At 66.5% G+C, this 114,805-nt stretch carries 103 protein-coding genes (1 of these 103 cut by a window edge); 50 read left to right on the top strand and 53 right to left on the bottom strand.

Going from position 1 to position 114,805, the window contains the following annotated elements; translation table 11 throughout:
- Positions 1-1,149, bottom strand: the 5' portion of a protein-coding gene (locus tag IWX77_RS03655) for a DEAD/DEAH box helicase (RefSeq protein ID WP_196843167.1). 1,350 nt of this gene lie to the left of the window's left edge; only the first 1,149 of its 2,499 coding nucleotides appear in the window; the start codon lies at positions 1,147-1,149; the stop codon falls past the left edge of the window.
- 248 nt (positions 1,150-1,397) lie between these two features.
- On the opposite strand from IWX77_RS03655, the gene IWX77_RS03650 reads away from it, so the two are divergent.
- A complete protein-coding gene (locus IWX77_RS03650) occupies positions 1,398-2,981 on the top strand; it encodes a molybdopterin-dependent oxidoreductase (protein ID WP_196843166.1) in 1,584 nt (527 codons plus the stop codon).
- A 41-nt stretch (positions 2,982-3,022) separates the two neighbouring features.
- Here IWX77_RS03650 and IWX77_RS03645 read toward each other — a convergent pair whose 3' ends face one another.
- The 5 genes from IWX77_RS03645 to IWX77_RS16945 all read right to left on the bottom strand — a co-directional run bounded on the left by IWX77_RS03645 (position 3,023) and on the right by IWX77_RS16945 (position 6,042).
- The gene (locus IWX77_RS03645) at positions 3,023-3,976 is read right to left on the bottom strand and encodes a ferritin-like domain-containing protein (protein WP_196843165.1); all 954 of its coding nucleotides are present in this window, start codon (positions 3,974-3,976) and stop codon (positions 3,023-3,025) included.
- A 237-nt stretch (positions 3,977-4,213) separates the two neighbouring features.
- Complete coding sequence (gene tatC / locus IWX77_RS03640; protein ID WP_196843314.1) at positions 4,214-4,969, bottom strand: twin-arginine translocase subunit TatC; 756 nt, start codon at positions 4,967-4,969, stop codon at positions 4,214-4,216.
- A 48-nt stretch (positions 4,970-5,017) separates the two neighbouring features.
- Positions 5,018-5,284: a Sec-independent protein translocase subunit TatA gene (tatA, locus tag IWX77_RS03635; protein ID WP_196843164.1), complete on the bottom strand. Its 267-nt coding sequence runs from the start codon at positions 5,282-5,284 to the stop codon at positions 5,018-5,020.
- Positions 5,285-5,739: 455 nt separating this feature from the next.
- Entirely contained in the window at positions 5,740-5,910 is a 171-nt protein-coding gene (locus IWX77_RS17405) for a molybdopterin dinucleotide binding domain-containing protein (protein WP_196843162.1), read from the bottom strand.
- Between the two features lie 9 nt (positions 5,911-5,919).
- A complete protein-coding gene (locus IWX77_RS16945; RefSeq protein ID WP_327012057.1) occupies positions 5,920-6,042 on the bottom strand; it encodes a hypothetical protein in 123 nt (40 codons plus the stop codon).
- 391 nt (positions 6,043-6,433) lie between these two features.
- On the opposite strand from IWX77_RS16945, the gene IWX77_RS03620 reads away from it, so the two are divergent.
- Genes IWX77_RS03620 through IWX77_RS17400 form a run of 3 tightly spaced genes read left to right on the top strand, consistent with a single transcriptional unit; the run spans position 6,434 to position 7,633 of the window.
- Entirely contained in the window at positions 6,434-7,228 is a 795-nt protein-coding gene (locus tag IWX77_RS03620; RefSeq protein WP_196843161.1) for an RNase H family protein, read from the top strand.
- A gap of 18 nt (positions 7,229-7,246) precedes the next feature.
- Positions 7,247-7,492, top strand: a complete 246-nt coding sequence (locus tag IWX77_RS03615; protein ID WP_196843160.1) for a hypothetical protein — start codon at positions 7,247-7,249, stop codon at positions 7,490-7,492.
- Positions 7,493-7,495: 3 nt separating this feature from the next.
- A complete protein-coding gene (locus tag IWX77_RS17400) occupies positions 7,496-7,633 on the top strand; it encodes a TraR/DksA C4-type zinc finger protein (RefSeq protein ID WP_366145604.1) in 138 nt (45 codons plus the stop codon).
- A 16-nt stretch (positions 7,634-7,649) separates the two neighbouring features.
- On the opposite strand, the gene IWX77_RS03605 is transcribed toward IWX77_RS17400, so the two are convergent.
- Entirely contained in the window at positions 7,650-8,885 is a 1,236-nt protein-coding gene (locus tag IWX77_RS03605; RefSeq protein ID WP_196843158.1) for an exonuclease domain-containing protein, read from the bottom strand.
- A 103-nt stretch (positions 8,886-8,988) separates the two neighbouring features.
- A complete protein-coding gene (locus IWX77_RS03600) occupies positions 8,989-10,455 on the bottom strand; it encodes a sugar porter family MFS transporter (RefSeq protein WP_196843157.1) in 1,467 nt (488 codons plus the stop codon).
- Positions 10,456-10,854: 399 nt separating this feature from the next.
- Between IWX77_RS03600 and IWX77_RS03595 the strand changes: the two genes are divergently transcribed.
- Positions 10,855-11,763, top strand: coding sequence for an oxygenase MpaB family protein (locus tag IWX77_RS03595; RefSeq protein WP_196843156.1), 909 nt, complete (start codon positions 10,855-10,857; stop codon positions 11,761-11,763).
- Positions 11,764-11,813: 50 nt separating this feature from the next.
- On the opposite strand, the gene IWX77_RS03590 is transcribed toward IWX77_RS03595, so the two are convergent.
- A complete protein-coding gene (locus IWX77_RS03590; RefSeq protein ID WP_196843155.1) occupies positions 11,814-13,103 on the bottom strand; it encodes a M18 family aminopeptidase in 1,290 nt (429 codons plus the stop codon).
- A 76-nt stretch (positions 13,104-13,179) separates the two neighbouring features.
- Positions 13,180-13,926 carry a hypothetical protein gene (locus IWX77_RS03585; protein ID WP_196843154.1) on the bottom strand — a complete coding sequence of 249 codons (747 nt, stop codon included), beginning with the start codon at positions 13,924-13,926 and terminating at the stop codon, positions 13,180-13,182.
- 233 nt (positions 13,927-14,159) lie between these two features.
- Between IWX77_RS03585 and IWX77_RS03580 the strand changes: the two genes are divergently transcribed.
- From IWX77_RS03580 to IWX77_RS03565, 4 genes are all read left to right on the top strand, one after another.
- The gene (locus tag IWX77_RS03580) at positions 14,160-16,307 is read left to right on the top strand and encodes a RecQ family ATP-dependent DNA helicase (protein WP_196843153.1); all 2,148 of its coding nucleotides are present in this window, start codon (positions 14,160-14,162) and stop codon (positions 16,305-16,307) included.
- A 160-nt stretch (positions 16,308-16,467) separates the two neighbouring features.
- Complete coding sequence (locus IWX77_RS03575; RefSeq protein ID WP_196843152.1) at positions 16,468-17,277, top strand: amino acid ABC transporter substrate-binding protein; 810 nt, start codon at positions 16,468-16,470, stop codon at positions 17,275-17,277.
- A 12-nt stretch (positions 17,278-17,289) separates the two neighbouring features.
- Positions 17,290-17,958: an amino acid ABC transporter permease gene (locus IWX77_RS03570; RefSeq protein WP_196843151.1), complete on the top strand. Its 669-nt coding sequence runs from the start codon at positions 17,290-17,292 to the stop codon at positions 17,956-17,958.
- Complete coding sequence (locus IWX77_RS03565; protein ID WP_297414266.1) at positions 17,945-18,817, top strand: amino acid ABC transporter ATP-binding protein; 873 nt, start codon at positions 17,945-17,947, stop codon at positions 18,815-18,817. The genes IWX77_RS03570 and IWX77_RS03565 overlap by 14 nt, the downstream gene beginning before the upstream one ends.
- A 25-nt stretch (positions 18,818-18,842) precedes the next feature.
- Here the strand turns inward: IWX77_RS03565 and IWX77_RS03560 are convergent, their stop codons facing one another.
- From IWX77_RS03560 to IWX77_RS03540, 5 genes are all read right to left on the bottom strand, one after another.
- The gene (locus tag IWX77_RS03560) at positions 18,843-19,139 is read right to left on the bottom strand and encodes a hypothetical protein (protein ID WP_196843150.1); all 297 of its coding nucleotides are present in this window, start codon (positions 19,137-19,139) and stop codon (positions 18,843-18,845) included.
- Positions 19,136-19,474 (bottom strand): hypothetical protein, encoded by a 339-nt coding sequence (locus IWX77_RS03555; protein ID WP_334353647.1) that lies wholly within the window; start codon positions 19,472-19,474, stop codon positions 19,136-19,138. The genes IWX77_RS03560 and IWX77_RS03555 overlap by 4 nt, the downstream gene beginning before the upstream one ends.
- 217 nt (positions 19,475-19,691) lie before the next feature.
- The gene (locus tag IWX77_RS03550) at positions 19,692-20,231 is read right to left on the bottom strand and encodes a 5' nucleotidase, NT5C type (protein WP_196843148.1); all 540 of its coding nucleotides are present in this window, start codon (positions 20,229-20,231) and stop codon (positions 19,692-19,694) included.
- Positions 20,232-20,345: 114 nt separating this feature from the next.
- Complete coding sequence (locus tag IWX77_RS03545) at positions 20,346-23,417, bottom strand: AAA family ATPase (RefSeq protein ID WP_196843147.1); 3,072 nt, start codon at positions 23,415-23,417, stop codon at positions 20,346-20,348.
- On the bottom strand, positions 23,414-24,580 hold the full coding sequence (locus IWX77_RS03540; RefSeq protein WP_196843146.1) for a metallophosphoesterase family protein: 1,167 nt from the start codon (positions 24,578-24,580) through the stop codon (positions 23,414-23,416). Before IWX77_RS03540 ends, IWX77_RS03545 begins: the two co-directional genes overlap by 4 nt.
- Before the next feature lie 186 nt (positions 24,581-24,766).
- On the opposite strand from IWX77_RS03540, the gene IWX77_RS03535 reads away from it, so the two are divergent.
- The 7 genes from IWX77_RS03535 to IWX77_RS03505 all read left to right on the top strand — a co-directional run bounded on the left by IWX77_RS03535 (position 24,767) and on the right by IWX77_RS03505 (position 32,205).
- Positions 24,767-25,555 carry a DeoR/GlpR family DNA-binding transcription regulator gene (locus IWX77_RS03535; protein WP_196843145.1) on the top strand — a complete coding sequence of 263 codons (789 nt, stop codon included), beginning with the start codon at positions 24,767-24,769 and terminating at the stop codon, positions 25,553-25,555.
- Positions 25,552-26,553 carry a 1-phosphofructokinase family hexose kinase gene (locus IWX77_RS03530; RefSeq protein ID WP_196843144.1) on the top strand — a complete coding sequence of 334 codons (1,002 nt, stop codon included), beginning with the start codon at positions 25,552-25,554 and terminating at the stop codon, positions 26,551-26,553. Before IWX77_RS03535 ends, IWX77_RS03530 begins: the two co-directional genes overlap by 4 nt.
- Positions 26,550-28,562 (top strand): PTS fructose transporter subunit IIABC, encoded by a 2,013-nt coding sequence (locus IWX77_RS03525; protein ID WP_196843143.1) that lies wholly within the window; start codon positions 26,550-26,552, stop codon positions 28,560-28,562. Before IWX77_RS03530 ends, IWX77_RS03525 begins: the two co-directional genes overlap by 4 nt.
- Before the next feature lie 93 nt (positions 28,563-28,655).
- A complete protein-coding gene (ptsP, locus tag IWX77_RS03520) occupies positions 28,656-30,386 on the top strand; it encodes a phosphoenolpyruvate--protein phosphotransferase (RefSeq protein ID WP_297414256.1) in 1,731 nt (576 codons plus the stop codon).
- Between the two features lie 116 nt (positions 30,387-30,502).
- The gene (locus tag IWX77_RS03515) at positions 30,503-30,781 is read left to right on the top strand and encodes an HPr family phosphocarrier protein (protein ID WP_196843142.1); all 279 of its coding nucleotides are present in this window, start codon (positions 30,503-30,505) and stop codon (positions 30,779-30,781) included.
- 168 nt (positions 30,782-30,949) lie between these two features.
- On the top strand, positions 30,950-31,201 hold the full coding sequence (locus IWX77_RS03510; protein ID WP_196843311.1) for a hypothetical protein: 252 nt from the start codon (positions 30,950-30,952) through the stop codon (positions 31,199-31,201).
- Between the two features lie 2 nt (positions 31,202-31,203).
- Positions 31,204-32,205, top strand: a complete 1,002-nt coding sequence (locus tag IWX77_RS03505; protein ID WP_297414254.1) for an FHA domain-containing protein — start codon at positions 31,204-31,206, stop codon at positions 32,203-32,205.
- A gap of 36 nt (positions 32,206-32,241) precedes the next feature.
- Here IWX77_RS03505 and IWX77_RS03500 read toward each other — a convergent pair whose 3' ends face one another.
- Both IWX77_RS03500 and IWX77_RS16940 read right to left on the bottom strand, forming a co-directional pair.
- Positions 32,242-32,748: a hypothetical protein gene (locus tag IWX77_RS03500; RefSeq protein WP_196843141.1), complete on the bottom strand. Its 507-nt coding sequence runs from the start codon at positions 32,746-32,748 to the stop codon at positions 32,242-32,244.
- Positions 32,749-32,947: 199 nt separating this feature from the next.
- A complete protein-coding gene (locus tag IWX77_RS16940) occupies positions 32,948-33,181 on the bottom strand; it encodes a hypothetical protein (protein ID WP_334353633.1) in 234 nt (77 codons plus the stop codon).
- Between the two features lie 334 nt (positions 33,182-33,515).
- On the opposite strand from IWX77_RS16940, the gene IWX77_RS03490 reads away from it, so the two are divergent.
- Together IWX77_RS03490 and IWX77_RS03485 are read left to right on the top strand one after the other, a co-directional pair.
- Positions 33,516-33,689, top strand: a complete 174-nt coding sequence (locus tag IWX77_RS03490) for a hypothetical protein (RefSeq protein ID WP_334353632.1) — start codon at positions 33,516-33,518, stop codon at positions 33,687-33,689.
- Between the two features lie 113 nt (positions 33,690-33,802).
- The gene (locus IWX77_RS03485) at positions 33,803-35,659 is read left to right on the top strand and encodes a gamma-glutamyltransferase family protein (protein ID WP_196843139.1); all 1,857 of its coding nucleotides are present in this window, start codon (positions 33,803-33,805) and stop codon (positions 35,657-35,659) included.
- 522 nt (positions 35,660-36,181) lie between these two features.
- Here the strand turns inward: IWX77_RS03485 and IWX77_RS03480 are convergent.
- Positions 36,182-37,465: an allantoate amidohydrolase gene (locus IWX77_RS03480; RefSeq protein WP_196843138.1), complete on the bottom strand. Its 1,284-nt coding sequence runs from the start codon at positions 37,463-37,465 to the stop codon at positions 36,182-36,184.
- Between the two features lie 448 nt (positions 37,466-37,913).
- On the opposite strand from IWX77_RS03480, the gene IWX77_RS03475 reads away from it, so the two are divergent.
- Complete coding sequence (locus IWX77_RS03475) at positions 37,914-39,164, top strand: trans-sulfuration enzyme family protein (RefSeq protein ID WP_196843137.1); 1,251 nt, start codon at positions 37,914-37,916, stop codon at positions 39,162-39,164.
- A gap of 138 nt (positions 39,165-39,302) precedes the next feature.
- Here the strand turns inward: IWX77_RS03475 and IWX77_RS03470 are convergent, their stop codons facing one another.
- On the bottom strand, positions 39,303-40,085 hold the full coding sequence (locus tag IWX77_RS03470; protein ID WP_196843136.1) for a gamma-glutamyl-gamma-aminobutyrate hydrolase family protein: 783 nt from the start codon (positions 40,083-40,085) through the stop codon (positions 39,303-39,305).
- 256 nt (positions 40,086-40,341) lie between these two features.
- Between IWX77_RS03470 and IWX77_RS03465 the strand changes: the two genes are divergently transcribed.
- The 5 genes from IWX77_RS03465 (at position 40,342) to IWX77_RS03445 (ending at position 44,984) form a co-directional block, all read left to right on the top strand.
- Positions 40,342-41,073: a PspA/IM30 family protein gene (locus IWX77_RS03465; RefSeq protein WP_196843135.1), complete on the top strand. Its 732-nt coding sequence runs from the start codon at positions 40,342-40,344 to the stop codon at positions 41,071-41,073.
- Positions 41,074-41,234: 161 nt separating this feature from the next.
- Positions 41,235-42,011 carry an arginase family protein gene (locus tag IWX77_RS03460; protein WP_327012059.1) on the top strand — a complete coding sequence of 259 codons (777 nt, stop codon included), beginning with the start codon at positions 41,235-41,237 and terminating at the stop codon, positions 42,009-42,011.
- A 213-nt stretch (positions 42,012-42,224) separates the two neighbouring features.
- Entirely contained in the window at positions 42,225-43,013 is a 789-nt protein-coding gene (locus IWX77_RS03455) for a crotonase/enoyl-CoA hydratase family protein (RefSeq protein WP_196843133.1), read from the top strand.
- 144 nt (positions 43,014-43,157) lie between these two features.
- Positions 43,158-44,621: a dihydrolipoyl dehydrogenase family protein gene (locus tag IWX77_RS03450; protein ID WP_196843132.1), complete on the top strand. Its 1,464-nt coding sequence runs from the start codon at positions 43,158-43,160 to the stop codon at positions 44,619-44,621.
- Between the two features lie 3 nt (positions 44,622-44,624).
- Positions 44,625-44,984, top strand: coding sequence for a Fe-S oxidoreductase (locus IWX77_RS03445; protein ID WP_196843131.1), 360 nt, complete (start codon positions 44,625-44,627; stop codon positions 44,982-44,984).
- 68 nt (positions 44,985-45,052) lie between these two features.
- Here IWX77_RS03445 and IWX77_RS03440 read toward each other — a convergent pair whose 3' ends face one another.
- Positions 45,053-46,543 carry a catalase gene (locus IWX77_RS03440; protein ID WP_196843130.1) on the bottom strand — a complete coding sequence of 497 codons (1,491 nt, stop codon included), beginning with the start codon at positions 46,541-46,543 and terminating at the stop codon, positions 45,053-45,055.
- Positions 46,544-46,588: 45 nt separating this feature from the next.
- Positions 46,589-47,071 carry a Fur family transcriptional regulator gene (locus IWX77_RS03435; RefSeq protein WP_196843129.1) on the bottom strand — a complete coding sequence of 161 codons (483 nt, stop codon included), beginning with the start codon at positions 47,069-47,071 and terminating at the stop codon, positions 46,589-46,591.
- 100 nt (positions 47,072-47,171) lie between these two features.
- Between IWX77_RS03435 and IWX77_RS03430 the strand changes: the two genes are divergently transcribed.
- Positions 47,172-49,229 carry an MMPL family transporter gene (locus IWX77_RS03430; protein ID WP_196843128.1) on the top strand — a complete coding sequence of 686 codons (2,058 nt, stop codon included), beginning with the start codon at positions 47,172-47,174 and terminating at the stop codon, positions 49,227-49,229.
- Between the two features lie 47 nt (positions 49,230-49,276).
- Here the strand turns inward: IWX77_RS03430 and IWX77_RS03425 are convergent, their stop codons facing one another.
- A complete protein-coding gene (locus tag IWX77_RS03425) occupies positions 49,277-50,707 on the bottom strand; it encodes an amidase (RefSeq protein WP_196843127.1) in 1,431 nt (476 codons plus the stop codon).
- A gap of 77 nt (positions 50,708-50,784) precedes the next feature.
- Here IWX77_RS03425 and IWX77_RS03420 point away from each other — a divergent pair, with 77 nt between their 5' ends.
- Positions 50,785-51,609 carry an SDR family NAD(P)-dependent oxidoreductase gene (locus IWX77_RS03420; RefSeq protein ID WP_196843126.1) on the top strand — a complete coding sequence of 275 codons (825 nt, stop codon included), beginning with the start codon at positions 50,785-50,787 and terminating at the stop codon, positions 51,607-51,609.
- Between the two features lie 91 nt (positions 51,610-51,700).
- On the opposite strand, the gene IWX77_RS03415 is transcribed toward IWX77_RS03420, so the two are convergent.
- From IWX77_RS03415 to IWX77_RS03405, 3 genes are all read right to left on the bottom strand, one after another.
- Positions 51,701-52,279, bottom strand: coding sequence for a GNAT family N-acetyltransferase (locus IWX77_RS03415; RefSeq protein WP_196843125.1), 579 nt, complete (start codon positions 52,277-52,279; stop codon positions 51,701-51,703).
- A complete protein-coding gene (locus tag IWX77_RS03410; protein WP_196843124.1) occupies positions 52,272-52,994 on the bottom strand; it encodes a uracil-DNA glycosylase in 723 nt (240 codons plus the stop codon). Before IWX77_RS03410 ends, IWX77_RS03415 begins: the two co-directional genes overlap by 8 nt.
- Before the next feature lie 99 nt (positions 52,995-53,093).
- Complete coding sequence (locus IWX77_RS03405; protein WP_196843123.1) at positions 53,094-53,801, bottom strand: Type 1 glutamine amidotransferase-like domain-containing protein; 708 nt, start codon at positions 53,799-53,801, stop codon at positions 53,094-53,096.
- Between the two features lie 171 nt (positions 53,802-53,972).
- Here IWX77_RS03405 and IWX77_RS03400 point away from each other — a divergent pair, with 171 nt between their 5' ends.
- Positions 53,973-54,614 carry a class I SAM-dependent methyltransferase gene (locus IWX77_RS03400; RefSeq protein ID WP_196843122.1) on the top strand — a complete coding sequence of 214 codons (642 nt, stop codon included), beginning with the start codon at positions 53,973-53,975 and terminating at the stop codon, positions 54,612-54,614.
- Between the two features lie 86 nt (positions 54,615-54,700).
- On the opposite strand, the gene IWX77_RS03395 is transcribed toward IWX77_RS03400, so the two are convergent.
- The 5 genes from IWX77_RS03395 to IWX77_RS03375 all read right to left on the bottom strand — a co-directional run bounded on the left by IWX77_RS03395 (position 54,701) and on the right by IWX77_RS03375 (position 59,736).
- Positions 54,701-55,264, bottom strand: a complete 564-nt coding sequence (locus IWX77_RS03395; RefSeq protein ID WP_196843121.1) for a phosphoribosyltransferase — start codon at positions 55,262-55,264, stop codon at positions 54,701-54,703.
- 133 nt (positions 55,265-55,397) lie between these two features.
- The gene (locus IWX77_RS03390) at positions 55,398-56,549 is read right to left on the bottom strand and encodes a bifunctional 2-methylcitrate synthase/citrate synthase (RefSeq protein WP_196843120.1); all 1,152 of its coding nucleotides are present in this window, start codon (positions 56,547-56,549) and stop codon (positions 55,398-55,400) included.
- 9 nt (positions 56,550-56,558) lie between these two features.
- A complete protein-coding gene (gene prpB, locus IWX77_RS03385) occupies positions 56,559-57,488 on the bottom strand; it encodes a methylisocitrate lyase (RefSeq protein ID WP_196843119.1) in 930 nt (309 codons plus the stop codon).
- Positions 57,488-59,023 carry an MmgE/PrpD family protein gene (locus tag IWX77_RS03380; RefSeq protein ID WP_196843118.1) on the bottom strand — a complete coding sequence of 512 codons (1,536 nt, stop codon included), beginning with the start codon at positions 59,021-59,023 and terminating at the stop codon, positions 57,488-57,490. Before IWX77_RS03380 ends, prpB begins: the two co-directional genes overlap by 1 nt.
- 14 nt (positions 59,024-59,037) lie before the next feature.
- Positions 59,038-59,736, bottom strand: coding sequence for a GntR family transcriptional regulator (locus IWX77_RS03375; RefSeq protein ID WP_327012060.1), 699 nt, complete (start codon positions 59,734-59,736; stop codon positions 59,038-59,040).
- A gap of 88 nt (positions 59,737-59,824) precedes the next feature.
- Between IWX77_RS03375 and IWX77_RS03370 the strand changes: the two genes are divergently transcribed.
- The 3 genes from IWX77_RS03370 to IWX77_RS03360 all read left to right on the top strand — a co-directional run bounded on the left by IWX77_RS03370 (position 59,825) and on the right by IWX77_RS03360 (position 63,807).
- Positions 59,825-61,753, top strand: coding sequence for an AMP-binding protein (locus IWX77_RS03370; RefSeq protein WP_196843117.1), 1,929 nt, complete (start codon positions 59,825-59,827; stop codon positions 61,751-61,753).
- 87 nt (positions 61,754-61,840) lie between these two features.
- Entirely contained in the window at positions 61,841-62,188 is a 348-nt protein-coding gene (locus tag IWX77_RS03365) for a DUF485 domain-containing protein (protein WP_196843116.1), read from the top strand.
- Positions 62,185-63,807: a solute symporter family protein gene (locus IWX77_RS03360; RefSeq protein WP_196843115.1), complete on the top strand. Its 1,623-nt coding sequence runs from the start codon at positions 62,185-62,187 to the stop codon at positions 63,805-63,807. Before IWX77_RS03365 ends, IWX77_RS03360 begins: the two co-directional genes overlap by 4 nt.
- A 742-nt stretch (positions 63,808-64,549) precedes the next feature.
- On the opposite strand, the gene IWX77_RS03355 is transcribed toward IWX77_RS03360, so the two are convergent.
- Positions 64,550-65,329, bottom strand: coding sequence for an SDR family NAD(P)-dependent oxidoreductase (locus tag IWX77_RS03355; protein WP_196843114.1), 780 nt, complete (start codon positions 65,327-65,329; stop codon positions 64,550-64,552).
- A 29-nt stretch (positions 65,330-65,358) separates the two neighbouring features.
- Between IWX77_RS03355 and IWX77_RS03350 the strand changes: the two genes are divergently transcribed.
- The 6 genes from IWX77_RS03350 (at position 65,359) to IWX77_RS03325 (ending at position 72,562) form a co-directional block, all read left to right on the top strand.
- Entirely contained in the window at positions 65,359-66,459 is a 1,101-nt protein-coding gene (locus IWX77_RS03350; RefSeq protein WP_297413073.1) for an acyltransferase family protein, read from the top strand.
- Positions 66,460-66,571: 112 nt separating this feature from the next.
- Entirely contained in the window at positions 66,572-67,903 is a 1,332-nt protein-coding gene (locus IWX77_RS03345) for a bifunctional o-acetylhomoserine/o-acetylserine sulfhydrylase (RefSeq protein ID WP_327012061.1), read from the top strand.
- 182 nt (positions 67,904-68,085) lie between these two features.
- Entirely contained in the window at positions 68,086-69,288 is a 1,203-nt protein-coding gene (metX, locus tag IWX77_RS03340; protein ID WP_196843111.1) for a homoserine O-acetyltransferase MetX, read from the top strand.
- 71 nt (positions 69,289-69,359) lie between these two features.
- Positions 69,360-70,529: a sensor histidine kinase gene (locus IWX77_RS03335; RefSeq protein WP_196843110.1), complete on the top strand. Its 1,170-nt coding sequence runs from the start codon at positions 69,360-69,362 to the stop codon at positions 70,527-70,529.
- Positions 70,526-71,863, top strand: a complete 1,338-nt coding sequence (locus IWX77_RS03330; protein WP_196843109.1) for a US12 family protein — start codon at positions 70,526-70,528, stop codon at positions 71,861-71,863. The genes IWX77_RS03335 and IWX77_RS03330 overlap by 4 nt, the downstream gene beginning before the upstream one ends.
- A gap of 45 nt (positions 71,864-71,908) precedes the next feature.
- Positions 71,909-72,562, top strand: a complete 654-nt coding sequence (locus IWX77_RS03325) for a response regulator transcription factor (protein ID WP_196843108.1) — start codon at positions 71,909-71,911, stop codon at positions 72,560-72,562.
- 62 nt (positions 72,563-72,624) lie between these two features.
- On the opposite strand, the gene IWX77_RS03320 is transcribed toward IWX77_RS03325, so the two are convergent.
- The 5 genes from IWX77_RS03320 to IWX77_RS03300 all read right to left on the bottom strand — a co-directional run bounded on the left by IWX77_RS03320 (position 72,625) and on the right by IWX77_RS03300 (position 77,021).
- A complete protein-coding gene (locus IWX77_RS03320) occupies positions 72,625-73,902 on the bottom strand; it encodes an MFS transporter (RefSeq protein ID WP_196843107.1) in 1,278 nt (425 codons plus the stop codon).
- 74 nt (positions 73,903-73,976) lie between these two features.
- Positions 73,977-74,279 carry a thiamine-binding protein gene (locus tag IWX77_RS03315; RefSeq protein WP_196843106.1) on the bottom strand — a complete coding sequence of 101 codons (303 nt, stop codon included), beginning with the start codon at positions 74,277-74,279 and terminating at the stop codon, positions 73,977-73,979.
- 9 nt (positions 74,280-74,288) lie between these two features.
- The gene (locus IWX77_RS03310; RefSeq protein WP_196843105.1) at positions 74,289-75,578 is read right to left on the bottom strand and encodes a glycosyltransferase 87 family protein; all 1,290 of its coding nucleotides are present in this window, start codon (positions 75,576-75,578) and stop codon (positions 74,289-74,291) included.
- Positions 75,579-75,624: 46 nt separating this feature from the next.
- Positions 75,625-76,500 (bottom strand): ADP-dependent NAD(P)H-hydrate dehydratase, encoded by an 876-nt coding sequence (locus tag IWX77_RS03305; RefSeq protein WP_196843104.1) that lies wholly within the window; start codon positions 76,498-76,500, stop codon positions 75,625-75,627.
- Positions 76,501-76,592: 92 nt separating this feature from the next.
- Positions 76,593-77,021, bottom strand: coding sequence for a VOC family protein (locus IWX77_RS03300; RefSeq protein WP_196843103.1), 429 nt, complete (start codon positions 77,019-77,021; stop codon positions 76,593-76,595).
- 366 nt (positions 77,022-77,387) lie between these two features.
- On the opposite strand from IWX77_RS03300, the gene IWX77_RS03295 reads away from it, so the two are divergent.
- Entirely contained in the window at positions 77,388-79,217 is a 1,830-nt protein-coding gene (locus IWX77_RS03295; RefSeq protein ID WP_196843102.1) for an HNH endonuclease signature motif containing protein, read from the top strand.
- Positions 79,218-79,298: 81 nt separating this feature from the next.
- Here the strand turns inward: IWX77_RS03295 and IWX77_RS03290 are convergent, their stop codons facing one another.
- The 3 genes from IWX77_RS03290 to IWX77_RS03280 all read right to left on the bottom strand — a co-directional run bounded on the left by IWX77_RS03290 (position 79,299) and on the right by IWX77_RS03280 (position 83,334).
- Positions 79,299-80,375: a hemolysin family protein gene (locus IWX77_RS03290; RefSeq protein ID WP_196843101.1), complete on the bottom strand. Its 1,077-nt coding sequence runs from the start codon at positions 80,373-80,375 to the stop codon at positions 79,299-79,301.
- Entirely contained in the window at positions 80,372-81,709 is a 1,338-nt protein-coding gene (locus IWX77_RS03285) for a hemolysin family protein (protein ID WP_196843308.1), read from the bottom strand. Before IWX77_RS03285 ends, IWX77_RS03290 begins: the two co-directional genes overlap by 4 nt.
- A gap of 185 nt (positions 81,710-81,894) precedes the next feature.
- Positions 81,895-83,334, bottom strand: a complete 1,440-nt coding sequence (locus IWX77_RS03280) for a GuaB1 family IMP dehydrogenase-related protein (RefSeq protein ID WP_196843100.1) — start codon at positions 83,332-83,334, stop codon at positions 81,895-81,897.
- 182 nt (positions 83,335-83,516) lie between these two features.
- Between IWX77_RS03280 and IWX77_RS03275 the strand changes: the two genes are divergently transcribed.
- Both IWX77_RS03275 and IWX77_RS03270 read left to right on the top strand, forming a co-directional pair.
- Positions 83,517-87,365 (top strand): multifunctional oxoglutarate decarboxylase/oxoglutarate dehydrogenase thiamine pyrophosphate-binding subunit/dihydrolipoyllysine-residue succinyltransferase subunit, encoded by a 3,849-nt coding sequence (locus IWX77_RS03275; RefSeq protein WP_196843307.1) that lies wholly within the window; start codon positions 83,517-83,519, stop codon positions 87,363-87,365.
- Between the two features lie 239 nt (positions 87,366-87,604).
- The gene (locus tag IWX77_RS03270) at positions 87,605-87,784 is read left to right on the top strand and encodes a hypothetical protein (RefSeq protein ID WP_196843099.1); all 180 of its coding nucleotides are present in this window, start codon (positions 87,605-87,607) and stop codon (positions 87,782-87,784) included.
- A gap of 296 nt (positions 87,785-88,080) precedes the next feature.
- Here IWX77_RS03270 and IWX77_RS03265 read toward each other — a convergent pair whose 3' ends face one another.
- Both IWX77_RS03265 and IWX77_RS03260 read right to left on the bottom strand, forming a co-directional pair.
- A complete protein-coding gene (locus tag IWX77_RS03265) occupies positions 88,081-88,323 on the bottom strand; it encodes a zf-HC2 domain-containing protein (protein ID WP_196843098.1) in 243 nt (80 codons plus the stop codon).
- Positions 88,320-89,000, bottom strand: coding sequence for a sigma-70 family RNA polymerase sigma factor (locus IWX77_RS03260; RefSeq protein ID WP_196843097.1), 681 nt, complete (start codon positions 88,998-89,000; stop codon positions 88,320-88,322). The genes IWX77_RS03265 and IWX77_RS03260 overlap by 4 nt, the downstream gene beginning before the upstream one ends.
- Before the next feature lie 105 nt (positions 89,001-89,105).
- Here IWX77_RS03260 and aroA point away from each other — a divergent pair, with 105 nt between their 5' ends.
- Genes aroA through bcp form a run of 3 tightly spaced genes read left to right on the top strand, consistent with a single transcriptional unit; the run spans position 89,106 to position 92,153 of the window.
- On the top strand, positions 89,106-90,467 hold the full coding sequence (gene aroA, locus IWX77_RS03255; RefSeq protein WP_196843096.1) for a 3-phosphoshikimate 1-carboxyvinyltransferase: 1,362 nt from the start codon (positions 89,106-89,108) through the stop codon (positions 90,465-90,467).
- Positions 90,468-91,634: a ribosome small subunit-dependent GTPase A gene (gene rsgA / locus IWX77_RS03250; RefSeq protein WP_196843095.1), complete on the top strand. Its 1,167-nt coding sequence runs from the start codon at positions 90,468-90,470 to the stop codon at positions 91,632-91,634. It abuts the gene before it with no gap.
- A gap of 39 nt (positions 91,635-91,673) precedes the next feature.
- Complete coding sequence (gene bcp, locus IWX77_RS03245) at positions 91,674-92,153, top strand: thioredoxin-dependent thiol peroxidase (RefSeq protein ID WP_196843094.1); 480 nt, start codon at positions 91,674-91,676, stop codon at positions 92,151-92,153.
- A 70-nt stretch (positions 92,154-92,223) separates the two neighbouring features.
- Here the strand turns inward: bcp and IWX77_RS03240 are convergent, their stop codons facing one another.
- The gene (locus tag IWX77_RS03240) at positions 92,224-92,673 is read right to left on the bottom strand and encodes a hypothetical protein (protein WP_196843093.1); all 450 of its coding nucleotides are present in this window, start codon (positions 92,671-92,673) and stop codon (positions 92,224-92,226) included.
- Between the two features lie 193 nt (positions 92,674-92,866).
- On the opposite strand from IWX77_RS03240, the gene IWX77_RS03235 reads away from it, so the two are divergent.
- Entirely contained in the window at positions 92,867-93,115 is a 249-nt protein-coding gene (locus IWX77_RS03235) for a WhiB family transcriptional regulator (protein WP_123046689.1), read from the top strand.
- Between the two features lie 254 nt (positions 93,116-93,369).
- On the opposite strand, the gene IWX77_RS03230 is transcribed toward IWX77_RS03235, so the two are convergent.
- The 4 genes from IWX77_RS03230 to IWX77_RS03215 form a co-directional block, all read right to left on the bottom strand.
- The gene (locus tag IWX77_RS03230; RefSeq protein ID WP_196843092.1) at positions 93,370-94,863 is read right to left on the bottom strand and encodes a sensor histidine kinase; all 1,494 of its coding nucleotides are present in this window, start codon (positions 94,861-94,863) and stop codon (positions 93,370-93,372) included.
- 28 nt (positions 94,864-94,891) lie between these two features.
- Positions 94,892-96,154, bottom strand: a complete 1,263-nt coding sequence (locus IWX77_RS03225) for an AAA family ATPase (RefSeq protein ID WP_196843091.1) — start codon at positions 96,152-96,154, stop codon at positions 94,892-94,894.
- Entirely contained in the window at positions 96,154-96,789 is a 636-nt protein-coding gene (locus tag IWX77_RS03220) for a hypothetical protein (protein WP_196843090.1), read from the bottom strand. The genes IWX77_RS03225 and IWX77_RS03220 overlap by 1 nt, the downstream gene beginning before the upstream one ends.
- Before the next feature lie 79 nt (positions 96,790-96,868).
- Positions 96,869-97,468: a hypothetical protein gene (locus IWX77_RS03215; RefSeq protein ID WP_196843089.1), complete on the bottom strand. Its 600-nt coding sequence runs from the start codon at positions 97,466-97,468 to the stop codon at positions 96,869-96,871.
- A 132-nt stretch (positions 97,469-97,600) separates the two neighbouring features.
- Here IWX77_RS03215 and IWX77_RS03210 point away from each other — a divergent pair, with 132 nt between their 5' ends.
- Positions 97,601-98,053, top strand: a complete 453-nt coding sequence (locus IWX77_RS03210; RefSeq protein ID WP_196843088.1) for an Rv3235 family protein — start codon at positions 97,601-97,603, stop codon at positions 98,051-98,053.
- A 107-nt stretch (positions 98,054-98,160) separates the two neighbouring features.
- Here IWX77_RS03210 and secA read toward each other — a convergent pair whose 3' ends face one another.
- The 6 genes from secA to mtrA form a co-directional block, all read right to left on the bottom strand.
- Positions 98,161-100,968 carry a preprotein translocase subunit SecA gene (gene secA, locus IWX77_RS03205; RefSeq protein ID WP_196843087.1) on the bottom strand — a complete coding sequence of 936 codons (2,808 nt, stop codon included), beginning with the start codon at positions 100,966-100,968 and terminating at the stop codon, positions 98,161-98,163.
- A 137-nt stretch (positions 100,969-101,105) separates the two neighbouring features.
- Positions 101,106-101,816, bottom strand: coding sequence for a ribosome hibernation-promoting factor, HPF/YfiA family (hpf, locus tag IWX77_RS03200; RefSeq protein ID WP_196843086.1), 711 nt, complete (start codon positions 101,814-101,816; stop codon positions 101,106-101,108).
- Between the two features lie 121 nt (positions 101,817-101,937).
- The gene (locus tag IWX77_RS03195; protein WP_196843085.1) at positions 101,938-102,612 is read right to left on the bottom strand and encodes a ComF family protein; all 675 of its coding nucleotides are present in this window, start codon (positions 102,610-102,612) and stop codon (positions 101,938-101,940) included.
- Between the two features lie 162 nt (positions 102,613-102,774).
- Positions 102,775-104,496 carry an LpqB family beta-propeller domain-containing protein gene (locus IWX77_RS03190; protein ID WP_196843084.1) on the bottom strand — a complete coding sequence of 574 codons (1,722 nt, stop codon included), beginning with the start codon at positions 104,494-104,496 and terminating at the stop codon, positions 102,775-102,777.
- The gene (gene mtrB, locus IWX77_RS03185; RefSeq protein ID WP_196843083.1) at positions 104,489-106,129 is read right to left on the bottom strand and encodes an MtrAB system histidine kinase MtrB; all 1,641 of its coding nucleotides are present in this window, start codon (positions 106,127-106,129) and stop codon (positions 104,489-104,491) included. The genes IWX77_RS03190 and mtrB overlap by 8 nt, the downstream gene beginning before the upstream one ends.
- 56 nt (positions 106,130-106,185) lie before the next feature.
- Positions 106,186-106,866, bottom strand: a complete 681-nt coding sequence (gene mtrA, locus IWX77_RS03180; RefSeq protein WP_196843082.1) for an MtrAB system response regulator MtrA — start codon at positions 106,864-106,866, stop codon at positions 106,186-106,188.
- A 154-nt stretch (positions 106,867-107,020) separates the two neighbouring features.
- Between mtrA and IWX77_RS03175 the strand changes: the two genes are divergently transcribed.
- Genes IWX77_RS03175 through IWX77_RS03155 form a run of 5 tightly spaced genes read left to right on the top strand, consistent with a single transcriptional unit; the run spans position 107,021 to position 112,572 of the window.
- Positions 107,021-108,157 carry a hypothetical protein gene (locus tag IWX77_RS03175; protein WP_196843081.1) on the top strand — a complete coding sequence of 379 codons (1,137 nt, stop codon included), beginning with the start codon at positions 107,021-107,023 and terminating at the stop codon, positions 108,155-108,157.
- On the top strand, positions 108,154-108,873 hold the full coding sequence (locus IWX77_RS03170) for a DUF4129 domain-containing protein (RefSeq protein WP_196843080.1): 720 nt from the start codon (positions 108,154-108,156) through the stop codon (positions 108,871-108,873). Before IWX77_RS03175 ends, IWX77_RS03170 begins: the two co-directional genes overlap by 4 nt.
- Positions 108,870-110,240: a DUF4350 domain-containing protein gene (locus IWX77_RS03165; RefSeq protein ID WP_196843079.1), complete on the top strand. Its 1,371-nt coding sequence runs from the start codon at positions 108,870-108,872 to the stop codon at positions 110,238-110,240. The genes IWX77_RS03170 and IWX77_RS03165 overlap by 4 nt, the downstream gene beginning before the upstream one ends.
- Positions 110,237-111,262 carry an AAA family ATPase gene (locus IWX77_RS03160; protein ID WP_196843078.1) on the top strand — a complete coding sequence of 342 codons (1,026 nt, stop codon included), beginning with the start codon at positions 110,237-110,239 and terminating at the stop codon, positions 111,260-111,262. Before IWX77_RS03165 ends, IWX77_RS03160 begins: the two co-directional genes overlap by 4 nt.
- Before the next feature lie 2 nt (positions 111,263-111,264).
- On the top strand, positions 111,265-112,572 hold the full coding sequence (locus tag IWX77_RS03155) for a DUF58 domain-containing protein (protein ID WP_196843077.1): 1,308 nt from the start codon (positions 111,265-111,267) through the stop codon (positions 112,570-112,572).
- A gap of 25 nt (positions 112,573-112,597) precedes the next feature.
- On the opposite strand, the gene IWX77_RS03150 is transcribed toward IWX77_RS03155, so the two are convergent.
- On the bottom strand, positions 112,598-113,593 hold the full coding sequence (locus IWX77_RS03150) for a stage II sporulation protein M (protein WP_196843076.1): 996 nt from the start codon (positions 113,591-113,593) through the stop codon (positions 112,598-112,600).
- Positions 113,594-113,610: 17 nt separating this feature from the next.
- On the opposite strand from IWX77_RS03150, the gene IWX77_RS03145 reads away from it, so the two are divergent.
- Complete coding sequence (locus tag IWX77_RS03145) at positions 113,611-114,477, top strand: RDD family protein (RefSeq protein WP_196843075.1); 867 nt, start codon at positions 113,611-113,613, stop codon at positions 114,475-114,477.
- Positions 114,478-114,805 lie beyond the last annotated feature (328 nt).

Genomic DNA, 114,805 nt, shown 5'->3' with positions numbered 1-114,805 from the left:
CTTGAGGTTGTCGGTTTCGTGCTCCGGTGCCTGAATGACAACGGTACCCGCCGTGTCGTAGCCGGCCCGGCCCGCCCGCCCGGCGATCTGGTGAAACTCGCGCACGTTTACCTGGCGCATTTTCACGCCGTCATACTTGGTGAGGGCGGTGAACAGCACGGTGCGAATGGGCACGTTGATGCCGACACCGAGGGTGTCAGTGCCGCAGATTACGCGCAGGTAGCCGCGCTGCGCGAGCTGCTCCACCAGCCGGCGGTATTTGGGCAGCATGCCGGCGTGATGCACTCCGATTCCCATGCGAATGAGCCGCGACAGGGTCTTGCCGAAGCTCGTGGTGAACCGAAACTCGCCGATCAGCTCGGCAATGACGTCACGCTGTTCGCGGGTGGCGACTTTGGCGCTCGCGAGCGCCTGGGCGCGTTCGAGGGCGGCCGCCTGGGAGAAGTGCACGATGTACACCGGAGCTTTGTCGGTGTGCAGCAGCTCTTCGACGGTTTCGTGCACCGGCGTCTGCTCGTAGTAATAGCTGAGCGGAACCGGTCGTTCCACACCGGTGACGATGGCCGTGGTTCGCCCGGTGCGCCGGGTCAGGTCATCGCTGATGAATTTCACATCGCCGAGCGTGGCCGACATGAGAATGAACTGCACCCGCGGCAATAGCAGCAGCGGCACCTGCCACGCCCAGCCGCGGTCCGGGTCGCCGTAGAAGTGGAACTCGTCCATCACGACGAGGTCAACCTCGGTGTCTTCGCCGTTTCGCAGGGCGAGGTTGGCGAGGATCTCAGCGGTGCAGCAGATGATCGGGGCGTCGGCATTGACCGAGGAGTCGCCGGTCATCATGCCGACGTTCTCAGCGCCGAAGGTTTCGACCAGCGAGAAGAATTTCTCGCTCACGAGGGCCTTGATCGGCGCGGTGTAGAAGCTGCGTTTGCCGGCCGAGAGCGCCGCGAAATGTGCGCCGACGGCCACGAGCGATTTGCCGGTTCCGGTCGGGGTGCTCAGGATGAGGTTGGCGCCGGACACGATCTCGATGACCGCTTCCTCCTGCGCGGGGTAGAGCGCGAGGCCCTGCTCGGTCGCCCAGCCTTCGAACGCCTCGAAGAGAGAGTCGGGGTCGGTTTCATTTTCGAGGCGCGCAAGCAGAGACATAGTCCCTCAAGACTGCACTACTTCGGTGCTTCCCACCTGCCGAACGGGCACCCAGCCCCTCGTCCACCATGGCTGATTCAGGAAATCCGGCCGCGGGCACCCCGTGTGCAACACAATCGGGGCGAATTCGACGCGATCTTTTGAATGAGCCACCGGCTGCAGCCCACACGGTGTGACGGATCTCTGACGAAACCGCTTCGGCGCCCGTGCGCGGTGGTAATCACAGCCGCCCGTTCTAGGCTGGCGATATGTCCATCCCCGACCCATCGAACACCCTGACCCGGCCGCGCGCCCCCACGGTGGTGCGACCCTGGCGCCCGGCGTGCGCCGGACTCGCCGCCGCCCTTTCCGGCCTCGGCCTGGCCGAGTTGACCGCCGCGTGGATCGCGCCCGGCGCGAGCCCCGTGCTCACGGTTGGCGCCCTCGTCATCGACATTGTTCCGGCCGGCGTCAAAGATCTCGTGATCGGCCTGTTCGGCAGCAATGACAAGATCGTGCTCATCGTGACGATCGTGCTCGTGCTGCTCGTACTCGCGGCCCTCGCCGGTATTCTCGAGAGTCGACGCCCGCCGTTTGGCCGTCTGCTCGTCGTGCTCATCGGCGCGATCGCCCTGTTCGCGGCGCTCTCCCGTTCCAGCGCCTCCACTCTCGACGCGGTACCCGCGGTCGTCGCTATGGGAGTCGCGGCCATCGCGCTGACTTTTCTCACCACCCGACTGCCAGTGAGTCCACCGCCACCGAGCGAGGCTGTTCCCGGCCCCGATCGCCGCCGCTTTCTGGTGTACACCGCCATCACCGCGGGTGTCGGACTTCTCGCCCTGATCGGCGGCCAGCTCAGCGCCGGAGCGACCCGGGCCGCGGATGCCGCACGCGCGCTGTTCACGCTGCCCCCGGCATCCGTTCGGGCAACCGCCATTTTGACCGGGGCGAGCCTCAACGTGGCGGGTATCACCCCGCTGATCACGCCGAACGCCGACTTCTATCGCATCGACACCGCCCTGAGTGTGCCGCGCATCGACCCGACCACCTGGCGCTTGAGAATCACCGGCATGGTCGAAAACGAGGTGGAGATCGACTTTGCCGAACTGCTGGCCCTGCCGCTCGAGGAGAGCACGACCACCCTGGCCTGCGTGTCGAACTATGTCGGCGGCGACCTGATCGGCAACGCCATCTGGCTCGGCTATCCGATTCGCGAGCTGCTGGCCCGGGCCAAACCCACCAGCGGAGCCGACATGGTGCTCTCCACGAGCCAGGACGGCTTCACCGCCGGCACCCCGATTTCGGCGCTGACCGACGGGCGAAACGCCATACTCGCCGTCGGCATGAATGGTGAACCGCTGCCGCTCGAGCACGGCTACCCGGTGCGCATGGTCGTGCCCGGGCTGTACGGCTACGTGTCGGCGACGAAGTGGGTCGTCGAGCTCAAGCTCACCCGCTTCGACCAGGAGCAGGGCTATTGGACCCCGCGGGGCTGGTCCGAACTCGGGCCGGTCAAGCTCTCCTCCCGCATCGACGTGCCCCGCGCCAAAACCTCGGTTCCCGCCGGGTCCGTTGTCGTCGCCGGCGTCGCCTGGTCCCAGCACGTGGGCGTGAGCGCCGTCGCCGTGCAGATCGACGACGGCCCGTGGCAGGACGCCACGCTCGCCGACCCGATCTCGGTCGATACCTGGCGGCAGTGGGCGTACACCTGGCCGGATGCGACCGCTGGCGAACACGCGGTCAAGGTGCGGGCTACGGACTCTGCAGGCCTCGTGCAGACGTCGGCCACCGCCGACGTCGCACCCAACGGAGCCACCGGACTGCACGAAATCTCCGTGTCCGTCTCGGCCTAGTCGGGCTTCGCGCAGGTTGGCCTGCGCGAAGCCCGAGCGCGCTAGCCGTTGGCCCCGCTGGTGTTGATGACACCGTTCACACCGGCCGGGAAGAACCCGCCCGAACGCACCGGCGCCGCATTAAGATAGGTGATATTGAGCACCTGGGCGGCACTGCGGCTGTACACCAGACCGTTGGCGTCGGTCGGCACGAGGTTGGCCTTCGACGCGTTCCCGATGCCCTGGTCGAGGTCGGACGATCCATCGACGGCGTCGCGCAGGTTGGAGATCGCCTGAGCGGTCGAGTACACCGAGGGAATGGCGATCCCGAGCGCGTACAGCGTGCTGCGGATGACGCCGGCGTGGTAGGCCTCCACCGCGAGCAGGCCGGCGGCCGCTTCGAGGAAGGTCTTGTTCGTGATCAGCGGCGCGGCACCCTTGTACGCGGTGACTCCGACGTCCTCGAAGATGAACGCCCCGAACAGAAAATTCGCCTCGTTCGCGTACACGTCGAATTTCACTCCGGGTTTGACCAGCCCGGCCGCCTGGGCGGCAGCGGTGAAGCTCGCGTCGAGGTTGATCTTGGGGCGAGACACGGCGGCGGCGCCGAGCGCGGACCGCAGGAAAGCAACGTGCGACTTCTCATCGGCAGCAATTTCTTCGGCGTACTTCCTGATGATTGAGGTCTTGAAGTGCACCATGCGACCGCCGGTGACGCCGCCGCGGGTTCCGGTTCCGGTGGTGAGGCTGTCGGGCAGCCCACTGCCGGTCGTTGCCCGCAGGTAAAACTCCGCCTCGAGATACTCGAGGTTGAGCGCGAAGTTCAAAATGGACGCGTCACTCGGTGCGGTCGCCGGCCCGGTGGATTCTGTGGCCATCGCGGGGCCGCCGGTGGCGAGCATCGCCGCTCCGACGCCGAAGCCGGCCACGCCGGCCGCGCGCAGAAAGTTGCGGCGGTCCGAGGGACTCTCGGCGCTGCGGTTGATGGCGTTGGTTATAAAACCTTGATCGAACATCCTCGTTCTCCTGACTGGTTGGAATTTGTCGGGTAGGTCTGCCTGACCAAGGCAACGTACCCGCCGAAAGTAATCTGCTGAACGGCTAGACACGGCACGTAATCAAACGATAAGAATTAAGCTCACTTTTTGAGGCCTGCATGTTCTGCACCCTCGTGTGGAACGGATCAACGGCAATGCGGATCAACGGCGACGCGGTTCAGCGGCACGAGAGCGGATGCGCGGTGACAGCGCCAATCAGAGCAGCAGGCCATCTGCGCCGACCGGGGGCACCCGACGAGCGACCCGGCGGTCATGCAGCACGGCGATGCCATAGGCGGCGAAATAGAGCACCACCATGGGCACGGCGAGCAGGAACATTGACACGACGTCGGCCGCCGGAGTCGCGATCGCCGTGAACAGGATGATCACCAGGATGGCCAGGCGCCAGGATTTGATGATGGAGCGGGCGCTGATCACCCCGGCGAAGTTCAGTAACACGATAAATACCGGCAGCACGAACGCGATCCCGATGGCGATCATGAGTTTGAGCACGAAGTCGAAGTAGTTTCCCGCGTTGATCAGAGCGGCGTCCTGCTGCGGCGCAAAACTCGTCATGAGTTCAACCACGTGTGGCAACACGTACCAGCCGGCCGCGCACCCGATGAGGAACAGGGGCACGGCGGAGAAAAAGAAACCGAAGGTGTACTGCTTCTCCTTGCGCGTCAGCCCGGGCATCAGAAAGGCGAAGATCTGGTACAGCCACATCGGACTCGAAACGATCAGGCCCACATAGAACGAGATGCGCAGCTTGAGGTCGAAGGCGCTCGTGATGTCGGGGTAGTTGATCTGGGCGTTGCGGTTCTGGGCGCGCACGATTGCGTAGATCGGCTCGCGCAGACCATCCCAGACGAAGCCCGAGAGCAACCAGCCGGCGATCGCGCCGACGAGGATGCCCGCAGCGGCGAGAAAGAGTCGCTTGCGCAACTCGAGCAGATGCTGCCCGAGTGACATTTTGCCCTTGACGCGCGCGGTGCGCACGCCCTCCACCACCACGGTGGCCTAGGCCTTCGGGTTCGGCGTGCCGCTCGACTCGGCGCTGGGGTTGTCCAGGCGGCTGCTGTCGGTACGGGTACCGGCAGCGCGTGCGTTTTCGGCCGATTCTCTCGGCGCAGCGTCATCGGTGCGTTCCGGCGTGATCTCGCTCTTGAAAATCTTCATGGACTGACCGAGGCTGCGGGCGAGTCCTGGCAGCTTCGGCGCGCCAAACAACAGCAGGATCACGACGAGAATGATCAGAAAATGCCATCCGGTCAGGTTGCTCAGCATGCGAATTCTCCCTCGAATTGAATTGGTCGTGCAGCAGTGTAACCGCCGTACCACTCACAAAACCGGGTAAAACTCAGCATTTTCGTGGGCTGTAATATCTTTCCGAGAAAACCGAGTGAGTGTGAACGCCTACCCGGCCGTTTGGCGGCGGGTTCGACCGTTGCGAAGCGTTCGAGAACCTCCCCGATGCGCACTCTGCAGCCGCCGCATCCGGTGCCGGCTCGGGAGGCCGCACCAATGCAGGCGACGCCGGTGTTGCCGGCCGCGGTCGAATCGGCGATGGCGCCGACGGCGTATTCGGCGATCAGCACCCGGTTGTCGGCATCTGTCGGCATCGGCGCTCTCAGCCCCGACCACGGTCAGGGTGGCCGCGCCCTGGCGCTTGAGTGGCAGCAGCTCTTCGACGAAGCGGGCACCGACCGGCCCAGCCAACCAGCACGAAGCGCTCGGGTCGTTCAGACATGGGCGTCTGCTTCCACGCGTGCAGACACGCGAACGGTTGTCGTCTTCAATTCGGGCATAATGTTTATCGGATCGATCTCGTCGTCGGTCAGCAGGTTGGCACCCTGGTCGCCGGCGAAGTGAAACGGCAAAAAAACCGTGTCAAACCGGATGTTGGTGCTCACCTGGGCGCGTCAGCGCACCGTGCCCCGGTCGGTGCTGACCTCAACCCAGGCCTCGTCGATGATGCCGAGCTGTTGCAGCCGGCGATGATCGTGCCGCCTTGTTCCCACTTTTTCTTGTTCTCGGGGTTCCAATTGTCGATCCATCGCCCCGGACGGTGCACGAGCACCGCCGCAACGGTGCTGGGTGCGGTGGTGCCGGGTGCGGTGGTGCTGGGTAATGTTTGAACGGTGCTGGATGTCACTGAAGTCCCGCTCGGGGTTGGAATGAAGCGGCGGTGCCACGCTCTGCAGGCCGCCCGGGCGGCTTCCCTGCTTCGACGTTGGCCGGCGCGTGTGTCCGGAAACCGTGGCACCCGCTACCTTTCGACCACAGATGATCACAGGCTGTTGGGGCTGTATCGGGGAGCTCGTACATAACGGACACAATCCGCATCGAACCCAAAGCCGTGCGGGCAGCGGATTCCGGGGGGTGGCAGACTGGAACGACCTGCGCCCGCACATCCGCTGTTTGAAAGGCCCGCACATGACGATCACCGCCGCCGCCGACGGTTCTGCCCTCGGCAACCCCGGACCGGCTGGCTGGGCCTGGTACGTCGACGACTCCTGCTGGGCGGCCGGCGGCTGGAAGCACGCGACCAACAACCAGGGCGAGCTGAAGGCCGTGCTCGAGTTGTTTCGCGCAACCGCACACATCGACGACGACCTGCTCGTGCTGTGCGACAGCCAGTATGTGATCAACTCCGTGACGAAGTGGATGAAGGGTTGGAAGGCGAAGGGCTGGCGCAAGGGAGACGGCAAACCGGTCATGAACCTCGACCTGCTGAAGGAGATCGACGAGGCGATCGCCGGGCGACGCTACCGGTTCGAATGGGTCAAGGGACACGTCGGGCATCCCCTCAATGAGGCCGCCGACGAGCGCGCGCGCAGCGCGGCCGAGGCTTTTCAGCGCGGCCGGCCGGCGCCGGGCGGGCCGGGTTTTCGCGCGGGTGAAGCTGAGGGTGAACCGGTGGCACAGGCGCGAGCGGCGGCATCCGTCGGACCAAGCAGTTCAGGCACGCCGACCCAGACCACGGACCGCACCACGGAGCGGGCCACCGCCTACCCGCGTGCCGAACTGTTTTCTTTCGACGATCTCGATGATGATATCGGCGAGGATTACCGCGACCTGACCGATCTGCACGGCCCCGACGTTATGCGCAGCACCGGTGAGCTGCATCGGGTGACGCTGTCGCTCACCGACGACGAGCACCGGCGTGTCGTGCAGCGGTCCGCGGCCCGCGGCGTGACCGTCGAGGAGTACCTGCGCAATCTGATTTGAGCCGTGGGACCATAGAACATGACCGTTTCGTCCTGCGAACCCGCACAATTGCACATTTTCGAGACCGCGCTCGGTGAACGCCGCACCGAGCTGACCGAGCAATCCCAGCGTCTCGCCGATAGGTTTGCCATCGTGCGAAGCTCGCGCAGTGACGGTTCGACCGACGGCGCCCACGACGCGGAAGCATCCTCGCTGCGCAACGAATGGTCACGCCTGTCGGGGTTTCAGAACGAAGCCGGCGACGAGCTCGCGGCCATCGCTTGAGCCCTGCAGCGCATTGTCGACAGCAACTACGGCCTGTGCGTGCGCTGCGGCAACGAATTCCGGAAGGGGCGACTCGAGATCAAACCGGCCGCCGACCTCTGCGCCGCCTGCGCCGAGAAGGCGGCACCGCGCCGTCGATAGTTCAGCACACCTCCGATCAGCGCACGCCGATGAGAGACCGAAGGCCGAACTCGGAGACGATCGGAATGCCATAGTCGCGCGCTTTGCCCGTCATGCCGGTGACCGAGGCCGGGTCGGCGGCAACGAGCAGGCTTGTGCGCAGCGTGACCGCGGTGCCCAGGGAGAGCCCGCGAGCGATCAGCTCTCGGCCCCAATCGGAGCGAGCGCGGGCCATGTCACCGGCCAGCACGACGATGTCGCCCCGTTCCAGCAGCACCGTATCGATCGAGGCAATCGGTGGTCGGGCCACCGATGACGGTGCGGTCAGAGCGGCGGCGATGACGTCCGGGTCGACGGCGAGCATGCGGGCGACGGCGACCAGGTCAAAGCAATCCCCTCGACTGAGGTCGCCATTTGACCAGGCCACGCGCACAAAGTCTTCGAAGTACCGGCGATGCAGGGCGGCGCAGTCCGCCACACTGATGCCGCTGCATTCGGCCAAAACCCGAAGTTCGCGCGTTTCCTGGAACGACAGCACACGACCGACCAGGCACAGGTCGAGCAGGGCGAGATAGTCCAGGCGCTCCTCCGGTCCGGTGTAGTCGGGGAGCTTCATGGCCACCCGAGCCAGAAAGCTCGGTGTGGGCACTGCGTCCGTCGTTGTCGGGTCGCGCTGCACCCACTCCGCCCCGGTGTCGCCGACGATAAGCGGCCAGGGGGCCCGCTCGGCACGGTCGAGGGCCTCGATCCACGGTGCTGCACTGGGCGAGCCGTGCACGTAGGCCGCCAGCAGGCTCGCGCACGCCACGGCCTGCACCAGGGCTCCGGGGCCGGGCCCGATCTCGATGTCGTAGGCCGCACAACAATCGATGAGCTGCCGACCGGCCCCCGGCAAGTAGCTGCGGGCCAGCTGCATCGTGCAGACTGCCTCAAGTCCACGCCCGCGGGCGTAGCCGATCAGCTCGAACTCGCTCATCAGAAAGCCGGTGACAAACTGGGCATTGTGGGACACCAACACCCGGCCGCGGAGCAGGTCGATCAGTCGCGGTGCGATCTGCTCAAACGTGGGCGCGCGCAGCAGTTCGGCCGTGCTGACACCGTGGCTCGCGACGTCACCCGCGTTGCTTCCGGGATTGACGACGGTCTGCCAGCGCGCAGTCGTGCAACCACCCTCGTCGATGTGCACAACGGCAATCTCGACGACCCGATCCCGCTTATACGGAAACAGTCCGGTGGTTTTCAAACAAATAACGGCGTATCCACGTTCGGGCATGGTCACACTCCACAATCTTGTGATGTGAAGTTATCCACAAACCCGACTCGACGCGACTACCCTTTCGGGGGGTTGCAGGTCCAGTCGAGTGCTGCTTATATACCTAGTTGCCTTCGGCTTTTCTGGCCGAGTTCTTCGGCGGTAGCAGTGTGTCCGCTTCCTCGAGCGACATCCCGTTCGTTTCAGGAACCTTGCGCAGCACGAACCAGAACGAGAGTCCAGCGAACAGGGCGTAGAGGCCGTAGGTGATCGTCAGGGACGCATTGGCCATGGGCGGAAAGGTGACCGTGATGAGAAAATTCGCGGTCCACTGCGCGGCTGCGGCGAGCCCAAGGGCCTTGGCACGAATCGAGTTGGGAAACATTTCCCCGAGAAGCACCCACACCACCGGCCCCCAGGAGGCACCGAACGAGATCACGAACAGGTTCGCGGCGACCAGTGCGATCGGCGCCCAAGCGCCGGGCAGACTCAACTCGCCGCCGACCGTGTTCGACTGGCTGAACGCCACCGCCATGGTCGCAAGTGACACCGTCATGCCGATGGAACCGGTCAGCAGGATCGGTCGCCGACCGATCCGGTCGACCAGGGCGATCGCGACCAGGGTCACCAGAATGTTGGTCACCGAGGTGATCACCGAGATGGTCAGCGAGTTGGATTCCTGGAAGCCGACCGCCTGCCACAGGGTGGTCGAGTAGTAGAAGATCACGTTGATGCCAACGAACTGCTGGAACACCGACAAAATGATGCCGACCCAGACGATCGGTTTGAGCCCGAAGGCGTTGCCGCGCAGGGACCCCGTCTTCTGCGAACGCGCGTCGACCTCGATCGAACGACGCATGTCGCGAATTTCCCGGTCGACATCGCCGCTCGGCCAGAGCCGAGTGAACACGGCGCGGGCATCCGTTTCTTTGTCTTTCAGAATCAGGAAACGCGGGGATTCCGGCAGCATGAACGCGATGCCGCCGTAGACGATGGCGGGCACGGCGCCGGCGAGGAACATCCAGCGCCAGGCCTCCAGGCCGAACCAGAACTCGCTGCCCGCCCCACCCGCGCTCGCGGCAAACATGGCGTCGGAGAGCAGGGCGGTGAAGATTCCCAGGGTGATTGCGAGCTGCTGCAGAGAGCCAAGACGGCCGCGCATCTGCCGCGGTGAAATTTCGGCGATATAGGCCGGCGCGACAACGGATGCGAGGCCGATGCCGAGGCCGCCGACCACCCGCCAGATGATCAGGTCGACGACGCCGAACGCGAAGCCGGAACCGATCGAGCTGACCAGGAACACCACACCGCCGAGCACCATCATGGGGATGCGCCCGTAACGGTCGGCGAAACGGCCCCCGAAGAAAGCGCCGGCCGCAGCACCGAGCAGCGCACAGGCCACGGCAAACCCGGTGAGGGTGGCATTCAGAGCGAATTCTCGCTGCACCGCGTTGACGGCTCCGTTGATGACCGAGGAGTCGAAGCCGAACAGAAAACCGCCGAGGGCGCCGGCGACGGCCAACGCGATGACTTTTCGGTTGCTGCTCGGCGTGCCAAGGTCGTTCACCGAGCCCGAAGGGGATGCGGTCATCGTGCTGTGTCGGTCACGTGCCGCCTCCTGTTTCGATGTTGTGCCATCCGACCAGCCTACGTCGGGTCCCATCGGGTGCCGCGCCAACGGTGCAGACCCTGTGCCACGACAGGGGGGCGGGGCGGTTTGAACCGGCCTACAACGATTCTCGCAATTGCTTTCTGTGCAGCGGGTACGGATCGACCAACCTTTTGGCTCCGGCCGACGACCGTGTGGGGAGTACCGCCATAACCAGTACGGTTCCCGAATCCACCGACCCGGTGGAGGGCGAGGGGTACATGATCCGTGCGGGAGCGGCCGCCCCGCCGACGGACCATGACCAAAACTGACGGCCGGGCCGCCGGGAAACACGAGGTCGTTCGCGGCGGGCGTCCAGCGAGGCGGGACTACGATCCGAGGATGGGAAGATTCACGGACAGCTGGCGCTCGCATCTTCTTGTGACGCTTTCGGGCAACAGCGAGGGGCGGCCCAAGTGGGTCGGCCAGATCGCCACGGGCGATAACGTCGGGTTCTTCGGCCCGGGCAGCGCGGCCTGGGCCGTGCACGGCGGCATGGCGACCATGGTCGCCGGCATTCGTGCACTGCTCATGCAAACCCTGCACCCGGGCGCCATGGCCGGTGTGCACGACTGGTCCCGCTATCACGAAGACCCCCTCGGGCGTCTTTCCGGCACCATTCAGTGGCTGGTCACGGTGACTTTTGCCGACACGGTTGTTGCCGAGCGGGAATCGAGCCGGGTGGCCCACTTTCACGATCGGGTGACCGGCACCTATCTTGATGCGCGCGGTGAGGAACGCCCCTATGCAGCGGGCGACCCCGAACTCTTGTCGTGGGTGCACCTTGTTTTCACCGACGCTTTTCTGCAATCCCATTTGTTGTGGGACGGCGCCATTCCCGGCGGCGCCGACGGCTATGTGCGGGAATGGGCGACCGCCGGTGAACTGGTCGGGGTGCAGAATGCACCGCATTCGGCCGACGAGCTGGCCACCCAGCTTGAGGCTTTTCGCAGTGCCGGAACGCTCAAGAGTGATTCCCGCGTCGCCGAAGCCGTGCGGTTCATCCGCTACCCGCCACTCAGCCGCGGCATGCTGCCGTTTTACCGCATCATGTTCGCTGGCGCCGTGGCGTCGATCCCGCGCGAGTATCGCGACATGCTGGGCCTGAAACGATCCCGGCTGCCGGCAATTTGGGGCACCCGGCTCGTTCTCGGTGTCGTGCGCACCCTGCTCGGCCCCTCGTCGACATCAGAGGAGGCAGCGCGCTCACGGCTCGCGCGCATCGCACGCACCGACGAACTGGCCACCTGAGCTGGCCTTCGTGCGGCGCTCGTGCGGCGCTCGTGCGGCGCTCGGCGCGACTACACCATCGGAGCAAAGAAAGCGGCGATGGCCGCACTCAGCGCCTGCGGATCGTTGACGTGGCACAGTTCCCGGGCGGAATGCATCGACAGCAGCGGCACGCCGACGTCGACGACGCGGATGCCCAGCCGGGTCGCGGTCAGCGGTCCGATCGTCGACCCGCAGGGAACCGTGTTGTTGGACACGAATTCCTGGTACTCGACGTTCGCCTGGGCGCAGGTGCGCGCCCAGAGGGCCGCGCCGTGGGCATCCGTCGCGTAGCGCTGGTTGGCATTGATTTTCAGCAGCGGGCCGCCGCCGAGAATGGGAGTGTTGGCCGGATCGTGACGATCCGGATAGTTCGGGTGCACGGCATGTCCGGCGTCAGCGGAGAGGCACCAGGATTCCGCGTAGGCCTGCAGGCGTTCCGACCCGGTCGCACCGAGGTCGTCACCGATGCGGGTGAGAATGTCATCGAGCAGCGGTCCGCTCGCGCCCGACCGCGACTGGGAGCCGAGTTCTTCGTGGTCGAAGGCCGCGAGTACGCTGATCGGGCCGATATCGGTGGGGTGTTCGCTGGTGAGAATAAGGGCGCACAGGCCGGCGTGCACCGACGACAGGTTATCGAGGCGCCCGGCCGCGAACAGCTCCTGGCCGAGACCGAAGGTGGCGGGCGGGTTGGTGTCGGCGGTGAGAATGTCGTAACCGGCGACATCCGCTGCCAGAAGCCCGGCCAGACCGGCCAGGTGCGCCACCAGGTCGGCCTCGGACGCATCGCCGACACCGAAAACGGGTGTGAGGTGGCGTTGTCGGTCGAGGGTCAGACCATTGTTCACCTCGCGGTCGAGGTGCACGGCGAGCTGCGGAATGCGCAGGAACGGCCCGGTGCGCACCAGGTGCTCGGTGCCGCCCTGGGTGACGAGCCGGCCGGCGAGTTCGAGCTCACGGTCCAGCCAGGAGTTCTGCAGCGGCCCGCCGTACACCTCGACGCCGGCTTGCAGCCAGCCGTGCGAGCCGATCGTGGGTTTCGGCTTGAGCTTGAAACCCGGGGAGTCGGTGTGGGCGCCGAGAATGCGAAACGGTGTCGTGGCTGCGGCACCGACGGGCTGCGACCAGGCGATGACGGCGCCGTCGCGCACGACGTAGTGGCCGGTGGCAGCAGGGGCATCGGCCCAGGACTCCGACTCGCTCAATCGGGTGAAGCCGTTCGCGTCGAGACGCCGGGCGACTTCGGCGGCGGCGTGGTACGACGACGGTGACGCTTGGAGGAAGGCGGAGAAATCGGCACGGTAGTCAGCTGTGGCATCCATTCGTCCATCCAACCACTCACGCCGGGCAGCAGATGCCGAGTACCGGCCGCATGCAGGCCGGCGACAGGAGGGCTTGCTATTCGGAAAGCGAGTTGGACGGCGCGTCGGACCGCAGCGCGGCGCGCGCGAAGGCGGCGCCGCCCACGGTAACCGTGCCGCGATCGCCGTGCCAGGCCTCGGTCTGCTCGAACACGCCCAGTCGGTCGAGCAGGCGCCACTTGGTGTCGACGAGGTGCCACACCGACTGCGTCGTTGGTTCCTGGCCGTCGGACTGCACCCAGCCGAGCGATCCGAGCGCGCGCGACAGGGTGGTGAGGTAGTCCTCGCGTCGGGCCAGACCGCGGGTCGCCACGAACAACAGCAGGAGTCGGGTGGCGTCGCTCACGGCGGGCGTACGGCTGTGGTGAATGGTACGGGCGAGGTGCCACCAGAGTTCGCGAGGGGTCCCGGAGAGGGCCCGGCCCTGTCGGGTGAGCACGAGCATGCCCTTGCTGACCCGCAGCAGTCCCACATCGCGCAGGTGCCCGCGCAGTTCTTGCAGCGGACGCAGGTGCACTTCGCGGTTGACGCTGATCGGCCAACCCCAGTCGAGCTCGGCGGACGCTTCAAGAATGACCGCCGGCGGCAGGTGCCCGGCCTTGGTCAAGCGGATGCCGTCAACACCGACGCGGGTTAAAATCCACTGCGTCGGAGCAACCATGCGCGCCATCGCCCGCTCCTGCAGCAGGATCGGATCCCCGACCCGGGCTTGCCCGATGAGTCGGCGAAAACCGGCGACGGCCTCTTCCGGCAGGCGCGTTTCGATCTCCTGAATCACATTCACCCACCGAGCCTACTGAGCGATCCCGTTCGACCGCGACGGATCCCCGCGACACGCTCGGTCAGGACACGACGGATCCCCCGCGACACGCTCGGTCAGGACACGACGGATCCCCCGCGACACGCCCGGTGAACCGCGCGCAAACCATCCTCTCGGGGCCTTGCACACGTGCTTGGTATTCGACATCGTCGACATCGACGGGCGGGCCTGTCAGCAGCATCTGGCACGCTTGAAGGATGACCGACACCCGTGCATCCGCTCTGGCCATTCTGCGCACCCTCGTGGGGCGGCCCCACGCCGACTTTCACGACGGACAATACCGAGCGATCGAAACTCTCGTCGACCAGCGCAAGCGCGCCCTCGTCGTGCAGCGCACCGGGTGGGGCAAGTCGGCCGTGTATTTTGTGGCAACCCTACTGCTGCGGCGCCAGGGCGCCGGCCCGACCATTCTGGTCTCGCCCCTGCTGGCCCTGATGCGTGACCAGGTCGCCGCTGCCGCCCGGGCCGGCGTGCGGGCGGTATCGATCAACTCATCGAACGCGCACGAGTGGACCGATGTGCTGCGCCAGCTCGACGCCGACGAGGTCGACGTGCTGCTGGTGTCGCCCGAACGACTGAATAATCCATCTTTTCGCGATGAGCAGTTGCCCGCGTTGATCGCTCGAGTGGGCCTGCTCGTGATCGACGAGGCACACTGCATCTCCGATTGGGGCCACGATTTTCGCCCGGACTACCGCCGCCTGCGCGACCTGATCGCCCAGATGCCGGCAGGCGTGCCCGTGCTCGCCACCACGGCGACCGCCAACAGCCGGGTGGTGCAGGACATCGCGGAGCAGGTGGGCAAGATCGCCGTTGGTTTCGAGGACGCCGGCACAGCTGCCGGTACCGCCGAGGTCGTCACCATCCGCGGCCCGCTCGCCCGCTCCTCGCTGCGGCTCGGTGTGCTGCGCCTGCCCGATTCGGGTGCCCGCCTGGCCTGGCTACTCAGCCACCTCGGCGACCTGCCGGGCAGCGGCATCATCTACACCCTCACCGTGGCCGCCGCCGAAGACACGGCCCGGCTGCTGCGGGGCGCCGGCCACGCGGTGCGCGCCTACACCGGGCAGACCGACACGGCCGAACGCGAGGAATCCGAGGGGCTACTCAAGACCAACCAGGTCAAGGCGCTCATCGCCACGAGCGCCCTCGGCATGGGATTCGACAAACCCGACCTCGGGTTCGTGCTACATCTGGGGGCGCCGTCCTCCCCCGTGGCCTACTACCAGCAGGTCGGCCGCGCCGGCCGCGCCACCGCCTCGGCCGATGTGCTCCTGCTGCCCGGCACCGAAGACGAGGCGATCTGGCACTATTTCGCGACCGCGTCAATGCCCAACGAGGCCAAGGCCCTCGCCGTGATCGGCGCGCTCGAAACCTCCGGAGCGCCGCTGTCGACGCCGGCGCTTGAGGCTCGGGTCGACCTTCGGCGCACCCCGCTCGAATTGTTGCTCAAGGTGCTCGACGTCGACGGCGCCGTGCACCGGGTCACGGGCGGCTGGCAGTCAACCGGGCGGCCCTGGGCCTACGACGGTGAGCGATACGAACGCATCGCGGCCGCCCGGGTCGGTGAGCAGCGGGCGATGCTCGAATTTGAGAGCACCACCGGCTGCCGCATGGAATTTCTGCAGCGGGCTCTCGACGATGATACCGCGGTGGCCTGCGGCCGCTGCGACAACTGCCAGGGCGTCTGGTATCCGGTCGATCTGGCCGAGGGCGCGGCCGCGACGGCCGCGCAATCGCTCGACCGGGTCGGCGTCACCATCGATGTTCGCGCCCAGTGGCCCACCGGAATGAGCAGCCTCGGCGTCGCGGCCACCGGCAAGATCCCGCTCACCGAGCGCGCCGAGCCCGGCCGTGCGCTGGCCCGGCTGACCGACCTCGGCTGGGGCGGCCCCCTGCGTGATCTGTTCGCGACCGGGGTAGCGGATGCCCCCGCCCCGCCGGCCATGCTGGCCGCCTGTGTGCGGGTGCTCGCCGAGTGGAGCTGGGCCGAACGACCCGCGGCCATTGTGTCGATGCCGTCGAGGCGGCATCCGCTGTTGATTGATTCGGTGGCCCGATCGCTGGCCTCGCGTGGCCGGCTGCCACTTCTTGGCGCACTGGACTGGGCGAACGGCGGACCCAGCGGGGAGCCGGGCGGCAACAGTGCCTACCGGCTGTCGCGCGTGTGGGACCGGTTCGCGGTCGGCCCCGATCTGGGCGCGGCGCTTGCCCCGTTCGCCGGCCGCCCCGTTTTGCTCATTGATGACCTGGCCGACAGCCGGTGGACCGTGACGGTGGCGGCCCGGGTGCTGCGCCAGCACGGCGCCTCGGCGGCGCTGCCGTTCACTCTGGCCCTGCGCTCGTAGTTCGAGAGCCGGGATGGTTTCGTCATCAGACGTAACCGGAATATTCGAGCCCGGTAGTGCCTTGTTACGGTGGGACGCCGTTACCCGCGGTCTCCGCACAATTCAGGGTGGCACCCACACAACCCGCGCTCGCCCCTCTAGTTCGTTAGGCGTTTCTTTCATGAAGCTCAGATTTATTCCGGCCGCCGTGCTGTCCGTCGTTGCCCTCACCCTCACCGGCTGCTCCGCCTCGAACGGCACGGAAGACGCGGCGACCGGCACCGACGACTCCCTGAGCAGCGTACTCGACTCCGGCACTCTCGTGATCGGCACGGAGGGCACCTACCGTCCGTTCTCGTTTCACAAAGACGGCTCGGGCGAGCTCACCGGCTACGACGTTGAGGTGGCACGCGCCGTCGCCGCCGAGCTCGGCGTCGACGCCCGTTTTGAAGAGACCCAGTGGGATGCCATCTTCGCCGGTCTCACCGCCGGCCGCTGGGACACGATCGCCAACCAGGTGTCCATCACCCCGGAACGCCTCGATTCGTACGAGTTCTCCGCGCCGTACACCTACTCCACCGGTGTCATCGTCGTTCCCGCCGACAACACGTCGATCACTTCGTTCGCAGGCCTCAAAGGTCAGACCACGGCGCAGTCGCTGACCAGCAACTGGTACACCCTGGCCACCGAGAGTGGCGCGACCGTTGAAGCCGTCGAGGGCTGGGCCCAGTCGGTCGCCCTGGTCGAGCAGGGTCGAGTGGATGCCACGGTCAACGACAAACTGACCTTCCTCGACTACCAGAAGACCAACGGCGCCGACAATTTGAAGATTGCCGCCGAAACCAAGGACCGCTCGGAGAGCGCGTTCGCCTTCGCGAAAGACGGCACGGCCCTGGCCGAGGCCGTGAGTAAAGCGCTCGCGACCCTCAGCGCCGACGGAACGCTCGCCGAGCTCTCCGACAAGTATTTCGGTGCCGACGTCAGCCAGTAACCCGCCCAGTCGATGATTCAGCCTGATTGGGAGTTGTTCTTCAGCTCGCTGTGGCCGCTGCTCGACGGCGCGGTGCGCGGCACGGTTCCGCTTGCCCTCACGTCGTTCGCGATCGGCCTCGGGCTCGCGCTCGTTCTCGCTCTCATGCGGTTGTCGGCGAAGCGCGCTCTCTCCGGCATCGCCCGCGGCTATATTTCGATCGTGCGCGGCACCCCCCTGCTGGTGCAACTGTTCGTGATCTTCTACGGGCTGCCGTCTATCGGTGTGACGATTGAACCGTGGCCGAGCGCCGTCGTCGCCTTTTCGATCAACGTCGGTGGTTATGCGGCCGAGGTCATCCGCGCCGCGATTCTCTCGGTGCCCAAAGGTCAGTGGGAAGCGGCCTACATGATCGGCATGTCGCACAGTCGGGCCCTGACCCGCATCATCCTGCCGCAGGCTGCCCGGGTCTCGGTGCCGCCGCTGTCGAACACGTTCATCAGCCTGGTGAAGGACACCTCGCTGGCCTCCCTGATTCTGGTCACCGAGCTGTTCCGTGAGGCGCAGCAGGTGGCGGCGTTCAGCCAGGAGTTCATGCTGCTCTACCTCGAAGCAGCGCTCATTTACTGGGTTATCTGCCTGGTGCTCTCCACCGGGCAGGGTTTTCTCGAGAAGCGATTGGACCGATATGTCGCCCGCTGATCTTCCGGCCGAGCCGTCTCCCCCAGCGGATGCTGCGGCCTCCGCTGTCCTGCTGCGCGTGCGCGGGCTGCAGAAGAGTTTTGGAAGCAACCGGGTTCTGGAATCGGTGGATCTGACGGTGGGCCCTGGCCGGGTGCTTGCGCTGATCGGACCGTCCGGCTCGGGCAAGACCACGATTTTGCGCTGCCTGAACGGGCTCGAGTTGCCTGACGGCGGCACCATCGACGTTGCCGCGGCCGTGGGCGCTGACCGGGCCGGTACCGGCCAGGCCCACGGTCGTGGCGCCAACGCCGTCGTGCCGGTGACCATTGACTTCGCCCTGAAGACCTCAGCGAAACAGCTCGGCGCCCTGCGCGACCGGTCGGCCATGGTGTTTCAGCACTACAATCTGTTTCCGCACAAGACCGTGCTGCAGAACGTGATCGAGGGACCGGTCGTCGTGCAGCGGCGCCCGGTCTCCGAGGTCACGATCGAGGCGCTCGCCCTGCTGGAGCGGGTCGGTCTTACCGACAAGCGGGACAGCTATCCGTTCGAGCTCTCCGGCGGCCAACAGCAGCGGGTCGGCATCGTGCGCGCGCTGGCGCTTCGACCGCAGCTGCTGCTGTTCGACGAGCCGACATCCGCTCTCGATCCGGAGTTGGTCGGCGACGTACTGCGCCTGATCAAGGAGCTCGCCGACGAGGGCTGGAGTATGGTGATCGTCACCCACGAACTCGAATTCGCCCGCGAGGTCGCGCACGAGATCGCCTTCGTCGACGGGGGCACCATCGTCGAGCACGGCGACCCGAAACTGCTGCTGCGGCATCCCCAGCAGGAACGCACCCGCCAGTTTCTGCACCGGCTGCTCCACCCGTTCTAGGCGTCAGCAGCTGGCACCAGAAACGCTACGGTTGCGGCGTGATGATTACGACGGTGATCCGATCGAGGCCGGGGCCGTAGTGCCAGTAGATTCGGCCGGCCGTCGGCGTGCGGTGTTCGATGTAGGAGTCCCAGACGGCCTCACCCTTTTTACCCGCGAGCGACACGTATTTGTGCGAGCGCAATGCGGGGTCGTCGGGGTTCAGCTGCAGCCGTCCGAGTGCGGTTCGCACCCGTTTGAGGCGACCGACCAGCTGTGGTTTTGTTTCGAGAATGGACAGTCCCGACGCCGCTTCCCTCGTGAGAAGGAGGGTAAAACTCATGACTGGGGCTCGGCCGACGCGTCGACCGCGTGCTCCTCATCGGCGTACCGGGTGAAGTCGCCACCCTCGCTCGTCTCGTCCTGGCTGCTGTACTCGAGGCCACGCACCAGGGCGGCGCGGATGACGTCGTCGTCCCAGACCAGAAGCTCGCGGCGCGGAATGGACACCAGCGGGGTCAGAAGAATCTCACCCTCGGCGTTCACGGCGACGGCGTAACGATCATCGCGGTGCACGCCAGCTTTTCCAAAGGCCATTCTGGAGCGCTCATCGGCGCTGACTTCGCCCATCGGAACGAAGTCCGATTTCAGTTCTGTCATCTTCTTCAGTTCCACCATCGTCTTCACCCAATCATCTGGTGGCGTACGCCGGTTCGGGTAGGGTACCGGGACCGATCCGCGCCTGTCTGAAAGTGAGATTACCCCAGATTTACATGTGGGTAAACCCCTTGTCAGGAGATTCGGACGATGTATCATTCGCCGCCCAGATCGGGTTGGAGACAAGCGAACGCGTTGGAAATGTGCCCATTCACCGGAGGCGTTTTCGAATTCGTCGTCAGTTTGCCAGCACCGCGCCGCCATAAAGCGCCGGTCGGTGCAGCGACCGGGTTGCCAGCTCCGGGCACGGGGTCGTGCCGGTACGCTCCAGCAGGTAGCGTGACACCGTGTTCCAGTCGGGAAACAGCGGTGTCAGAAACTTGATCAGCTCACCCTCGAACCGGTCTGTACCAATGGCTGACCCGTCATCGACGAGGAAGTCGCCCCGGTTGAGATGCTTGTGGTGCGAGAGAATCAGCCGCTTGTAGGCCGGCCCGCCGGCATCCGCGCCCAGATGCTCCTGCACCCACTCGAGCTTGTGCTGCCAGGCACTTGCATTGTCCCACGGAGCCAGAGAGAGAATGTAGGTGTCGAACGATTGGGCGAGGGTATGAAACGCATCGATCGCGCCACTGATCGGTTCCATGCGGGCGAAAATGCCGGGAACTTCATCGAGCCGTTTCTCGTAGCGGCGGTACTCGGCGTTGGTCAGTCGGTCGATTCCTGATTGAACATTGACGAGGGTGTTGTCGAGGTCGATATAGAGGATCTTTTTCATTCGGGCTCCCTGGCGCGGCTCGCTTCATTGCGGCAACGCTCCGATCGTGACAGGCTCACCCCGGATCGGCAATACCTCAGGGCAACCCCGTTTCGCCGCTCGACGCCGCCGGGTTCATTCGGCGGCTGTGTCGGCCTCGATTCGGCTGTAGCCCTGATCGGTGACCCAGATGCGCAGCGTCGCCGGGATCTGTTCTTTCATGGAGTCGACGTGGCTGATCAGGCCGATCGTGCGCCCGCCGGCGCGCAGGGTGTCGAGGGTACTCATAGCGGTCTCGAGGGTTTCACTGTCGAGCGAGCCGAAACCCTCGTCGACGAACAGGGTGTCGAGCGTGATGCCGCCCGCCTGTCCGGTGACCACTTCGGCCAGCCCGAGGGCGAGGGCGAGGGAGGCGAGGAACGTCTCGCCGCCCGACAGGGAGTGGGTCGGTCGGGCGCGACCGGTGTATTCATCGCGAATGGCGAGGCCCAACCCCGACCGGGCCCCGCCGAAGGCGAGCGAGTCGTCATGCTCCAGGGTGTACCGGCCGCTCGTCATGGTGCGCAGGCGCGAGTTCGCAGCCGCAACAATATGTTCGAGTTGGGCGGCGAGTACATAGTTCTCGAGCCGCATCCGTTTGGTGTTCGGTTCGTCGCCGTGCACGACGTCGGCCAGTTGGCGCACCTGCTGGTGGTCGAGTTGCAACGCCCCGGACTCCGCGAACAGGGTGGCCACTCGTCCGACGATGGCTGCGAGGGCCCGGGCACGATCGAGCAGGGAGCGGTGCGTGGTCAACGCGGTGTCGCGGGCCGTGCTCGAGGTGGCAACAGCGAGCCTGGTCGGTTCGAGGTCGACGGGTTCGTCGGGAAGGTCGGCGAGGTCGGGGTGAGCGAGGGTGGCACGGACCGCCGCCAGAGCGTCATCGTGCACGCGCAGGGCGTTCGTGCGGCGTTCGATCTCGGCGTGATCGAGACGGGCTGCCTGCGCCGCCTCGGCGGTGCGAAAGTCTTCGTCAGCGAGTTGCACGAGCAGGCGTGTCTCGGTGCTTTCCCGGGCCGTGCGACACTGATCCGCCGTGACCAGCGCGGCGGCCAACGTGCGTGCAATGACCAGGTGGGCGTGCAGGTGGGCGACCTGGCCCCGAACGTTGTCGAACTCGCCGCGCTGCGCGGTGAGGCGGTCGACAACAGTCGTGCGGTGACTGATCCGAGCCGCATACGCCGTGACGGCACGGTCGCGACCAGCGCGGATCACCTCAAGACTCGAGGTTGCCCTGGTCAAAGCGGCACGCAGATCACCGAGTCGGGCCTGCAGTTGCGGCAGGCGCGTGGTGGCCCGTTCGGCCAGCTCGTGCGCCGTGGTTGCCGTGGCGTGCTCGGCCTTGAGTGCAGGCACGTCACCGCCCCGGGTCACGGCGCGGGCTTCGGCCAGGCGCAGGTCGACCGATTGCACCGCGCTCTGGGCGGACACGAGCTGACCCTGGCGCTCCGTGACAGTGCTGCGGGCAGCCTCCAGATCGTGCGGGGTGACCGGCTCGTGCTGGCGAAGCGCTGGCTGCGGGTGAGCGGTCGACCCGCAGACCGCGCAGGCATCGCCGGCGACCAGTCGGGTGGCCAGCTCGGCGGCGAAACCCGAGAAACGACGCTCGAGTACGGCCTCGTAGTGCGCGGCCGCAGCGGCGTTGTTGCCGCTCGCGGTTAATTCTTCCTGCTGCGCGGTGAGCAGGGTGGCGCTGAGCAGATCGACGGTCTCAGCGGCCTCGAGGGTCAGCACGGCACGGTCGAGCGCGATCGTCGCATCATCGTGGTGCGAGGCCAGAAGCAGCGTCGCCGAGTGTTCGGCGGCGAGAGTTTCAATTTGCTCGGGCAGCGCCTCGAGCTGAGCCCGTGCCGCGTCGAGGGCAGCGGTGTGCCCCTGCTGCACGGCGAGCAGATCGGCGATCTCAGCATCGAGGCCGGGAAGGGTGCGCTCGTCAGCCAGGACGTCGTCCAGGGCGCCGAGACGACCGAGCAGCGCGTCAATGACCGATTGGATCTGCTCGAGCGATTCGATATCAGCAGGAATAAGCGCACCGGCAGTACCGGCAGTACCGGCAGTACCGGCAGCACCGGCAGCACCGGCAGCACCGGCAGCACCGGCAGCACCGGCCCCTTCGACCTCAGCTGACGCTGTGCGCACGAGCTGGCGCTCGACCTGCGCGGTCGCCAGCGCTGCCTCTGCCGATTCGAGCGCGAGTGTGGCATCACGGCGTGCACAAATCTGTGACCACACCCGAGCCGCGCGCTCTGCGGCGTGTAGCGCGGCGCGCTCCCTTGCGATGTCGACGTGCCGGGCCTCGACTGCGGTCAGCTCGATGATCGCACCGCTTCGCCGGAGCTGACGCTCGTGCGTGTGCACGAGAGACTCGTGCCGACCCGTCGCCGCTGCCAAGTGGGCATTGCTCAGTGCGACCAGCGCGGTCGCCGCGTCACGCTCGATGATGAGGTCGTGCTGCGCGGTGGCGAACCACTGGGCGGTGGGGGCGCCGAGCGCACCCTCGCTCTGCAGCAGCACCGCGGCCGCCGCCTGATTCTCGTCGAGGTCGCGCTGGCTGACCGCGAGCCGCTCATCCAGGCCCTTACGGCGCAGGATCAACGCCGCCTCGAGCTGGTCGAACCGCCCCGTGTTGAACAGGGTGCGCAGGACCGCACGGCGTTCCTCGGTCTTGGCCAGTAGAAACCGTTGGAACCGGTTCTGCGCGAGCAGGATCACCTGCAGAAACTGGTCGACTTTGAGCGGCAGAATAGCATCGAGCTCGTGCCCGACGGTCACGAGCTTGGCAGCGATGCCCCGCCAGTCGTCGCCGTCCAGCACCTGCAACACCGCGGTCGGAACGGCCGTGGTCACGCCGGCGCCGCTCTTTTTCGGTCGCTCGTAAGCGGGACTGCGGCGCAATCGGTACCGGGCATCGCTGACGCTGAAGTCGAGTTCGACGAAGGTCGGGTCGTCCGGCTCGCAGTGGTCGCTGCGCAGCTTGAGCTCGCCGCCGTCAAAGCGCGGCACCTGGTTGTAGAGAGCAAAACAGATGGCGTCGAGAATGCTCGACTTGCCAGCGCCAGTCCTGCCCGAGATGAGAAAGATACCGTCGGCCTCGAATCGTTCGAAGTCAACGACCTCTTCATTCTTGTAGGGGCCGAACCCGGCGAGCCGCAGGCGCAGAATTTTCATGAGTTGGCCACCCGCGTGGACTGCTCGGTCAGCAGTTCGGCCACGAGCGCGCTCTCAAAGTCGGTCGGCCCGACCCCGTTGCGCACGAACGCGAGGAATCCGGCGATGATTTCGGGGTCACTCCTGGCCGCGCTGATGCGCTCCGCGTAGCTGGTGTCACCCGGATCGACCCGAATGAGCGGACGGTGCTCAAGCGCGACCGCGTGCGCAAATCGGGTTTGCAGCGAGCGCATGGCGTCGAGCGGACGCACCTGATCGGTGAGAATGGCTTTCACCCAGTCGCCCTCGGTACCGGCAAGGGCCGCGTCATCGAGCAGATCGGCGAGCTGGCCGGTGAGCACCGTGAGCCGGCGCGGCACGGGCAGATCCACCCACTCGATGGCACCCAAGCCGTCGGCGTCAAGTTCGACCAGCCAGGCTCCGCGCGGCTTGCCGGCCTCGGAGAAGGAGTAGTGCAGGGGCGCTCCGGAGTAGCGCACCCGCTCGGTGAGCGTGGCTCGCCCATGAATGTGACCGAGAGCGACATAGTCGCAGCCGTCGAAAACACTCAATGGCACGACGTCGAGCCCGCCGGCGGTAATGTCGCGCTCCACATCGCTCGACTCGGTGGCTGGTGCGACGCCGGCCGCGAAGCAGTGCGAGAGCACGACACTCCGGCCCCCTCGGCGGGCCAGGTCGTCACGAATTTGCGTCATCGCGAAATTCAGAACCTGTTCGTGCGTTTTCAGCAGCACGCCCGGGTACAGGTGGCGAATGAGTACGGGCTCCAGGTAGGGAATGCCGTAGAAGTGCACCGGCCCGTGCTCGTCGGTCACGGTGATCGGCTCGAGGTATTGCTCGGGCCGGGTCACCACGTGAATGCCGGCCAGAGCCGCCCACTCCGACTGAAAACCGAGCCGCGTCGCCGAGTCGTGATTGCCGCTGGTCATCACGACGGATGCCCCGCCCTGTCTCAGCCGCCGCAGTGCGCCGGTCAGCAGCGCATAGCTCTCTTTCGACGGCATCGCGGAATCGAACACATCGCCCGCCACGGCCACCACATCGACACCCCGCTCCCGCACCACCGTCACGAGCGCGTCCAGCACCAGACCGAGGTGTTCCAGCGTGGAATGGGTGTGGAAGGTGCGCCCGATGTGCCAGTCCGAGGTGTGCAGAATCTTCATGCTGTTTACGCTACCGGGGCGCACCGACAGTGCCGACCGGTAGCATCCGCTCTCCCAGCTCGCACGATGCCGCTCACACCGATTCTTTGTTTATCTTCTTTTTTTGTTGACAAACAAAAATAAACACAGCTAAAGTCAATGAAACCAACTTCGTGACCCACGTCACTCAGCATCGAGGAGACATTCATGTTCGCCGAAGAACGTCAACTCTTGATCGCCGCACTCGTGGCCACCCAGGGTCGAGTCACCGTAACCGACCTCGCCACACGTTTTGCCATCACCGCCGAGACCGTGCGCCGCGACCTCGACACCCTCGAAGCAGCACGCCAGCTGCGTCGCGTGCACGGCGGCGCCGTCGCCATCGACCGACTGAGCCTGTCGGAGCCGAGCCTCGCCGAACGTCAGACGCAACGCCTCGACGAAAAGTCCCGCATTGCCGACGCCGCCATGCGCATGATTCCCGCGAGCCGCACCGGCTCGATCGTGCTCGACGCCGGCAGCACGACCGAGCATCTCGCCGACAGACTGGCCGGCTGGACGCCCGCCGGCAACGGTGATCAGCTGCTCGTGATCACCAATGGGGTTCCGATTGCCGGCAAACTTTCCCGCAACGAGACGATTCAGCTGCACATTCTCGGCGGTCGGGTGCGCGGGTTGACCAGCGCTATTGTCGGCGCCGGCACCGTTGCGCAACTCGGGGCGCTCCGCCCCGACATCGCTTTCATCGGCACAAACGGCATCAGCACGACCTTCGGGCTCAGCACGCCGGATTCGGTCGAAGCCGCCGTCAAGTCGGCCATGGTCACCTCGGCCAGGCGAGTTGTCGTACTCGCCGATTCCAGCAAGCTCGACCAGGAGACGCTGGTCTGCTTTGCCGCCCTCGCTGCGATCGACACCCTGATAACGGATGCTGCGCCATCGGCTGCCCTCGCCGCCGCGCTGGCCGCGGCGAACGTCGACGTGGTGATCGCATGATCGTCACCCTGACCCCCAACCCGAGCCTCGACCGCACCATCGAACTGTCCAGCCCGCTGGAACGCGGCGAGGTGCAGCGGGCGGTCGCCGCCCACGGCGAACCCGGCGGCAAGGGCGTCAACATCTGCCGCGCCCTCGAAGCGAGCGGCATCAGCAGCCTCGCAATTCTGCCCGGTGACGCCGACGACCCGGTGCTGCTCGCCCTGACCAGCCACGGGATCCCCCACCTCGGCCTGCCGATCGGCGCGCCCCTGCGCAGCAACGTCGCGATCACCGAACCCGACGGCACGACGACCAAGCTCAACGAACCCGGGCCCGTGCTGAGCCTCGCCCAACAAGACGCTCTCATCGACCTCGTGCTGAAGCAGTCCGTCGGCGCCAGCTGGCTCGTACTGGCCGGGTCGGTTCCACCGGGCGTGCCCGACGATTTTTATGCCCGCATCATGCGCGAGCTGCGCGCCCGACTCGGAAGCCACGCACCGAAGGTCGCCGTGGACTCCTCGGGCGGCCCACTCGCCGCCGCGGCTCTGGCCCGGCCCGATTTGCTCAAGCCGAACGGCGAGGAACTCGCGGAACTGAGCGGGCTCTTCGACGGTGACACGCTCGAGGCAAACCCCGACCTCGTCGTCGACGCGGCTCGCGTTCTCATCGCGGGGGGCGTCGGTGCCGTGCTGGCCACCCTCGGAGCGAAGGGCGCCGTGCTCGTCACGGCCGAGGGCAGCTGGCTCGCCACCACTCCCCCGATCACCGCCGTGAGCACCGTCGGCGCCGGCGACTCGGCCCTGGCCGGCTACCTGCTGCGAAGCACTGCCGGTGCGAGCGCCCCTGCTTGCCTGCGCCAGGCCGCCGCCCACGGCGCCGCCGCAGCTTCCCTACCCGGTTCCACCGTTCCCGCCCTGCACCAAACCAACCCCGGCGACGTCACCGTGACGGACCTTGTCCCAGTACTGGCCGCGCGGCCCGTACTGGCCACACATCCAAAGGAGGATGACCAGTGAGTGCACTGATTACCCCGGAGCTCGTTGCTCTGGACGCCCATCTCGGAACCGAGCCGAAAGACGTCATTCGGCACTTGGCCGAGCTCGTCGTCGCGTCGGGTCGTGCAACCGAGATCGACTCTCTCTATGCGGATGCCCTCGCCCGCGAGGCAAAGACCGCCACCGGCATTCCGGGTGGTCTCGCTATTCCGCATTGCCGCTCCACCGCCGTGCTGGAGCCCACCCTCGCCCTGGCGCGCCTGTCGCGCCCGGTCGATTTCGGCTCGAAGGACGGCCCGGCTGACCTCGTCTTTCTCATTGCCGCACCGGACGGCGCCGACCAGGAGCACCTGAAGATCTTGGCCAAGCTCGCCCGGTCGCTCATGAAGAAGGACTTCACCGCCGCTCTGCGGGACGCGTCAACCGCGCAGCAGATCGTGGAACTCGTCAACAACGTCGTCACCCCGGTTGCCGTTGCGGTCGGTGCCCACGCCGGCGGCGCTGACAACGCCAATGCCAGCACCGGCCCCGCCGCGACCGGTATGAAGCGCATCGTCGCCGTGACCGCCTGCCCGACGGGTATCGCGCACACCTACATGGCCGCCGACTCCCTCGTTGCCGCAGCCCGGGCCGTCGGAGTCGACCTGCAGGTGGAAACGCAGGGTTCGGCCGGTGTCACTCCGCTCGACCCTGCCGTCATCGCCGCCGCCGACGCCGTGATCTTCGCCGTCGACGTCGACGTGCGCGGCCGGGAACGCTTTGCCGGCAAACCCATCATCAACGCCCCGGTCAAGCGCGGCATCGATGAACCCGGCCGGTTGATCGAGGAGGCCCTCGCGGCCGCGCTCAACCCGAACGCCCGTCGAGTGAGCGGCACCGTCAACGTCGGCGGCTCGTCGGAGGAGAAGAGCGAGCACCTGGGTCAGAAGCTCAAGCGCGCGCTGCTCACCGGCGTCAGCTACATGATTCCGTTCGTGGCCGGCGGAGGCCTGCTCATCGCCCTCGGCTTTCTGCTCGGAGGCTATGAAATCACCAAGGTCGCCGACGACGTTGTCATCAACAACAGTCTGTTCAACCTGCCAGAGGGCGGCATGCTCATCTATCTCGGGGCGGTCTTCTTCAAGATCGGCGCACTGTCGATGGGCTTCCTCGTACCGGCGCTGGCCGGCTACATCTCCTTCGCCATCGCCGACCGCCCGGGCATTGCTCCCGGCTTCGTCGCGGGTTCCGTCGCCGGCTTCATGGGTGCCGGTTTCCTCGGCGGCATCGTCGGCGGTCTGCTCGCCGGTGTCGTGGCCGTGAGTTTCGCGAAACTCAAGGTTCCGCGTTGGCTGCGGAGCCTCATGCCCGTCGTGATCATTCCCCTGATCGCGTCGATCGTTGCCTCCGGCTTGATGTTCATCGTTCTCGGCGGGCCGATCGCTTTGCTGACCGTCGGTCTGAGTGATTGGCTGAACGGCCTGACCGGGACATCCGCTGTCATTCTCGGTGTCATTCTCGGGCTCATGATGGCCTTCGACCTCGGCGGACCGGTCAACAAGGTTGCCTACGCCTTCGCCGTCGCCGGCCTCGGCGCGGCAAGCCTCGCCAACCAGGCGCCGTGGCAGATCATGGCCGCGGTCATGGCCGCCGGCATGGTGCCGCCGCTCGCGATGGCTCTGGCCACCGTGCTGGATAAGAAGCTGTTCAGCCTCGCGGAGCGCGAGAACGGCAAGGCGGCCTGGCTGCTCGGTGCGTCCTTCATCTCCGAGGGCGCCATTCCATTCGCCGCCGCCGACGTGTTCCGAGTGATTCCGGCCGGCATGCTCGGAGCCGCCGTGACCGGTGGACTCTCGATGGCCTGGAACATCACGAGCAAGGCACCGCACGGCGGAGTGTTCGTGTTCTTCGCGATCGACAACTTCTGGTTGTTCCTGCTTGCCATCGCGATCGGTACTGTTGTATCGGCGTTTGCCGTCGTCGGGCTCAAGCGCTACGCGGTGCGGAAGCGCGCGGTTGACGCCCCGGAAGCCGTGCTCGTCAACGCCTGACCAGAGAAGTACCGTCGCGCTGGCTACCCGCGCAGAACGACACGCAGTACAGTGACGCCAGCCGAATGCTGGCACAGGGAATCGAGGACGATCGTGCAGACGCTTTCAGGCAGTGCCGATACAGACCAGACCGAAATCGGCCGAACCTTCGCCGGCGTCGGAGTGAGCCCCGGACGCATCATCGGCTCCATTCTGTTGATGCCCAAAGCCGTACGCGAACCCGCTGTGGGCGAGCGCCTGGCCGAGGGAACGTCGTCGGAGGAGGCATCCGCCGCCCTGCGTAACGCTGCGAAAGCCGTGCAGACCAACCTCACCGATCGCTCGGTCGGCGCCTCCGGCGCTGGCCGAGCGGTACTTGAGGCCACCGCCCTCATGGCGAACGACCCGATGCTGGTCAAAGCCGCCGTCAAGCTCATCACCAACGGTGCCTCGGCGGAACGCGCCATCTGGGACGCAGCGGCATCGGTGGCCGAGATGCTGCACAACCTCGGCGGCTACATGGCCGAGCGAGCGTCCGACGTTCTTGACGTGCGCGGGCGCATCGTTGCCGAGCTGCGCCATGTTCCAGCCCCCGGAATTCCGTACTCGGATACCCCGTTTGTCCTGGTCGGGGACGACCTCGCGCCGGCCGACACCGCCACTCTCGACCCATCGAAGGTGCTCGCGCTCGTCACCTCTGGCGGAGGCCCGCAGTCGCACACGGCCATCATCGCCCGGGCCCTCGGGCTGCCGGCGGTGGTCGCGGCAGTGGGGGTTGACGGCCTTGCCGATGGCACCCGCGTCTTCGTCGACGGCGCGGCCGGTACTGTTCTGGTGGACCCCGGCGCGAACGAGTTCGCCCTCGCGAAGGCATGGGAGACAACGACGGCCGCCCTCGCCGTTTTCGACGGCACCGGGCGGCTGAAGGATGGTCACCCGGTTCCGCTGCTCTCCAACGTCGGCGGCGCGAAGGATGCGGTCAAGGCCGCGGCGGCCGGCGCCCAGGGTGTTGGCCTGCTGCGCACCGAGTTTTGTTTTCTGGAACGCGACACTGAACCGTCTGTGGCGGAACAGGTGGAGGCATACCGGGGAGTGTTTGATGCCTTCCCCGACAAGAAGGTGGTCGTGCGCACACTCGACGCCGGCGCCGACAAGCCGCTGCCTTTTCTGACGGATGCCTCCGAGCCGAACCCGGCCCTCGGCGTGCGCGGATACCGCACCGATTTCACCTCCCCCGGCGTGCTCGAACGCCAGCTGGCGGCCATCGCGCAAGCCGCCGACGGCACCGGGGCCCAGGTCTGGGTGATGGCCCCGATGATCTCCACCGCCGAGGAGGCCGAGCACTTTGCCGGCCTCTGCCGGGCCGCCGGACTGCCAACACCCGGCGTCATGGTCGAGGTCCCCGCGGCCGCATTGACCGCTGCGAGCATTCTCGAACACGTTGAGTTCGTCAGCCTCGGCACCAACGACCTCACCCAGTACGCAATGGCGGCCGACCGCCAGCTCGGCCCGCTCGCGGCCCTCAACACACCGTGGCAGCCCGCCGTGCTGCAGCTGATTCGGCTGACCGTGGCCGGGTCTCGCGACGAGGGCCACGACAAGCCGGTCGGTGTCTGCGGCGAGGCTGCGGCCGACCCCGCCCTGGCGGTCGTGCTGGTCGGACTCGGCATCTCGACCCTGTCGATGACCGCGCGGGCTCTCTCCGCCGTCGCTGCGGTACTCGCGAGCGTGACGCTCCCGGAGGCGCAGCAACTGGCCGCACTCGCCCTGACGGCGCACACGGCCGCGGATGCCCGTCGCCTGGTTCGCGAAAAACTGCCCATACTTGATCAGCTGGGTCTCTGACCCAGTGGGTCCGGTCCATCAAACCCCGTTCCGCCGAACGAGGTTCTCACCCCAACTTTTCACAGGCCGAATTTTTCCGAGCCCCAACTTTTCACGCGCCGACCCTGGAGGATCCCATGTCTGAACGAACCGCCGTCATCGCGAGCCGCGTCGGCCTGCACGCCCGCCCGGCCGGTATTTTTGTCGCCGCCGTGGGCGAGCTACCCCTTGAGGTCACGATCGCCATGGCCGGCGAACCGGCCGACGACGCCATGGACGCCTCGAGCATCCTCTCGATCATGAGCCTGGGCGCTTCCAACGGCGACACCGTCGTGCTTCGGGCCGAAGGGGAGGGTGCCGACGAGGCACTCGACTCCCTGGTCAAAATTCTCGAGACCGATCTCGACGCCGAATAGTTTCTGCCCCCATTTGGCTCCCTCCCTTGGACACGCGCAACTAGGTACCTAAACTAGGTGAATCTCATGGCACGAATTCGTGCCCACGAGGCCGGTGCACCTGCCGGAACCCGCACCATCCTGTTTGCGAGCGAAAAGGAACCTATCGTGACTGAACGACAGACATACCTGGGCAATGTCGAGAGCTCGCCTGACGTCGAGGAACACAGCATCAAAGACTGGACCGATCTCGGCCAGGAGATGTGGTCTTATCTCACGGGCAAGGGCGCAGCCATCAATTACAGCTTCATCGAGATGATGGTCGAGGTTCCCCGCGACATCGGCCCCGACGCCCCACGCGCCGTGTGGAAGCTCAACGGCACCCTGCGGGTCACGACAAGTGACGAGAAATCCCTCGGCTCTGACCCTTTTCGGAGCTGACCATGAGCTCCTCGGCGAGCTCACCGGCGGCGGGTTCGAAGACGGTGGGTTCGAAGACGGCGCGATCTGTCGTGAATCTGCACATAGATCTCGCCTTTTCCCTGGTTGAGCCGTCGGGTGCGCTCGGTGCTTCACGCGCCGACCCGAACTCCGAGGCAACCGGCGCGGAATTCGGTGATTCCTTCGGGGCGGCGGATGCCATGCAGGGCACGGTGACCTCCGACGGCACGGAGATCACCATCTTCACGAGCAACCCCGAAATGTTCGTGCAGGGTCGTGGCCTCAACCTCGAACCACTGCGCACGCTGGCCGCTGAGCTGGCGTCACGCGGCCTGACCGTATCCCTCACCGGCCCGGTCGGGCTGATCGCCCGTCTCGGCGACGTGCAGGCATCCGTCGCCCAACGCCTGGTGACGCGGTCGCCGCACATCGTTCTCGGGTCGCGAAACGCGCTGGGACCGCTCGTCCAGGCGCGCATTCGGGGGCAGGCACGCATGCCGGTGGCCATTCCGCTCCCGCCATCAACCGTGTTCCCGATCGCGCCGACCTTCGACCGGCGCAGCCGTCGTGGAGTGACGACGACGCATTACAGGCGGGGAAGCGGGCGTCCCCGCCTCATCTTCGTCGTGGGGTCGGAGAACTGGAACGGGCAGATGCCCCGGGAATTCGACCTGCTGCCGGGCACCACGACGATCGGTTCCTCCGCCAATGCCGACCTGCAATTGCCCGGTTTGAAACCCGTGCACGCCGAGATTCGCCACGACAACAACGACGAGTACCGGTTGTTTGCCGTCGGTGACGTCGCCGGCAGCTCCCGGCCGAACGAGGACGGTCGCAGCATCAAAAACGGGCAGATTCTGCGCACCGGCTCGCGGCTCGAAATGGGTCCGTGGCGCATGGGCTACTTTCGGGAGGAGTTCGCCGACCATGGCCGCCCGTTCGGTGGGCGGGTGGGTGGCGAGCTGGCGTACCAGAAACCGCAGCCGCCGAGGCCGCGCGCCTAACCAGGAGAGGGGGTGCCGCATTGCGGTGCAGCACCCTCACGACGTAAAGAGGCCGGTCCAGACCGCCCGTGAGCCTGACTCTCCGATGAGCACCACCGTCACCACCGATCCGATTGCGCTCACGAGCACCACCAGGTTGAGCACAATGGTGACCGCGAGACGCCCGGTGCGGTTCGGCAGAGCGGATGCGAAACGGGCACGCGCGGCGGCGATGTAGCGATACCAGACCCATTGCAGTGCGGCCACGAGAAACAGCGCTATCACCCACGGCAGGAGGGTTTGGCCAAGAGAGGTGTGCGCACCGAGCAGCGGGGTGACGTTGACGAGGCGTGATTGCAGCCACTCGCCCGCCTGCACTGCCAGGGGAACCAGCACCAGCGCGGCGAGGGCCACGAGCGGCGTTACGATGCCCAGCCGCCGTCGAACCGCTGGCCAGAACGCGGTGAGCACAACGCACAGTGCGGCCAGCGGCACCACGATCACGACTGCGTGCACGATGAGGACGTGCAGGGGCAGACCGTTCAATTGCCAATCAAAGTTCATGGTGCGTCTCCAGTTCTGGGGCTGTGCAGTTCAGGGGCTGTGCAGTTCTGGGGCTGTGCAGTTCAGGGGCTGTGCAGTTCTGGGGCTGTGCAGTTCTGGGGCTGTGCAGTTCTGGGGCTGTGCAGTTCAGTGGCTGTGCAGTTCACGGACAACGACTGACCGGAGGGAACGCTGACTTCAGGCCAGTCGGGTAGCCGGGTCAGACTCGGCGGCCGTGTGCGTCGTGGCCTCGTTCGCGCAGGGTGACACCAACGACAACGAGGACCGCGACGATCGCAGCGACAGCGGTGGGCACGGACAGGGCATCTCCGGTCAGCCGGGCGACCGCCACCCACCCGAGGCCCCGGGCGAGCGCCGCTGTCGGCGCCCATCGTCCTCGGCCGAACACGGCCAGACCCACTCCGACGAGACCGGCAAGCTTGATCACGAGCACGCCCGACCAGTCCAAGGTAGATCGGGGTCCAGATGATAAAAGCCGGTCCACCCGGCGCTCTGAGGATCGCGTCGGCGGCGAGCGCTCCACCCGACGCATTTTGAATGGGTGTACCGCCCGCGTCACCAGACCCGACAAACGACCCCACCACAGCGAAGGTCGCGCTGCCAATGACCACGACCTGGCGCAGTCGATCTGATCGGCCAGTCGAATAGTTACTCATCAGTGGCTCCTACCTATTAGCCCGATCATTTCACGATTCGGCGCGACTGACCGGCAGCATTTTTCGCAGGGTCCGGGCACTACCACGCCGGTGTTGAGGTGTGGCCAGCCGGTGCACGCCCGGCCCGAAGGAGGAGCCGGCACGGTCGAAATCGACGCCCCCCTCCGGCCGCGTCACCAAACGAACGAGCATCCCGCGCGCATCTGGCCGATTGGCACCGACGACGTCGACTGGAACCATGCGCCGTCGGGCCAGGGCGAGATCACCGGCGAGGCGTTCACCTGAACGACCACATCACGGCCGGCACGATGACCCGGTATCGGGCGACGCCGCACGTAACTCCCCGGCTGGCGGGGTGCCGACCGGCGCCCCGCCAGCACACGTGCGAGGGTAGTCGGGTGACCTATACCGCCCCGAACGTCTTCACCACTCGTCCGACCCTGCAGGGAACCTTCGGCATGACCGCCTCGACGCACTGGCTTGCGAGCGCCTGCGCCCAGGCCGTGCTGGAGCGCGGCGGCAACGCCTTCGATGCCGCCGTGGCCGGCGCCTTCGTGTTGCACATCGTCGAACCGCACCTGAACGGCCCCGGCGGCGACATGACCGGTGTGTTCGTGACGACGAGCGAACCGGATGCTCCGCGCGTGCTCATGGGGCAGGGTCCTGCCCCCCAGGCGGCCACGATCGACCACTACCGGGCTGAGGGCCTCGACCTTGTTCCCGGGTCGGGCCAGCTCGCCGCGGCCATACCCGGCGCCGTCGACGCCTGGCTCCTGCTGCTGCGAGACTACGGCACCTGGGAACTGCCGGACGTGCTCGCCTTCGCCCTCGGGTACGCGCGCGACGGGCATCCGATTCTCGGACGGGTCGTTGCGACGATCGGCTCGGTCGCGGCGCTGTTCGCCGACCACTGGCCGACCTCGTCCGCGCAGTGGATGCCGCACGGTCACCTCCCCGAAGCCGGTGACATCGTGACCAACGAGGCTTGGGCGAAGAGCCTCGACCGCCTACTCGCGGCGAGCGCAGACTCCGCCGCCGCCACCCGCGAGGGGCGCATCGACGCGGCTCGGCGGGAATGGCGGGAGGGGTTCGTAGCCCGTGCCATCGTCAATTTCGGCCGCACGGCGCACCGGCATTCCTCCGGTACCGACCACGCCGGCGTCATGACCCTGGCCGATCTGGCCGGTTTCGAAGCGAGCATCGAAGATGCCACAACCGTGGTGTTTCGTGGCCACACCATCGCCAAGACCGGCGCCTGGGGCCAGGGACCGGCGCTGTTGCAAACCCTGATGATTCTGGAGGGGTTCAGCGATGAACAACTCGACCCGTCGACCGCGCTCGGCGTGCACACCATTCTCGAGGCTCAGAAGCTTGCCATCGCCGACCGTGAGGCGTACTACGGCGACGCCGTCGTGCCGCTGGACTGCCTGCTTTCGGCCGACTATGCGGCCACCCGTCGGGCGCTCATCACCGATGTGGCCTCGTACGAGTTTCGCCCGGGCATCGTGCCCGGCCACGCCCCGTATTACCCGGTACTGCGCACCGAGTACACGACAGAGACGCTTTCGGAGCAGGGCGCGGGGGCATCCGCTGCGGTCGGCGAACCGACGGTCGCCCAACCGGCCCCCGACGAGGCGGAGCCCGAAACGCTGTCGACCGGCGAGCTGCGCGGCGACACCTGCCACATCGACGTCGTCGACCGCTGGGGCAATATGGTGTCGGCGACGCCGTCGGGCGGCTGGTTGCAGTCATCGCCGACCATTCCCGAGCTGGGGTTCTGCCTCGGCTCCCGCCTGCAGATGACCTGGCTCGAGCCCGGTGCGCCCTCAGCCCTGACCGGCGGCAAGCGCCCGCGCACCACCCTCACCCCGACCCTGGTATTGAGAGATGGCCAGGCGGTGACGGCGCTCGGCTCCCCCGGCGGCGACCAGCAGGACCAGTGGCAGCTGCTCTACCTGCTACGTACCATCGTCGGCGGTTACACCCCGCAGCAGGCGATCGATGCGCCAGCCTTTCACAGCACCTCGTTTCCGGGGTCGTTCTGGCCACGCACCTGGGAGCCCGGCGGCGCCGTCGTCGAAGACCGACTCGGCGAGGCCGTCATCGAGCAACTGGAGCGGCGCGGCCACCACGTCACCCGGGCCGGCGATTGGGCGCTCGGCCGCATCTCGGCGGTCACCCGCAACCCGCTCAGCGGGCTCCTGCAGGCGGCGGCCAATCCACGCGGAGCTCAGGGATACGCCGCCGGTCGCTAACCCTGCACGAATAGCACCGTTTCGAGTAATTCTCTGCCCCCATGACGGGGGAGGACATCGACCTGTCTATCCCCACTACATTGGAGCTATCGAACCGATTACCCGAGTCGGCGATGGAACGGACAATCGTGAAAATGTTGCAGACAGAGTGCCCAGAATGCCAGCAGATGGTGTGGATCACGTCGGATACCCGCTTCGCGACCTATCACTCATTAGCGAACTCCACCGACGATTGCCCCGGTTCCCGAATGACCGTTCCGGTACCCCCCAAACAGACCGCCGCAAGCCGTCGGCGTGCGCAGGCCGAAATGCTCACGTGGGCGCACTCCACGACCGCGGTGGGCGCTGCCAAACACCGGGCTGCCTGAGCTATTGACACCATCGATAAACACTGGAGGCGGTGTCGACCCGATTCTCGGGTCGACACCGCCTTTCGTTGTCTAACCGCCCGTCTGGTCAACTGCCCGCGTTCAGCTGCCCGCGTTCAGCGTCCGTGTTCAGCGTCCGTGTTCAGCGTCCGCGTCATCCAGCGCGCACGAGAAGGTCAGCCAGCACCCGGGCGAGGGCACGCGCACCGGCCTCGGCATCGTTGTCGTCGACATATTCCTCGGGAGAGTGTGACACCCCGGTGGGGTTTCGCACGAACAGCATTGCCGTCGGCACGAACCGGGCGAGGATTCCGGCGTCGTGCCCGGCACCGGTGTGCTGCACCGGAGCATCCGGAAGTAGCAGGCTCAGGCGATCCCGCAGCGCCCCGTCGAAGTCGACGGTGCGACTGACCGACTCTTCGGTGAGCTCGACCGTGCAGCCCTCGGCAGCGGAGATCCGGCGGGCGTGCGCCAGAATCGTAGTCACAACGGATGCCGTCACCTCGTCATCGGGGTGGCGCGCGTCGAGCCATAGGTCGACCCGCGAGGCGATCACGTTCGTGCCGCCCGGCACGGGTTCGAGCCGGCCGACGGTCGCCCGAGCACCGGGATGGGCGCGGGCCGTGTCGCGGATGTCCATGACGATCCCCGCCGCCGCGATCATCGGGTCGCGCCGGTCCGTCATGAGGGTCGTGCCGGCATGGTTGCCCTGGCCGGTGACGCTGAGGCGCCAACGTCCGTGGCCGAGAATCGACGAGCCGATACCGACCGGCTGCTTTCGGTCGATGAGGTCGCGGCCCTGCTCGACGTGCAGTTCGATGAAGGTGCCGATCTGGGCGAGCATCTGGGGGTCGGGGCCGAGGCGAGATGGGTCGATGCCGCTACGCGCGGCCACCTCGGCGAACGTGTCGCCGTTCCGGTCGCGAAGGGTGCGGGCGCGATCCACGTCGATCGCGCCGGTGAGTAGCCGGGTTCCGAGGCAGGCGACGCCGAACCGCGACCCTTCCTCCTCGGGAAACACCGCGATGACGAGCGGGCGTTCGGGGCGGACGCCGTCGGCCCGCAGAATGTCCACGGCGACGAGCGCCGAGGCCACCCCGAGTGGGCCGTCAAATGCTCCGCCGCCGGGCACCGAGTCGAGGTGGCTGCCGGTGACGACGGCGTTGCCGGTGCGGCCGTCGGGCGTGTGCCACCAGGCCCAGATGACCCCGTTGCGGTCGGTCGTAACGTCGAGCCCGCGTTTGGCCGCGTGGGCGAGAAACCAGGCGCGGAGATCGAATTCGGCGGTCGAGAAGACCGGCCGCCAGTAGCCGCCGTGCTGCTGGTCGGTGCCGATCCGGCTGATTTCGGACAGCAGACCGGCCACCGTGTCGGCGGGCCCGGAGCGGGGTGGGAGCAGGGTGATGTTGTCAACGCGGTCGATGATGAAATCCTCCATGGGGCGACGTCGTGAACAGGCAGGTGGACTCAGCGTACGGCGTGGGGCCGCGCCCCGTCAGCTGCTGGGCACCCCGTCAGATGCCGGGCGCCCCGGGCCAGGTTCAGAATAGTGACGACCCGACAGGCCGGTGGTTGCAACGGATACATAACAAACCGACCGACCGGGAGATACTTCGCTCGCCGCGGGGTAGACTCTTATTTCCATTTCTGTCAGCCTCTTCTCAGGCCATGCCCCGTACGGTTGTTTACGGAGTTCCCCCACTCCAACGATTGGCCCCGGCATATTTCTCACCTCCCCCCAGGCGAGAAGTGCCGGGGCTTTTTCGGTCCCGCCGACGCCCCGCCGTGAGTTCCTGGTGCGCCCGGCTCCCGTCCGGCTCGAACCTGGCTCTAACACACGACGTAACGTTCGGCGCCGGATCGCGCGGCGGGCTTAGCGTGGGGGAATGAGCTCTCGCACCGATCCGCCCCCCACCTCAAGCCCGGCACCGCGGCCGAATAAGCACGATCCGGCCACGCTGGGCTTTCAAACCCAGTCGGTGCACGCCGGCAACGCGATCGATGCCGGATCCGGGGCACTGCGCACGCCGATCGTGATGGCGAACTCCTATGCACTGCCGGAGGATCCGTCGATGATGAGCTGGTCGGGCGCGACACCCGGCCTGTACACCCGCAACACCGGCACCAATCAGCAGGGTTTACAGCAGAAGCTCGCCGTGCTCGAGGGCGGCGAAGACGCTGTGGCACTGGCCAGCGGCGTCGCCGCCCTGCACGCCGTGTTTTTCACGATGCTCAAGACCGGCGACCACGTCGTGGTTGCCAACGTGACCTACGAAGCCTCCTACCGGCTGTTCACCGAACTGCTGCCCGACAAATACGGCATTGAGGCGACCTTCGTCGACGCGACGGACCTCGATGCGGTGCGCGGAGCCATCCGCGGGGCGACGCGTCTGATTCACATTGAGACGGTTGGCAACCCCACGACCGCGGTGACGGATGTCGCGGCCATCGCCGCGATCGCGCACGAGGCCGGTGCCCTGCTGTCGATCGACAACACCTTTACTCCACCGCCGCTGTTTCGACCGATCGAACACGGAGCCGACCTCGTCGTGCACTCGCTGACCAAATACATCAACGGGCACGGCGACGCGATGGGCGGCGCTGTGATCGGCAGTGCAGCGCTGATTCGCCGGATCAAGCTCGACGCGATGGTCGATGTGGGCGGCGTGATCAGCCCGTTCAATGCCTGGCTGATCATGCGCGGTTCGGTGACTCTGCCGCTGCGCATTCGACAGCACTGCAGTTCAGCGCTCGCCATCGCACGTTTTCTCGAGGCCGATCCCCGGGTCGCGTACGTCGCCTACCCGGGCCTGGCATCGCATCCGCAGCACGCCGTGGCAGTTCGGCAGCTTCGCCACGGTTTCGGCGGGATGCTCGCGTTCGCCGTCGATGGCGACACGTCGACCCAGAACCGGTTCGTCGCGAACCTGCGCGTGATCACCTCGGCCGTGTCGCTCGGGCACGACGAGTCGCTCATCGTGCACGTTGACAATTCCGGGCCTCGTGTTGCGGCCTACCCGGCACCGTTTCGCACGTTCGGACACCTGCGGTTATCGGTCGGCCTCGAAGACACCGCTGACCTGGTGGCGGATCTCGCGTCAGCTCTCGACGCGACATTCGACGCGGCTGTTCCATAGCCAGACGCGGCGGCGTTTTTCGCTGGCCCGAGCTGGTGGCGGGGCCATTCTTGGCCCCACACGAGATCGGGCACCCGTTCGCCGACGCGAAAACCCCAGCGAACCCCGCGGAGACGGGCGAGAGTTGAACGTCGGACGCTAAGCGACGAGGGCGGTGGCGGCGACCCGGCGCTCGGAGCGGATGCGGGCCTCGTGCTGCGTGGCCAGGCCGAACAGGAGCAGGGCAAGCTGATCGGCCGGAGAATCGGGCGCTTCCGGGTGCCACTGCACACCGGTGATCGGCGCGCTCTCGTGTTCGAGGGCTTCGATCAGTCCGTCGGATGCGTGGGCGGCGGCCACGAGTCCGGCTCCGAGACGGTCGACGATCTGGTGGTGGGCGCTCTGCACCGAGATGTCGACCCGGCCCAGACTCACGGCGAGGGTACTGCCAGCGGACAGGGACACCTCGTGGGTGGAAAGGATCTGGTCGATCGGCACGTCGATGTTCTTGTGGATTCCGTCATCGATGTGCTGCACAAGGTTTCCACCGAGCGCGACGTTAATGATCTGCAGGCCGCGGCAGATGCCCAGCAGCGGGGTGCCGAGCGCGAGGGCGCGCTGCACGAGGGCGATCTGGCCCTCGTCGGCGGTGGCGAAGTGCTGCGTTTCGCCCTCGTAGCCCGAAGTGCCGCCGTAGAAGTGCGGTGTGACGTCTTCGCCGCCGACGATGACGAGAGCGTCGGCATCCGCTGTGATGCACAGCAGGTCGGCGGGCGTGACGTCGGCCGCGGCAACCCGGTTGACGGCCCAACCGGCCCTTTCGGCGTCGGCAGCCACGCGGGAATTGAGCACCTGCACCTGGGCGTGATAGGTGGGGCGGTCGGGACGAGCCCCGGTGACCTCGACGATGACGAGCATCCGGTTCGTGAATTCTTCGTTCATGCCGGGCTCCCGTCGATGTCGATTCTGCTGTGCTGTACTGAGCGATGCTGTGCTGTGCTGTGCTGTGCTGTATTCAGTGTGCGCGGCGTGGGCCTGGCACGCGAGCGGCCCCGTAACACGGGGCAACATCCTCCCCGGCGCGGACTTTCTAATGTTCCCAGACTCATGTCTGCCGGTCACCCTAAACTCTGAACATGCACGCACTTTCCTGGCGGAATTTCTCAACCAGGACCACACCTATGGAAGGGACACCCGAATGACCAAGCAGTCCATCTTCGGCCGTATTTCCCAGCTCGCCAAGGCGAACATCAACGCCATCCTCGACTCGGCCGAAGACCCCGAACGTATGCTCGACCAGATGGTGCGGGACTTCTCGAGCAGCATCTCCGACGCCGAGAGCGCGATCGCCGAGACCATCGGCAACCTGCGTCTGCTCGAGGACGACTATCGCGAAGACCAGGAAGCCGCCGTGGAGTGGGGGGACAAGGCCCTTGCCGCGAGCCGTAAGGCCGACGAGCTGCGGATGGTCGGCAATGTTGTCGACGCCAACAAGTTCGACAACCTCGCCAAGGTCGCGCTCGGTCGTCAGCTCACCTCCGAGAAGGAGGCGAAGACCGCCGAACCGCAGATTCAGGCGCAGACCGCCGTCGTCAACCAGCTCAAGACCGGCCTGAACGCCATGAAAGAGAAGTTGGTGCAGCTCACCAACAAGCGCTCGGAGCTCGTGGCGCGCTCCAAGACCGCCAAGGCGCAGGTGCAGGTGATGGACGCCGTCAAGAGCATCGACATGATGGACCCCACGAGTGAGGTCAACCGGTTCGAAGACAAGATCCGTCGAGAAGAAGCCCGCGTGCGCGGCGCGCAGGAGCTCACCGCGTCGAGCCTGGACGCCCAGTTCGAAAGCCTCGACGACCTCGGCGAGCTGACCGAAGTGGATGCCCGCCTCGCGGCACTGAAGGCCGGCTCGACCGCCGCGCTGGAGCGCTAATCCGGGTAGGTGACCGGCAGCATCCGCTTCGACGGGTCTCAGCGAGAAATTCGCTGCTGGCGAAGCGGATGCTTTCCGCCCCGGTCGCTGCGCCATACTGAGGTATGGCTCCCACCTTCGTTGTAGTGCCGCAGTGGCAGGGTTCTATTTCTCCACGCGCCATGCGCCTAGTCGACGGGGCGGCGGCCATTCAGGGCGACCTGCCCTTCTCGGCGACGCGTCTGGTCGACGTGCCGGTCGAGGCCGGTGATGCGCTCGATACCGGCGTGAACCGGTTCTCCGCGATCCAGCAGGTGCGCGAACGCCACACCAAGGTCTTGAAGGACACGACCGACTGGGCGCTCTCCATCGGCGGTGACTGCGGCATCGCGCTGGCCGCCGTCGAACACGCGGCGCGCAGACATCCGGGCGACCTGGCCGTCGTCTGGTTCGACGCCCATCCCGACCTGCACACGCCCGAATCCTCACCGTCGGGCGGGTTCAGCGGCATGGTGTTGCGCGCGATCAGCGGCGACGGGCCGGCCGAACTCGAGCTGGCCGCCGCGAGCACCGTTCCACTGGACAACGTCGTGCTCGCCGGCATTCGCGACGTCGACGACGCCGAGGACGTGCTGCTGCACGAGCGCAGTCTCGTGAGTGTGTCGTGTTCGGAGTTGTCCGACCCGAGCGCGCTCGTAGCGGCGGTCACGAGAACCGGCGCCCGGCACGTCTTTGTGCACATCGACCTCGACGTGCTCGATCCGTCGGCCCTCGAGGGCCTCAGCGACCTCATTCCGTTCGGGCTGAGCGTGGCGGATCTCGGCGGCGCGATCACCGCGCTGCGCGCCGAGTTCACCCTCGCCGGAGCGACCATCACCGGGTTCGCGCCGGCCTCGCCCGAGGCCGCGACCGACGATCTGCCGAGCATCCTGCGCATCATCGGGGCGCTCACGCGTTAGCTCGGTGCTCGGGTTTCACCTGGTGGGCCGGCTCAGCGACCGTGCTCTCCCCCAACCACACCTCCCCCGAGCTCTCAGACACCACAGTGCTCCAACGTCACAGTGCTCCAACGTCACAGTGCTCCCACCTCACAGTGCTCCCCCATGCGACATCCACTTGCCACACGCCACGTCACACCAGCACGCCACGTCACACCAGCCGATGGAGGCCCCATGACCGACCAGCCCCGCATTCTCACCGAACGCCGCGGCCATATTCTGCTGATCGGGTTCAACCGGCCCGAGAAACGCAATGCCGCGGATTTCTCCCTGCTGCAGCAACTCGCACTCGCCTACGGTGAACTCGACCGCGACCCCGAGCTGCGCGCGGGCCTGGTCTACGCTGTCGGCGACCATTTCACGGCTGGACTCGACCTCGCCGACATCGGCCCCCGACTCGGCCCGAACGGGCTCGAAATGGTGCCGGAGGGCGGCATCAATCCGTGGCAAGTGGATGGTCAATCGCTCACCAAACCGGTTGTCATCGCCGTACAGGGCACCTGCCTCACCCTCGGTATCGAGCTCATGCTCGCGAGCGACATTGTCGTGGCCGCCGAGTCGACCCGGTTCGGCCAGATCGAGGTCGCCCGGGGTATTCTGCCGTTCGGAGGCGCGACGATCCGGTTTCCCCGCGCGGCCGGCTGGGGCAACGCGATGCGCTGGCTGCTCACCGGCGACCTGTTCGACGCCGCCGAGGCGCACCGAATGGGCCTTGTGCAGGAGATTGTGCCCGACGGCACCCAGTTCGACCGGGCCCTCGAACTCGCCGAGAAGATCGCGGCCCAGGCTCCGCTCGCCATCCAGGCCACCCTCGCCAACGCCCGACTCGCGCAGCGCGACGGGGCGGCATCCGCTGAAGTAGCGCTGCAGCCGGCCCTGGCCCGCCTGGTGCAGACCGAGGACAGCCGAATCGGCCTCCAGGCCTTCCTGACTCGCACACCCGCCGTCTTCCTCGGACGCTGAACCCACTTCGCACCCTCTCTTGTGCACCGGGCCCGGAAAGCGGGCACGTGATAGATCCTGGGCCCGGTTTCATCAGGTGGGCCCAGGTCTGGAACCTCGGGGTAGGCTTCTCGAAACCGGCCGCCACCCCAGTCAGGAGATTCAATGTCGAGTCAGAGCTACGACGTCATCGTGATCGGAGGCGGCGCTGTCGGAGAAAATGTTGCCGACCGCACCGCTCAGGGCGGCCTGCGTACGGTCGTCGTCGAGAGCGACCTCGTCGGCGGTGAATGCTCGTACTGGGCCTGCATGCCGTCGAAAGCTTTGCTGCGCAGCGGCGCCGCCCTCGCGGCGGCACGGCGGGTACCGGGCGCCGCCGAGGCCGTCACCGGCTCCGTCGACGTGCGCGCCGCCCTCAAACAACGCGACTCCATCGCCAGCCAGTGGAAGGATGACGGCCAGGCGAAATGGCTCGAGTCGGCCGGCATCGACCTCGTGCGCGGCCATGCCCGCCTCACCGCTCTGCGCGAAGTCACCGTGACCGGCGACGATGGCACCGTGACCGTGCTCACGGCAAAGCACGCCGTGGTCGTCAGTACCGGGTCAGCGGCGCTGCTGCCCGACATTCCCGGCCTGAAAGACATCAACCCCTGGACCAGCCGTGACGCGACGAGTGCCCAGCAGATTCCGCCCCGCCTGGCCGTGATCGGTGGCGGGGTCGTCGCCGCCGAGATGGCCGCCGCCTACGCCTCGCTCGGGTCGGCGGTCACCGTGATAGCCCGCAGTCCCCTGCTCGGCGGGCAGGAGCCGTTCGCCGGCGAACTCGTCACCGCCGCCCTGCAGGAGAACGGTGTGACCGTGCTGGTCGGGCCGTCCACGACCGCGGCCCACCGGGAGACCGACGGTGCCGTCACGCTCAGCCTCGACGACGGAACGGCGGTCACAGCCGAGAGGGTACTCGTGGCCATCGGTCGTACGCCGCGCACACACGACCTCGGCCTCGACACGGTCGGCCTCGAGGCAGGCGATTGGCTCACCGTTGACGACACTCTGCTCGTTCAGGGTGACTCCCCCGCCTTGGTCGGCGATTGGCTCTATGCGACCGGCGATGTCAACCACCGGGCGCTCTTGACCCACCAGGGCAAATACCAGGCCCGCGCGGCCGGCGACGCGATCGTGGCCCGGGCGGTCGGCAGCCGGGTCGACGATGCACCGTGGGGCGCGCACGTCGCGACGGCCGACCACGCCGCCGTTCCGCAGGTTACCTTCACCGATCCCGAGGTCGCCTCGGTGGGGCTGACCGCCGCGTCGGCCGTGAAGGCGGGGTATCGCATCCGCATTCTGGATTACGACCTCGCCAACCTGGGCGGCGCCTCGGTGCTCGCCGTCGGTTATGTCGGTAAAGCGCGAGCGGTCCTCGACCTCGACCGGGAGGTTCTGCTCGGCGTCACCTTCGTCGGCCAAGACGTGGCCGAGCTGCTGCACTCGGCCACGGTCGCCATCGTCGGCGAGGTGCCCATCAGCCGGTTGTGGCACGCCGTGCCGAGCTACCCCACCCTGAGCGAGGTGTGGCTGCGCCTCCTCGAAGCCTATGGCCGTCCCGGGTTCACCGATGAGGAGTTACGGTAGGGGATGCGTCGCATCCTCTTTGATTCGCCCGTCAGCCGGGCCGGTTACCTGTACGCGACCGCGTTCGGGCTGGTCTGGGGTTCGATCTGGAGCACCGGGCGCGTCGAAAAACGGGCGGGCCTGTTCGTGTTTCGCGGCATGCCGCCGTGGACGTTCGGGCGCGGCGGATCGTGCGTGGGCGGCTGCTACCTCACCAACCAGAACGTCACGGCAGACGTGCTCGAGCACGAAGCCGTACACAAAAGCCAGTGGCAGCGGTTCGGCATGGTTTTTCCGCTGCTGTACGCGGTCGCCGGGCGCAACCCGCGGAAGAATCGCTTCGAGATCGAGGCCGGCCTGAAAAAGGGCGGCTACTTACGGTAGGTCAGCTCGGGTACACAAAACCGCCCGGCCTGTTGCAGGCCGGGCGGTTTGTGTCATGGCAGGAAGTGCTACTGCGCGGCGACGTACTCGGCGTCGAGCGCTGCAGCCTCGGCGAAGACGGCGAGGTTCGCGCGCAGCTTGGCGCCGAGGTCGGCGTCAACGCTGGTCCAGTACCCAATGGCACGCTCGGTGACCTCGGGGCGTGTCACTGCGCTGATGGCACCCGTGATGGTGTCGAGGAACCGTGCCTTGGCGGCGTCGTCGTAGACCTCGCGATAGAGCGTTCCGGCTTGGCCAAAGTCACTGTCTTCGCTGCGCAGGGTAGCGGCGGCACGCAGCAGTGTTCCGTCGCCTTCCCACGCGCCCTCGCCGGCGGCGGCCGGGTCGGCAACGGGGCCGCCGAGGGAGTTGGGCGCGTAGTTGGGTTCGCTCGGTGCGTTGTAGTGGTGCCGCTGGGCGCCATCGGCCGAGTAGCCGTTGACCGGGCTCTTCGGCGCATTGACCGGCAACTGGGCGTAGTTGGTACCCACGCGGTAGCGCTGGGCGTCGGGGTAGGAAAAGATGCGGGCCAAGAGCATCTTGTCGGGGCTCGCCGCGATGCCGGGCACGAGGTTGGCCGGAGAGAACGCCGCCTGCTCGATCTCGGCGAAGAAGTTGTCGGGGTTGCGGTTGAGGGTGTGCGTGCCGACCGGGATGAGCGGGAAGTCGGCGTGTGGCCAGACCTTGGTCACGTCGAAGGGGTTGAACCGGTAGGTGGTGCCCTGCTCGTACGGCATGACCTGCACGGAGACGTTCCACGACGGGAAGTTGCCGGCAGAGATGGCGTCGGAGAGGTCGCGACGGTAGTAGTCGGCATCCGCACCGGCGATGAGCTCGGCCTCGGATCCCTCCATCTCGACGTTGCCCTGGTTGGATTCGAAGTGATACTTGACCCAGAAGCGCTCGCCGGCCGCATTGATCCACTGGTAGGTGTGCGAGCCGAACCCGGGCATTTCGCGCCACGAACGCGGCAGGCCGCGGTCGCCCATGAGATAGGTGACCTGGTGCGCCGACTCCGGGGAGAGGGTCCAGAAGTCCCACTGCATGGTCGCGTCGCGCAGGCCCGTGCCCGGCAGACGCTTCTGCGAGTGGATGAAGTCGGGAAACTTGATGCCGTCACGAATGAAGAACACCGGGGTGTTGTTGCCGACGATGTCGTAGTTGCCCTCGGTCGTGTAGAACTTCACCGAGAAACCACGAACGTCTCGCCACGTGTCGGGGCTGCCCTGCTCGCCGGCAACACTGGAGAAGCGCTGCAGGGTTTTGGTCGTTGCACCCGGCTGAAACACGGCCGCGCGGGTGTACTTCGAGACGTCGCCGGTCACGACAAACTCGCCGTGCGCTCCGCCGCCCTTGGCGTGCACAATACGCTCCGGAATGCGCTCGCGGTTGAACTGGGCGAGCTTCTCGACCAGGTAGCGGTCGTGCAGCGCGGTGACACCGTCGGCGCCGACGGTGAGGGAGTGCTCGTCACTGGCGACGGGCGTTCCCGTCTGGCTGGTCGTGGTCTTGATGGTCATAGTGCTCCTTGAGTGTGGATCAGCAACGCGAGGTTGACGGGGAAGTTAGGGGTGGGCAGTCTCGGCTTGGCAGCTGGCGCAGAGGCCCCAGTAGATGACCTCGGCGGCGCGCACGTCGAAGCCGAGCGCATCCGCTGGGGTGAGGCAGGGAGCATGACCGACGACGCAGTCCACGTCGTGCACCACGTTGCAGCGCGTGCAGACGAGGTGGTGGTGGTTGTCGCCGACCCGGCGCTCGAACAGTGCGGGCGAGCCAGCTGGTTCGATCTTGCGCACGAGCCCGGCCGTGCTGAACGAGGAGAGCACCCCGTAGACCGCCTGCAGCGAGGTGCCGGGCAGATCTGAGCGCACCGCGCCGAACAGGGCATCGGCGCTGGAATGCGGCATGCCGGTGAGGGCCCGTAACACGGCCAGGCGCGGCGCGGTGACTTTGAGACCGGCCGAGCGGATGCTGTCCGCGATTAGGCTGGCGTCGGCCGCGGCCAGGCGAAGCGCCGCGCCGTCGTGGCTTGCCCTGGTGGTTGTCATGTTCCCACCCTAGTACTTGTTTTGATTTACTCAAAACAACACACGCTTCCTGTCTGAATGAGCTCGTTAGGATTGCGATCATCGAGATTCTGGAGGAACTGTGCTCGCCATCACGCGCTTCATCACCGGCAAACGCACCGCGTGGGCGGTACTGCTCGGCACCGTCGTGGCGGTCGGCCTGCTGTTCGCGCTGCTCCCTTCCAACCAGGCCGAAGACTTTCCGGCCGCAGGCCTGCCGACCACAAGCCAGGCCGCCCAGGTCACCGCTCTGCTGGCCGAGTTTCCCTCCGCCGACCAGACCGCCGCGGTCGTGGTCTGGAGCAGGGACGGCGCCGATCTGACGACGGCCGACCGCAGTGCGATCACCGCGGCCGCCGAAAACCTCGGGGCGGCGTCGATCGCCCCGCGCGCCTCGACGCCGCAGTTCAGCGATGACGGCCAGGCTGCGCTGAGCGTGCTGCCGTTGGATGCCGCGGCGGCGACGGCCGATATTGCGAAGACGGCCACCGACATCCGCCGGACCGCGGCGACCGGGCTGCCCACGGGACTGACCGCCGCTGTCACCGGGCCGGTCGGTTTTCAGGCCGACATCACCAACGCCTTCGCCGGAGCCGACTTTCGCTTGCTGCTCGTGACCGTGATCGTGGTCGCGGTTCTCCTCATCGTGACCTATCGCAGCCCGGTGCTGTGGATCGTGCCGCTCGTCGTGGTCGGGCTCGCCGACGGCCTCGCCGGCAAGGTCGCCGGAGCGCTGGCCGAGCCGCTCGGTTTCGCCCTCGATGCCTCGATCTCGGGAATTCTATCGGTGCTCGTGTTCGGCGCCGGCACCAACTATGCCCTGCTGCTCGTGGCCCGATACCGCGAGGAACTGCTGCACACCGAGAATCGCAACGAGGCCATGCGCACCGCCGTGACGAGCGCCGGCCCAGCCATCGCGGCGAGCGGGGGCACGGTGGCGCTGAGCCTCGCTACCCTGGTCTTTGCTCAGCTCGCCGGCAACCGGGCGCTCGGCATCGCGTGCGCCATCGGCGTGCTCATCGCCATTCTGTTCGCCCTGCTCGTACTGCCGGCCGCGCTCGTGGTCTGCGGGCGCGGCCTGTTCTGGCCGTTCATTCCGCGGGTGCAGGCCCAGGCTGCGCCGGTGCACACCGGTTTCTGGACCCGGCTCGGTCGGGGAGTGTCCAGGCATCCGGTGATCATCACGGTCGTGTCTGTTCTCGCGATCGGTTCCCTCGCGTTCGGGCTGAACGGCGCCGCCGTCGGGCTGTCCCAGGCCGACCAGCTGCTCGGCAACCCGGAGTCGGTCGTGGCACAGAACATCGTGGACGCGTCTTTTTCGGCGGGGCTGACCAGTCAGACGGTCGTGCTCGCGCCGGATGCGGCATCCGCTGACGCCGTGGCGGTCGCCGTGAAGACCGTGGGGGTGTCCGTTGCGGTGGCCGGCGAAAATGCCGGCGGGCTGACTCGCATCGACGTCACCCTCGACAGCGAACCGGGCAGCGACGCCACCTTCGCGACCATCACCCACCTGCGCACCGATTTAGCGAATGCCGCTGGCCCGGTTGCGCAGTCGCTGGTCGGTGGCAGCGATGCCACGGCCCTCGACACGAAGACGAGCGCTGAACGCGATCAGGACCTGATTGTGCCGCTGATTCTGGGCATCGTCTTTCTCATTCTGGCGCTGCTGCTGCGGTCGCTCCTGGCGCCGGTGCTGCTCATTGTCACTGTGCTCGGTACCTTCTTCGCCAGCCTCGGCGCTTCGAACCTGATCTTTCAGAACCTGCTCGGTTTTGCCGCGTTCGACACCAATGTCGTGCTGTTTGCCTTTCTATTCCTGGTGGCTCTCGGCGTGGACTACAACATATTTCTGACCACGCGAGCCCGCGAAGAGGCCCGGCGCTACGGTACCCGCGAGGGCATGGTGCGCGCGCTCTCGTCGACCGGCGCGGTAATCACGAGCGCCGGCATTCTGATCGCGGCCGTGTTCGCCGTGCTCGGAGTGCTGCCGGTCGTCGCCCTCACCCAGATCGGTGTGATCGTCTGCATCGGGGTACTGCTCGACACCCTCGTCGTGCGCACCGTGCTCGTGCCGGCCCTGGTCTTTCTGGTCGACGACCGGTTCTGGTGGCCGTCGCGGCCGGTCTCGACGCACCGCTAGTCGGGAGCCGGTCGAGTTAGCACCGTCCGGGTTTCGAGCGACTCGGGTTACGCCGGCTCGGGCGGCACCCGGTCCTGCCAGCGGATGCGGCGCTCGAGCTGGGCGCCGAGCGACAGGAGGGTGGCCTCGCCGCCCGGTCGACCGATGAGTTGCACCCCCATCGGCAGGCCGTCGTCGGTCTGATGCACCGGCAGCACGATGGCGGGCAGTCCGCTCACATTGATCATCGAGGTGAACGGGGTGTATTGCACCTGCTGCGCGAAGTTCGCCTCGGCGTCGTGCGCGTCATACCAGCCCACCGGGCGCGGCGTCATGGCCATGGCCGGAGTCAGCACGGCATCAAATTTCGCCAGTTGGTGAATGAACGACCGCTCGAACGCGGTCAACGCGGCGAGCGCCTCGGCGAGGTCCCGGGCGCTGAGGGCACGGCCACGGGCGAGCAGCCACTGGGTCAGTGGCTCGAGAAGGTCGATCTCGGCCTCGGTGTCGGCGGGAATGCTCGCCGCTCCGGCCTGCCAGATGGTGCGGAACGCCGGCCCGTAGCTCGGATCTGGCACGAGCGCCGTCTCTTCGAGGCCGTGCTGCAGGGCGGCGAAGCCGGCGACGGCGAGGTCGACGGCGGTCTGGGCTTCGGGTGCGATCGTTATGGAGTAGTCGTTGTCCCAGGCCGAGGTGGTCATGACGCCGAGCTGAAAACGTCCTTCACCGCGCACCGCCGCCGCCAACAGCGGCGTCTCATCGCCCGGGGCTCGCAGGGCGTAGTGGTGGTCGGGGTGACCGTCGCGGGGCGCGATCATGGCGTCGAGCAGCAGCGCGGCATCCGCTACGGTGCGAGCGAGCGGACCACCGACCGCGAGGCCGCCGAGCTTGTCGATGCCGGAGGCGGTCGGCACGCGCCCGCGACTGGGCTTGAGCCCGACCAGCCCGCAGGCGGCGGCGGGAATGCGAATGGACCCGCCTCCGTCGGAGCCCGGCGCGAACGGCAGTAAGCGAGCGGCGACTGCGACAGCGGCACCACCGCTCGATCCACCGGCGCCGAGCGCAAGGTTCCACGGGGTGCGGGCCGGCGGGGCGGCGAGACTCTCGGTGTAGGAGGCGAGCCCGAATTCGGGCGTGTTGGTCTTGCCGAGGCTGACTCCCCCGGCGTCGTCGAGCGCCTGCACCAGGTCGTCTGATTCGTCGGGCACATAGTCGGCGAACAGACGGGATCCGAACCCGGCATGCACCCCGGCGCGCAGGTGCAGGTCTTTGTCGGCGAACGGGAGGCCCCAGAGCGGTGCGGTGCGGGGCATCCGCTCTTCAACGTCTCGGGCCCGCGCACGCGCCGCATCCGCCGTCACGGTGACGAAGGCGCCGAACGCCGGGTTGAATTTCTCGATGCGGGCGAGGTAATGCTCCACGAGGTCGCTCGGGCTGATTTCGCGGTTCTGCAGAGCCTGCCATTGTTCCAGGGCGGTCAGTTCATGTGGATCAGCCATATTCTGAGCCTAGTTCGACCGAGCCGGGCGGCCAGCCACCACTGGTCATGCACGCTCAGGACGGCTAGCCTCAAGCCATGGCCAGCGCTTTGTACAACCCCATTGGCACCACCGCGCTCATCACCGGAGCATCAAGCGGCCTCGGCGTCGGGTATGCCCACGAGCTCGCCCAGCGCGGCGCGGATCTCGTGCTCGTCGCCCGCCGGCAGGCCCGCCTCGAAGCCCTCGCCGTCGACCTGGCCGAGAAATACGGCACGGTCTCCACCGTCATTCCGCTCGATCTCACCAGCGCGGATGCCGTCACCGAGCTGGTCTCCGACCTCCGCGAGCGAATGATCACCATTGGCACCCTCGTGAACAACGCCGGCTTCGCGACCTTCGGCACCGTGCTCGACTCCGACGAGGCCCGGGAACGGGAGCAGATCGCCCTCAACGTGCACGCCCTCACCGCTCTGACCCACGCCTTTCTGCCCGAACTGGTCGAGACTGCCTCGCTGCATCCGCACACCGCGGCGCTCGTGAATCTGGCGAGCACGGCGGCGTTCCAGCCGGTGCCGCACATGGCGGTTTACGGAGCCACCAAGGCCTACGTGCTCAGCTACACCGAAGCGGTCAGCTACGAAACCCGGTCGAGCGGCCTCAAGGTGACGGCGATCTGCCCAGGCCCGGCCGATACCGAGTTCTTCGAGGTCGCCCAGACCAGCGGCGGCAAGAAGGGCACTCAGCTCACGGTCGAGGAGGTCATGCGCGCCTCATTCTCCGCGCTCGACCGTGCGGTGACGCCATCGGTCGTGCTCGTCGGCGCCCGTAACGCGCTGCTCGCCCGGGTGGCCAGCATCTTGCCGAGGCCCGCGGTGCTGGACATGGTCGGCCGCATGAACACGCCCCGCGACGCCCGCTGACCCGGCGTGACAGCACCCGCTGCCCCGGGGACACGGCCGCGCTGAACCGACCAATCACGGGGCTAAATTCGACCGAGAAGGGCCGGAGTGGCTATTTCAGGCTTTTTTGCAGCAGAATGGTGCCGAGCCAGCGCTCGAACTTGAATCCGACCTTGCCCATGCGGCCGATCTCGTGGAAGCCGAAGTCGCCGTGCAGCTTGATCGAGGCATCCGCCCCCTGGTCGGCGATGACGGCGATGATCTCTTTCAGGCCGGCCGCTTTCGACCGTTTGATCAGCTCGCCGAGCAGCTCCCGCCCGAGTCCCTTACCGGTCGACGCGGCGCCGAGGTAGATCGAATTCTCCACCGTGAATCGGTAGGCCTTCTTCTGCTTCCACGGGCTGACCAGGGCGTACCCGAGAATCTGACCGGCCGGTGACACGGCCACAATGAACGGCATGCCCTGTTTGTTCAGGTAGTAGAACTTGTCGCGCCACTCGGTGAGGGTCATCGCATCTTCGTCAAAGGTGACGGTGCTGTTGGCGACGTAGTAGTTGTAGATCTCTTGAATGTGCGGCAGGTCGCTCGCCCGGACCTCGCGCATCGTGTACTCGAACGGCGCCTCGGCCGCAACGTCCGGCCGCAGGTGGCGGGGTAGCCGACGACGAGGCTCGTATTCTTCCTCAAGCACCGGGCACTCCCCTTTCTGGTTGGTTCCAGATTACCGGAAGCTCCCAGTGCACCGATGCCGCCCCCTGCTCGATCAGCAACCGGTTGGCGTTGCTGAATGGCCGGGAGCCGAAGAATCCGCGGCGGGCCGACAGCGGGCTCGGGTGCGCCGACTCGAGCACCGGGGTGTCGCCGAGCAGGGGCCGAAGCGCACCGGCATCTTTGCCCCACAGAATCGCCACGAGCGGAAGCCGCCGCCCCACGAGCGCGCGAATGGCCTGGTTGGTCACGGTTTCCCAGCCGTCCCGGCGATGCGAACCGGCCGCACCGGCCCGCACACTGAGCACCCGGTTGAGCAGCAGCACCCCCTGGTCGGACCATGCCGAGAGGTCCCCGTGAGCGGGACGCTGCAGGCCGAGGTCGTCCTCCAGCTCGGTGAAAATATTGCCGAGGCTGCGCGGCAGGGGACGCACGTCGGCGTTGACGGCGAAGGCCAGCCCAATCGGATGCCCCGGCGTGGGGTACGGATCCTGACCGACGATGAGCACCCGCACGGCGTCGAACGGCTGGCGAAACGCGCGCAGCAGGTGCTCCGGAGCGGGCAACACCGTGTGGCCGGACGCCCGTTCGCTCGCCAGAAACTCGCCCACCCGGGCCAGGTCATCGGCAACGGGAGCGAGCGCGTGCGCCCAGCCCGAGTCGATCTGACCGGCCGCCGCGAGGGCGGCGAGGTTCATGAGGTCACCATTCCCAGGAACCCGGTCGGCACGCCGCAAAACGCGCGGCCACCCGATCGCGGGTGGTGCGGCATCCGTTCGCCGACTTTCATCCGACAGTCAGGCGCCGATGGTGCTCACGAGCACACCGCCGTCGGCCTGACTGACCCGCCAGACGCTGCCGGCTCCGAGCACTCCGAGGGCGCCCTCGCCGACGACGAGCACGGTATTTTCGTCGATGCCCAGGCCGCCGTCGATGAGGCCGGCCTCGGTCGCCGCGATCAGGCGGGACAGGCTGCCGGACTGGGCGGCGTGCACGTCGACCGTGACGTCGAGCAGTCCAATGCCCTGGGCGAAGGTGATTTCGTCGAGGCCCTCCGAGACGTGTTCGGGGGTGACCTCGACGCCGCCGATGCGCCAACCGCCGATCAGGGCCCGTTCGGCCGCGATCATGGCGCCAGCCGAGAAGCCGAGGTAGGGCACCCCCGTCGACACCTGGCGGCGGATCTCTCCGGCGATGGGCAGCAGGGCGGCCAGATAGTCAGGGGTCACACCGCCGCCAATGAGGATGCCGTCAACCGCGGACACCGCGGTGAGGGCGGCGGTATCGCCAGACGCGAGCGTGGCTCGGCGGGTCTGCACGGCATCGCCGAGCGATGCGGCCAGTTCCTCGGCGTGCGCATTCCCCGGTCCGACGGTGATTATCGCGACAACCGGTTCGTCGCGACCGGCCTGGGATGCCTGAAAGCTGACCTCGGACAGGAATGTTTTGAACACCTCGGCATCGCGCACGAGGTCTCCCCCGCCGCCGACCAGGTGCACGCTCATGCGTGAGCCCATCGGGTCACGGTGGAGGCTGGCACGGTGGAGGCTGGCACGGCAGGGTGTGAAGTCGTCATCCGTCAATGCTAATCGAGCGCCGGTTTCTCGTGCGCTTTACTATGTGTGGGTCGGCCGCGAACGGATCGATCGCCCCGGCCATCGTGGCAGGCTGGAACAATGACGACGCAGTTTAATGAAGCCACCTGGGACGACCGCTACCGCGCGAGCGCGCACGTGTGGAGCGGCAACCCGAACCCGCAGCTGGTGTCAGAGACGAGCGAGCTCGCCCCGGGGCACGCACTCGACGTGGGCTGCGGCGAGGGCGCCGACGCGCTCTGGCTCGCCCGGCGCGGCTGGCGGGTCACGGCCGTTGACTTCTCCGCCGTCGCCCTCGAGCGAGCGGCCGCACACGCGGCGTCCGAGGCCGAATCGGCCGTGCGTATCCACTGGGCACACCACAATATACTCGAGTGGACGCCACCCGCTGGCAGTTTCGATCTGGTCTCGTCGCAATTCATGCACCTGCCGAGCCGTGAGCGCAGAGCACTGTTTCACCGCCTCGCGGCCGCGGTCCTGCCGGGCGGTACCCTGCTGATTGTGGCGCACCATCCGTCTGATTTGGTCTCAGGAATGAAGCGCCCGCAGCTGCCCGACCTGTTCTTTACGGCCGAGGAGGCCGCCGAGGGACTGGACCCGGCCGAGTGGGAGATTCTGGTCAGTGAGGCCCGCACCCGGGACATCACCGGGCCGGACGGCGACCAGATCACGATCGCCGACACCGTGCTGCGCGCCCGCCGTCACGTGGATGCCGACGGCTGAGTCGCGCCCGTTCGTCGAGACTGTCAGACAGACCAGGGCTTGGATAGAGCGCGTCAGGTCTAACGCGCTCAGGAGCTGGTTGTGATTCAGGCGGCGACCTCGCCCGTCACGTCGGCGAGGTCGCCGGGCGCGATGGTCTCGCGGGCGCCGACTACCGGCGGCAGCGCCGACCATGGAAACACGATCCACTTGTCAGTTTCGCGCCACGTGAAGTCGGGCACGTGCACGGTGCGCGGCTTGGTATACAGCGTCGCGGTGCGCACCTCCATCGCGGTCTCGCCGAGCAGGCGCAGCACGAGCGCGAGGGTGTGGCCGGAGTCTGAGACGTCATCGACGAGCAGCACCCGCTTGCCGGCAAGGGCCGGAGCGTCGAGCATCGGCGCCGACAGCACGGGCTCGGGCAGACGCTCGTCAATGCCGGTGTAGAACTCCACGTTGATGCTGCCGCAGTTCTTGGTGCCGAGCGCATATGACACAGCGCCGGCCAGCAGCAGGCCGCCGCGGGCGATAGCGATCACAACATCGGGATGAAAACCGCTGTCCCGCACTCGAGTTGCCAGCTCGCGGGATGCCGCGGCGAAGTCGGTCCACTGCAGAATTTCGCGCGCGATCTCGGGAGAAGTGGGCAAATCCTCGGCATCAGGTGTCATTCGTCAATGCTAGCCAGGTCTCAGCCGACCGTGTCCCGATACAGACACCACAGAATCACACCGCAGAAACAACCGGTGCAGGGCGGATACCGCGCTGCCAGCCGGCCGCGCGGCATCCGCCCTGAAGAAAACGCTACGGAACCTGGCGCTGGTCGACGCCGTTGTAGGCCGACAGCGGACGAATGAGCGCGTTGCTCTTCTTCTGCTCCATGATGTGCGCGGTCCACCCCGTGATGCGCGCCGCGACGAAGATCGGCGTGAAGGTGAGGGTGTCGAACCCCATCAGGTGGTAGGCCGGGCCCGACGGGTAATCGAGGTTCGGCAGAATCGCCTTGCGCGTCGTCATCGCCGTCTCGAGGGCTTCGTACAGTTCCAGCAGTTCCGGCTTCTGGTAGTGCTCGACCAGGGTGACGAGCGACGCACGCATCGTCGGAACCCGCGAGTCGCCGCTCTTGTAGACGCGGTGCCCGAAGCCCATGATCTTGCGTTTCTCGGTGAGCGCCTGGGCCAGCCACGGTTCGGCACGGTCGGCCGCGCCGGCGCCGAGGCCGATCTCGGTGAAGGTGTGCATGACGGCCTCGTTGGCGCCGCCGTGCAGCGCTCCCTTGAGCGCCCCGACCGCGCCGGTCACCGCCGAATACAGGTCGGCCAGGGTCGAGGTGATGACCCGCGCGGTGAAGGTCGACGCGTTGAAGGAGTGCTCCGCGTAGAGAATCATCGACACGTCGAAGGCGTTGACGACGACGAGCTCTGGCACCTCGCCGAAAGCCATGTGCAGAAAGTTCGCCGAATAGCCGAGGTCGTCGCGCGGTTCGACCAGTTCGAGGCCGTGCCGGCGACGCTGGTCGTAGCAGACGATCGCCGGCAACTGGGCGAACAGGCGAATCGACTTGGCCAGGTCGGATTGCGGCGACGGGTTCTCCGCGTCTGGATCGCTCGCGCCGACGATACTCACGGCGGTGCGCACAACATCCATCGGGTGCGCGGTCAGCGGCAGCTCGTCAATGATGCGCTTGATCACCGGGCTGAGGTGACGCAGCGAGCGCTCGAGCGCTTCGAAGTCGGCCAGCTGTTGTTCGTCGGGTAGTTCGCCATGCCAGAGCAGGTAGGCGACCTCTTCGAAGCTCTTCTTCGCAGCGAGTTCCTGCACGGGGTAGCCCCGGTAGAGCAGCGAGTTGGTCTCGGGGTTGACCTTGGAAACCGCGGTCGTGTCGACGATGACGCCGGTCAGACCTTTATAAATATGCGGAGTGACCGCAGGTTCTACAGTTTGGGTGTCAGACATTGTGCTCCTTCAGACCTGTGACGAACTCGGCGTCGAGATGTGCGGGTTCAGGGTGAAATCGAAGATACCCGAATCGAACTGGCTGTACGAGGCATAGTCGAGCAACTCGTATAGATCGGCCCGGTGCTGCATTTCGGGCAACATCGTCGTGAGCGAACCGTGTTCCGAAATCGCATCGAGTCCACGTGCGGCCGAGCCCATCGCGAGGCGCAGCAGGGATACCGGAAAGATCACGAGGTTCATGCCCACGTTCTCGAGTTGCGCCACGGTGTACAGCTCGCCCTTACCGAACTCGGTCATGTTCGCCAGAATCGGCACCGACACGGCTGCGCGAATCGTTTCGAACTCGGCGAGGCTGCCCATCGCCTCGGGAAAAATCGCGTCGGCCCCGGCATCCTGCAGTTGCTTGGCACGGGTCACAGCGGCATCCAACCCGTCAACGGCACGGATGTCTGTGCGCGCCATGACGAGAAAGTTCGGGTCTCGCCGCGCGTCGACGGCCGCGCGGATGCGCTTGATCGCGGTGTCGGCATCCACAACCTGCTTGCCGTCGAGGTGGCCGCAGCGTTTCGGGTTTATCTGGTCCTCGATGTGCATACCGGCCAGGCCAGCGTCTTCGAGGGTCTGAATCGTGCGCGCCACGTTCATCGGCTCGCCGAAACCGGTATCGGCGTCAACGATCGCCGGCAGGTCGGTCATGCGGGCGATCTGCTGCGACCGGCCGGCCACCTCGGTGAGAGTGGTCAGGCCGATGTCGGGCAGGCCGAGGTCGGCCGAGAGTACGGCGCCCGAAATGTAGACGCCCTCGAACCCCTTCTGCTGGATGAGCTTGGCCGAGAGCGGGTTGAACGCGCCGGGGTAGCGCAGAATCCTTCCGCTCGACAGGCCGGCCCGCAGGGCACGGCGCTTGTCGGCGGCTGTCGTGCCGGCGTACAACATTAGAAAATTCCGTTCGGGGTGGCGATGGAGGCCAGCAGTCCCGGCTTGGCCACAATGGTCAGGCCGCCGAGGTCGGCGGACCTCAGCTCCGGCAGGCGCTGGGCCAGTGAGAGGAACCGTTCGATCTCGGATTTTTCCAGAACCGGAGCAGCCAGGGTGCGGAACTTGTCGATGTACTCCGCGCGGGCGAAGGGGCGAGCGCCGAGCGGATGCGCGTCGGCGACGGCGATCTCATCGACCAGGCGGGTTCCGTTGCTGAGTTCGATTTCCACGCGACCGCCGAAGGCCTTCTCGGCCGGGTCGAGGGAGTGGTAGCGACGCGTCCATTCCGTGTCTTCGGTCGTGGTGACGGTGTTCCACAGGGCGATGGTGTCGGGGCGGCCGGCACGCTCGGGGCTGTAGGAGTCGACGTGGTTCCAGGTGCCGTCCTGCAGTGCCACCGTGAAGATATAGGGAATGGAGTGGTCGAGGGTTTCGCGGCTCGCGGTGGGGTCGTACTTCTGCGGGTCGTTGGCGCCGGATCCGATCACGTAGTGCGTGTGGTGGCTGGTGTGGATGACAATGCTCGTGATCGCCCCGGCCACGAGCAGTTCCGGGTGCTCGTTGTGCAGTCGGCGGGCGAGGTCGATCCAGGCCTGCGCCTGGTACTCGGCCGAGTGCTCTTTGGTATAGCTGTCGAGAATGGCGCGCTTGATGCTGCCGGCGGCCGGCAGCGACACGTCATAGGAGCCGCCGGGGCCGTCGAGCAGCCAGGCGATGACACCGTCTTCGCCCTCATAGATCGGGGTGGGGCTGGTCTCGCCGCGCAGCGCGCGGTCAACGGCTTCGACGGCCATTTTGCCGGCGAATGCCGGGGCGTGGGCCTTCCAGGAGGAGATTTCGCCCTTGCGTGATTGGCGGGTGGCCGTCGTGGTGTGCAGTGCCTGGCCGACGGCCTGAAAGATGGTCTCCTCGTCGAGCCCGAGGAGGGTTCCGATGCCGGCAGCGACGGACGGGCCCAGGTGGGCGACGTGGTCGATCTTGTGCGCGTGCAGGGTGATTGATTTCACGAGGTCGATCTGAATCTCGTAGCCGGTGGCGATACCGCGAACCAGGTCGCTGCCGGTCAGGCCTCGCGAGGCGGCGAGGTGCTGGGCGACGGCCGTGATCGGCGGAATATTGTCGCCCGGGTGGGAGTATTCGGCGGCCAGGAAGGTGTCGTGGTAGTCGAGTTCACGTACGGCCACTCCGTTGGCCCACGCCGCCCACTCCGGGGAAACGCGGCGGGCCGGCGCGAGGCCGAACACGGTCGAGCCGTCGCCACCGTTGGAACGGGGGTGCGCAAGCGCCTGCGAGCGGGCGGCAATCACCGGGCGACGGGTCAGGCTGGCCGCGGCTACGGCGGCGTTGTCGATCACGCGGTTGATGACCATCTCGGTCACTTCCTCGGAGACCAGGGCGGGATCGGCGGCGACCTCGGCGATCTTCCAGGCCAGCTGGTCCTCGCGGGCCAGATTCTCGTCGCTCTTGTGAACTCGAACGTGGTGGAGCTGCACGGTGGATCCCTTCGTTAGCCGACCGGAGTGGCCGATTCCCCGTCGATCGCCGCGAGGACGCTCACGAGGCTTTGGTGAAGATGAATATGGGTGGCATGGGCTGCCAGCGACGGGTCGCCGGCAATGATGGCGTCGATAATCAGCAGGTGCTCGGCCGCTGCGGCATGAAGCCGCAACGGATTTCTTCGGGCAAGCCGGCGGATGCGGGCCAAGTGCGTGCGTACGGCGCGCAGGGCGCCGACGAGAAAGGGGTTTGCGACGGCAAGGTCGACGGCGTCTTCGAGTTCATCGATCAGCACGTAATAGCGGTGCACGCCGATATCGCCCTGCTCCAGAAGGTCCGGCGCGGTACGGAACTTCTCGCGGAGTCTAATAAACGGTGCCAGGTCGCGCCGAGTCGCAGCGAGGCGAATGGCCTGCACTTCGAGCGCCTGGCGCAACTCGTACAGTTCGGAGATGCTGTCGACGGAGATGTCGGTCACTTCGAAGCCGCGCCCGCGGCGTCCGACGACGAGGCCGTCGGCGATCAATCGGGCAACCGCTTCTCTCAGCGGGGTGCGGGAAACGCCGATGCGCTCGGCTTGTTCAACTTCGAGCAGGGCAGCCCCCGGTGCGAGGAGGCCGTCGAGAATCTCCCCGCGCAGCTGACGGTACGCCCGCTCGCTTGCTCGAAGCGGAAGGTCTAACCCCAACATTGCGGTTTCTGTATACACAAGTGTGATTCTATTCCACAGTGCCGGGTTATATGCAATACTTCAACCACTCTTTGTATACAGAAGCACTTCGATGGAGAAGGTGGACATGAACGGCGAATCAGGTGGGGGCTACCAGGAGGCCTGGCGACGCAGCATTTCGTCGCCGGAGGACTTCTGGCTGGAGGCCGCCGCGGGCATCGACTGGATCACGCAGCCGACGAGCGCCCTGGCCGTCGACGGCACGGCGACCGGAAGCTGGTTTCCCGGGGGAACGCTCAACACGAGCTACAACGCCCTCGACCGTCACGTTCTGGCTGGGCGCGGTGCCCAGACCGCGTTGATCTACGACTCGGCCATGACCGGCACCCGGGTTCAGCTGAGTTACCTCGAGCTGCTCGGTCGCGTCGCTAAGTTCGCCGGCGCCCTGCGCGCCAACGGCGTCGGTACCGGCGACCGCGTCATCATCTACCTGCCGATGATTCCCGAAGCGGTCGTCGCCATGCTCGCCTGCGCACGCATCGGCGCGGTGCACTCGGTCGTGTTCGGCGGTTTCGCCGCGACGGAACTGGCTGTGCGCATCGACGACGCCCGCCCGAGTGTCATCGTCACAGCATCGGGCGGCCTCGAACCGGGCCGCTCTGTGGAATACCTGCCGCTGGTGGAGAAAGCACTGACGCTCAGCCAGGGCTCGGTGCACACCGTGATCGTGCGCAATCGGGACAGCGTTCCCGGTTCGGCCGCGGACTACCAGGACCGCTCCAAGACGGATGCCCTCTGGCTGGACTGGGCCGATGAAGAAGCCAAGGCCGCACCGGCCGACCCGGTGGCCGTGCGCTCCGACGACCCGCTGTACATTCTGTACACCTCCGGCACGACCGGTAAGCCCAAGGGCATCGTCCGCGACAACGGAGGCCACGCCGTCGCCCTGAACTGGTCGATGCGCAACGTCTACAACGTCGGGCCGGGCGACGTCTACTGGGCCGCCTCCGACGTCGGCTGGGTGGTCGGGCACTCCTATATCGTCTACGCGCCGCTGTTGGCCGGCGTGACCACGCTCATTTACGAGGGCAAACCCATTGGCACGCCGGATGCCGGCGCCTTCTGGCGCGTCGTCGACGAGTACAAGGTCAGGGTGCTGTTCACCGCGCCGACCGCCGTTCGGGCGATCCGCCGTGTCGACCCCGACCTGCTCGAACTGAAGCATCACGACGTGTCCAGCCTGACCAGCCTGTTCCTGGCCGGCGAACGCCTCGACCCCGAAACCTTCCACTGGGCCCAAAACGGGCTGCACTGCCCGGTCGTCGACCACTGGTGGCAGACCGAGACCGGCTGGGCGATCTGCGCCAACCTGCTCGGCATCGAAGAGTTGCCGACCAAACCGGGCTCGGCCACCGTTCCGGTTCCCGGGTATGACATCGCCATTCTGAATTCCCAGGGCAAGCCGATCGAGAAGGACGGCAAGGACGGCAACATCGCCATTCGGCTTCCGTTGCCACCCGGTACCCTGCTCGGGGTCTGGGGCAGTGAGGAACGGTTCGCCAGTTCCTACCTGACCGCGTTTCCCGGCTACTACGCCACCGGCGATTCCGGTCACTTCGATGCCGACGGCTATCTGTTCGTGATGGGCCGCACCGACGACGTCATCAACGTGGCCGGGCATCGGCTCTCGACCGGTTCGCTCGAAGAGGTACTCACGCTGCACCCGGCCGTCGCCGAGTGCGCGGTGCTCGGCGTGCACGACCCGCTCAAGGGTCAGCGTGCCGCCGGTTTCGTCACACTCAAAGCCGGCAGTAGTGTCGACCACGACGTTCTCGTCGCAGAACTCGTCGCCCTTGTCCGGGAGCATGTCGGCCCGGTCGCAGCGTTTCGCGACGTCACCGTACTCGACCGACTTCCCAAAACGCGGTCGGGTAAGATTCTTCGCAAAACCATTCGGCAAATCGTCGATGGTGAAGAATATTCCGTTCCCCCCACCATCGAAGACCCCACGGTTCTCGACGATCTGAAACGCGCGCTGTCAGCATCCGTTTCGTAACCCGGTCACGACCACTTCCCACCCACACCGTGCACCCACAATTTTTCTTGAAACCAAGATTTTTCGTCCCTGAGGCAAGGAGGCCCCATGAGTGAAGCAGTGCAAGACGCCCCACCGAAGTCCACCATCGATTACGAGGCATTTGAAAAGACTCCCCGTTTTCTCGAGTTGAAGCGCACCCGCAACAAGTTCGTCGTACCGATGGCCATTTTCTTTTTGGTCTGGTACTTCGCCTATGTGCTTGCTGCCGCGTACCTACCCGATTTCATGGCAACGCCGGTCTTCGGCCGCATCAATGTGGGCCTGCTGCTCGGCCTCGGCCAGTTCGTCACGACGTTCGCCATCACGATGACCTACGTGACCTTCGCAAACCGCAAGATTGACCCCCGCACCGAAGAACTTCGCCTTGAGCTCGAGCGGATGGAACAGCGATGAACGCACTGCACTCCGTGGCCACGCTGGTCAAACCGGTTGAAAACAACCCGGTCCTGAACATCTCGATCTTTCTCGCGTTCGTGGCGGTCACCCTGATCATCGTGATCCGTTCCGGGCGCAACAATAAGTCGGCCGCGGATTACTACACCGGTGGCCGCTCGTTCACCGGCCCGCAGAACGGGTTCGCCATCGCCGGCGACTACCTCTCGGCGGCATCGTTCCTCGGCATCGTCGGCGCGATCGCGATCAGCGGCTACGACGGGTTCATGTACTCGATCGGATTCCTCGTCGCCTGGCTCGTGGCCCTGCTGCTCGTTGCAGAACTCATGCGCAACACCGGCAAGTTCACCATGGCCGACGTGCTCTCCTTCCGGTTGAAGCAGGGCCCCGTGCGCGTGGCGGCGGCCACGACGACCCTGGCCGTCTGCTTCTTCTACCTGCTCGCCCAGATGGCCGGAGCCGGCGGGCTCGTCTCTCTGCTCCTCGGCATCAACGACAAGCTCGGCCAGTCCATCGTGGTCACCATTGTCGGTGCGCTGATGATCGTCTACGTACTGGTCGGCGGCATGAAGGGCACTACATGGGTGCAGATCGTCAAGGCGTTCCTGCTCATCATCGGTGCACTCGCCATGAGCATCTGGGTTCTCGCCGTCAACGGCTTCGACCTGTCGGCGCTGCTGGACAGCGCGGTCGCCGCCTCGACGTCCGTTCCCGCCGACGCGATCCTTGCCCCGGGCCTGAAATACGGCACGAACCCGCTCGACTTCATCTCTCTCGCCCTCGCCCTGGTTCTTGGAACCGCCGGCCTGCCGCACGTGCTCATGCGTTTCTACACGGTTCCGACCGCGAAGGAAGCTCGTCGCTCGGTTGTCTGGGCCATCTGGCTCATCGGCGCGTTCTACATCTTCACCCTGGTGCTCGGCTTCGGTGCCGCGTCGCTCGTCGGTGCTGACACCGTTCTCGCCGCTCCCGGTGGAGTGAACTCGGCAGCCCCGCTGCTGGCGCTCGCCCTCGGTGGTCCGCTGCTGCTCGGCTTCATCTCGGCCATCGCCTTCGCAACGATCCTGGCCGTCGTGGCCGGCATCACCATCACGGCAGCGACGAGCTTCGCGCACGACATCTACGGATCCGTCATCAAGAAGGGCAAGGGAAACCCCGACGACGAGGTCAAGGTCGCACGTCGCACCGTCATTGTGATCGGTATTCTGGCCATCGCCGGTGGTATCGGTGTGCAGGGGCAGAACATCGCCTTCCTCGTGGCCCTGGCTTTCGCCGTCGCGGCGAGCGCCAACCTGCCGACCATTCTCTACTCCCTGTTCTGGCGTGGTTTCACCACCAGGGGCGCGGTCTGGAGCATGTACGGCGGACTCTCCTCGGCTGTTCTCCTGATCATCTTCTCGCCGGTGTTCTCGGGCACGGACACCTCCATGTTCGGTGCCGACGTGAACTTCGCGATCTTCCCGCTGAGCAACCCCGGCATCATCTCGATCCCGCTCGGGTTCTTCCTCGGCTGGCTCGGATCGGTCACCAGCACCGTGAAGGAGAGCCCGAAGCTCGCCGCCGAGATGTCGGTGCGTTCGCTCACCGGCCACGGCGCCGAAAAGGCCGTCGAGCACTAACCGCCGCCGCACATCCGGCAGCACAACCGGCAGTACAACCGGCAGTACAGCGAACGGGCCAGCCAGGATCTAATCCTGTCCGGCCCGTTTTCTGTTGCCGACCCGCTGGCACACTTGGCCAGCGACCGTGATCTCGAAAACTCCAGCAGATTCCGCGCTGCCGCCGAGCTCGTCGACAGCAATCTCGCAGAACGGTTCAACGCCTGGCACCGACCCGTGGATAGGCGCGCGCTGGCTGGTGACCGTTCCAGTGCCAAAGCGGCTCAATACGGATGCAGGAAGGCTCAGTTCCGAGCACGGCGACGGGCCAGTCGCGCCCATTTCACGCCGCGCGGGAGCTGCGCCAGTGCGCGGGAGGCATAACTCGCGCGCACCCGCGCAAGTCCCGCGTGACGCGTGGCGCGGGACTTCTGGCCAGGCCCCAACTCCCGCGCACCGGCGTAGCTCCCGCGCACCGGCGTAGCTCCCGCGCGACATCCAACCAAAACCTAGGCGAGGAGTGGGGGCGTCTGCCGACGAGGGGACGGCAAGGAAGGAGCAGCGGGAAAGGAGCTGCCCGAAAGAAGCGGCGGCGGCGGGTTGTCCGCGGGGTTGTGAGTTTTGAGGGTTTTCGGGGGCCCCCGCACGCTTTTCGCGGGGGCCCCCGAAAACCCTCAATGTTTGAGCGAGGAGCGGATGACCCGTCGCCGACGCAGGCCGCGCCAAGAAGCCGCGGTACGCGCTGAAGCCGCGGTACGCGCTGCTACTCGCGCATCTTGAGCTCCCCACGGGCGATCCGGGTCGGAGCCGCCTGGGCGACCGGTTTGATCACGATCAGGTCGAGGTTCACGTGCGCCGGCCGTTCCACGCTCGACACGATGGTCTCGGCAATGTCCTCGGCCGAGAGCGGATTGGGCACATTGTCGTAGGCAGCGAAGGCTTTGTCGGCGTCACCGTTGAAGCGAACCAGACCGAACTCATCCGTTCTGACCATGCCCGGCGCGATCTCGATCACCCGAATCGGCTCCCCCGAGAGCTCGAGCCGCAGCACCTCGGTCATCGCGTGGGCGGCGAACTTGGCCGCGTTGTAGCCGCCACCGCCCAGATAAGCGACATGGCCCGCAATCGACGTGACGGTCACGATGTCGGCCGACCCTGCCCCGGAGTCGATGCCGGCGCGCAGTAGCGGCAGAATGGCCGTGGTGACCCGTTTGACGGCGAGCACATTGATCTCGAACATCCAGGCCCAGTCCTCGATACTGCCGGCCTCGACCGTGTCGAGGCCCTTGGCGCCGCCGGCGTTGTTGACGAGGGCGTGCACCGGGCCGGTCGCGGCCAGATAATCGCGCAGGGCGTCGACATCCGCTTGCACCGTGAGGTCGGCGGTGAAGACGTCCGCTCCCGTTTGCGCTTGCAGCGTTGCGAGGCGATCCGCACGCCTCGCGACACCGACCACATCCCATTCGTGCTCACGGAATAGGCGCACGCTGGCGCTTCCGATTCCTGAACTTGCACCGGTCACCACAACTCGTCGAGTACTCATTTCTCCATTGTGGCGGGAGAATGGCTTCAATGAGCGCACTGAGCACGACCACCACACACCCGCAGAAGCGTCGCGTTCCCCTCTGGGACAACGCTCGCTGGATTGCGATCACCCTCGTGGTGGTCGGGCACGCGATTCTCAAACTCATCGGTGAAGCGGATAGCGCGTACACGATGTACCTGTTCATCTACGCCTTCCACGTTCCCGTCTTTGTTGCCGTGAGTGGCTATTTCGCGAAGTCGGGACCGCCCGGCGCGTTGCAGATGCAGCGATTGCTCACCGACCTTGTCTTTCCGTACATCATTTTCGAGACGATCTGGACGGCACTGCGCTGGATTCTCGGCGGCACGCTCGTGCTCGACTACTCGACCGCGAGCTGGACCCTGTGGTTTTTCCTCGCACTGCTGTTGTGGCGCATCGCGCTGCCCTACCTTGTGCTGCTGCGCTATCCCCTCACGATCAGCATCATGATCTCGATCGGGGCCGGCTACCTCTCGAATATCGACGGAACATTCGCCCTCTCCCGTACCCTCGGGCTGCTGCCGTTCTTCGTGTTCGGCTGGAAACTGCGCCAGTGGCTTCTGACCGATACCTGGCTGGAGCTGCGCGCCGGCCTGGTCTGGCGCTGGCGGGCCGGTGCACTCGGCCTTTTTGGCCTGCTGTACCTGCTGATCGGGCTCAACATCGAGACCCTGCGTATCCTGCAGGTGCGCCGTTTTCTGCTCTATGACGAGTCGTACGCGACGTTTGACTATTCCGAGTTCTGGGCCGGCGGCATCCGTCTGGCTGTCATGCTGCTCGCCTTCGCGCTCATCGTGGCGTTCCTCATGCTCATACCGCGGCGCACGACCTGGTTCACCGACCTCGGCGCGGCGACGATGTATATCTACCTGCTGCACACCTTTGTGCTCTACCCGCTGCGCGAGACCGGGGTGCTGGACGGCCCACAGCCGGGGTGGGTGTTGCCGGGCATGATCGCACTGAGCGTGGTGATCTCGATCGTGCTGTCGCTGCCCGTCGTGCGGCGGCTGGTTCGGCCCCTGGTGGAGCCGAAGGCGCGCTGGCTGTTTGGGCCGACGGCGACGACTCCAACCGGCACGATCGTGCCGCCGCACCGCAATCCCAAGTAGCCGCACGCACAACATGACGTTGTGTTTCGTTCGCTCTTGCACGGCCATTCGGGCCTCTTTATGCTCGGGCCAGAGCGCTGGAGAGTCCACGCCGTATGAGCCGGAGGCTATCGTGACCGACAATTCTTCATCGTGGAAGTTCGAAACCAAGCAGGTTCACTCCGGCGCTCGACCCGACCCGGTCACTAACGCGCGGGCCACGCCGATCTACCAGACCACCTCGTACGTATTCAACAGCGCCGAGCACGCCCAGAACCTGTTCGCTCTGGCCGAATTCGGCAACATCTATACCCGCATCCAGAACCCCACCCAGGCGGTCGTCGAAGAGCGCGTCGCTGCCCTGGAGGGCGGAACCGCGGCGCTGCTGCTGTCGAGCGGTCAGTCGGCATCCACTTTTGCGGTGTTGAACATTGCGCAGGCCGGCGACCACATCGTGTCGTCGAGCTCGATCTACGGCGGCACCTACAACCTGTTCAAGTACACCCTGGCCAAACTGGGCATCGAGGTCACCTTCGTCGAGGACCAGGATGACGCGGCCGAATGGCAGCGAGCGGTGCGACAGAACACCAAGCTGTTCTTCGCCGAGACCATCGGCAACCCGCGCATCAACGTGCTCGACATTTCGCTGGTAGCGGATGTCGCCCACGCGGCCGGCATTCCGCTCATCGTTGACAACACGATCGCCACGCCCTACCTCATTCGCCCGTTCGAGCACGGCGCCGACATCATCGTGCACTCGGCCACGAAGTTTCTCGGCGGCCACGGCACCATAATCGGCGGCGTACTCGTCGACGGCGGCAAATTTGAGTGGTCCAAGAACGTGGAGAAGTTTCCCGGCCTGACCGAACCCGACCCGTCGTACCACGGTGCGAGCTACACCACTGCGGTCGGCGACGGCCTCGCCTACGTCATCAAGGCCCGCGTGCAGCTACTGCGTGACCTCGGCTCGGCCATCGCCCCGGCGAGCGCCTGGCAGTTGATTCAGGGCATTGAGACGCTCAGCCTGCGCATCGAACGCCACGTGCAGAATGCCCAGGACATCGCCGAGTGGCTCGACAACCACGACGATATCGCCTCGGTGAACTACGCCGGATTGCCGTCGAGCCCGTGGTATGCCAACGCCAACAAGTACGCGCCGCTCGGCGTCGGTGCGGTGCTCTCGTTCGAGCTCAAGGGTGGTGTCACGGCCGGCCGCGCACTCGTCGACAACCTGAGCCTGTTCAGCCACCTCGCCAACATCGGCGACGTGCGCTCCCTGGTGATCCACCCAGCCTCGACCACGCACGCCCAGCTCACCCCGGAGCAGCAGCTCACCGCCGGCGTCACGCCCGGCCTTGTGCGCCTCTCGGTCGGCATCGAGAACGTCGCCGATCTGAAAGCCGACCTCGAGGAAGGTTTGGCCGCCGCCCGAGCGGTCGTCAAACGCGACCGCACCGACGCCTGAACCACACGTCAAACGCGACCGCACCGACGCCTGAACCACACGTCAAACGCGACCGCACCAACGCCTGAACCACACGTCAAACGCGACCGCACCAACGCCTGGGGCCGTACAGGCCATCTTCGCCCGGGAGTTCGACGTAACATGCGCCCGGGTAGTTCATTCGACCGCCAGACTGGACGCGTATGGAATGGCAATCGTCAGCAGACACGGTCCCGTCGAGCTTCATCACCGAAGCCCAGGCGCGCTCGGTGCTCGGCAAGCCTCCGGCCACCGGCGCCTGGCGAGACGGCGACCCGGTCGGCCACCGACAGTTCGTCAACCTCGGCCCCCTCAGTTTCGAGGCCGGGGGCACCCTGCCGGACGCCCGCCTCGCCTACGAGACCTGGGGCACCCTCAGTCCGGCCGGCGACAATGCCGTGCTCGTGCTGCACGCCCTCACCGGTGACAGCCACGTGGCCTTCGCGCCCGGGCCCGGGCAGGAGATCGGAGGCTGGTGGAACGGCATCGTCGGCCCCGGCCTCGCCGTCGACACCGATGTGTGGTTCGTCGTGGCGCCGAACATGCTCGGCGGCTGCCAGGGCAGCACCGGGCCGGCCTCGCTCGCGCCCGACGGGACGGAGTGGGGCATCCGCTTCCCCTATCTGACCATTCGCGACCAGGTGAGCGCGCAACGGGTGTTCAGCGACCGACTCGGCATCGACCGGTGGACGGCCGTCATCGGCGGTTCCATGGGCGGCATGCACGCCCTTGAGTGGGCGATCGAGACCCCCGACCGGGTCGACCGCCTGATCCTTCTGGCCGCGCCGCCGATCACGACCGCCGACCAGATCGCCCTCAACTCGGTGCAGATCGAGGCCATTCGCACCGACCCGGCTTTTCGAGCCGGTGACTACTACGACGAAGCGGATGGCGACGGTCCGACCCGTGGGCTGGCCCTGGCCCGTCGAATGGCATTGTTGAACTACCGAAGTCCGGCCGAACTCAACGCTCGCTTCGACCGTGGCTGGCAGAGCGACATCAGTCCGCTCGGCGAAAACGGTCGCTTCGCCGTGGAATCGTACCTTGACTTTCATGGCAATAAATTCACCCGACGCTTCGACGCCAACAGCTACATCGTGCTGGTCGAAGCCATGAACTCGCACGATGTCGGTCGCGGTCGCGGCGGTGTCGCGGCCGCCCTCGGTCGGGTAACGGCCCGCTCGGTCGTCGTCGGAATCGACAGCGACCGACTGTTCCCGGTCGATGGCCAGCGCACCATCGCCGCTCACCTGCCGAACAATATCGATGGCCCCACCGCGGTGGTGCTCGAATCCGGGTACGGTCACGATGGATTTCTCATCGAGAACGATGCAATCGGCGCCCAGATTCGACGGGTGTTGCACTAGGGCGAACCCGCGTGTGTCCCGCCCGGTATGGTGCTGATAGAACACGTTCATTCTCAACCGGACAGGCACCCATGCAACGCATTGTCAAGGAGCGCGATCGCCTCTTACGAAGAGCGGTGCAAGCGGCCGGGCTGACCGGGTCGGCAACGACGATGGCGTGCCTTCTCGTGCCCGGCGGGCTGGAAGCCGGCGCGCGCCTGTGGGCCGCTGTGCTCGTACTATTTCTGACCGCTGGACAATACCTGCTGGGCAGCACCGGGGCCCTGCGGTGGGCCGTCCTGACCGTGCTCAGCGGGATAGCGATCATTCTGGTCGTCGGCTTCACCAGCCATCCGGGCGTTCCCCCGAACCTGATCGAGGAGAGCGTCATCGGTATGGTCTCCACCGCGCCGATGTGCGCGATCGCGGCCGTCCTGCTGACCAGCCCGCGCCGACTGCTGCTGCTCGTGTCGTGCTTCGTGCTCACCGTCACGAGCGTGGCTGTCGTGACGGTCAATGCGCCCGACCGCGCGGTGCTGCTGACCCTGACCGTGAGTATGTGGCTGGCCTTCACCCTCGCGTCCTGGTGGATGGCGCAGAGCGTGCCCCGCGTGATGCATCGCATCGCCGCGATCGGGCGCGCCCACCGTGCCGAACGTCACGCGAGCGAGCTGGAGGCGCAGCGCCGCCAGGATGCCCGCCTGCTGCACGACACGGTACTCGCCACCCTCACTCTGCTCGCCCACTCCGGTGTCGGGGTGAGCCCGGCCGCCCTACAAAAACAGGCCGGCGACGACGCCCGTCTGCTGCGCCAGTTGCGCCTCGGCGGCCTGCCGACCCCGCGTCGGTCCGGGGTCTACAGCCTGGAACCGGCGACGGTACTCACCCTCGGCGACACCCTCGACGCCGTGCGCCAACGTTTTGAACGCATGGGCCTCACGGTCAACTGGCACGGTAGAGGCCAGGTGCAACTGCACAGCAACGTACTCGATTCGTTTCTGCTGGCCCTGTCGGAATGCCTCGAAAACGTGCGCCGCCACTCCGGTGTCGACCACGCCGATGTGACCATAACGGATGACGACACCACCGTTCGCGCGATGGTCACCGACACCGGGGTCGGCTTCGACCTCGGCCAGGTCGGGTCGGAACGGCTCGGCGTCGCCGAATCGGTCATCGCACGGCTGCGGGATGTCGGCGGCAACGCCCGCCTGTTCTCCTCGCCCGGCGCCGGAACGACGGTCGTGCTCGAGGTGCCCAAGTGAACCAGTTCAGCGATACCGCGCCCATCGCCACCCACCCGCGGGCACGCGGTGTCGGTTCGCGTCTGCTCGGCGGTCCCTCCGAACGCATCTGGCCGCCGGCATCCGCTGACCACCGCACCCGAGCGGACCTGTTGCCGTTGCGTTTTCCGCGCACGATGCTGCGCGGAGACGGGCGCATCACCGTCTTCCGGTCGGACCAGAACGGTTTGGGTGCGCGTCATCTCGGCATCGGCATGAGCGTCAGCGGGGCGTGCATCGCTCTGTTTCTGCTCGTGCGGCTGATAATTCAGTGGGACCCGGCGCACCTTCCGGTGCTGAGCATTCTGGCCTGGGCGATTCTGCTGGCGACGGCGGTGGCCGTGAACCTCGCGGTGCACAAACTCGCGTCCCGCATGCCGCTTTGGCTGTTCCTGGTTGCCATCGGCGCCTGTGCGGTCGTCGTCGCGCTGGATCTGGCCGGATCGTGGGGGGTGGCCGGCACGGCAGCTTTCCCCACCGCGGCCCCGGCCGTCGGGGCTTTTCTGCTGTCGATCGTGACGCTGCGGGAGGCCGGCGATATCGCCATGGCCACCGGTGCCCTCGGCCTGACCATGAGCGCGGCGACCCTGTTCACAACGCGCGACGACCTGCTCACCCTCGGCCCGGATATTCTCTCCATTGCCCTGGCGGTGGCGCCGGCGCTGGTCGGTGCGAGCATCGTGCAGGCGTTTCGGCGCATGGTGCAGCGCGAACTCGACCTCGTGCTGGTGCAGAGCACGGTGTCCCAGCCGCGATTCGCGGTCGGCATGCTTGCCTCCGAACAGCTGGCCCGGCTCGACTTCGACGCCGAGACCCTGCTCGACGATGTGGCCCAGGGCCGCACGGCACTTCCGCTCGCGCTGTCGACGGCGACGACGGCGGCTTCCCTGGCCACCCAACTGCGTTTGCAGCTGATCCAGGGCCGCACCGAAACCTGGCTGCACCATGCCATCACCGAGAGTGAATTTCTCGGCCCGGTCGTTGCGCTGAGCGATCCGGCCGGCCTGGCCGGCCTGCTGTCACCGCCGCAACGCGATGGGCTGCTGCTGACAATTTGGCTGCTGATCGGGGATACGGCCCGGTCCGGGGCATCCGTCTCACTGCGTCTTGGACCAATTGCCCCCACGCACGGGGCGGGTCCGCATCGAAAAGTGCGATTTCCGATCGAATTGACCACAACGGGGATAGCGCGGCGGCGTGTCGATCCGGAAACGTGGCAGGCGATTCGTGCGGTTGGCCCGCATGTGGACTCCAACCAGGCCGGAAGCCTTCGGGTAGACATCGAGTGCAGTGTGGACAATCCCGCGGATGCCTAGTGTTGGGGATTTTGACGATAAGGTGCAGGGAGTAGGAGGCAGAAAATGACGACAACAGACCGTCCCATTCGTTTGGCCCTTGTTGATGATCACAGGATGCTCTTGGGGGCACTCACCGAGTGGATCCGGAGCGCCGCCGATGACATCGAGATGGTGGCGGCGGTGACCACCTGGCCCGAGCTGCTCACGCATCCCGAGTTTCCGGTGGACGTCGTGCTGCTTGACCTCGATCTCAAGGACAACATTCCGGTGTCCCTGAAGATTTCCACGCTCAAGACGACCGGCGTGAAGACGGTGCTCATGAGCACCTATTCTGAGCCGGCCCTCGTGCGCGAAGCCCTCGCGGCGGGAGCGCTCGGCTACCTCGTGAAGAGCGAGGAGGCGAACATGATCGTCGACGCCATTCGCGCCGCCTACAACGGCAAGTCGTACATTTCGGCTGAGCTCGACTATGCGCTCAACTCGACCGAGAACGTCGAAGGTCCGCGCCTCAGTGCGCAGGAACGCCGGGTCATGGCGCTCTACGGTGCCGGCGAGCCGGTGAAGGCCGTCGCCTACCAGCTCGGCATCTCCGAGGAGACCGCCAAGAGCTACCTCAAGCGCATTCGCGAGAAGTACCGCCTCGCCGGGTACGACGTGGGAACCAAGGTCGCGCTGCGCAAGCGAGCCATCCACGACGGCATTCTGCTGACGGACTAGCGCGCAGCATCCGCTGCTGACCTGGCCGGCCAGCATGTCGATATGCTGGCCGGTCCGCCGCGTCAACGCGGGCAGACGATCGGTATCAGTTGGGTGCCGTAGGGCACGTGCTGGCCCGCCTGGCGACGCTGACGGTCGATGCTGAAGGTGAGCAGGGTCAGCAGCACACCGATCGCGCTCAACCCAACGCCGATCCAGACCGGCGCGAGGTAGCCGAGCCCCGCAGCGATCGCGGCACCGCCCAGGGCCGCACCAAGGGCATTGCCGACGTTCAGCGAGGAATGGTTGAGCGCCGCGGCGAGCGACTGGCTCTCGTGGGCGACGTCCATCAGCCGCGCCTGAATGGTCGGCGAGAGAGCGGAGGCGCCGGCGCCGATCAGGAACACGCTCGCCAGCAGCCCGGCCAGGAACTGCGCCGACAGGCCGAGCGTGACGAGGGCGACGATGAGTACGCCGAAGGAGATGTACATCGTGCGGCGCACGCTCCAGTCGGCCAGCGCTCCCCCGGTGAAGTTGCCGGCCGTCATGCCGAGGCCGACGACCACCAGAACGAGCGGCACCGCGGCGGCGGCGAGCCCGGTGATCTCGATCACGAGCGGCGCGACGTAGGTGTACACGGCGAACAGCCCGCCGAAGCCGATCGCGCCGATCGACAGGGTGATCCAGACCTGCAGCCTGCGGAACGCCCGCAGCTCGGCGCGCATCGTGGCCTTCGGGTTGCCGGCCTGGAAGGGCACGAACACGGCGACGGCCACGAGGGTGAGCGCGAAAATTGCGGCGACGACGAGGTAGGCCGCGCGCCATCCGCTGGTCTGACCGATCCAGGTGATCGTCGGCACCCCGATGACGTTGGAGATCGTCAGGCCGCTCAACACGATCGCTATGCCGCGGGCACGCTTGCCGGGACCCATCAGGTGGGCCGCGACGAGCGAAGCAATGCCGAAGTAGGCGCCGTGCGGCAGCCCGGCCACGAACCGGGCGGCGAGCACGGTCTCGAAGGTGGGCAGCAGTGCCGAGGCGATGGTGCCGAGGGTGAACGCGGTCAGCAGACCGAGCAGCAATTGTTTGCGCGGCCAGCGGGCAGCGGCCGCGGCAATCGTCGGCGCTCCGACGACAACGCCGAGGGCGTAGGCCGAGATGAGCCAGCCGGCCTGCGCGTTGGCGGCATCCGGTGCGCTGGCGTAGAGGCCCGGCAGCAGGTCGGCGGCGAGGTTCGGCAGCAGACCCATGGCGACGAATTCAGTTGCGCCGATGCCGAAGCCGCCGAGGGCGAGGGCGAGGAGGGCAAGACGAATTCGGGTCGACGACAGCTGCGTCGACCCGTCAGGAGTGAGGGGCATGCGATAAGCCTAAGCCTCGGCCTGCTCGCGTGTGGGGTCTGGCCCCCGGCGAACCTGCAGATCACTCCGCGATCTCAGGCGTCGAGGGCGGTCTCCAGACGCTCCAGCTTGCCGGTCAGCTCGCCGGTGTGCCCGGGACGGATGTCGGCCTTGAGCACGAGGGAAACGCGCGGTCCGAATGCGCTCACCGCCTCGGTCGCCGCCTTGATGACGGCAAAGACCTCGTCCCAGTCGCCCTCGATGGTGGTGAACATGGAATCGGTGTGGTTGGGCAGGCCGGATTCGCGCACGATGCGCACGGCGGCGGCGACCGCATCGTGCACGGATCCCTGCGAGTCGGCGGCACCGGACGGTGCGACAGAAAAAGCTACGAGCATGGTGTCTCCCTAAATGTTGTGGTCGGTGGCGGTAAGGTGTGGGCCAACGGATGCGGGTTCGCCCCGCGGTGGCCTGAGTCGATACAGGGCTCGGAGCGCCCAGCCGAGCAGCACGAACTCGAGCAGGTTACGCAGGCTCAGCACGAGCACCAAGAACGGATTGGCCACGAGCACCCAGTAATACAGGTAGGGGTAGACGACCTGGGTGAGGGCGGCCAGCGCAAGCCCGAGCAACGCCGGTGTGCGCCAGGGCCGGCCGTTCACCACGATCCCCAGAATGATCGGAGCGGCCAGCCAGCTGATGAACTGCGGCGAACCAACCTTGTTGAACGCGATCAGGGTCACCGTCAACGCGAGCGTCAACGGCGGCAGAACCGCCAGCCAGCCCGCACCCCGGCGCTGGGCCCGCAGGCCGAGCAGCAGCACGGCGGCGGCGGCGAGCGCCAGCAGCGGAGTCATCACGGCGCTCATGATCGTGGTGCCCGTGCCGGCGACCTGAAATGTGAGAAGCTGGCGGTCGTAGTAGATGAAACTGCCGTTCACTCCGAGCACGGCCTGCCAGAGCCACGGCCCGGCGACGGGCGATTCGATCTGGATCCCCCGGCCCGCCTGCTCGGCCACGAAACTCAGCACGTGAATGCCGCTTCCTCGGCTCAGGCTGAGCGTCGCGGCCACAGCGACGACCGCCGCGGTGACCGCAGCGGCGACCCCGAGCATCCGCCAGCGCAGTCGCGACGCCACGAACAGGGCGGCGAGCGCCGCGACCGGCCAGATCTTGATCCAGGTCGCAAGTGTGAGCAGCATCGTGCCCCACAGTGGGCGGCGGCGCAGCCAGAGCAGGGCGACGATGCAGAGCGGCACCGTGACCGAGTCGATGCGGAGGAGCGCGATCGGACCGAGCAGGGCTAGAAAGACCAGCCACCACCAGGCCGCTCGTTGGTGTGAGCGCACAAGCACGAAAAATGCCCCGGCGTTCAACCCGGTCACCAGTACAAACCAGGTTCCGAGGTAGGCCGCACCTCCGAGGACGAACGCGCTGACGATCGGCACCAGGGCGAGCACCGGGTACACGAAGTTCTCGGTGATTCCGACGAGGCTGCCAGCCACCGCGTTCTCCGCCCAGCCGCGGTAAACGACCCTGACATCGCCGAGCGGATGCCCGGGCCCGAACAGGGCCAAAACGATCAGCAGCAGGTGCACGAGCGCGAAAGCCGACCACAGCGCGGCGCGCGGATGCCGCAGAACCGGCCGCGTGGGCCGCGGTATGGTGTCGCTGCGGGTCTCGTCGTGAATTCGCACGCTTTACTTTCGCACAGGCAACCGCTTCGCCGCATCGCGTCCCGCTCTAACGGGTCGGGCGTGGTCCCGGATCGATCCCGTGGCCCAGGAACGCAGCGACGGCCCGCGGCACGGCATCGGCCACGTCGAGGGCCGCGATCGGACCACCGGCGGAAGCCAGGTTCGCGGCTTCGGCATGCAGGAGCGCGGCGGTGGCTACGAGCGGGGCGAGGGAGGCGGCATCCGCTTCGAGCTGGTCGGAATGGGTGGCCAGGAGCGCCCCGAGAATTCCGCCGAGCACGTCGCCCGACCCGGCCGTGGCCAGCCAGGCCGGCCCGGTCGACACGGTCAGCCGAGCGCCCGACGGCGATGCCACGTGGGTGACGGCCCCCTTGAGCAGCACCGTCACGTCGAACAGACGCGCGGCACGAATGGCCCACTCGCCCGGGTTCGCGGCGATCTGCGAGGCGGAGCCCGGCTTGGCCTCATTCGCGAGCATCACGGCCAGTTCGCCAGCGTGCGGGGTGATCACGGTCGGCCCGATCGCGCGCGACATCAGGTCGAGGGCGCCCGCGTCGAGGACGGTGGGCAGGCCCTCGGCGAGCGCCGCCCTGAGGGCGGTGGTGACGGCATCCGATCTCGTGGTCGAGTTGATGCCGGAGCCGAGCAGCCACGCTTGCACGCGGCCGGGCACGGTCACGATCTCGGGACGGCGCTGCAGCACGAGGGTGGCGGCGCGGCGCGGACCGAGGTAGCGAACCATGCCGAGGCCGGTTCGCACGGCCGCGTCGACACCGAGCACGGCGGCACCCGGGTAGTCCCTGGAGCCGGTGCGCACTCCGAGCACTCCGCGCGAGTATTTGTCGTCACCGGCCTCCGGCCGGGAGATCCAGTCGCGGGCCTGTTCAGCCTCCCATTCGAGCCAGCCACACGGTTTCACCATGCCTCCACGATAGGTCGTTTTGGCTGGCCCCGGCCACCTCAAGCGGATGCCCCGGCGCTGGCCGTCGACAGCGGCGGCCAGCTGGGGCCGGTTCAGTGTGCCGACTGCGATTCTTCGCGCTCCCGCATGGGGCGGCGATCGGACGCCGGGGTCTGCGACACGCAGATGATGTTGCCCTCGGTGTCTTTGAACCACGCCGCACGTTCCTCATTCATCGTCGCGATGCCGTCTTCAGTTTTCAATCCCGGAAAATCGTATTCCTGGAACGTGACGCCACGACCGCGCAGGGCGGCGACCTCAGCGTCGATATCGTCTGTGACGAATGCGATCGCGGTGTTGGCCGCGGTGCCGGCATTGTCGGTTTCGTAGACCATAATCGCGGCGCCTTTCGGGGTGCGATAAAGCAACCCCTCCACCCGCTCTTCATCGGGTTCCATACCGAGCACGTCCTTGTAGAAGCGCCGGGCACGTGCCAGATCACGTGCGGGAAGTACCGAGTAGGTTTCTAATTGGCTGAACATGAGCTTTCCCTTTCTGCACCCACTGTGCATTTTTCAGGAAGTATTTTACCCCCGTCCCGCCGCCTTGGCGAGGTGCGAGGGGTATCCGCAAGTCACCGGCCCAGCGCGGGTCAGTCTCGGGCTGTGTCGGCGAAGCGTTTCCGCGCTATCTGGGGGATCGACCTGGGGCCAACCCGGTTATTCCTCCATGACCGCCAGGCTGCGACGTTCCAGGTCGGCGAGGCTGTCCCGTAATCTGGCCTGTCCGTCGTGGCGAATTGATCCTTGAAACATTTCTTTGAGTTTTCTTTCGCGACTTTCGGCTTTTCGGGTCGATATTCCTGATTTTTCCTCGGGAATGTCGGTGGGTGGATGTTGGGTTGAATCATGAACAACGTGGCACTGGAACTAACACAGGCCGCCGCCGCCGTGGCGGCGCTGGGGGGTTCGAGCGCCGAGTTCAGCCGTCTGTCGGATGCGCAGGTGCTTGCCGCTCGGGGTCCGATCGCTGATCTGTTGCGGCTGAGTAATACGGCGGCGGCGTTGCTGGCGGGCACGATTGCCGAGCGGTCCCGGCCGCAGTGGGGCCAGTCCGGTCTGGCGGCGCGGCAGGGGTTTGGTAATCCGACGTTGATGGTGCAGCACGCCACAGGCCTGAGCCGCATCGACGCCGGCCGGCTACTCGCGGTCGGGGTGCTGATGAGCGACACCGAGACCGCCGAACGGCTGGCGGCCGAACGGCTGGCGGCCGACGCCGCGCGTGACGCGGCGCCGTTATCCCCGGCACCGCCGGTCGCGCCGCTGCCGGTCGTGCTGCCGGTCGTGCTGCCGGTGCCGTGGCAGGCGCCGATCGTGCACGCCGTCGCTGACGGCCGTGTCTCGCCCGGCGTCGCCGACGCCCTACTGCGGGGCCTGGGCACCCTGGACCAAGCCATCACCGCCGAGAAACTCGCCGCGGCCCTACGCGTGCTGCTGGCCACGGCTCCGGGGATGAACACCGAACAGGCCTACAAACGCGCCCGGCGGCTGCGCGACGACCTCGACGCAGCCGGCGTTCTCGCGCGGGAAAAACAAGCGCGCGACGACACGAGCTGGTCGCTGTGGCGACGCGCTGACGGCATGGTCACCCTCCACGCCCTGCTACCACCGGAGCAGGGCGAACTGTGGTTGGCGGCCTACGACGCACTGACCAGCCCGCGCCGCGGCGGCGTCAGGTTCGTTGACCCAGAGCGGGCAGCGTGGGCGCAGAGCGTGAAAGACGACCCGCGCACCCTCGACCAGATCGCCGCCGATTCCTTCACCCAACTGCTCACACTCGGCGCCGACGCCGACCCCAACACCCTTTTCGGCGGCCGCCGCCCCTCCGTACGCGTCATCGTCACCGAACACAACCGCCCCACTATCCCCAGCGGCGGCAGCAGCAGTGGCAAGTCAGCGTTTGGATACCTGGAGGGCAACCCTGCCCCGGTGTCCGGTGAGACGATCGACCGGCACCTGTGCGGCTCCGGCTACCTCGGAATTCTCTTCGACCACACCGGGCAACCCCTCAACATCGGCCGCGACCAACGCCTCTTCACCACCGCCCAACGCCACGCCCTCGCGGTACGCGACGGCGGATGCCGCTGGCCCAGCTGCGACCAACCACCCTCCTGGACCGAAACCCACCACATCGAAAACTGGCTCACCGACCACGGCCTCACCAACATCGACCACGCCATCCTGCTCTGCGCCCCACACCACCTGCTCCTTCACAACCGGGGCTGGAAAGTACTCCACAAAGCCAGCCAGTACTGGCTGCAACCCCCAGCCGAAATCGACCCCGAGCAGACGCTCATCGCACTCCCCAGCAAAAACCCCCTCATGACCGAGGACCTCCGACTCGACCCAACGGCGGTTCATCTCACCGGAGCCGGCACCGACAACAAGAGCGAGGCACGCGATGGCGGTCTTGACACACTCGACCAACGAAACACGCCCGACCAACGAGACCAGCTCGACCAACGAGGCACGCTTGACCAACGGAATGGGCGCGACCAACGGAATAGGCGCGACCAACGAGGCACGCTTGACCAACGATATGGGCGCGACCAACGGAATGGGCGCGACCAACGAGGCACGCTTGACCAACGATATGGGCGCGACCAACGAGGCACGCTTGACCAACGATATGGGCGCGACCCGAGACCGGGTCACCCACCGGGCGACTGGCGCAACTGAACTCGGGACCGAAACTGAACCCGGCCGCTGCCCGTGTGGGCGCACCGACGACAATGGCCAGACACGGGATGGCGACAGGCTCTAGTCGCGGCGGGTGGCGTCTTGCACTTCGCCGACGAGTTCCTCGATGATGTCCTCGAGAAAGAGCACCCCGGTGGTCTCGCCCTCGGCGGTGAACGAGCGGGCCAGGTGCGCGCCCGAGCGGCGCATGGTGGCGAGGGCATCTTCGAGGTCGGTGTCTTCGAAAATAGAAATCAAGGCACGGATGCGCTTGGCCGGAATTCGCCCGGCGTAGCTGTCCGGTGCGGCCAGCGTTGCGGCACCGGTCACAGCCGAAGCAACATCGAGGTCGAGCACGTCTTTCAGGTGCACGTACCCGGTGAGGTAGCCCTCGGCGTCCGCGAGTACGTAGCGGGAGAAGCCGTGGCGTGTCACGGCCTTCTCCACGTCGGCGGGCGTGGCCGACTCCGGCAGGCTGACCAGCGTGGCCAGGCCCACAGCCACGTCCCGCACCTTGAGATTGGTGAACTCGAACGTTGCCGTGAGGGCGCCGGTTCCGTCGCTCAGCACACCCTCACGGGTGGACTGGGTGACGATCGTGGCGACCTCATCGAGGGTGTACGCGCTCGTTGCCTCGTTCTTCGGCTGCACCCCGAACAGGCGCAACACACCGTTGGCGCAGGCGTTGAGGGTGACGATCAGCGGCTTGAAAACGCGAGCGACGAATACGAGTGGCGGCGCGAGCAGCAGAACAGCTCGGTCCGGCACCGAGAATGACAGGTTCTTCGGCACCATCTCACCAAACACGACGTGCAGGTAGGAGACCAGCAGCAGCGCAACGATGAACGCGATGGTGCCGATCGCGGCATCGGGCAGACCGGTCAGGCCCAGCGGCACCTCCAGCAGGTGGTGGATCGCCGGCTCGGAGACGTTCAGAATGAGCAGCGAGCACACCGTGATACCCAGCTGGGAGGTCGCCAACATAAGAGTCGCGTGTTCCATCGCCCACAGCGCGGTCTTGGCGCTGCGTTTTCCGGCCTCGGCGAGCGGTTCGATCTGGGAGCGGCGGGCCGAGATGACGGCGAATTCCGCTCCGACGAAGAAGGCGTTGGCGGCGAGAAGCACGACCAACCAGGCAATTCCGGCCCAGTCGCTCATTTGTCGCTCACCTTCTTTCGGTCGGACTTGGTTTCACCGGACAGCGCGGGTTCTGGGGCGGCCCCGGGGGTGAAGCGCAGCCGGTCGATGCGGCGCCCCTCGAGCCGTTCCACGGTGAGGAATCCGCCGCTGACCGGCACGCGATCGCCGATCAACGGCAGCCGGCCCAGCTCGCTCATGACAAAACCGGCCACGGTCTCGTACGGGCCCTGCTCCGGCACGACGACGCTCGTGCGATCGAGCAGTTCGTCGGGGCGCAGCATGCCGGGAAAGGTCAGAGAATCGGGTGAGCGAACCACGCCAGCACGGGCACGGTCGTGCTCGTCGGCAACCTCACCGACCAGTTCCTCGACCAGGTCTTCGAGAGTGACCACGCCGGCGGTACCGCCATACTCATCGACGACGATCGCCATCTGGTAACCACGACCGCGCAGCTCGCCGAGCAGGTCGTCGAGTTTCATCGTTTCGGGCACGCGCACCGGGTCGGTCTGCAGGGCTGACACCGGAACATCCGCTCGGCGAGTGCGGGGCACGGCCACCGCCTGCTTGACATGCACGATGCCCACGACGTCGTCGACGCTTTCGTCGACGACGGGAAAACGCGAGTAACCGGTGGAGCGGGCGAGGTCGATGACGGCCTGCGCCGAATCGGTGCGGTGAATGCTCGCGACGCGCGGTCGCGGCGTCATGACGTCGGAAGCCGTGTGCCCGGAGAACAACAGTGTGCGGTGCAGCAGGGTCGCGGTGTCCTTTTCGAGCAGTCCGGCGCTGGCCGAACGGCGCACGAGCGAGGAGAGTTCCTCGGCGGTGCGAGCGCCGGAAAGTTCTTCTTTCGGTTCAATGCCGACGGCGCGCAGCAAGCCGTTGGCGCTGTTGTTGAGCACGAGCACGGCCGGTTTGAACACGGCCGTGAACACGGTCTGGAACGGAAGCACCAGGCGAGCAGTCTGAATGGGCAGGGCGAGCGCGAAGTTCTTCGGAACCAGCTCGCCGATGACCATCGACACCAGGGTCGCCGTCACGATCGCGATCGTGGTGCCGAACGCCGGAACGAGGTCGACGGGCAGTCCCACCGCGGTGAGTGGGCCGCGGAGCAGCGACGACAGTGCCGGTTCGATCGTGTATCCGGTGAGCAGCGTCGTGAGGGTGATGCCCAGCTGCGCGCTCGAGAGGTGCGTCGAGGTGATTTTCAGCGCGGCAATGGTGAGAGCGAGGCGGGTCTCCCCGCGATCGCGTCGCGCTTCGAGGTCGGCGCGGTCAAGATTCACCAGGGCGAACTCACTGGCGACGAAAAGGCCCGTTCCGACGGTCAGGATGAGTCCAAACCCGAGCATGATCAACTCAGACAAGGATTTCACCGCCAGCGGCTACGGGCGAGGGTTTGTGGGAAGCGGGTTCAGCAGTGGGAGGGTCATCCATTATTCACCGAAGTATACCGGGCACACCTGTCGGAACGCCCGGTGGTCGAGCAGTGCCGGCTACCAGCGCAGCCCCAGACCGTTCGGCAGCGCCTCCAGCGCTACCAAGACACCGGCAGCGCCTTGCCCTCTTCGTAGCCGGCGGCCGACTGAATGCCCACGAGCGCTTTCTCGTGAAAGTCGGCGACGGTGGTGGCCCCGGCGTAGGTGAACGAGGAGCGCACCCCCGAGGTGATCATGTCGAGCAGGTCCTCGATCGACGGCCGCAGCGGATCAAGGTAGATCTTCGAGCTTGAGATTCCCTCGGCGAACAGGGTCTTGCGGGCGAGGTCGTAGGCGTCGAGGCGCTCGAAACGCGCCTGAACGGCCTTCGTCGACGCCATTCCCCAGCTTTCCTTGTAGAGCGCACCACGGGCATCCGCATTCAGTGTGCCGGGTGCTTCGGTGGTTCCAGCGAACCAGGAACCGATCATGACGGATGCTGCGCCAGCGGCCAGCGCCAGCGCCACGTCCCGCGGGTAGCGCACCCCGCCATCGGCCCAGACGTGAGCACCGAGTTCACGTGCTGCTGTTGCCGTTTCGAGCACGGCCGAGAACTGGGGCCGACCGACGGCGGTCATCATGCGGGTGGTGCACATGGCGCCCGGACCGACTCCGACCTTGACGATTGTGGCCCCGGCACCGACCAGGTCGCGCACGGCGTCCTTGGTGACGACGTTGCCGGCCACGATCGGCAGTCCGAGGTTCAGGTCGGCGACAATGCCGAGTGCGCGCAGCATGCCGTGCTGGTGGCCGTGCGCGGTGTCGATGACGAGAATGTCGACGTCGGCCGCGGCGAGCGCTCGGGCCTTTGCGGCGACGTCGCCATTGATGCCGATCGCCGCGGCGACCTTGAGTCGTCCGTTCGCATCGAGGGTGGGCTGATAGAGCGTGGAGCGCAGGGCGCTCTTGCGGCTGAGGGTTCCGACGACGACGCCGTGGTGCAGCACCGGCGCGAAGTCGATGTCGGCCTCGGTCATCAGGTCGAACGCGCGGCGCGGCCCGTCGACGTCATCGGCGTCGAGCGCGGTCAGTTCACCGTGTAGCAGATCGCCGAGGCGAGCGTCGGGCAGGGCGGTCGCCAGCCGACTGGCGACGATGCAGCCGAGGTAGTCACCGCCGCCGGAGTGAATCACGATTCCCTGCCCGGGAACGGCCGGAACCTGCCGCAATGCCCGTTCGACGGTGTCGTCCGGGGCGAACACGAACGGCGTGTCGAAACGAACAGACTGGTCTTTTACCCAGCGGATGGCCGCATCCAGATCTTGCAAGTGCATGTCCTGCGGTAGCACCCCGAGTCCGCCGCGCCGGGCGAGCGAGGCCGCCAGGCGCGGCCCGGTGACCGAGTTCATATTCGCTGACACGATCGGTATTGTGGCGCCGGTGCCGTCATTCGGGGCCAGCGAAACATTCAAACGGCTGGTGACGGCCGATTGGCCGGGCACCAGAAACACGTCGGAGTAGGTCAAATCATGGCTGGGCGTCGTTCCATAGAACTGCATACCAAGAACGCTAGCCGTTCACTTGGGTGTTTATGGTCGCATGGGATGGGATTAGGCTGGTCACTAAGACTGACCTGGCGGTCGACATCGTCAGCGACAGACTCAATGAAAGCGCAGATTGACCCGGCGTATGACATAGCCGAGGGCATCCAAATTCAAAGCAGAGAGTGGGCGATCCCACGGTGTCAAGCCAGGTAACCGGTGGAGCTTCTGACGAAACAACGTCAGGCGAATTCGGAGCAAACGAGTGGCTCGTTGACGAATTGTACGAACGCTATTTGATCGACAAGAAGTCGGTGGATGAGTCGTGGTGGCCGGTGCTCGAAAGTTACCACCAGACCGCAAACACCCCGGCTGCAAACGCTCCCCCGGCAGCACCAGCGCCGGTCACAGCAACGGCAACGGCAGCACCCGCGCCGGTCGCAGCACCGGCGGCACCCGCGCCGGTCGCAGCACCGGCGGCACCCGCGCCGGTGGCAGCACCGGCGGCACCCGCGCCGGTGGCCCAGACTCCGCCCGGTGCCACCGCGTCGGCCCCCGTCACCGAGAACCAGCCGACGGCTCGCACCACATCGAGTGCGCCCAAGCCGGTCCCGGTTCCCGCCGATGCTCCCGTCACAAGCCCGCAGGCCGTCGTCGTCGACCAGTCCAAGCCGGTCAGGCAAGACAAGGTCTCGCCGCTGCGCGGTATGGCAAAGTCCCTCGCGACGAACATGGTCACAAGCTTGACCGTGCCAACGGCCACGAGTGTTCGCACCATTCCGGCCAAGCTGCTCATCGACAACCGCATTGTCATGAACAATCACATGAAGCGGGCTCGGGGTGGCAAGGTCTCCTTCACCCACTTGATCGGTTGGGCGCTGATTCGCGCGCTCAAGATGTTCCCCAGCCAGAACGTCTACTACGACGAGGTCGACGGCAAGCCCTCCGTCGTCGCCCCCGCCCACGTCGGAATGGGTCTGGCCATCGACATGCCCAAGCCCGACGGCACCCGCGCCTTGCTCGTTCCGGCAATCAAGCGTGCTGACACGATGACGTTCGGCGAGTACCTCTCCGCGTACGAAGACCTCGTCACCCGGGCACGTCACAACAAGCTCACCGCCGACGACTTCGCCGGCGCGACCCTGTCGCTGACCAACCCGGGCGGCATCGGCACCGTGCACTCGGTGCCGCGCCTCATGAAGGGCCAGGGCTGCATCATCGGCGCCGGCGCCCTCGACTACCCGGCGGAGTTCCAGGGTTCGAGCGTCAAGACGCTCACCGGCCTGGCCATCTCAAAGACCATCACCCTCACAAGCACCTACGACCACCGCGTCATTCAGGGTGCTGGTTCGGGCGAGTTCCTCAAGATCGTGCACGAGCTTCTGATCGGCCAGCACAACTTCTACGAAGAGATCTTCTCGGCGCTGCGCATTCCGTACGACCCGATCCACTGGGCACCGGACATCAGCGTCGACCTCGCGAGTGCCGTCGACAAGACCGCTCGCGTGCAGGAACTGATCAACTCGTTCCGGGTGCGCGGCCACCTCATGGCCGACATCGACCCGCTCGAGTACATGCAGCGCAGTCACCCCGACCTCGATATCGCCACTCACGGGCTCACCTTCTGGGACCTCGACCGGTCCTTCGTGACCGGCGGTTTCGGTTTGCAGCGCCAGATGATGCTGCGCGACATTCTCGGTGTGCTGCGCGACTCGTATTGCCGCACCACGGGCATCGAGTACATGCACATTCAGGACCCGGCCCAGCGCAAGTGGGTGCAGGAGAAGATGGAGAAGACCTACGTCAAGCCCACGCACCACGAGCAGATGCGTATCCTCGGCAAGCTCAACGAGGCCGAAGCCTTCGAAACGTTCCTGCAGACCAAGTATGTCGGGCAGAAGCGCTTCAGCCTCGAGGGTGGCGAGTGCACTATTCCGCTGCTCGACACCATTCTGCAGGGTGCTGCCGAGCAGGGTCTCGACGAGGTGGCGATCGGCATGGCCCACCGAGGCCGCCTGAACGTGCTCACCAACATCGCCGGCAAGACCTACGGCGAGATCTTCCGTGAGTTCGAGGGAACCCAGGACCCGCGCACCGTGCACGGTTCAGGTGACGTGAAGTATCACCTCGGCACCACGGGCATGTTCCGCGGTGAAGACGGCGCCGAAATTCCGGTATCGCTCGCCGCCAACCCGTCGCACCTCGAGGCCGGCGACGGCGTGCTCGAGGGCATTGTGCGGGCCAAGCAGGACCGCAAGCCGATCGGCACCTTCTCCACCCTGCCCATCCTCATTCACGGCGACGCCGCGATGGCCGGCCAGGGCGTCGTGCTCGAAACCCTGCAGATGTCCCAGCTGCGCGGCTACCGCACCGGCGGAACCGTGCACATCGTCGTCAACAACCAGCTCGGTTTCACGACCCTGCCGCAGGATGCCCGCACCAGCATCTACGCGACCGACGTTGCCAAGACCATTCAGGCGCCGATCTTCCACGTCAACGGGGACGACCCCGAGGCCGTCGTGCGTGCCGGCGAGCTCGCGTTCGCCTACCGCCAGGAGTTCAAGAAAGATGTCGTCGTCGACCTCATCTGCTACCGACGTCGCGGGCACAACGAGGGCGACGACCCCTCGATGACCCAGCCGCTGATGTACAACCTGGTCGAGGCCAAGCGCAGCGTACGCAAGCTGTACACCGAGGCACTCGTCGGCCGTGGCGACATCACCGAGGAAGAATACGAAGCCGCCCACCGCGACTTCCAGGATCGCCTCGAGCGTGCCTTCCTCGAAACCCACGCCGCGCAGACGGCGTCGATCCCGATCATCACGCCGGAAATGGCCGCCACGGCCAAGGCCGAAGCCGAAGCGCAGGCCCGAGACGACGCCGCTGGCGAGCCGGAGACGACCGGCGTTCCCGAGAGTGTCATTCAACTCATCGGCGACGCCTTCAACAACAAGCCGTCCGGCTTCACCGTGCACAGCAAGCTGCAGCAGCTGCTGCAGAAGCGTCTCGACATGAGCCGCAACGGCAACATCGACTGGAGCTTCGGCGAACTGCTCGCGCTCGGTTCCCTACTGCTCGAAGGTACCCCGGTGCGTTTAGCCGGACAGGATGCCCGCCGCGGCACATTCGTGCAGCGTCACGCTGTTCTGCACGACCGGGTGAACGGCCAGGAATGGTTGCCTCTGGCCAACCTCAAGGACAACCAGGCCCGATTCTGGATCTACGACTCGCTGCTGAGCGAATACGCCGCCATGGGCTTCGAGTACGGCTACTCGGTGGAACGCGCCGACGCCCTCGTGCTCTGGGAAGCGCAGTTCGGTGACTTCGCCAACGGCGCGCAGACCATCATCGACCAGTTCGTCTCCTCCGCCGAGCAGAAGTGGGGCCAGCGATCATCCGTCGTACTGCTGCTGCCGCACGGTTACGAGGGTCAGGGACCCGACCACTCGTCGGCCCGCATCGAGCGGTTCCTGCAGCTGTGTGCCGAAGAGAACATGACCGTGGCGCGCCCATCGACGCCCGCATCGTACTTCCACCTGCTGCGCCGCCAGGCGTACATGCGCCCGCGCCGCCCGCTGATCGTGTTCACCCCCAAGTCGATGCTTCGCCTGCGCGGCGCGACGAGCGCCGTGGCCGAACTCACGAGCGGCAAGTTCGAGACGGTCATCGATGACCCCCGCATTACCGACAAGAACGCCGTCAAGCGTGTCTTGTTCATGGCCGGAAAGATCTACTACGACCTGCTGAACGAACTCGAGAAGAACCCGAACCCCCAGATCGCCCTCGTGCGCGTCGAGCAGTACTACCCGCTGCCCACCGTGGCGCTGAAGAGCGTGGCCGCCCAGTACCCGAACGCCGAACTGGCGTGGGTGCAGGACGAACCGGAGAACCAGGGTGCCTGGCCGTTCTTCTACCTGGAGACCAGCAAGCTCGGCCCGCGTGCCATGCGGCTGTTCTCGCGTCCGGCTTCGGCTTCGCCGGCCGCCGGCTCGCCCAAGCGCCACGCGATCGAGCAGGTCAAGCTGCAGCGCGAGGCGCTGACGCTCTAGCGCGGTGACAGCAGTGCAGTAGCACAGGAGGGTGACCTGGTCACCCTCCTGTGCTGTGTCCGCGCCGTTTTCGCGCCGTTTCCGCGCAGTCGTGGGGCTATCTCTCGGTGCAGTCGCGGGGCTCCTTCGAAAGACGTCGCGACGGCATCCGCTCGCCTGGTCAGAACGTGCAGGGACCAGCCGTGCGCTTCCAGACCGCGCCGACAGTTCCACGCTCGGGTCAACCGAGGAGCGCGCCCATGCCCGTTCAGACGGAAAACCAGCTCGGGGAGCCGTGTTGGATCGACCTGATAACAAGCGACCCGGCCCGGTCAATCGTGTTCTACGCCAAGCTGCTCAGCTGGAAGGCCATCGACACCGGGGCGGAGCCTGGCCGGTACACGATGTTCTTTCACGGCGGCGGCGCTATGCCGGTGTGACCGTACAGGACCCATCGAGGCGAAACCGGGACTTCTGGATGACCGACCTCGCAATCGAGAACGTCGACGAGACGGTTCGGGCCCCGACCGCTGGCAGGTCTACCTCGGGGTCGCTGACGTGCGCACGGCTGCCGGGAAGGTGAGCGAGTTCGGTGGCACGGTGCTGCGGACGCCGTGGGAGTGAAACTTCACAACATTCGCCCAGGTCAAAGGCCCAGCCGGCGCCGCTTTTTTGCTGGGACAGCTCGAGCCGTCACCGCGGTCGGGCGACTCGAGCCCCTCGTCAATGCGGCCGTTCAGTGCGAGGCCTGCAGGGCACGCAGCTTGAGCAAGACCTGATCACGCAGGTCTTCGGGCGCGGTCTCCTTGCAGGCACGCTGTATGACCTCGGTCATCGTACGCCCGACGAGATGTTCGATGCTGCAATCGGGGCAACTGGCAAGGTGCTCCTGAATGTCGGCCGCATCATCTTTGCGAAGTTCGTTGTGCAGGTACTCTTCGAGTTCGGCCTTGGCCTTCTCGCAACCGCAATCGGTCATTTGTCTGCTCTCCTGGATGTTCTCTGGCCCTGGCCCGTGTCCAGCCCGCGCTCTGCCGCGTAGCCGGCCAAGAGCTCTCGCAGGAGTCGCCGGCCACGGTGCAGGCGACTCATCACGGTGCCAATGGGGGTTTTCATGATTTCGGCGATCTCCTGGTAGGAGAACCCTTCGACGTCGGCGAAGTACACGGCGAGTCGGAAGTCTTCGGGAATGGACTGCAGGGCGTCTTTGACGGCACTGTCAGGCAGGTGGTCGATGGCCTCGGCCTCGGCTGAACGCCCCGACATGGCGGTGGTCGATTCGGCGCCGCCAAGCTGCCAGTCCTCCAGCGCATCGATGGTGCCCTGATAGGGCTCGCGCTGCTTCTTGCGGTACGCGTTGATGAAGGTGTTGGTGAGGATACGGTACAGCCACGCCTTGAGGTTGGTGCCCTGCTCGTACTGCGCGAATGCGGCGAAAGCCTTCACAAAGGTCTCCTGCACGAGATCCTGCGCATCGGAGGGGTTGCGGGTCATGCGCATGGCCGCCGCGTAGAGCTGGTCAAGGAACGGCAACGCCTGTTCCTCGAACAATCCGCGGGTCTGCTCGCGCAGTTCGGCTTTTGTCGGTGTACGTGTCGTGAGTTCTGTGTCGCTGCTCGAAAGGTCTTCCGAGTTCACGGGCGTGTCTGAAGTCATCACGGATAATTCTAGGCTGTTACCCGCAGCCAGGGGTCGTTCCAACAGCATTGACACCGCTACAGATCTCCCTCCGATTGTTATCACCGACTATTCTGATAACCGATGTTGATCTCGAGATATTCCAAGCCGGAGTTCGATCCGTACGGCGACAATTCACCGACCGAAGCGGATGTCTGGTGGCACGCGCCGACCACGAATGCCCCGCTGCAGGCGGTGCTGGCTTTGCCGGGCTCGAAATCGCTGACCAACCGGGAGTTGGTGGCATCCGCTCTCGCGAGCGAACCGTCGCTGCTGCGGTCACCGCTGCACTCGCGGGACAGCGACCTCATGGTCGACGCGCTGCGCCAACTCGGCGCCACCATTGAGGCCGTTGCCGGCGTCGGCGCGTTCGGCGCCGACCTGCGCGTGACCCCACCGGCCGAACTGCTCGGCTCCACCACGATTGACTGCGGCCTGGCCGGCACCGTCATGCGCTTTCTGCCACCGCTGGCCGCCCTTGCCCTCGGCCCGACGACCTTCGACGGCGATGCCGGCGCACGCCGCCGCCCGATGGGGCCCATTATCGGTGCTCTGCGCGACCTCGGTGGCGACATCAACGACGATGGCAAGCGAGCCCTGCCGTTCACCGTGCACGGACGCGGAGCGGTCACGGGCGGCGCCGCTACCATCGACGCGGGCACGTCGAGCCAGTTCGTCTCCGGGCTGCTGCTGGCCGGCGCACGCTTCGAGCAGGGCCTGCACCTCACCCACTCGGGTGAACGTCTGCCGAGCCTGCCGCACATCGAGATGACCATTGAGGTGCTGCGCGCTCGCGGAGTGGCCGTGGCGACCCCCCGCGTTGGCGAATGGATCATCGAACCCGGTGAGATCACCGGACGCACGGTCGACATTGAACCCGATCTCTCGAACGCCGCGCCGTTCCTGTGCGCCGCGCTCGTGGCCGGCGGCAGTGTCACGATCACCGGCTGGCCGGAGACGACCACGCAGGTCGGCGCCGACCTCGAGCAGCTACTGCCGCTGTTTGGCGCGACCGTCACTCGGGTCGGCGACCGGCTCACCGTCACCGGCGGAGAGGCAGTTCACGGCGTCGATCTGGATCTCTCCACCGGCGGTGAGCTCGCCTGCACCCTCGTGGCCCTCGCGGCCCTCGCCGAGACGCCGAGCACGATCACCGGCATCGGGCACATTCGCAACCACGAGACCGACCGTCTCGCCGCGCTGGCCACCGAGATCAACCGGCTCGGCGGCACGGTCACCGAACTGTCCGACGGCCTACAGATCGAGCCGGCGCCGCTGCACGGCGGCCAGTGGCTCAGCTACGACGACCACCGCATGGCTACGGCTGGAGCGCTGATCGGCCTGCGTGTGGCCGGTGTCGAGGTGGAGAACATCGGCACGACCGCGAAGACCCTCCCGCAATTTCCCCAGCTGTGGCACGCGATGATCACCGAAGCGGCGCTCTAAATGCCGCTGGCGCCCAACGCAGGCACGCCCGCGAGCGGGAACGACGACGATCGTGACCGGTCAGACGAGCCAAACGGCGCGAACGCCGCCTCAGAGCCCGACGACCTGGCGGGCGATCCCGGCGACACCTGGTGGGCGTCCGCCGACGACGACGAACCGGAGTTCGACGAGTCGAGCGTGCGGGTACGTCCCGGCCGCAAGGGCAGTAAACCCCGCACCAAGACCCGGCCGGGCCACGAGAACGCTCTGACCGGGCGCATCCTCTCGGTTGACCGCGGACGCTACACGGTCATGCTCGACGAGAACCTGCCCACCGAGCGACGCATCACGACGGCTCGGGCGAGCGAGCTGCGCAAGAAGGCCGTCGTCAACGGCGATCGCGTCGACATCGTCGGCGATACAACCGGGGCCGAGGGCAGCCTGGCCCGCATCGTGCGCATCGTGCCACGAGACACCCTACTGAGACGCAGCGCCGACGACACCGACGCCGTCGAGCGCGTGATCGTGGCCAATGCCGACCAGATGCTGATCGTGGTCGCTGCAGCCAACCCGGAGCCGCGCATCCGCTTGGTGGATCGGTATCTGGTCGCGGCCTACGACGCCGGCGTGAAGCCTATTCTGTGCATCACCAAGACCGACCTCGCCGACCCGGCCGCGTTTCTGGCCAACTTCGCCGGGCTCGACCTGCCCGTGTTCCAGAGCGGCGAAGGCGGCATGCCGATCGAACAGATTTCGGCGGTGCTGGTCGGCCACGACACGGTTTTCGTCGGGCACTCCGGAGTCGGCAAGTCCACCCTCGTGAACGCGCTCGTGCCGGGCACCAACCGGGCCATCGGCGTCGTCAACACCGTCACCGGCCGCGGGCGCCACACCTCGTCGTCGACCGTGTCACTGCGCCTGGAAACGGATGCCGGTCGCGGCTGGGTCATCGACACCCCCGGCGTGCGGTCCTTCGGTCTGGGTCATATCAACACCGACAACATCCTCAAGGCGTTCACCGACCTCGCCACGATCGCGGAACACTGCCCCCGCGGCTGCACGCACCTGCCCGGTTCGCCGGATTGCGCGATCATCGAAGCCGTCGAAGCCGACGAACTCGGCGACACCGGCCGGGTGCGCCTGGACTCGCTGCAACGCCTATTGGCGACCTTCGCGCCAGCCCGCTGAGCGGGATCGAGTGTCACACGACGCGGATACGATGGATGCATGACGGATTCAGCGCGCCTTGCAGTTGGCGACACGGCCCCCCACTTCACCCTGACCGACCAGGATGGGGCATCCGTTTCGCTTGCCGATTTTGCCGGCAGCAAGGTCGTCGTGTATTTCTACCCGGCCGCGATGACACCCGGTTGCACGACCCAGGCCTGCGACTTTCGCGATAACCTCGGGTCACTCAAATCGGCCGGCTACCAGGTGCTGGGCCTGTCGAAAGATGCTAGGGCCCAGCTCAAGAAGTTTCAGGAGCACGACTCCGTGAACTTTCCGCTGCTCAGCGATTCGGGCCTCGACGTGCACCACGCCTACGGCACCTGGGGCGAGAAGAACCTGTACGGCAAGGTCGTGACCGGCGTGCTGCGCTCAACCTTCGTGCTCGACGAGGCCGGAGTCATCACCCACGCCCTCTACAACGTCAAGGCCACCGGTCACGTCGCGAGCCTCCGCAAGAAGCTCGGTATCGACGCCTGACTGTCGGGCTGACCGGGCGAACGGGCCGAGACAGCAGCGTTCAGCACAGCGCCGGTCAGCACAGCGCCGGTCAGTCGTCGTTGGGCTCGGGTTCGTGGCTGGTCGCGGCGACCACACGCGGGTTGAAGACCAGCACGAGCACGATGATCGACGGCAGCAGCAGCGCCCAGCCGACGTCGGGACGGGCGTAGATGCCCTGAAAACAGCCGATGGCGATCATGACCTGCACGAACTGCCAGGTGACCGCGGCCCCGCGAATCCACGGACGCCCGCGCAGCGCACCGACGGTGATCGCGCTGACCCACACGGCAGCGACCACGGTGAGGGCGAACAGGGCGAGCGATGCTCCCACCGAGTTCGGGGTGGCACTGAGCAGTTCGAACACCCACCAGGCACTGAAGGCCCACAGGGCGAGCGCTTCCAGGGCGAGCAGGGCGACAAATACCCCCAGCAGGGGGGCACGGCGAAGCGCCCGGAGGTCGATCCAGGCGGGACGCCCTGCACCAGAGCCGCTCTTCACAGCGAAAAGCTACACAAAACTATTGATTTGATACCTCTATTATGGGACGATATTTGAGGCCCGGTTGACGCTCACAGGGACGTGAGCTGTTTCAACGCCGTAATCGCGCAGATCCCACTTTCCTGCAACCGGCCATGACCCGTGCAACTCTGGCCAATCGGCCGTGCACTCATGTAGTAAAAGGAGCATCCCTATGGACTGGCGCGATAAAGCTGCCTGCCTCACCGCTGACCCGGAACTTTTCTTTCCGGTTGGCAACACTGGACCGGCTGTGGACCAGATCGAGAAGGCCAAGTCGGTGTGCGCCCGATGCAGTGTCACTGAGGTGTGCCTCCAGTACGCACTCGAGACCGGTCAGGACTCGGGAGTCTGGGGCGGCCTGAGCGAAGACGAGCGCCGCGCGCTCAAGCGTCGTGCTGCACGCGCCCGCCGCGCCTCCTAGCCGGGCAGCACAACCACAGAACGCGAGCCTACGGCCATCCGGTACTCCCGGAGGCCGCGGGCTCGCTTTTTTGTGCCGTCCAGCCGGGTGCGGGATGGCGTGGTGTGGGATGGCGTGGCCTGGGGTGGGGTGGTGGGCAACGAACATCCACTCGCGGGCCCACGTTAGGCGAGTGGGCCCAGCATCTATCATGAGCCCGCGTTCCGGGCCCGGTTGCTCTCGGGACGCCAGGCACGGGACCGCCAGGGGCGGGGCTAGCCTTCCTTCATGAAACGCAGGGGGATCTCAATCGTGACCTCGGTGCCGCTGCCCATCATGGTGTGCCAGTCGATGGTGCCGCCGAGTTCGCCCTGAATGAGCGTGCGCACGATCTGCGTGCCGAGGCCCGAGCCAACCTTGCCCTCCGGGAGGCCGGCGCCGGTGTCGCGCACCATGACGGTGAGGGTCTCGTCGCTGCGCTGTGCTTCGATCGACACTTCGCCCTCACGCCCGGCGAGGCCGTGCTCGACCGCGTTGGTAACGAGTTCGGTCAGCACGAGCGCGAGCGGCGTCGCATAGGCGCTCGGCAGGGTTCCGAAGCTGCCGACCGACTTCGGGTGCACTGTCGTGTTGTGAGCGGATGCGACCTCCACCGTCAGCAACAGCACCCGTTCGAAGACGGCGTCGAAGTCGACGATCTGGCTGAGCCCCTCTGACAGCGTGTCGTGCACGACGGCGATGGCTGCGACCCGCCGCATCGCCTGGGTCAGCGCCTCGCGCGCCCGGTCGGACTGGGTACGCCGCGCCTGGATGCGCAGCAGCGACGCCACGGTCTGCAGGTTGTTCTTGACCCGGTGGTGAATCTCCCGGATGGTGGCGTCCTTGGTGATCAGTTCACGTTCTTGGTGGCGCAGCTCGGTGACGTCGCGCGACAGAATGATCGCGCCGACCCGTTCGCCGCGATTGCGAATGGGAATCGCCCGCAGCGACACCGTCACGCCACGCGCCTCGATGTCGGTGCGCCACGGCGCCCGTCCGGTGACGACAAGAGGTAGGGACTCGTCGACGACGGCGGTGCCGGTGAGCAGGCTCGTCGTGACCTCGGCGAGCGACTCGCCCTCGAGTTCCTCGGCGAAACCCATTCGGTTGAACGCGGAGAGCGCATTGGGGCTGGCGAAGGTGGTCTGGCCGTCGACGTCAAGCCGCAGCAGGCCGTCTGACGCGCGCGGCGCACCGCGGCGCGGCCCGGTCGGGGCGCCGAGGTCGGGAAAGTCCCCGGAGGCGATCATGGCGAACAGGTCGTTGGCGCAGTCGTTGAAGGTGAGTTCCTGACGGCTCGGCGTGCGCGCCTCACTCAGGTTGGTGTGGCGAGTGAGCACCGCCACCGGGGCAGCCGTCAACTCGGAACCGGTCGTACTCAGCCGTCGCAGCACCGGAATGGCGCGCACCCGGGTAGGAGTCTCCTCGTACCAGTCGGGGGCGGTGGTGTCGACGATCTTGGCGGTCTCGAAAGCTTCGGTGACCTGATTGCGCCACTCGACCTTGATGTGCCGGCCGACGAAGTCACGATAGAACAGGGTGGCCGCGCTCGACGGGCGCGCGTGTGCGACCGCGACGAAGCTGCCGGAGGTCGTCGGCACCCAGACGACGATGTCCGCGAAGGCGAGGTCGGCCAGCAGCTGGCCGTCCGCGACAAGCATGTGCAGCCAGTCCACATCCTCCGCGCTGCTGCGGCCCTGGGCAAGTACGAGATCACTGAGCGTCGACACTCTCCATAGCCTAGGTGTAACGGAGGCTTCACGTCGCCGGGGCGGCTTTTCGGCCGTGCCACCGCACGCGCCGCGGCATCCGCTCGGATTCTTGAGCCGGAGCGACGATCAGGTCCTCCAACACAAAACGACGGATGCTCACGCGAGCCGGGGATTTCGGGCTCGCGTCCCGCAGGGTGCGACCGGTCAACACCGCCGCATCGAGGGCGCCCTGGTCGTGTGGCACCAGGATGGGCGACTCGATTCCGCCGAACCGCAACAGCATGGCCGCCACCTGCCCGCGCGGATTCAGCCCGACCGCGCTCGCCCGCACCTGGTTCATCACGACGCTGAGCGTGCTTCCCGCGGTGACCTCCGTGAGGTCGCTCCAAGCGCGCAGAAATCGGGCCATACCCACCGGGTCGGCAAGCCCGCAGGCAACGACGTGGTCGGCCGCCCGCAGGGCGGTGACGGTGGCCGCGTTACGCCGGGGCGCCAAGATGTCGCTGGTGAGCTCTTCGTCGCTCTCCAGACTGAACCCGGTGTCCATCACCACGTAATCGACCCAGTGCCGCAACGCGTCGATGGTGCGGGTGACCCGCTCGGTCGACAGTTCCGGCCAGCGCGACGGTCGGCCGAGGCCGGTGAGTACCCAGAAGGCCCCCTTGGGCGAGTTATAGCGCTGCGCGATGCGCTCAAGCTCTGACTGGTTCAGACTGTCGCTGCCGGCCAGTCGGCACGCGGCGGCGAATCCGGGCGCCTCGTCGAGCATGCCGAGGCTCGGGGCGATCGAGGCACTGTAGGTGTCAACGTCGGCCAGCACCACGGTGTGTCCGGCAGCGGCGATTTCCGCCGCGATATTGATGGCGAGCGTGGTGCGGCCTGGAGCGCCGGACGGTCCCCACACCGCGATGACCGATCCGGTGTTGAGCGCGCCGCCGGTGAAGTGTCGCTCCCCCACGCGCAACGGAACGACGACGCCCGACACGAGCAGGTCTTCGATCTCCGACCAGTCGCACGGGATCGCGACCGTCTCGTACAGGCCGAGCGTGCCGGCGTGGCGTCGTTCCTGTTCCGTCGCGGTGAGCGCGACCACCCGGACGCCGCGTTCATCGCACGCAGCAATCAGCTGGCCGGTCAGGGATTCCCGCCGGGCGCTGACCACGACCACGTGCGGTTGACCGTGTGCCAGCGTTTCCAGAAATTCCCGGGCCGTATCGACGCGCGTGACCACACTGTGCCCGCAGTCGATGATGTCGGCCAGCATTCGTTGCTCGGTCGCCCGGTCCAGCACGAGCGCGAGCCGGGCCATTACGGCCCCACCGGGGTGTTCACGGGCACGATCGCGAGGGCATCACCGTTCATGATCGCTTCAAGAACCGCTCCCACGCTGGCCTTCGGTACGAGCATCTCGACGGATTGACCGTTGTCGGCGGCAAGGATGCCGGTCGGTTCGACGATGCGGACGACGACGGCCTGCCCCACCAGAATCGTCGGCGGCGCGTATTCGCCCGGCCCGGTGGCCCGCGCCGACCAAATGTCAATAACGGAGCCCGCCTCGATGGACGCGGCCAGTCGACCGGGAACGTCGACGACGACACTCGTCACGTCGCTCCCCGACGATTCCCCGACCGCCGACCGCGCCACGAGCTCACCGGCCAGAATCGTCTGAGTGACCAGCAGACCATGCTTCAGCTCGAGCGCGGGCACGAGGTACAGCTCGGCGGCGCCGCCAAGCTGCACCCGAGTCTCGATGAGATCGGTTGACGTGAGTTGATCACCGACCGTCAGAGTGTGCCGTGCGGTGTAGACCGCTGTGGTGCGATCGCTGCCGGCGACAATCGTCCCGACCCCCGCGATCGAAGCGACGACGAGCACGAGGCCGATGACGAATCGGGGGTCTATCCAGAATCGGCGGCGCGTGTGTGTGGGACCGGGTGTTTTCATCCGTTACCTCGCTTTTTTCGAATTGTGGGGGGCTCCAGAGCGGCCGAGTGCGCAGCATTATGAGAAAAGTTGTCCACAGCTATCGCAGCCGGATCACGTAAATCTGCCAGAACGGCACGAGACGGTAGTGCAGCACCTCGGGGGAACGGCGTAACGTTCCGAGCGGATGCACCGCCAGGTCGAGATGGTCCCGCGCCACCCGATCGATGGTTCCGGCCAGAACACCACCGCGGGTGTCTAGTTGCACGGTGCGCCGTCTTCGGCAGAGGTCGCGCAGCACAAAGGGAAATCCGACGCGTTCGATCAGCTTTCCGTTGGCGGCGGACTCCACGGCGAGTGAGGCCAAACTCTGCTCCTCGGTGAGCAAGACACCGGCGATGGCCGAGAGCGGAATCACGCACTGCACCCGGCTGTTCCGCGCATCGAGTAGCTCGGCCGCGAGCCAGTCGCGGCCGAGAGTCGTGGGGCGAAGCGAAAGGGTCTCGCCGGACGCGAGCACGACGCGCAATCGCACGGTGCCGCCGAGGCCAGCGGAGCGCACCACGTTACTCAACCGGGTGCGCAGGGACAGCTTTTCCAAGCGCTGGCGCTCTTCGTGCAGGCGCAGGTCAGTGACCTCGGCGTGCAGCTCGCGTTCGAGTTGCCCTTCGAGGTCATCAAACAGATCATCCCAGCGCACACGTTGAAAATAGCCGACGCAGAGCATTCTCGCTCAAGTTATGCACAGGCTCTATAAGCGCTCGACAGCGTTGGGGCAAAGCTGCTTAGGTTGCGCACCAGAGCAACTGCACGTTCGATGTCAGGAGGAACGATGACGTCACCCGGTCCCGGACAATCGCCCGCCCATCAGCGGGAGCGCCACGTCGACGCCCGCGACGTCCGCCCACAACCAAGCGACATCCCGCATTCCCCCAGCACCGAGCACCTGCCGGAGGCGGAGCCCGTACTTCGTGCCCTGGCCATGCGCACCATCGAGGTGATCGCCGGAGCCCGAGACATCGAGCAGCTCGCGCGGTGGGTCACCGACGATGTCTATGCCCACCTGCTCATTCGCGTGTCGATCGCGGCGCGGGCCCGAGCCATCACGGGAGTGGTCGCCGAACGGCCGAGACTCTGGATCGACCGCGTCAGGACCTGGCCGACCCAGAGCGGCGGCCTCGACGCGGTCATCCTGGTGTATGACAAGCGTCGAGCGCACGTCATCGCGATGCAGCTGGAGGGCATCAACCACCGGTGGCGGGCCACCGCCATCGCCGTCATGTGATGCGGGCGTGGTGCGCCGGGCAGCGCGGCACGTCAACGGATGCCTCGCGACGGGCACGCGTCAGCACGGGCCCGTCACGGGGCACGCGGCAACGCGTGTTGCAGGTGCTAGGTCGTCTTTTTGCCGTGGGCGCGGCGCTCGGCCCGGTTCACCGGAGCGGCACCCTCGGTCTTCTGTCCGAACGCTCCACGCTGGGGCGGGCCGGTTGCTTCGGCCGGCTCGTCGTCGCTGCCGGCGACCGTGGCCGAACGTCGTGCCCGGTCGGTGGCGGCCTGCTGAATCTGGCCGCGCTGGTTGCGCACTTCGATTCCGCCGGAATCGCTCGGGGCGGTGTAGCTGAGCTTCTCCTCGGTGGCGTCGGCCGGCGTGAGCCCCTTGGCCGCGACCACCGGCCCGGCAACGGCACCGGCACCGGCCGTGACCTCAACGTCCAGGTTGAACAGAAACCCGACGGTCTCTTCACGAATCTGGCCCATCATCTGCTGGAACATGGCGAAACCCTCGCGCTGGTACTCCACCAACGGGTCGCGCTGGGCCATTGCACGCAGCCCGATGCCGTCCTTCAGATAGTCCATCTCGTAGAGGTGGTCGCGCCAGCGGCGGTCGATCACCGACAGTACCACGCGGCGCTCCAGTTCGCGCATGGCTGGGGCCCCGAGGGACTCCTCGCGACGCGAGTAGGCGAGCGTGGCGTCGGAGAGAATCTCCCGGCGCATGAAATCGCGGTTGATCCTGCCCTTGTCGCCGGCCTCGGAGACGACCTCGTCGATGGTGAGTCCAACCGGGTAGAGAGTCTTGAGTTCGGTCCACATCGCGTCGAAGTCCCAGTCATCACCGTTGCCGTTGCCGGCGTGCACGTCGAGCACCTCGTCGATGACGTTGGTGAGGAAGGTCTGGGTGCGCTCGTGCAAGTCGTCACCCTCGAGAATATGGCGACGGTCGCCGTAGATCGCCTCGCGCTGACGGTTGAGAACGTCGTCGTACTTGAGCACGTTCTTGCGGATCTCGGCGTTGCGACCCTCGACCTGCGACTGGGCGCTGCGAATGGCGCGGCTGACAACCTTCGATTCGATCGCCATGTCGTCGGGCACACCCTGGCGTCCCATGAGGGCCTCGGCGGCGCCGGCGTTGAACAGCCGCATGAGGTCGTCGGTGAGCGACAGGTAGAACCGGCTCTCGCCCGGGTCGCCCTGACGTCCGCTGCGTCCGCGCAGCTGATTGTCGATGCGGCGTGACTCGTGCCGTTCGGTGCCGAGCACGTAGAGCCCGCCGGCGGCGACGACTTTCTCGGCCTCCATGGTGACTTCGGACTTCACCGCGGTGAACACATCGTCCCAGGCAAGTTCGTATTCGTCGGGGGTTTCAATCGGGCTGAGGCCTTTCGCGTTCATCTCGGCGACGGCCAAAAATTCGGCGTTGCCGCCGAGCATCACGTCGGTGCCACGACCGGCCATGTTGGTGGCGACGGTGACCGATCCGAGTCGGCCGGCCTGTGCGACGATCGCGGCTTCACGGGCGTGGTTCTTGGCGTTGAGCACCTCGTGACGCACCCCCTTCTTGGCGAGCAGACGCGACAGGTACTCGCTCTTCTCCACGCTCGTCGTGCCGACCAGAACCGGCTGGCCTGCTTCGTGCCGTTCGACGATGTCTTCCACGACCTGACGAAACTTGGACTCTTCGTTCTTGTAGATCAGGTCGGACTGGTCGATGCGTTGCATCGGCTTGTTGGTGGGGATGGCCACCACGCCGAGCTTATAGGTGCTCATGAATTCGGCCGCTTCAGTCTCGGCCGTTCCGGTCATGCCAGAGATCTTTGAGTACAGGCGAAAATAGTTCTGCAGGGTGACGGTGGCCAGGGTCTGGTTCTCGGCCTTGACGGCGACGCCCTCCTTGGCCTCGATCGCCTGGTGGATGCCCTCGTTGTAGCGGCGACCCATGAGGATACGGCCGGTGTGCTCGTCGACGATGAGCACCTCGCCGTTCATGACGACGTAGTCCTTGTCTTTCTTGAACAGCGCGTTGGCCTTGATGGCGTTGTTCAGAAAGGAGATCAGCGGGGTGTTGGCCGATTCGTAGAGGTTATCGATACCGAGGTAGTCCTCGACCTTTTCGATGCCGGGTTCGAGCACACCGATGGTGCGTTTCTTCTCGTCGACCTCGAAGTCTTCGTCGTTGACGAGGCGCTTGGCCAGGCTCGCGAACTCGTTGAACCAGCGGTTCGCCTCGCCGGACGCCGGTCCCGAGATGATCAGGGGGGTGCGGGCCTCGTCGATGAGGATCGAGTCGACCTCGTCGACGATGGCGAAGTAGTGACCGCGCTGCACCATGTCGCTGGCCTGCCATGCCATATTGTCGCGCAGGTAGTCGAAACCGAACTCGTTGTTGGTGCCGTAGGTGATGTCGGCCGCATACATTTCGCGACGCTGGGCCGGAGTCTGACCGGAGAGGATGCATCCTGTCGTCATGCCGAGAGCGCGAAAAACGCGACCCATGAGCTCACTCTGGTAGCTCGCGAGGTAGTCGTTGACCGTGATGACGTGCACGCCGCGGCTGCTGATCGCGTTGAGGTAGGCGGCCGTGGTGGCGACGAGGGTTTTGCCCTCACCTGTCTTCATCTCGGCGATGTTTCCGAGGTGCAGGGCTGCTCCACCCATGAGCTGCACGTCGAAGTGACGCAGACCCAGGGTGCGGATGCTGGCCTCGCGCACGGCCGCGAAAGCCTCGGGCAGTAGGTCATCGAGCGATTCGCCGTTGGAGTACCGTTCCCGCAGAGTGACGGTCTCGTTCTTCAGCTCGTCGTCGGTGAGCTCATGGAAGTCTTCTTCCAGCGCGTTGATGGCTTTCGCATAGTTTTCCAGCCTGCGCAGAAGGCGGCCTTCACCAACACGAAGAACCTTTTCAAGAATTGACGCCACGAATGTACTCCACTAGTCAAACGGTGCAGGCACGCACCGCGGCGGCCCAAGCGGACTACCGCAGCGCATGCGTGCGCCTCTCGTCTGGCAGATGCCAGAGCACCGACCTGGTCGGCGGCTAAGGCAATGCTAGTTGGTCAGTTGCCGCGCCCGCTGGCAACGGGCACAGCCTCCTGCAGCTCCACGCCCGAACCGTCGAGTTCGATGACTCCATAGTCCCAGCCCTTGCGGCGGTACACCACGCTCGGACGCTTGGTTTCAATGTCTTGGAATAGATAGAAGTCGTGGCCGACGAGCTCCATGAAGTAGAGGGCATCGTCGACGGACATGGGAGCCGCGGCGAACACCTTGCGGCGGATGACGACGGGGCAGTACTCTTCCTCGGCGTCGGCGTCGGCGACGGGGGCTTCCGTTTTCACGATGGGAATCGCGCCGGTGCGTACCCGTTCAAGCGTTTCAGGGTTGGCCGGCGTGATGTCGATGACACTGAACCCGACCGAGGATGCCTCTTGCAGGGAGGTGGGACGGTGTGCGCCGCCGCGGTGCACCTTCTTGCGGTCCTTGGCGCGGCGAACGCGTTCGAGTAGACGACCGAGCGCCACATCGAAAGCGGCGTACTTGTCGGAACCGTCTGCTTCGGCCCGCACCAGCGGGCCCTTGCCGATCAGGGTGAGTTCGACCCGGTCATTGCCGGCGGCAGCACCGTTCTTCTCATGGTGGCGGCTGACCTTGATCTCGAGCGCGACGGCCTTGTCGGCGAGCAGAGCGATTTTCTCGGATTTCTCCGTGGCGTAATCCCGGAAGCGATCTGTGATCCCAAGGTTGCGTCCGACGATATTAGTTTCCATGACGACCTCCAGTCTGGCGGACCGCCCCAAACCGGGCGATCATTGCGCGCCTTTGTGTCCACCGTAGCCGTGGCGGTGGGATAAGTCACAGTATTTGTCGATCAGTTTGTCAAGAGGGCGATTACTGGGGGCGCAGACGTTGTGTTTCCGCCAGTGTGGCCAGGCCGACGACGGTACCGCCCGCGGCGAACACGGCGCGGCGTGCCTCGAGCAGGGTCGCGCCCGTGGTCACGATGTCATCGACGAGGATCATCCGCGTTCCCTCGAGCGGTCGTCTAGCGACGAGGCTGTTTTTTTTGTTCGTGGCACGCGCCGTCCGGCCAAGTCCCACCTGGTCAAGGACCTCCCCGCGCAGCGAGAGCGCCGGGTACGGGTGCAGGCCGGCGCGGTGCAGCAGGGCATCGACCGGGTGGTAGCCACGCGCGCGCCAGGCCCGGCCGGACGAGGGAATGGTGACGAGCTGGATTCCGTTGCTGGCGCCGCTGCTGCGGGGCGCGGCAGCGAGCGCGGCCACGATGGCCGTTCGAAGCGGGGCCGCGAGCACGGCGCCGGCATCCGTTCGCCCGCCGTCCTTGTACGCGGCAATCACCTGGCGGGCCACCCCCGCGTAGGTGAGGGCCGACCAGATCACGGCGTCGTCGCGGGTGACCGGGTGCACACCCGGCACGAGCGCCCGTCGGCAGGCCGCACACAGAGCGCGGTCGACGGCGCCGCAGCCGCTGCACTCGGTGGGCAGCAGGGTCGCCCAGGCATCCCGGCCCGCGCCGGCCAGACGATCGCGCAGCCATCGGCTCATGAGGTCAGTGTGAACCGGGATGCCGCGGTGTGTGCTGCCAGAGCGTGCAAGCGGTGCACACGCTCATCTGTTGCCGTATGGGGAGGAGGCGCCGGGGGCGGCGCGTGCAGGCTGGATCGGTCCACACGGTGCTGGGCCGAGGCCGACCCCGTACGGGCCGGTCTAGCCGCCCAGGCCCTGCTGGGTGGCGAGCAGGGCCACGTCGTCGATACGGGTTTGCCAGCCCGCGCCGCGTTGCACGTCGAGGCTGCCGGTGTCGGTGAGGGCGCGCAGGGCGCGCACCGAGTTGCTTCCGACGATGAACCGGCTGCTCGCGGGGGATTCCAGAATGGAGCTGACTCCGCCGATATGTTGCGCAACGATGCGTGCCTCGCCGCTCGGCAGGGCGCTGAGCGACGCGACGGTCAATTCGTCGATCCAGGTCGCATCGAGGCCGACCCCGCCACCCGACGCCAACAGCACCGGCGCGCCGATGCCGGTCGGCGCTGCACCCGTGCGAGTGATGGAGGCGACGACGAACCGGGTCTCGGAGCCGGTGCCGAGCAGCGCGATCAGTCGGGCGCCATCGCGGGAGATTTTCAGGGCAGTGATCGACGTGGCCTCCGGCCAGGGCGTGGGCAGCACGGTCGCCTCCCCCGCGGGGCTGTAGACGACGAGGGCGCTCGGATCATTCGCCGGCACCGACCAGACGAAGCGGTCGTTGTCGATCGACGGCGCGAGCAGCCCCGCCCGCGAATCAAGCCGTTCCGGTTTGCCGCCGGCCCGCACGAGGTAGACGCCGTCGTTCCCGAGCACAGCGGCCGATCGCTGGCCCGATGCGAGCGTCACTGCGGTCGGGGCCAGCTGGGCGATGGTGTCGGACAATCCGTCGAGCGGCGTGACGCTCTGCCCGGTCGCGGCGAGAAAACCGAACTCCCCACCGAGCAGCACGAGCGCCCGGGCGTCCACACGCGGATCGATGAGGGGAGCCCCGGACTGGAGATCATCGATCGCCAGGGAGTTCTGGTCGATGGTGATATCGACCGTCAAGCCGGTCGGCAGGCTTGCCGCAAGCTGCGCCTTCATGCGCTGCAGGGTCTGCCGGTCTGCGTTGAGCGCCTCGCTGTTCAGGTCGACCATGGCCTGGCGCCCGACGACCTGCACGGCATCGGCGGTGAGCTTGGAGCCCTCGGGGAACGCGGTGGCCACCGCGCCGTTCAACCAGGCGCTCGGCCCGTTCAAGACGGCGTTGACAAGTTTGGTGGGAGCGGATGCCCCGCGCGGAAACCAGCGCAGGTCCGGAACGAGAAACCGGAAGCCCGGGTCATAGAAGTAGACCGGCTGGGCGCTGAACACGTCATTGAAGGTGTTTTCGTCGATCACGGTGCCGTTCGGGGCCGCGCTGATGCGCCACTGGCCGCCGATCTGCTGAAATTCGTACCGCAACGGCACCGGGCTGGCGTCGACCTCGCGGTATTCCCCGGTCTGGTCCACTTCGGCGATCGGCGTGACGGCCACGAGGGTGGCGCCGTCGTCGATGACCGTCAGGGTGCGCCCGAAGCCGTTGTCGACGGTGACGCCCGCGGTGGGATCCCAACTGGTCCGAAACGCCGGGGCCAGGAATTGGCGGGCGATGTCGTAGTTGTTTTCGGGGCTTGAGGAGGCATCGATGAAGCCGCGCAGAATGGAATCCGTCGAGGCATCCTTTTGCGGCAGCGCCGGGAGAAAGACCGGGGCTGGATTGTCGTCGGGGGCGATGTCGTTGCCGGCGTGCACCGCACCGTCCCGCGGAATGCCGGTGCAGCCGCCCACGCCGATGGCGAGACTGATTGCTATCACCAGCGCCCAAATGACGCGCCGGGTGCCATCTCGCATGGTGCGGCCGAGGGATCTGCGACTAGTCATGCTGGCCTCCGCCCAGTCCGCGCCCATGCCCGGCCTCACCGAGGGCGGTCATGGTGACGTCGGGCGGCAGCGGGATTGGTGACGATTCGAGCAGGCCTCCCGTCGTGCGCGGCAGGGTCAGTCGAAAGCAGGATCCTTCGCCGGGACTCGACCAGACCTGCAGCCAGCCGTTATGCACGCTCGCGTCTTCGCGGGCGATGGCCAGCCCGAGTCCGGTGCCGCCGATCGTGCGCTGACGTGACGGATCGGCCCGCCAGAACCGGTCGAAGACGTGCGCGACCTCGGCTTGGCTCATGCCGAGCCCATAGTCGCGCACGGCGAGCGCGACCGCGTTCGCGTCGCTGTCGACCGACACGACGACCGGTTTGCCCTCACCGTGCTCGATGGCGTTACCGATGAGGTTGTGCAGCACCCGGCGGATGCGCCGCGGATCGACGTCGGCGTTCAGATGTCCGCCCGGCGCCATCAGCCGCAGGTCGCTGCCCTTGGTTTCGGCGAGGGAGCGCAGGCTATCGATGGCGTCTTCGGCGAGATAGACCAGGTTGGTCGGTTCGCTCTCCAGCTCGACCGACCCGGCGTCGTAGCGACTGATTTCGAGCAGGTCGCTGAGCAGCAGCTCAAAGCGCTCGACCTGGGTGTGGAGCAGTTCCGCGGTGCGGCCGGTCGCTGGCGGAAAACTCGCCCGCTGGTCGTACAGAACATCACCGGCCAAACGGATGGTCGTGAGCGGCGTGCGCAACTCGTGCGAAACATCCGACACAAAGCGTTGTTGCACCTCGGACAGGTCGGCGAGTTCACGAATCTGACTCTGCAGGCTGTCCGCCATGCCGTTGAACGAGCGTGCAAGGGTGGCGATGACATCCTCGCCCTTCTCTGGAATGCGCACTTCGAGGTCGCCGGAGGCGAGCTTCTGGCTTGTCTCGGCGGCCACCCGCAGCGGCGTCACGACGAAGCGCACGACGATCCACGACACGGCGCCGATCAGGAGCACGAGGGCGACACCGGCCACACCGAGGGTCTGCTGCACGAAGAGCAGCGTTGCTTCGGCGTCTTGCAGGCTGTACGCAATGTACAGCTCGTAGCGGCCGGCCACCGGAACCGCGATCTGCGAACCGACCACGATGCCGGGAATGGTCGTGGCGTCGTCGCCGGTCAGGGTGACCGACTGCCAGAACTGATCACCGTTGTGGGCCTGCACCTCGGTGCGCAGTTCGGTGCCGATCACGCCGGTGGATTGCCCGAACGTCGACGAATCGAGGGGCACGGCGGTCGACGGATCCTGGCCGGGTACCCGCAACACGGCGACCAGCCGACTCGACGAGGCTGCGGAGATCGAGGTGCGGGCAGAACTGAGTAGGTTCTGCACCTGCACCCGGTCGGTGGCATCGGAAGAATCAAACAGGCTCTGCGCGGCGCTCGCCGCGCGGTCCGACTCCAGCAGCACCTGACTGAGCCGTGATTGAAACAGGTCGTTGCCGATACTGACCGACATGTACACGCCCACCACGAGAATGGCCAGCCCGGAGAGGGCGACCGAAATGGTCACCGTGCGAAATTGCAGCGAGGAACGCCAATAGGCGCGCACCCGTCTGGGCCAGTTGCGCGGTCTGTTCCAATAGGTCAGCGGCGGCACGGTGCCCTGAGCCGTTTCTGTCGGTGTCGCCTGGCGGTCATGCCGGTCCTGATTCTCTAGCTGACCGTGCCGGCACGGTAACCGACGCCGCGCACCGTCATGACAATCTTGGGATTGTCGGGATCGTGCTCGACCTTGGCGCGCAGCCGCTGCACGTGCACGTTCACGAGCCGGGTGTCGGCCTTGTAATGGTAGCCCCAGACCTGTTCCAGCAGCATTTCGCGGGTGAAGACCTGCTGGGGTTTTGAGGCGAGGGCCAGCAGCAGGTCGAACTCGAGCGGGGTGAGATTGATCGCGGCCGTTCCGCGGGTGACTTCGTGACCGACAGCGTTGACCACGAGGTCGCCGATGTGCAGGGCGAGCGCACCATCCGCCGCGGGCGGCCGCAGCCGGGTGCGGATGCGGGCGACGAGTTCCTTGGGGTTGAACGGCTTGACCATGTAGTCGTCGGCACCGGACTCAAGCCCCTTGACCACGTCGGTGGTGTCAGATTTGGCGGTGAGCATGATGATCGGCACCCCCGATTCGGAACGGATCAGCCGGCACACCTCGATGCCGTCCAGGCCGGGCAGCATGAGGTCGAGCAGCACCAAGTCTGGCTTCTCGGTGCGAAACGTTTCGAGGGCGAGCGACCCGTCCGCGCAGAAGCCCGGATTGAAGCCCTCACCTTGCAAAACAATACCGATCATCTCGGACAGGGCGGTATCGTCATCGATAACCAAAATACGTGCGGTCATGGGTCTCTTTCCAGAACAGAGTTGTCGTGTGTTCTGATTGTGCGCGGGGCAGATTGCCCGATAAGTAGGTCAAAGTCTGGCATAAGAGTAGCTGAGCGCGCTGACAGAGTGACTGCACGCGCATTTCTTGATCGACCTGTGCCAGCATGGAATCGTGACCGACCCCTGGCAAGCCCCCGACGCCCCCGTTTCACCACGCTTCGGGGAGTTCTCGACGCCCACCTCGCCGCACCAGAGCGCTGATCCGGGCCGGGGTTGGGCGCCTCCGCCGAAGCCGGGATTGATTCCGCTGCGGCCGATCGGGTTCGGCACGCTGCTCGGGGCATCGTTCCAGGTGTTGCGCCGCAATCCGAAGGCAACCTTCGGCAGCGGTCTCATCGTGCAGGCGGCGATCATGCTCGTGACCGTTGTTATCGTCGGTCTCGTCACTTTCTGGGCTATTGACCGCATCGACAGCGCCCCGCTCGACCAGCGGGATGCTGTCACCGCCGGATCGGTGCTGGCCGGCGTGCTGTCCCTGATCGTTCCGGTGGCGCTGTCGCTCATCGCCTCCGCTCTTCTTCAGGCCGTCATTGTGGTTGAAGTAGCCCGCGCGACCCTCGGCGAGAAACTCCGGCTCGGCGCACTGTGGCGCAGGGCCGCGACGCGCCTCTGGCCGCTCACCCTGTGGACCCTGCTGCTGACCGTCGCACTGCTTCTCGGCGTGGCCGTCATCGCCGCAATCGTCGTGCTGCTGGTCAGCGTCGGCGATGCCGCCGGCATCGTGGCCGGCGTTCTGGTCGGCGTCTTCGGCGGCCTGCTGCTCGCGGCGGCGAGCGCGTTCCTGTATACCAAAACCAGTGCCGTGCCGAGCCTGATCGTGCTGGAGAAGCTGGGCGTGCGGGCATCCGTTCTGCGATCGTGGTCGTTGACGCGCGGCTATTTCTGGCGCACCCTGGGCGTGCTGCTGCTCGTTGGTCTGATTGTGCAGGTGATCAGCCAGATCGTCACGACCCCGGTCACGCTACTGTTCGGCGTGGGTACCGTGCTGGTGGACCCGACCGGCGCGTTTGCTGACCAGTCGTCGATTATCAGCGTGGTCGTCAGCCTGATCATCGCCATCCCGGTGGCGGCGGTCGCAGCCGTCGTGCAATCGGCCGCCGTCGCGCTGGTTTACCTCGACCTGCGCATGCGCAAGGAGGGCCTCGATCTGGAACTGGCCCGCTACGTCGAATCGGCCGCGCAGGGTGCAGACGTGCCCGACCCGTATCTGGCGCCGGCCGCTTCCGGCACGGGGTACTCGGCGGCATGACCGCGTTGGGCCTGGCGCAGCTCGGATCACTGCTCGGATCAGGGGTCGACCGGATCACGTTCTCCGTGCCGGGTGACGTGCCCGTGGTTCCCGACGCGCCCGGCGCCCGACAGTGGCTGCGCGAGGAACTCTCCAAGGCTCCCTACGAAGCGGCCCGACCCACGTGGTTCGACCGGGTGTCGCAGGGTTTTCTGGACTGGATCAATTCACTCAACGTCAGCGGCGACGGCAGCCTGCAGGGTTGGCTGCCGGCTGTCGCGATCATTCTGGTGCTCGCGGCCCTCGTGGCGGGCTGGCTGCTGTTCGGCGCTCCCAGACTGGCCAGGCGACGCCAGGCGGCGAGCGACCTGTTCGGCACGATCGACCAGCGCAGCAGCGCCGAGATGCGCACGGCGGCCGGTTCGGCGGCCAGCCGCGGAGACTGGAGCCTGGCCTGCGAGGAGATTTTTCGCGCCCTGGCGCGCGGCCTCGCCGAACGCACGGTGCTCTCGGTGACGCCCGGCACGACCGCGCACGATTTCGCCGTGCGGGCCCGCCTCACTTTTCCGTCGAGGGGTCCGGCCCTGGCCCTCGCGGCGCACACCTTTGACCGGGTACGCTACCTCGAGCAGGCCGCAACAGAGCCCGACTACCGCGCCCTCGCAACGCTCGAGGCCGAGCTCCGAGCGGCTTCTCCCGTCACGCTCGCCCCGCTGGCCGAGGCAGGCCGGTCATGAGCGCAACACAATTTGGTTCGCAAACGGACACCGCTGCCCGCGCCGGCGGTGCGGCCGGCGGTTCCGGCGGTTCCGGCGGTTACGGCGGTTTCGGCGTCGGTGCGCCCCCCGTCACGACCGTGGCAACGCCGAGCCTGCGCGCCGTGCTGCGCCGCTCCTCATTCTGGGTTATCGCCTTCGGCTGTATCGTGGCCGTCGCGGTAGTCGCCGTGCTCGTGTCTGGTGGCAGTAACGTGGCGGGCCGGGCACTGGCTGGCGACAATCCGGCGCCGGCCGGTTCGATGGCGCTCGTGGAGGTGCTGCGACAGCAGGGGGTCACGGTGACCCTGGCCAACTCGCTGGCCGAGGTGCGCGACACTGTCGGCAACGATTCGACCGTTTTCCTGTATGACGAGAACGGCTACCTCGACGGCGACCAGCTGACCGACCTGGCCGGCCTCGCCGCGCGCATCGTGGTCGTCGCGCCCGATTTTCTGTCCCTGCAGGCGCTGGCCCCGACCGTGGGCTTCGGCGGCGTGTCCGACGCGGAGTCGCTCACGGCGAATTGTGCAGTACCTGCCGCGAACCGGGCCGAGGAACTGTTGCCGGGTGGGAATACCCTCTCGATTCCCGAGGCGGCTGAGCATCCGCTCGTCACCGGCTGTTTTGCCAGCAGCACCGACACCTTCTCGCTGGTTCAGGTGGAGCACGACACGACCGGCGCCATCGTCTCCCTCGTGCCCGACGCCCGCGTGTTCAACAACGAGAACGTGACCGGTTATGGCAATGCGGCGCTCGCCCTCGGGCTGCTCGGGCCGAGCGACTCGCTCATCTGGTATTTGCCGACCCTGGCCGACCTTCCCCGCACCGGGCCGCCCTCTCTCTCCGAAATAACGCCCGGCTGGGTCAGCCCCGCACTCGTGTTGCTCGCACTCGTCGCTGTCGCCGCCGTCTTCTGGCGCGGCCGGCGGTTCGGACCGCTCGTGGCCGAGAACCTGCCGGTCACGGTGAAGGCGAGCGAGACCATGGAGGGTCGCGCCCGTCTCTATGCGCGCAGCAACGCACGACTGCGCGCGCTCGACGCGCTGCGCATCGGGACCGTGCAACGCCTCGCCCGGGCTGTGGGCCTCGGGCGCCTCGCGCATCTGGAGGACGTCATCGGGTCGGTCGCCGTGATCACCGGCAGCGCGCCCGAGGGGGTGCGCCGGGTGCTGGTCGACGAGATCCCCCGCTCCGACGCCCAGCTGATGGCACTGTCCGACGCCTTACAGGCCCTCGAGCACGCGACCGGCCGGGCCGTGCGGGCCGGGGCGGTGCCCGCTGCAGAGGTGTCGGCATCCGCTTCTCGTGAATTTGTATCCCCTCCAGCCGAAAGAATGGACCCATGACGACTCCCGCAACACCCATCACGCCCACCGACTCGCCCACTGATGTGATTGCCACCGTGCCCACGGAGGATGCCGCCGCCCTGCGCGCTGCGCTCAACCGGGTGCGCACCGAGGTCGGCAAGGCGGTCGTCGGGCAGGACGGCGCGGTCACCGGACTGATCATCGCCCTACTCGCCCGCGGCCACGTGCTGCTCGAGGGCGTGCCGGGCGTCGCCAAGACCCTGCTCGTGCGCACGCTCAGCCACGCGCTGAGCCTCGACACCAAGCGCATCCAGTTCACGCCCGACCTGATGCCGGGCGATGTGACCGGGTCGCTCATCTACGACGCTCGCGCGGGCGAGTTTGACTTTCGTCAGGGTCCGGTGTTCACCAACATCATGCTCGCCGACGAGATCAACCGCACGCCGCCGAAGACGCAGTCTGCGCTGCTCGAAGCGATGGAGGAGCGGCAGGTCAGCGTCGACGGCGAATCGCTGAAGCTGCCGGAGCCCTTCATCGTGGCCGCGACCATGAACCCGATCGAATACGAGGGCACCTACACACTGCCCGAGGCGCAGCTCGACCGGTTTCTGCTCAAGCTCGTGCTCGAGGTTCCACAGCGGGTCGATGAGATCGAGGTGCTGCGACGTCACGCGGCCGGATTCAACCCGCGCGACCTCGCCGGTGCCGGAGTGAGCGCGGTGCTCGGCGCGGCCGAACTCGCGGCGGCCCAGGCTGCGGTGTCTCACGTCGGATCCAGCGCGGACGTGCTCGCCTACATCGTCGATCTGGCCCGCGCCACGCGCACGAGTCCCTCGGTCAAACTTGGTGTCAGTCCCCGCGGAACGACGGCGCTGCTCGCCGCCGCGAAGGCGTGGGCCTGGCTGAGCGGCTATGACTCAATCACGCCCGATCACGTGCAGGCCATGGCGCTGCCGGTCTGGCGGCACCGCGTGCAGCTGCGCCCCGAAGCTGAACTCGAGGGTGTCTCGGTGGATGCCATTCTGCGCGGCGTTCTGCAGCAGGTTCAGGTTCCGATCTAGCGATGACTCTCACCGGACGGTTCGTTCTTCTCTGCGCCCTCGGCGTGGTGCCCATCGTGCTGTTCGGGCCCGACCTCGTGGCGGCCGCCGGCGTGCTCGCGCTCTGGCTGCTGCTGGTGCTCGTGCTCAGCGGCATCGACCTTGCTCTCGCGGCCTCGCCGCGCGCCGTGACGGTACAGCGGATACTGCCGGCCCGGGTGCGGCTGGGCGAATCGGTCACGAGCGAGCTATACCTGACCAACACCGGGCGGCGGCGTCTGGTCGCCGTCGTGCGGGATGCCTGGCAACCGTCGGCGGGCGCCGGCCGCAATCGCAACCGCGTCGTGATTCCGCGCGGGGAACGGCGGCTCGTCTCCCTCACACTCACGCCGTTTCGTCGCGGAGAACGACGGGTCGAACAGGTGACGGTGCGGTCGCGCGGACCGCTCGGTCTGTGGAACCGCCAGGCGACGCTGAATGCGCCCGGGCGCATTCGAGTACTGCCGCCGTTTCACGCCCGAAAACACCTCCCCTCGAGAATCGCGAGGCTCAAAGAGCTCGACGGACGCACGAGCGTGATGGTGCGCGGGCAGGGCACCGAGTTCGACTCGCTCCGCGAATACGTGCGCGGTGACGATGTGCGCTCGATCGACTGGCGGGCCACTGCACGGCGCAACGACGTGATGGTGCGCACTTGGCGACCGGAACGGGATCGTCGCGTTGTCATTCTGCTCGACACCGGTCGCACCGCCGCGGCGCGCGTGAACAACGAACCTCGGCTGGACACTGCATTTGAGGCCGCCCTGCTGCTCGCAGCCCTCACCTCGGTCGCGGGAGACCGGGTGGACTTTCTCGCCTTTGATCGCCGGGTGCGCGGCCGGGTGCAGGGCGCCAGCGGCGCGGCGTTGCTCTCGCAGATGGTTGATTCCATGGCTCTCATCGACCCGGAACTCATCGAGATGGACTGGGCGGCTGTTCCCGGCCAGGTGCGCGGCATCACGAGCCAGCACGCCCTCATCGTGGTACTGACGTCGATCGACGCCGCGGGCGCGTCGACGGGGCTGCTCTCGGTGCTGCCACAGCTCACCAAACGGCACACGGTGCTCGTGGCCTCCGTGCTCGACCCAGCCACCGTCGAGGCGGCAGCGACCCGCGGCGGACGCGCTGAGATCTACCGCGCAGCAGCAGCGGAACGGGCTCTGCTCGACGTGGCACGCGTGTCGGCCGCCATCCGTCAATTGGGAGCGGATGTTGTCACCGCCTCCCCCGCGCAGCTACCGCCAGCCCTGGCCGACCGGTACATCGCGTTGAAGGCTGCCGGCCGGCTCTGACCCAGGCGGCGCGCCGGGCAGCCCGTCAGGCAGCGTAGATGCGGGTGCTGCCGGCCTCGAACTCGCTCAGGTCGCCGGTTTCACCGGCGCGCGTGGCACGGCCGCCGAGCACGATCACGTAGGTCAGGAATGCGCCGAGCGCGACAGCTCCGATGCCGATCTTGATTGGCCACGGCCAGGGCTGCGGGGTGACAAAACCCTCGATGATGCCCGAGACCAGCAGCACAAAGACGAGGCCGATCGCCACCGTGAACAGCGCTCGGCCGTCTTCGGCGAGTGCCTGCCCGCGTGTGCGTGCGCCGGGCGCGATCCAGGCCCAGAAGATGAGCAACCCGCCGGCCGCGGCGAAGAAGATCGCGGTGAGCTCGAGCAGCCCGTGCGGAGCGATGTAGAGAAAGAACACGTCGCCCTTGTCGTAGGCGAACATAATCGCGGCGGTGGTGCCGAGGCCCATGGCGTTCTGCAGAATGATGAAGGGCACGTAGACGCCGACGATGCCGAAAGCGATGCACTGCGCGGCGATCCAGGCGTTGTTGGTCCAGACGAACCCGGTGAACGACGCCGCAGGGTTCGCTGAGTAGTAGCCGACGAAGTCCTTGTTGGCTAGCTGGGCGAGTTGGGCATCCGTTCCCAAATTGGCCAGCACCCGCGGATCGTTGTAGGCCCAGAACGCGTACAGCCCGGCGACCACGAAGGTGACCACGGCGACGGCGAGGGTGAGCCAGCGCAGACGGTACAGGGCCGCCGGCAGCTGGACAACGAAGAAGCGGGGAATCTGCGCCAACAGATTGGCACTCACCCCGGTGAAACGCAGCCGGGCCCGGGACAGGCCGACCGACAGCCGGTCGCCTTCCAGAGTCGAACCAGCAGTCGACTTGATCGCGGAGAGCTGGGTGGCGCCGGCCTGATAGCGCTCGATGAGCTCGTCGGACTGGGCACCGGTCAGATGCCGCCGGGCCCCGAGCTCGGTCAGGCGATCCCAGTCGGCGCGATGCGCGGCCGTGTATGCGTCTAGATCCATCTGGTTCAATAGTAGACATGACGGAGACCGCGCGCCCCACCGATCGTGCCGACAGTCACAGTGACGACCTGAGCCGCGACGACGAGCTCGTCACCGGCGAGGCGGTCGCGCTCGACGTGCGACCGGCCAGCGTCATTCTGCGCGCCGCTGGCTCGATCATCGACACGGCGGCCTATGTGGCCCTGTACCTGCTTTTTGTCCTGGCTTTCTTTCTGGGCCTGGCTGAGTCCACCGATGCGGCGCTCACCCAGGCGCTCTCGATTGCTGCCCTGGTCTTCTCCCTGCTGATCGTGCCGGTACTGGTCGAGACCCTCACGCACGGCCGATCCCTCGGCAAGCTCGCCATCGGAGCTCGCATTGTGCGAGACGACGGAGGAGCGATCTCCCTGCGCCACGCGTTCATTCGGGGCCTCACCGGCGTGCTCGAGATCATCATGACCCTCGGCGGACTCGCTGCCACCACGGCACTGCTCAACGGCCGCTCAAAGCGCCTGGGCGATCTGCTGGCCGGCACGTACAGCCAGCACGAACGTGTGCAGCGCAATAAAGAAGTTCCGCGCCCACTGCCCGAGGCGTTGGTCCCCTGGTCGCAGACCGTCGATATCGCCCGGCTGCCCGACCGGCTGGCGCGTCGCGTCGCCCAGTACCTGCGCCAGTCGTCACACCTGACGCCGCTCACCCGCGAACGCTTGGCCCAGACCCTGGCCGCGGAGGTCACCCCCTTCGTCTCCCCACTCCCCGACGCTCCGGCCGAGTTCTTTCTCGTCGGCGTCGCCGCCGTACGCCGCGACCGCGAGTACACCGCTCTTCTCCTCGAGCGCGAGCGCCTGGCCCGTCTCTCACCGGTCTTGACCGGCCTCCCCCACGGCTTTCCCGACCGCTAACTGAAACAGCACCGCCGCGCACCGAGTGCCCAACTGTTGGTCGACCAATGGAGACACTCGACCGACGGGAGCTATAGGACGACCAGCGTGCAGGCCTGTGGCCTGGCGTCTTCATGTTGTGGGCGGGTGGTGAGATGTTCGCGGGGATCGGTGTTGGTCTCAGCGTTCTCACGACCCCGGGCGCAACCTGAGAGAGGCCGCTCGTGGGCGGGGCGTTAACGCAAGAAAGCCACCCCGTGAGGGATGGCTTTCCTGTTTGTTGCGACGTTAAGTCCGGCGGTGTCTTACTCTCCCACAGGGTCCCCCCTGCAGTACCATCAGCGCTGAG

The sequence above is a fragment of the Cryobacterium sp. CAN_C2 genome (genome assembly GCF_015751745.1).
GTDB lineage: Bacteria > Actinomycetota > Actinomycetes > Actinomycetales > Microbacteriaceae > Cryobacterium.
Note: the sequence above shows the minus strand (reverse complement) of the source record. Positions and strands in the feature narration are given on the sequence as shown.

Excerpts from the sequence above, each read along its gene's own strand:
- IWX77_RS03650 (WP_196843166.1), top strand. The coding sequence starts at position 1,398 with ATGTCCATCCCCGACCCATCGAACACCCTGACCCGGCCGCGCGCCCCC.
- IWX77_RS03645 (WP_196843165.1), bottom strand. The coding sequence starts at position 3,976 with ATGTTCGATCAAGGTTTTATAACCAACGCCATCAACCGCAGCGCCGAG.
- tatC (WP_196843314.1), bottom strand. The coding sequence starts at position 4,969 with ATGTCACTCGGGCAGCATCTGCTCGAGTTGCGCAAGCGACTCTTTCTC.
- tatA (WP_196843164.1), bottom strand. The coding sequence starts at position 5,284 with ATGCTGAGCAACCTGACCGGATGGCATTTTCTGATCATTCTCGTCGTG.
- IWX77_RS03620 (WP_196843161.1), top strand. The coding sequence starts at position 6,434 with ATGACGATCACCGCCGCCGCCGACGGTTCTGCCCTCGGCAACCCCGGA.
- IWX77_RS03615 (WP_196843160.1), top strand. The coding sequence starts at position 7,247 with ATGACCGTTTCGTCCTGCGAACCCGCACAATTGCACATTTTCGAGACC.
- IWX77_RS03605 (WP_196843158.1), bottom strand. The coding sequence starts at position 8,885 with ATGCCCGAACGTGGATACGCCGTTATTTGTTTGAAAACCACCGGACTG.
- IWX77_RS03600 (WP_196843157.1), bottom strand. The coding sequence starts at position 10,455 with ATGACCGCATCCCCTTCGGGCTCGGTGAACGACCTTGGCACGCCGAGC.
- IWX77_RS03595 (WP_196843156.1), top strand. The coding sequence starts at position 10,855 with ATGGGAAGATTCACGGACAGCTGGCGCTCGCATCTTCTTGTGACGCTT.
- IWX77_RS03590 (WP_196843155.1), bottom strand. The coding sequence starts at position 13,103 with ATGGATGCCACAGCTGACTACCGTGCCGATTTCTCCGCCTTCCTCCAA.
- IWX77_RS03580 (WP_196843153.1), top strand. The coding sequence starts at position 14,160 with ATGACCGACACCCGTGCATCCGCTCTGGCCATTCTGCGCACCCTCGTG.
- IWX77_RS03575 (WP_196843152.1), top strand. The coding sequence starts at position 16,468 with ATGAAGCTCAGATTTATTCCGGCCGCCGTGCTGTCCGTCGTTGCCCTC.
- IWX77_RS03570 (WP_196843151.1), top strand. The coding sequence starts at position 17,290 with ATGATTCAGCCTGATTGGGAGTTGTTCTTCAGCTCGCTGTGGCCGCTG.
- IWX77_RS03565 (WP_297414266.1), top strand. The coding sequence starts at position 17,945 with ATGTCGCCCGCTGATCTTCCGGCCGAGCCGTCTCCCCCAGCGGATGCT.
- IWX77_RS03560 (WP_196843150.1), bottom strand. The coding sequence starts at position 19,139 with ATGAGTTTTACCCTCCTTCTCACGAGGGAAGCGGCGTCGGGACTGTCC.
- IWX77_RS03555 (WP_334353647.1), bottom strand. The coding sequence starts at position 19,474 with ATGGTGGAACTGAAGAAGATGACAGAACTGAAATCGGACTTCGTTCCG.
- IWX77_RS03550 (WP_196843148.1), bottom strand. The coding sequence starts at position 20,231 with ATGAAAAAGATCCTCTATATCGACCTCGACAACACCCTCGTCAATGTT.
- IWX77_RS03545 (WP_196843147.1), bottom strand. The coding sequence starts at position 23,417 with ATGAAAATTCTGCGCCTGCGGCTCGCCGGGTTCGGCCCCTACAAGAAT.
- IWX77_RS03540 (WP_196843146.1), bottom strand. The coding sequence starts at position 24,580 with ATGAAGATTCTGCACACCTCGGACTGGCACATCGGGCGCACCTTCCAC.
- IWX77_RS03535 (WP_196843145.1), top strand. The coding sequence starts at position 24,767 with ATGTTCGCCGAAGAACGTCAACTCTTGATCGCCGCACTCGTGGCCACC.
- IWX77_RS03530 (WP_196843144.1), top strand. The coding sequence starts at position 25,552 with ATGATCGTCACCCTGACCCCCAACCCGAGCCTCGACCGCACCATCGAA.
- IWX77_RS03515 (WP_196843142.1), top strand. The coding sequence starts at position 30,503 with ATGTCTGAACGAACCGCCGTCATCGCGAGCCGCGTCGGCCTGCACGCC.
- IWX77_RS03505 (WP_297414254.1), top strand. The coding sequence starts at position 31,204 with ATGAGCTCCTCGGCGAGCTCACCGGCGGCGGGTTCGAAGACGGTGGGT.
- IWX77_RS03500 (WP_196843141.1), bottom strand. The coding sequence starts at position 32,748 with ATGAACTTTGATTGGCAATTGAACGGTCTGCCCCTGCACGTCCTCATC.
- IWX77_RS03480 (WP_196843138.1), bottom strand. The coding sequence starts at position 37,465 with ATGGAGGATTTCATCATCGACCGCGTTGACAACATCACCCTGCTCCCA.
- IWX77_RS03475 (WP_196843137.1), top strand. The coding sequence starts at position 37,914 with ATGAGCTCTCGCACCGATCCGCCCCCCACCTCAAGCCCGGCACCGCGG.
- IWX77_RS03470 (WP_196843136.1), bottom strand. The coding sequence starts at position 40,085 with ATGAACGAAGAATTCACGAACCGGATGCTCGTCATCGTCGAGGTCACC.
- IWX77_RS03465 (WP_196843135.1), top strand. The coding sequence starts at position 40,342 with ATGACCAAGCAGTCCATCTTCGGCCGTATTTCCCAGCTCGCCAAGGCG.
- IWX77_RS03460 (WP_327012059.1), top strand. The coding sequence starts at position 41,235 with ATGCGCCTAGTCGACGGGGCGGCGGCCATTCAGGGCGACCTGCCCTTC.
- IWX77_RS03455 (WP_196843133.1), top strand. The coding sequence starts at position 42,225 with ATGACCGACCAGCCCCGCATTCTCACCGAACGCCGCGGCCATATTCTG.
- IWX77_RS03450 (WP_196843132.1), top strand. The coding sequence starts at position 43,158 with ATGTCGAGTCAGAGCTACGACGTCATCGTGATCGGAGGCGGCGCTGTC.
- IWX77_RS03445 (WP_196843131.1), top strand. The coding sequence starts at position 44,625 with ATGCGTCGCATCCTCTTTGATTCGCCCGTCAGCCGGGCCGGTTACCTG.
- IWX77_RS03440 (WP_196843130.1), bottom strand. The coding sequence starts at position 46,543 with ATGACCATCAAGACCACGACCAGCCAGACGGGAACGCCCGTCGCCAGT.
- IWX77_RS03435 (WP_196843129.1), bottom strand. The coding sequence starts at position 47,071 with ATGACAACCACCAGGGCAAGCCACGACGGCGCGGCGCTTCGCCTGGCC.
- IWX77_RS03425 (WP_196843127.1), bottom strand. The coding sequence starts at position 50,707 with ATGGCTGATCCACATGAACTGACCGCCCTGGAACAATGGCAGGCTCTG.
- IWX77_RS03420 (WP_196843126.1), top strand. The coding sequence starts at position 50,785 with ATGGCCAGCGCTTTGTACAACCCCATTGGCACCACCGCGCTCATCACC.
- IWX77_RS03410 (WP_196843124.1), bottom strand. The coding sequence starts at position 52,994 with ATGAACCTCGCCGCCCTCGCGGCGGCCGGTCAGATCGACTCGGGCTGG.
- IWX77_RS03405 (WP_196843123.1), bottom strand. The coding sequence starts at position 53,801 with ATGAGCGTGCACCTGGTCGGCGGCGGGGGAGACCTCGTGCGCGATGCC.
- IWX77_RS03400 (WP_196843122.1), top strand. The coding sequence starts at position 53,973 with ATGACGACGCAGTTTAATGAAGCCACCTGGGACGACCGCTACCGCGCG.
- IWX77_RS03395 (WP_196843121.1), bottom strand. The coding sequence starts at position 55,264 with ATGACACCTGATGCCGAGGATTTGCCCACTTCTCCCGAGATCGCGCGC.
- IWX77_RS03390 (WP_196843120.1), bottom strand. The coding sequence starts at position 56,549 with ATGTCTGACACCCAAACTGTAGAACCTGCGGTCACTCCGCATATTTAT.
- prpB (WP_196843119.1), bottom strand. The coding sequence starts at position 57,488 with ATGTTGTACGCCGGCACGACAGCCGCCGACAAGCGCCGTGCCCTGCGG.
- IWX77_RS03370 (WP_196843117.1), top strand. The coding sequence starts at position 59,825 with ATGAACGGCGAATCAGGTGGGGGCTACCAGGAGGCCTGGCGACGCAGC.
- IWX77_RS03365 (WP_196843116.1), top strand. The coding sequence starts at position 61,841 with ATGAGTGAAGCAGTGCAAGACGCCCCACCGAAGTCCACCATCGATTAC.
- IWX77_RS03360 (WP_196843115.1), top strand. The coding sequence starts at position 62,185 with ATGAACGCACTGCACTCCGTGGCCACGCTGGTCAAACCGGTTGAAAAC.
- IWX77_RS03355 (WP_196843114.1), bottom strand. The coding sequence starts at position 65,329 with ATGAGTACTCGACGAGTTGTGGTGACCGGTGCAAGTTCAGGAATCGGA.
- IWX77_RS03350 (WP_297413073.1), top strand. The coding sequence starts at position 65,359 with ATGAGCGCACTGAGCACGACCACCACACACCCGCAGAAGCGTCGCGTT.
- metX (WP_196843111.1), top strand. The coding sequence starts at position 68,086 with ATGGAATGGCAATCGTCAGCAGACACGGTCCCGTCGAGCTTCATCACC.
- IWX77_RS03335 (WP_196843110.1), top strand. The coding sequence starts at position 69,360 with ATGCAACGCATTGTCAAGGAGCGCGATCGCCTCTTACGAAGAGCGGTG.
- IWX77_RS03325 (WP_196843108.1), top strand. The coding sequence starts at position 71,909 with ATGACGACAACAGACCGTCCCATTCGTTTGGCCCTTGTTGATGATCAC.
- IWX77_RS03320 (WP_196843107.1), bottom strand. The coding sequence starts at position 73,902 with ATGCCCCTCACTCCTGACGGGTCGACGCAGCTGTCGTCGACCCGAATT.
- IWX77_RS03315 (WP_196843106.1), bottom strand. The coding sequence starts at position 74,279 with ATGCTCGTAGCTTTTTCTGTCGCACCGTCCGGTGCCGCCGACTCGCAG.
- IWX77_RS03305 (WP_196843104.1), bottom strand. The coding sequence starts at position 76,500 with ATGGTGAAACCGTGTGGCTGGCTCGAATGGGAGGCTGAACAGGCCCGC.
- IWX77_RS03300 (WP_196843103.1), bottom strand. The coding sequence starts at position 77,021 with ATGTTCAGCCAATTAGAAACCTACTCGGTACTTCCCGCACGTGATCTG.
- IWX77_RS03295 (WP_196843102.1), top strand. The coding sequence starts at position 77,388 with ATGAACAACGTGGCACTGGAACTAACACAGGCCGCCGCCGCCGTGGCG.
- IWX77_RS03290 (WP_196843101.1), bottom strand. The coding sequence starts at position 80,375 with ATGAGCGACTGGGCCGGAATTGCCTGGTTGGTCGTGCTTCTCGCCGCC.
- IWX77_RS03285 (WP_196843308.1), bottom strand. The coding sequence starts at position 81,709 with ATGCTCGGGTTTGGACTCATCCTGACCGTCGGAACGGGCCTTTTCGTC.
- IWX77_RS03280 (WP_196843100.1), bottom strand. The coding sequence starts at position 83,334 with ATGCAGTTCTATGGAACGACGCCCAGCCATGATTTGACCTACTCCGAC.
- IWX77_RS03270 (WP_196843099.1), top strand. The coding sequence starts at position 87,605 with ATGCCCGTTCAGACGGAAAACCAGCTCGGGGAGCCGTGTTGGATCGAC.
- IWX77_RS03265 (WP_196843098.1), bottom strand. The coding sequence starts at position 88,323 with ATGACCGATTGCGGTTGCGAGAAGGCCAAGGCCGAACTCGAAGAGTAC.
- IWX77_RS03260 (WP_196843097.1), bottom strand. The coding sequence starts at position 89,000 with ATGACTTCAGACACGCCCGTGAACTCGGAAGACCTTTCGAGCAGCGAC.
- aroA (WP_196843096.1), top strand. The coding sequence starts at position 89,106 with ATGTTGATCTCGAGATATTCCAAGCCGGAGTTCGATCCGTACGGCGAC.
- rsgA (WP_196843095.1), top strand. The coding sequence starts at position 90,468 with ATGCCGCTGGCGCCCAACGCAGGCACGCCCGCGAGCGGGAACGACGAC.
- bcp (WP_196843094.1), top strand. The coding sequence starts at position 91,674 with ATGACGGATTCAGCGCGCCTTGCAGTTGGCGACACGGCCCCCCACTTC.
- IWX77_RS03235 (WP_123046689.1), top strand. The coding sequence starts at position 92,867 with ATGGACTGGCGCGATAAAGCTGCCTGCCTCACCGCTGACCCGGAACTT.
- IWX77_RS03225 (WP_196843091.1), bottom strand. The coding sequence starts at position 96,154 with ATGGCCCGGCTCGCGCTCGTGCTGGACCGGGCGACCGAGCAACGAATG.
- IWX77_RS03220 (WP_196843090.1), bottom strand. The coding sequence starts at position 96,789 with ATGAAAACACCCGGTCCCACACACACGCGCCGCCGATTCTGGATAGAC.
- IWX77_RS03210 (WP_196843088.1), top strand. The coding sequence starts at position 97,601 with ATGACGTCACCCGGTCCCGGACAATCGCCCGCCCATCAGCGGGAGCGC.
- hpf (WP_196843086.1), bottom strand. The coding sequence starts at position 101,816 with ATGGAAACTAATATCGTCGGACGCAACCTTGGGATCACAGATCGCTTC.
- IWX77_RS03195 (WP_196843085.1), bottom strand. The coding sequence starts at position 102,612 with ATGAGCCGATGGCTGCGCGATCGTCTGGCCGGCGCGGGCCGGGATGCC.
- IWX77_RS03190 (WP_196843084.1), bottom strand. The coding sequence starts at position 104,496 with ATGACTAGTCGCAGATCCCTCGGCCGCACCATGCGAGATGGCACCCGG.
- mtrA (WP_196843082.1), bottom strand. The coding sequence starts at position 106,866 with ATGACCGCACGTATTTTGGTTATCGATGACGATACCGCCCTGTCCGAG.
- IWX77_RS03170 (WP_196843080.1), top strand. The coding sequence starts at position 108,154 with ATGACCGCGTTGGGCCTGGCGCAGCTCGGATCACTGCTCGGATCAGGG.
- IWX77_RS03165 (WP_196843079.1), top strand. The coding sequence starts at position 108,870 with ATGAGCGCAACACAATTTGGTTCGCAAACGGACACCGCTGCCCGCGCC.
- IWX77_RS03160 (WP_196843078.1), top strand. The coding sequence starts at position 110,237 with ATGACGACTCCCGCAACACCCATCACGCCCACCGACTCGCCCACTGAT.
- IWX77_RS03155 (WP_196843077.1), top strand. The coding sequence starts at position 111,265 with ATGACTCTCACCGGACGGTTCGTTCTTCTCTGCGCCCTCGGCGTGGTG.
- IWX77_RS03150 (WP_196843076.1), bottom strand. The coding sequence starts at position 113,593 with ATGGATCTAGACGCATACACGGCCGCGCATCGCGCCGACTGGGATCGC.
- IWX77_RS03145 (WP_196843075.1), top strand. The coding sequence starts at position 113,611 with ATGACGGAGACCGCGCGCCCCACCGATCGTGCCGACAGTCACAGTGAC.